Source organism: Pseudomonas sp. WC1, from assembly GCF_050586565.1.
Classification (GTDB): Bacteria; Pseudomonadota; Gammaproteobacteria; order Pseudomonadales; family Pseudomonadaceae; genus Aquipseudomonas.
On the sequence record NZ_JBOBDQ010000018.1, the window covers coordinates 1 to 100,480 of the forward strand.

General features: G+C 64.0%; 89 protein-coding genes, 1 tRNA gene and 1 pseudogene. 39 read left to right on the plus strand and 52 right to left on the minus strand.

Annotated elements, in window-relative coordinates:
* From ACQ4OD_RS10650 to ACQ4OD_RS10670, 5 genes are all read right to left on the minus strand, one after another.
* Window positions 1-2,422 (minus strand): TonB-dependent siderophore receptor (locus ACQ4OD_RS10650; protein ID WP_430944262.1); only part of this gene is annotated, 2,422 nt, incomplete at its 3' end.
* 149 nt (window positions 2,423-2,571) lie between these two features.
* Window positions 2,572-3,516: a FecR domain-containing protein gene (locus ACQ4OD_RS10655; RefSeq protein ID WP_139667996.1), complete on the minus strand. Its 945-nt coding sequence runs from the start codon at window positions 3,514-3,516 to the stop codon at window positions 2,572-2,574.
* Window positions 3,513-4,031, minus strand: coding sequence for an RNA polymerase sigma factor (locus ACQ4OD_RS10660; protein ID WP_430944263.1), 519 nt, complete (start codon window positions 4,029-4,031; stop codon window positions 3,513-3,515). Before ACQ4OD_RS10660 ends, ACQ4OD_RS10655 begins: the two co-directional genes overlap by 4 nt.
* A 126-nt stretch (window positions 4,032-4,157) precedes the next feature.
* Window positions 4,158-4,868, minus strand: coding sequence for a 3'-5' exonuclease (locus ACQ4OD_RS10665; protein ID WP_430944264.1), 711 nt, complete (start codon window positions 4,866-4,868; stop codon window positions 4,158-4,160).
* Window positions 4,865-6,802 carry a putative nucleotidyltransferase substrate binding domain-containing protein gene (locus tag ACQ4OD_RS10670; protein ID WP_430944265.1) on the minus strand — a complete coding sequence of 646 codons (1,938 nt, stop codon included), beginning with the start codon at window positions 6,800-6,802 and terminating at the stop codon, window positions 4,865-4,867. Before ACQ4OD_RS10670 ends, ACQ4OD_RS10665 begins: the two co-directional genes overlap by 4 nt.
* Before the next feature lie 205 nt (window positions 6,803-7,007).
* On the opposite strand from ACQ4OD_RS10670, the pseudogene ACQ4OD_RS10675 reads away from it, so the two are divergent.
* Window positions 7,008-7,458, plus strand: a pseudogene (locus ACQ4OD_RS10675) (response regulator).
* 115 nt (window positions 7,459-7,573) lie between these two features.
* Here the strand turns inward: ACQ4OD_RS10675 and ACQ4OD_RS10680 are convergent.
* Entirely contained in the window at window positions 7,574-9,751 is a 2,178-nt protein-coding gene (locus ACQ4OD_RS10680; RefSeq protein ID WP_430944266.1) for a malate synthase G, read from the minus strand.
* A 461-nt stretch (window positions 9,752-10,212) separates the two neighbouring features.
* Here ACQ4OD_RS10680 and ACQ4OD_RS10685 point away from each other — a divergent pair, with 461 nt between their 5' ends.
* On the plus strand, window positions 10,213-10,731 hold the full coding sequence (locus tag ACQ4OD_RS10685) for a glycine cleavage system protein R (RefSeq protein ID WP_139668004.1): 519 nt from the start codon (window positions 10,213-10,215) through the stop codon (window positions 10,729-10,731).
* A gap of 240 nt (window positions 10,732-10,971) precedes the next feature.
* Here the strand turns inward: ACQ4OD_RS10685 and rarD are convergent, their stop codons facing one another.
* The 4 genes from rarD to ACQ4OD_RS10705 form a co-directional block, all read right to left on the minus strand.
* On the minus strand, window positions 10,972-11,859 hold the full coding sequence (gene rarD, locus ACQ4OD_RS10690; protein ID WP_139668006.1) for an EamA family transporter RarD: 888 nt from the start codon (window positions 11,857-11,859) through the stop codon (window positions 10,972-10,974).
* Window positions 11,860-11,923: 64 nt separating this feature from the next.
* The gene (locus ACQ4OD_RS10695) at window positions 11,924-12,898 is read right to left on the minus strand and encodes a serine/threonine protein kinase (RefSeq protein ID WP_102681894.1); all 975 of its coding nucleotides are present in this window, start codon (window positions 12,896-12,898) and stop codon (window positions 11,924-11,926) included.
* 78 nt (window positions 12,899-12,976) lie between these two features.
* Window positions 12,977-13,741, minus strand: coding sequence for a TOBE domain-containing protein (locus ACQ4OD_RS10700; protein ID WP_139668008.1), 765 nt, complete (start codon window positions 13,739-13,741; stop codon window positions 12,977-12,979).
* A 57-nt stretch (window positions 13,742-13,798) separates the two neighbouring features.
* Window positions 13,799-14,536, minus strand: a complete 738-nt coding sequence (locus ACQ4OD_RS10705) for a ComF family protein (RefSeq protein WP_139668010.1) — start codon at window positions 14,534-14,536, stop codon at window positions 13,799-13,801.
* A gap of 90 nt (window positions 14,537-14,626) precedes the next feature.
* On the opposite strand from ACQ4OD_RS10705, the gene bioB reads away from it, so the two are divergent.
* From bioB to ACQ4OD_RS10750, 9 genes are all read left to right on the plus strand, one after another.
* The gene (gene bioB, locus ACQ4OD_RS10710) at window positions 14,627-15,685 is read left to right on the plus strand and encodes a biotin synthase BioB (RefSeq protein ID WP_139668012.1); all 1,059 of its coding nucleotides are present in this window, start codon (window positions 14,627-14,629) and stop codon (window positions 15,683-15,685) included.
* Window positions 15,686-15,687: 2 nt separating this feature from the next.
* On the plus strand, window positions 15,688-16,860 hold the full coding sequence (bioF, locus tag ACQ4OD_RS10715) for an 8-amino-7-oxononanoate synthase (protein ID WP_430944267.1): 1,173 nt from the start codon (window positions 15,688-15,690) through the stop codon (window positions 16,858-16,860).
* On the plus strand, window positions 16,853-17,584 hold the full coding sequence (locus tag ACQ4OD_RS10720) for an alpha/beta fold hydrolase (protein ID WP_139668016.1): 732 nt from the start codon (window positions 16,853-16,855) through the stop codon (window positions 17,582-17,584). Before bioF ends, ACQ4OD_RS10720 begins: the two co-directional genes overlap by 8 nt.
* Window positions 17,577-18,401, plus strand: coding sequence for a malonyl-ACP O-methyltransferase BioC (gene bioC, locus ACQ4OD_RS10725; protein WP_430944268.1), 825 nt, complete (start codon window positions 17,577-17,579; stop codon window positions 18,399-18,401). The genes ACQ4OD_RS10720 and bioC overlap by 8 nt, the downstream gene beginning before the upstream one ends.
* Window position 18,402: 1 nt before the next feature.
* Window positions 18,403-19,083, plus strand: coding sequence for a dethiobiotin synthase (gene bioD, locus ACQ4OD_RS10730; RefSeq protein WP_102681901.1), 681 nt, complete (start codon window positions 18,403-18,405; stop codon window positions 19,081-19,083).
* Window positions 19,084-19,193: 110 nt separating this feature from the next.
* Window positions 19,194-19,490 carry a pyrroloquinoline quinone biosynthesis protein PqqE gene (locus tag ACQ4OD_RS10735; RefSeq protein WP_430944269.1) on the plus strand — a complete coding sequence of 99 codons (297 nt, stop codon included), beginning with the start codon at window positions 19,194-19,196 and terminating at the stop codon, window positions 19,488-19,490.
* Between the two features lie 250 nt (window positions 19,491-19,740).
* A complete protein-coding gene (locus tag ACQ4OD_RS10740) occupies window positions 19,741-21,546 on the plus strand; it encodes a phenylacyl-CoA dehydrogenase (protein ID WP_102681903.1) in 1,806 nt (601 codons plus the stop codon).
* A gap of 268 nt (window positions 21,547-21,814) precedes the next feature.
* On the plus strand, window positions 21,815-23,101 hold the full coding sequence (locus ACQ4OD_RS10745; RefSeq protein WP_198753797.1) for a GGDEF domain-containing protein: 1,287 nt from the start codon (window positions 21,815-21,817) through the stop codon (window positions 23,099-23,101).
* A gap of 130 nt (window positions 23,102-23,231) precedes the next feature.
* Window positions 23,232-25,010: an acyl-CoA dehydrogenase C-terminal domain-containing protein gene (locus ACQ4OD_RS10750; protein WP_198753798.1), complete on the plus strand. Its 1,779-nt coding sequence runs from the start codon at window positions 23,232-23,234 to the stop codon at window positions 25,008-25,010.
* A 384-nt stretch (window positions 25,011-25,394) separates the two neighbouring features.
* Here the strand turns inward: ACQ4OD_RS10750 and ACQ4OD_RS10755 are convergent, their stop codons facing one another.
* Window positions 25,395-26,318, minus strand: coding sequence for a LysR family transcriptional regulator (locus tag ACQ4OD_RS10755; protein ID WP_139668024.1), 924 nt, complete (start codon window positions 26,316-26,318; stop codon window positions 25,395-25,397).
* A gap of 210 nt (window positions 26,319-26,528) precedes the next feature.
* Here ACQ4OD_RS10755 and ACQ4OD_RS10760 point away from each other — a divergent pair, with 210 nt between their 5' ends.
* Entirely contained in the window at window positions 26,529-27,806 is a 1,278-nt protein-coding gene (locus tag ACQ4OD_RS10760; protein ID WP_198753799.1) for an aspartate aminotransferase family protein, read from the plus strand.
* A 155-nt stretch (window positions 27,807-27,961) separates the two neighbouring features.
* Window positions 27,962-28,120 carry a YqaE/Pmp3 family membrane protein gene (locus ACQ4OD_RS10765; RefSeq protein ID WP_003177654.1) on the plus strand — a complete coding sequence of 53 codons (159 nt, stop codon included), beginning with the start codon at window positions 27,962-27,964 and terminating at the stop codon, window positions 28,118-28,120.
* Between the two features lie 93 nt (window positions 28,121-28,213).
* On the opposite strand, the gene ACQ4OD_RS10770 is transcribed toward ACQ4OD_RS10765, so the two are convergent.
* The 11 genes from ACQ4OD_RS10770 to ACQ4OD_RS10820 form a co-directional block, all read right to left on the minus strand.
* On the minus strand, window positions 28,214-30,025 hold the full coding sequence (locus ACQ4OD_RS10770; protein ID WP_430944270.1) for a prolyl oligopeptidase family serine peptidase: 1,812 nt from the start codon (window positions 30,023-30,025) through the stop codon (window positions 28,214-28,216).
* Window positions 30,006-31,154 (minus strand): pyrroloquinoline quinone biosynthesis protein PqqE, encoded by a 1,149-nt coding sequence (pqqE, locus tag ACQ4OD_RS10775; protein ID WP_430944271.1) that lies wholly within the window; start codon window positions 31,152-31,154, stop codon window positions 30,006-30,008. The genes ACQ4OD_RS10770 and pqqE overlap by 20 nt, the downstream gene beginning before the upstream one ends.
* On the minus strand, window positions 31,126-31,401 hold the full coding sequence (gene pqqD / locus ACQ4OD_RS10780) for a pyrroloquinoline quinone biosynthesis peptide chaperone PqqD (RefSeq protein ID WP_102681910.1): 276 nt from the start codon (window positions 31,399-31,401) through the stop codon (window positions 31,126-31,128). The genes pqqE and pqqD overlap by 29 nt, the downstream gene beginning before the upstream one ends.
* Entirely contained in the window at window positions 31,398-32,135 is a 738-nt protein-coding gene (pqqC, locus tag ACQ4OD_RS10785) for a pyrroloquinoline-quinone synthase PqqC (protein ID WP_177485975.1), read from the minus strand. Before pqqC ends, pqqD begins: the two co-directional genes overlap by 4 nt.
* 27 nt (window positions 32,136-32,162) lie before the next feature.
* The gene (gene pqqB / locus ACQ4OD_RS10790; protein WP_198753801.1) at window positions 32,163-33,074 is read right to left on the minus strand and encodes a pyrroloquinoline quinone biosynthesis protein PqqB; all 912 of its coding nucleotides are present in this window, start codon (window positions 33,072-33,074) and stop codon (window positions 32,163-32,165) included.
* A 73-nt stretch (window positions 33,075-33,147) separates the two neighbouring features.
* Window positions 33,148-33,219, minus strand: a complete 72-nt coding sequence (pqqA, locus tag ACQ4OD_RS10795) for a pyrroloquinoline quinone precursor peptide PqqA (RefSeq protein ID WP_003243383.1) — start codon at window positions 33,217-33,219, stop codon at window positions 33,148-33,150.
* A 170-nt stretch (window positions 33,220-33,389) separates the two neighbouring features.
* A complete protein-coding gene (pqqF, locus tag ACQ4OD_RS10800) occupies window positions 33,390-35,705 on the minus strand; it encodes a pyrroloquinoline quinone biosynthesis protein PqqF (protein ID WP_430944272.1) in 2,316 nt (771 codons plus the stop codon).
* A 95-nt stretch (window positions 35,706-35,800) separates the two neighbouring features.
* On the minus strand, window positions 35,801-36,583 hold the full coding sequence (locus ACQ4OD_RS10805) for a carbon-nitrogen hydrolase family protein (RefSeq protein ID WP_430944273.1): 783 nt from the start codon (window positions 36,581-36,583) through the stop codon (window positions 35,801-35,803).
* Window positions 36,584-36,599: 16 nt separating this feature from the next.
* Window positions 36,600-38,282, minus strand: coding sequence for a flavin monoamine oxidase family protein (locus ACQ4OD_RS10810; RefSeq protein ID WP_102681915.1), 1,683 nt, complete (start codon window positions 38,280-38,282; stop codon window positions 36,600-36,602).
* A gap of 160 nt (window positions 38,283-38,442) precedes the next feature.
* Window positions 38,443-38,757 carry a helix-turn-helix domain-containing protein gene (locus ACQ4OD_RS10815; protein ID WP_023630006.1) on the minus strand — a complete coding sequence of 105 codons (315 nt, stop codon included), beginning with the start codon at window positions 38,755-38,757 and terminating at the stop codon, window positions 38,443-38,445.
* A 239-nt stretch (window positions 38,758-38,996) separates the two neighbouring features.
* On the minus strand, window positions 38,997-39,458 hold the full coding sequence (locus tag ACQ4OD_RS10820) for an Lrp/AsnC family transcriptional regulator (RefSeq protein ID WP_094011516.1): 462 nt from the start codon (window positions 39,456-39,458) through the stop codon (window positions 38,997-38,999).
* Between the two features lie 146 nt (window positions 39,459-39,604).
* Here ACQ4OD_RS10820 and ACQ4OD_RS10825 point away from each other — a divergent pair, with 146 nt between their 5' ends.
* Entirely contained in the window at window positions 39,605-40,300 is a 696-nt protein-coding gene (locus tag ACQ4OD_RS10825) for a CatB-related O-acetyltransferase (protein ID WP_198753804.1), read from the plus strand.
* A gap of 54 nt (window positions 40,301-40,354) precedes the next feature.
* On the opposite strand, the gene ACQ4OD_RS10830 is transcribed toward ACQ4OD_RS10825, so the two are convergent.
* Entirely contained in the window at window positions 40,355-40,726 is a 372-nt protein-coding gene (locus tag ACQ4OD_RS10830; RefSeq protein WP_258599585.1) for a hypothetical protein, read from the minus strand.
* Between the two features lie 451 nt (window positions 40,727-41,177).
* Between ACQ4OD_RS10830 and ACQ4OD_RS10835 the strand changes: the two genes are divergently transcribed.
* Both ACQ4OD_RS10835 and prfH read left to right on the plus strand, forming a co-directional pair.
* On the plus strand, window positions 41,178-42,314 hold the full coding sequence (locus ACQ4OD_RS10835; protein WP_110697459.1) for an RNA ligase RtcB family protein: 1,137 nt from the start codon (window positions 41,178-41,180) through the stop codon (window positions 42,312-42,314).
* Complete coding sequence (gene prfH / locus ACQ4OD_RS10840) at window positions 42,314-42,934, plus strand: peptide chain release factor H (RefSeq protein ID WP_430944274.1); 621 nt, start codon at window positions 42,314-42,316, stop codon at window positions 42,932-42,934. Before ACQ4OD_RS10835 ends, prfH begins: the two co-directional genes overlap by 1 nt.
* 182 nt (window positions 42,935-43,116) lie before the next feature.
* On the opposite strand, the gene ACQ4OD_RS10845 is transcribed toward prfH, so the two are convergent.
* The 5 genes from ACQ4OD_RS10845 to rpsU form a co-directional block, all read right to left on the minus strand.
* Window positions 43,117-43,193: transfer RNA gene (locus tag ACQ4OD_RS10845), tRNA-Ile, on the minus strand.
* A gap of 17 nt (window positions 43,194-43,210) precedes the next feature.
* Entirely contained in the window at window positions 43,211-46,954 is a 3,744-nt protein-coding gene (locus ACQ4OD_RS10850; RefSeq protein ID WP_258599583.1) for an EAL domain-containing protein, read from the minus strand.
* Window positions 46,955-47,074: 120 nt separating this feature from the next.
* Window positions 47,075-48,925, minus strand: a complete 1,851-nt coding sequence (gene rpoD / locus ACQ4OD_RS10855; protein WP_102681921.1) for an RNA polymerase sigma factor RpoD — start codon at window positions 48,923-48,925, stop codon at window positions 47,075-47,077.
* 67 nt (window positions 48,926-48,992) lie between these two features.
* On the minus strand, window positions 48,993-50,981 hold the full coding sequence (dnaG, locus tag ACQ4OD_RS10860) for a DNA primase (RefSeq protein WP_139668043.1): 1,989 nt from the start codon (window positions 50,979-50,981) through the stop codon (window positions 48,993-48,995).
* Window positions 50,982-51,259: 278 nt separating this feature from the next.
* Complete coding sequence (rpsU, locus tag ACQ4OD_RS10865; RefSeq protein ID WP_003255575.1) at window positions 51,260-51,475, minus strand: 30S ribosomal protein S21; 216 nt, start codon at window positions 51,473-51,475, stop codon at window positions 51,260-51,262.
* A gap of 205 nt (window positions 51,476-51,680) precedes the next feature.
* Here rpsU and tsaD point away from each other — a divergent pair, with 205 nt between their 5' ends.
* Complete coding sequence (gene tsaD, locus ACQ4OD_RS10870; protein ID WP_046857388.1) at window positions 51,681-52,706, plus strand: tRNA (adenosine(37)-N6)-threonylcarbamoyltransferase complex transferase subunit TsaD; 1,026 nt, start codon at window positions 51,681-51,683, stop codon at window positions 52,704-52,706.
* Between the two features lie 25 nt (window positions 52,707-52,731).
* Here tsaD and plsY read toward each other — a convergent pair whose 3' ends face one another.
* Complete coding sequence (plsY, locus tag ACQ4OD_RS10875) at window positions 52,732-53,301, minus strand: glycerol-3-phosphate 1-O-acyltransferase PlsY (RefSeq protein WP_046857387.1); 570 nt, start codon at window positions 53,299-53,301, stop codon at window positions 52,732-52,734.
* A 74-nt stretch (window positions 53,302-53,375) separates the two neighbouring features.
* Here plsY and folB point away from each other — a divergent pair, with 74 nt between their 5' ends.
* Together folB and folK are read left to right on the plus strand one after the other, a co-directional pair.
* Complete coding sequence (gene folB, locus ACQ4OD_RS10880) at window positions 53,376-53,732, plus strand: dihydroneopterin aldolase (RefSeq protein WP_430944275.1); 357 nt, start codon at window positions 53,376-53,378, stop codon at window positions 53,730-53,732.
* Entirely contained in the window at window positions 53,723-54,232 is a 510-nt protein-coding gene (folK, locus tag ACQ4OD_RS10885; RefSeq protein ID WP_046857385.1) for a 2-amino-4-hydroxy-6-hydroxymethyldihydropteridine diphosphokinase, read from the plus strand. The genes folB and folK overlap by 10 nt, the downstream gene beginning before the upstream one ends.
* A 48-nt stretch (window positions 54,233-54,280) precedes the next feature.
* Here folK and ACQ4OD_RS10890 read toward each other — a convergent pair whose 3' ends face one another.
* The 11 genes from ACQ4OD_RS10890 to ACQ4OD_RS10940 form a co-directional block, all read right to left on the minus strand.
* Window positions 54,281-55,375, minus strand: coding sequence for a multifunctional CCA addition/repair protein (locus ACQ4OD_RS10890; RefSeq protein WP_430944276.1), 1,095 nt, complete (start codon window positions 55,373-55,375; stop codon window positions 54,281-54,283).
* A 60-nt stretch (window positions 55,376-55,435) separates the two neighbouring features.
* The gene (locus ACQ4OD_RS10895; RefSeq protein ID WP_430944277.1) at window positions 55,436-57,004 is read right to left on the minus strand and encodes a SpoVR family protein; all 1,569 of its coding nucleotides are present in this window, start codon (window positions 57,002-57,004) and stop codon (window positions 55,436-55,438) included.
* Window positions 57,001-58,272: a YeaH/YhbH family protein gene (locus tag ACQ4OD_RS10900; RefSeq protein WP_046857382.1), complete on the minus strand. Its 1,272-nt coding sequence runs from the start codon at window positions 58,270-58,272 to the stop codon at window positions 57,001-57,003. Before ACQ4OD_RS10900 ends, ACQ4OD_RS10895 begins: the two co-directional genes overlap by 4 nt.
* 125 nt (window positions 58,273-58,397) lie before the next feature.
* Complete coding sequence (locus tag ACQ4OD_RS10905; RefSeq protein ID WP_023629260.1) at window positions 58,398-60,320, minus strand: PrkA family serine protein kinase; 1,923 nt, start codon at window positions 60,318-60,320, stop codon at window positions 58,398-58,400.
* A gap of 282 nt (window positions 60,321-60,602) precedes the next feature.
* Window positions 60,603-60,932 carry a thiosulfate sulfurtransferase GlpE gene (gene glpE, locus ACQ4OD_RS10910; RefSeq protein WP_046857381.1) on the minus strand — a complete coding sequence of 110 codons (330 nt, stop codon included), beginning with the start codon at window positions 60,930-60,932 and terminating at the stop codon, window positions 60,603-60,605.
* Window positions 60,933-60,945: 13 nt separating this feature from the next.
* The gene (locus ACQ4OD_RS10915; protein ID WP_430944278.1) at window positions 60,946-61,803 is read right to left on the minus strand and encodes a symmetrical bis(5'-nucleosyl)-tetraphosphatase; all 858 of its coding nucleotides are present in this window, start codon (window positions 61,801-61,803) and stop codon (window positions 60,946-60,948) included.
* The gene (gene apaG, locus ACQ4OD_RS10920) at window positions 61,803-62,183 is read right to left on the minus strand and encodes a Co2+/Mg2+ efflux protein ApaG (protein ID WP_430944279.1); all 381 of its coding nucleotides are present in this window, start codon (window positions 62,181-62,183) and stop codon (window positions 61,803-61,805) included. The genes ACQ4OD_RS10915 and apaG overlap by 1 nt, the downstream gene beginning before the upstream one ends.
* Window positions 62,184-62,311: 128 nt before the next feature.
* Entirely contained in the window at window positions 62,312-63,112 is an 801-nt protein-coding gene (gene rsmA, locus ACQ4OD_RS10925; RefSeq protein WP_139668054.1) for a 16S rRNA (adenine(1518)-N(6)/adenine(1519)-N(6))-dimethyltransferase RsmA, read from the minus strand.
* Window positions 63,109-64,098 (minus strand): 4-hydroxythreonine-4-phosphate dehydrogenase PdxA, encoded by a 990-nt coding sequence (gene pdxA, locus ACQ4OD_RS10930; protein ID WP_198753807.1) that lies wholly within the window; start codon window positions 64,096-64,098, stop codon window positions 63,109-63,111. The genes rsmA and pdxA overlap by 4 nt, the downstream gene beginning before the upstream one ends.
* Window positions 64,095-65,414 carry a peptidylprolyl isomerase gene (locus tag ACQ4OD_RS10935; protein WP_139668057.1) on the minus strand — a complete coding sequence of 440 codons (1,320 nt, stop codon included), beginning with the start codon at window positions 65,412-65,414 and terminating at the stop codon, window positions 64,095-64,097. Before ACQ4OD_RS10935 ends, pdxA begins: the two co-directional genes overlap by 4 nt.
* Complete coding sequence (locus tag ACQ4OD_RS10940; RefSeq protein WP_139668059.1) at window positions 65,395-68,205, minus strand: LPS-assembly protein LptD; 2,811 nt, start codon at window positions 68,203-68,205, stop codon at window positions 65,395-65,397. Before ACQ4OD_RS10940 ends, ACQ4OD_RS10935 begins: the two co-directional genes overlap by 20 nt.
* A 132-nt stretch (window positions 68,206-68,337) precedes the next feature.
* On the opposite strand from ACQ4OD_RS10940, the gene ACQ4OD_RS10945 reads away from it, so the two are divergent.
* From ACQ4OD_RS10945 to ACQ4OD_RS10955, 3 genes are read left to right on the plus strand one after another with little or no spacing between them, the layout of a single operon-like run.
* On the plus strand, window positions 68,338-69,357 hold the full coding sequence (locus tag ACQ4OD_RS10945; protein ID WP_430944280.1) for an aminoglycoside phosphotransferase family protein: 1,020 nt from the start codon (window positions 68,338-68,340) through the stop codon (window positions 69,355-69,357).
* Entirely contained in the window at window positions 69,354-70,025 is a 672-nt protein-coding gene (murU, locus tag ACQ4OD_RS10950; protein WP_110697484.1) for an N-acetylmuramate alpha-1-phosphate uridylyltransferase MurU, read from the plus strand. Before ACQ4OD_RS10945 ends, murU begins: the two co-directional genes overlap by 4 nt.
* A 1-nt stretch (window position 70,026) precedes the next feature.
* Window positions 70,027-70,791, plus strand: coding sequence for a TerB family tellurite resistance protein (locus tag ACQ4OD_RS10955; protein ID WP_258599575.1), 765 nt, complete (start codon window positions 70,027-70,029; stop codon window positions 70,789-70,791).
* 52 nt (window positions 70,792-70,843) lie between these two features.
* Here the strand turns inward: ACQ4OD_RS10955 and ACQ4OD_RS10960 are convergent, their stop codons facing one another.
* Entirely contained in the window at window positions 70,844-71,848 is a 1,005-nt protein-coding gene (locus tag ACQ4OD_RS10960; RefSeq protein WP_139668067.1) for an alpha/beta hydrolase family protein, read from the minus strand.
* Between the two features lie 95 nt (window positions 71,849-71,943).
* On the opposite strand from ACQ4OD_RS10960, the gene ACQ4OD_RS10965 reads away from it, so the two are divergent.
* From ACQ4OD_RS10965 to trpE, 9 genes are all read left to right on the plus strand, one after another.
* The gene (locus ACQ4OD_RS10965) at window positions 71,944-74,346 is read left to right on the plus strand and encodes a PAS domain-containing sensor histidine kinase (RefSeq protein WP_198753809.1); all 2,403 of its coding nucleotides are present in this window, start codon (window positions 71,944-71,946) and stop codon (window positions 74,344-74,346) included.
* Window positions 74,340-74,972 (plus strand): response regulator, encoded by a 633-nt coding sequence (locus tag ACQ4OD_RS10970; RefSeq protein WP_172670942.1) that lies wholly within the window; start codon window positions 74,340-74,342, stop codon window positions 74,970-74,972. Before ACQ4OD_RS10965 ends, ACQ4OD_RS10970 begins: the two co-directional genes overlap by 7 nt.
* A 281-nt stretch (window positions 74,973-75,253) precedes the next feature.
* Entirely contained in the window at window positions 75,254-76,366 is a 1,113-nt protein-coding gene (locus ACQ4OD_RS10975; protein WP_139668073.1) for an ABC transporter ATP-binding protein, read from the plus strand.
* Between the two features lie 40 nt (window positions 76,367-76,406).
* On the plus strand, window positions 76,407-77,441 hold the full coding sequence (locus tag ACQ4OD_RS10980) for an ABC transporter substrate-binding protein (RefSeq protein WP_430944281.1): 1,035 nt from the start codon (window positions 76,407-76,409) through the stop codon (window positions 77,439-77,441).
* Window positions 77,442-77,567: 126 nt separating this feature from the next.
* The gene (locus tag ACQ4OD_RS10985; RefSeq protein WP_139668077.1) at window positions 77,568-78,815 is read left to right on the plus strand and encodes an ABC transporter permease; all 1,248 of its coding nucleotides are present in this window, start codon (window positions 77,568-77,570) and stop codon (window positions 78,813-78,815) included.
* Window positions 78,816-78,826: 11 nt separating this feature from the next.
* Window positions 78,827-79,654: an ABC transporter permease gene (locus ACQ4OD_RS10990; RefSeq protein WP_110697496.1), complete on the plus strand. Its 828-nt coding sequence runs from the start codon at window positions 78,827-78,829 to the stop codon at window positions 79,652-79,654.
* 151 nt (window positions 79,655-79,805) lie between these two features.
* A complete protein-coding gene (rpe, locus tag ACQ4OD_RS10995) occupies window positions 79,806-80,480 on the plus strand; it encodes a ribulose-phosphate 3-epimerase (RefSeq protein WP_102685224.1) in 675 nt (224 codons plus the stop codon).
* Complete coding sequence (locus ACQ4OD_RS11000) at window positions 80,477-81,295, plus strand: phosphoglycolate phosphatase (protein WP_198753813.1); 819 nt, start codon at window positions 80,477-80,479, stop codon at window positions 81,293-81,295. Before rpe ends, ACQ4OD_RS11000 begins: the two co-directional genes overlap by 4 nt.
* 70 nt (window positions 81,296-81,365) lie before the next feature.
* A complete protein-coding gene (gene trpE / locus ACQ4OD_RS11005) occupies window positions 81,366-82,844 on the plus strand; it encodes an anthranilate synthase component I (RefSeq protein ID WP_198753814.1) in 1,479 nt (492 codons plus the stop codon).
* A gap of 33 nt (window positions 82,845-82,877) precedes the next feature.
* Here the strand turns inward: trpE and estP are convergent, their stop codons facing one another.
* Entirely contained in the window at window positions 82,878-84,779 is a 1,902-nt protein-coding gene (estP, locus tag ACQ4OD_RS11010; RefSeq protein WP_430944282.1) for an esterase EstP, read from the minus strand.
* Window positions 84,780-85,152: 373 nt separating this feature from the next.
* Between estP and ACQ4OD_RS11015 the strand changes: the two genes are divergently transcribed.
* The 4 genes from ACQ4OD_RS11015 to ACQ4OD_RS11030 all read left to right on the plus strand — a co-directional run bounded on the left by ACQ4OD_RS11015 (window position 85,153) and on the right by ACQ4OD_RS11030 (window position 88,489).
* On the plus strand, window positions 85,153-85,746 hold the full coding sequence (locus ACQ4OD_RS11015; protein ID WP_046857364.1) for an aminodeoxychorismate/anthranilate synthase component II: 594 nt from the start codon (window positions 85,153-85,155) through the stop codon (window positions 85,744-85,746).
* Window positions 85,747-85,755: 9 nt separating this feature from the next.
* Window positions 85,756-86,805, plus strand: a complete 1,050-nt coding sequence (gene trpD, locus ACQ4OD_RS11020) for an anthranilate phosphoribosyltransferase (protein WP_102685216.1) — start codon at window positions 85,756-85,758, stop codon at window positions 86,803-86,805.
* The gene (gene trpC, locus ACQ4OD_RS11025) at window positions 86,802-87,635 is read left to right on the plus strand and encodes an indole-3-glycerol phosphate synthase TrpC (protein ID WP_430944283.1); all 834 of its coding nucleotides are present in this window, start codon (window positions 86,802-86,804) and stop codon (window positions 87,633-87,635) included. Before trpD ends, trpC begins: the two co-directional genes overlap by 4 nt.
* A gap of 149 nt (window positions 87,636-87,784) precedes the next feature.
* A complete protein-coding gene (locus ACQ4OD_RS11030; protein WP_198755841.1) occupies window positions 87,785-88,489 on the plus strand; it encodes a lipoate--protein ligase family protein in 705 nt (234 codons plus the stop codon).
* Here ACQ4OD_RS11030 and crp read toward each other — a convergent pair.
* Entirely contained in the window at window positions 88,486-89,130 is a 645-nt protein-coding gene (gene crp, locus ACQ4OD_RS11035; RefSeq protein WP_110697544.1) for a cAMP-activated global transcriptional regulator CRP, read from the minus strand. The genes ACQ4OD_RS11030 and crp overlap by 4 nt on opposite strands.
* A gap of 190 nt (window positions 89,131-89,320) precedes the next feature.
* On the opposite strand from crp, the gene ACQ4OD_RS11040 reads away from it, so the two are divergent.
* Window positions 89,321-89,743: an OsmC family protein gene (locus tag ACQ4OD_RS11040; protein WP_430944284.1), complete on the plus strand. Its 423-nt coding sequence runs from the start codon at window positions 89,321-89,323 to the stop codon at window positions 89,741-89,743.
* Window positions 89,744-89,763: 20 nt separating this feature from the next.
* Here the strand turns inward: ACQ4OD_RS11040 and ACQ4OD_RS11045 are convergent, their stop codons facing one another.
* The 7 genes from ACQ4OD_RS11045 to hemJ all read right to left on the minus strand — a co-directional run bounded on the left by ACQ4OD_RS11045 (window position 89,764) and on the right by hemJ (window position 94,603).
* Window positions 89,764-90,177, minus strand: a complete 414-nt coding sequence (locus ACQ4OD_RS11045) for a hypothetical protein (protein WP_256659215.1) — start codon at window positions 90,175-90,177, stop codon at window positions 89,764-89,766.
* A gap of 14 nt (window positions 90,178-90,191) precedes the next feature.
* Entirely contained in the window at window positions 90,192-91,229 is a 1,038-nt protein-coding gene (locus ACQ4OD_RS11050; RefSeq protein WP_198755843.1) for a DUF2157 domain-containing protein, read from the minus strand.
* 11 nt (window positions 91,230-91,240) lie between these two features.
* Window positions 91,241-91,888, minus strand: a complete 648-nt coding sequence (coq7, locus tag ACQ4OD_RS11055; protein ID WP_023629307.1) for a 2-polyprenyl-3-methyl-6-methoxy-1,4-benzoquinone monooxygenase — start codon at window positions 91,886-91,888, stop codon at window positions 91,241-91,243.
* 66 nt (window positions 91,889-91,954) lie between these two features.
* On the minus strand, window positions 91,955-92,293 hold the full coding sequence (locus ACQ4OD_RS11060) for a histidine triad nucleotide-binding protein (RefSeq protein WP_139668093.1): 339 nt from the start codon (window positions 92,291-92,293) through the stop codon (window positions 91,955-91,957).
* A gap of 64 nt (window positions 92,294-92,357) precedes the next feature.
* Window positions 92,358-93,140, minus strand: coding sequence for an SDR family NAD(P)-dependent oxidoreductase (locus tag ACQ4OD_RS11065; protein WP_110697510.1), 783 nt, complete (start codon window positions 93,138-93,140; stop codon window positions 92,358-92,360).
* 51 nt (window positions 93,141-93,191) lie between these two features.
* Window positions 93,192-94,148 carry an NAD(P)H-dependent flavin oxidoreductase gene (locus tag ACQ4OD_RS11070; protein ID WP_430944285.1) on the minus strand — a complete coding sequence of 319 codons (957 nt, stop codon included), beginning with the start codon at window positions 94,146-94,148 and terminating at the stop codon, window positions 93,192-93,194.
* A gap of 29 nt (window positions 94,149-94,177) precedes the next feature.
* Window positions 94,178-94,603 carry a protoporphyrinogen oxidase HemJ gene (gene hemJ / locus ACQ4OD_RS11075; RefSeq protein WP_139668099.1) on the minus strand — a complete coding sequence of 142 codons (426 nt, stop codon included), beginning with the start codon at window positions 94,601-94,603 and terminating at the stop codon, window positions 94,178-94,180.
* A 140-nt stretch (window positions 94,604-94,743) separates the two neighbouring features.
* Between hemJ and argC the strand changes: the two genes are divergently transcribed.
* Entirely contained in the window at window positions 94,744-95,778 is a 1,035-nt protein-coding gene (gene argC / locus ACQ4OD_RS11080) for an N-acetyl-gamma-glutamyl-phosphate reductase (RefSeq protein WP_023629311.1), read from the plus strand.
* A 145-nt stretch (window positions 95,779-95,923) separates the two neighbouring features.
* Window positions 95,924-96,274 carry an iron-sulfur cluster insertion protein ErpA gene (gene erpA / locus ACQ4OD_RS11085; protein ID WP_023629312.1) on the plus strand — a complete coding sequence of 117 codons (351 nt, stop codon included), beginning with the start codon at window positions 95,924-95,926 and terminating at the stop codon, window positions 96,272-96,274.
* A 46-nt stretch (window positions 96,275-96,320) separates the two neighbouring features.
* Here erpA and ACQ4OD_RS11090 read toward each other — a convergent pair whose 3' ends face one another.
* Window positions 96,321-97,412 (minus strand): anhydro-N-acetylmuramic acid kinase, encoded by a 1,092-nt coding sequence (locus ACQ4OD_RS11090; protein ID WP_430944286.1) that lies wholly within the window; start codon window positions 97,410-97,412, stop codon window positions 96,321-96,323.
* Window positions 97,413-97,416: 4 nt separating this feature from the next.
* Window positions 97,417-98,832, minus strand: coding sequence for a peptidoglycan DD-metalloendopeptidase family protein (locus ACQ4OD_RS11095; protein WP_430944287.1), 1,416 nt, complete (start codon window positions 98,830-98,832; stop codon window positions 97,417-97,419).
* A 213-nt stretch (window positions 98,833-99,045) separates the two neighbouring features.
* Between ACQ4OD_RS11095 and tyrS the strand changes: the two genes are divergently transcribed.
* Complete coding sequence (tyrS, locus tag ACQ4OD_RS11100; protein WP_139668103.1) at window positions 99,046-100,245, plus strand: tyrosine--tRNA ligase; 1,200 nt, start codon at window positions 99,046-99,048, stop codon at window positions 100,243-100,245.
* Window positions 100,246-100,480: the final 235 nt, after the last annotated feature.

The following is a 100,480-nucleotide window of genomic DNA, read 5'->3' on the forward strand; positions in this document are numbered from 1 at the left end:
ACTTGTAGGTCGCGCTGGCGACGACGCTGCGCTGGTCGCCGTAGTAGCAGTAGTAGCCGTCGCAGGTCGAGAGGTAGTCCTTGTTCAGCAGGTTGCTGGCGTTGACCGCCACCGAGGCCCCCTTGAGGCTGCTGTCCAGGCGGCCGAGGTCGTAGTGCACCGCAGCGTCGAACACAGTGTAGGCCTTGCTCTTGCCGAGCCAGGTGTTGGCTTCGTCGCCGTAGCGGTTGCCGGTGTAGCGTGCGCCAAGGCCAATGCCGAAGCCGTCAAGCACACCGGTATGCCAGGTGTAGTCGGCCCACAAGGAGGCCTGCTGGTTGGGCATCTGTTGCAGACGGTTGCCTTTGTACTGCCCTTTCTGGACTTCGGACTTGGCCAGGGTATAGGCGGCGATCACTTTCAGGTTGTCGGTGACGTCGGAGACGGCTTCCAGTTCCAGGCCGTGGACCTTGACCTCCCCGGTCTGGCTGGAGACCGGCACCCCACCCACGTTGTTGGTGACGGTCACGTTCTTCTGGGTGAGGTCATACACGGCCGCCGACAAAAGAGTGTTGGAGCCAGGTGGCTGGTACTTGATGCCGAGCTCCCATTGCTGGCCTTCGGTCGGCTTGAACGACTTCTCGACGTCCGCGTCCGAGCCGGTGCTTGGCTGGAACGACTCGGCATAGGACAGGTAGGGAACAAAGCCTGAATCGAACACGTAGCTCAGCGCCGCGTTACCGCTGAACTGCTTGTCGCGCTGGGTGTTGGTGGCATTACCCTTGTTGAGGAACGTGGTGCCGGTATGCACCCAGTCTTCACGCCCGCCCAGGGTCAGGCGCCATTTGTCGAGCGCCATCTGGTCCTGGATGTAGAGCCCGGTCTGCACGGTTTTCTGGTTGTAGTCCATATAGGCCGCGGAGCGGTCCGGGCGAGTGATCGGCAAACCGTACACCGGGTTGTTGACGTTGGTGGGCGGTACGTTGAAGCCATAGATGGAGAGAAAGTCGGATTCGGTGCGCTGGTGGTCCAGGCCGATCAGCACGGTATGGCTGATATCGCCTGTGGTGAAGTCGGCCTGGAAGTTGTTGTCGAGCGCGAACTGGCTGATGTCCTCATTGACGTTGGTGGACATGCGGCTGGCATTGCCCTCGTTGTCCACCGGGCCACCGGGTTGGTAGTAGCTACCAACGGTGATCGTCTGGAACGACAACTCGCTCTTGGTGTAGCGCACGTTCTGGCGGAACTGCCAGACATCGTTGAAACGATGTTCGAAGGCATAGCCCAGCGCGTAGTAGGTGCGGTCGTAGTATTCGTAATCCGGATCACCCAGGTTCTTGTGGCGGGAGACCTTGCCGAACGGCATGTCGATCTTGGTGCCTTGGATCGGATAGAACTGGCTGGTGGCGCCGGTATCGTCGCGGGTGAACTGGCTGAGGAAGGTCAGCGAGGTGTCGTCGTCGATGTTCCAGGTCAGGCTTGGGGCGATGTTGTAGCGCTTGTTGTCGATATGGTCGATCTGCGTGCCGCTGTCGCGCACCACGCCGCTGACGCCATAGAGGAACTGGCCCTGCTCATCAAGCTTGCCGGTGCTGGCGAAGCTGATCTGGCGGTGGTTGTCGCTACCGTACTGCAGCTGGATCTCGTGGCTGCTCTCGGCCTGGGGGCGGCGGCTGACCATGTCCAGCAGGCCGCCGGGCGGGGTCTGGCCATACACCGACGAGGCCGGGCCACGCAGCAGCGCAAGGCGGTCGAGGTTCCAGGTTTCGGCTTTCGGGTTGGCATACACGCCGCGGGGCAGAGGCAGGCCGTCGAGGAACTGGGTCGGCTCGAAGCCGCGCACGCGCATCCAGTCATAGCGGGTGTCGCTGCCGAAACTGGCCGAGACGATGCCTGGCATGTACTTCACCGCATCATCCAGGCTCTGCACGCCACGGTCGCTCATCTGCTGGCGGGTGGCGACGGAAATGGAGCGTGGGACTTCGACCAGCGCGGTGTCGGTCTTGGTGCCGGCGGCGGTGCGCTTGGCGGTGTAGCCCTCCACCGGGCCCCAGGCACTTTCAAAACTGCTGTTGGCGTCGATGTTGGTCTCCGGCAGCGCCAGGCTGCCTTCCGCCACCAGGCTGTAGCTGCCGGCGCTGCTTTGCTGCAACTGCAGGCCGGTACCACGCAGGGCCGCCTGTAGCGCGCCGATACCGTTGTACTGGCCGCTGACCGGCGCCGAACTACGCCCACTGACCAGCGCCGGATCCAGCGCCAGGGCGATACCGGCCTGGCTGGCGATCTGGTTCAAAGTGCTGGCCAGCGGTGCGCTGGGCAGGTTGTAGGCCCGCATGGCGGACTGTTCGGCGGCGAACAGGGCGGTGCTGGCCAACGGGGTGGCCAGGCCGATGGCCAGGGCCATCAGGCTGGGGCGAAGCAAAGCATCAACGGCACGGGACATTCAGCGGCTCCTCGACGAAATAGTGCTGACTGCTTCCTTGCCGAGCGAGAGTGGGAAAGTGACAGGGGGGGTGTGAAAAAAAATACGACTGATTTGCAAAAACCTTTGGGAGGCGGCAAGCCGGCTCCCAAAGGGCGGTCTGGCTGGGGCTATTTGGCGGTAACGGTGACCCACCACGGCGTATGCCGTTCGATCTTCACCGGCAGCACCGGTTGCAGCGAGGCCAGGGCCAGGTCGGTGTCGGTCAGCGGGAAACTGCCGCTCACGCGCAGCTCGGCCACTGCGTCGCTGACGCCCAGATGACCGCTGCGGTACTGGCCGAGGGTGGCCACCAGGTCGGCCAGGCGCACGTTGTCCACCACCAGCATGCCGCGGGTCCAGGCGTCGCTGCCGACCGCCACGGGGGTGACACTGCCCAGGCCGTCGGCGCTCATCAGCACTTGCTGGCCTTCGCGCAGCACCTGTTCATCGCCGCTGTGCTGGGGTTTGGCAGCTACCGATGCCTGCAGCACCTCCAGGCGTGTGCCGGCCTCCTCGCGCTTGACCAGGAAGCGGGTACCCAGTGGGCGCAGGCGGCCCTCCTCGGTGCGCACCAGCAATGGGCGGCTGTCCTTGTGGCCGGTTTCCACCGAGATCTCGCCCTGGTGCAGGACGATCAGCCGTTGTTCGCCCTGGAAGTCGATGTCCACCGCGGTCTGGCTGTTGAGGCTGAGCAGGGTGCCGTCTTCCAGGCGCAGGGTGCGCAGCTCGCCGGTACTGGTGCGTTGGTCGGCCAGCCAGTAGGTGGGCGACAGTGACGGTGCGCCGGCCCAGGCCAGCAGGCCGCCGAGCAGCAGCATGCCGGCAAGGCCGCCCAGACGCTGGCGCAACCCGGCCCGGGATTGCAGCAGGGTGTGGCGTACCGGCCCGGCAGCAGCGTTGACGCGCTGGTCGAGCATGCCCAGTTGCAGCCAGGCGCGGGCGTGCTCCTCGTGGGCGGCGTGCCAGCGCGTAAACTCGCTGCGTTCGTCCGGGGTACCGCTACCTTCGTCGAGGCACAGCTTCCAGGCGATGGCCGCTTCCAGCACCTTGCTGGAAACCGGGGCATGCTTCATGTCGGCTCCCCGTAAAGGGCGACATAGCACTGGCGCAGGCCTTGGGCGATGTACTGGCGCACGCGCGAGACCGACACCCCGAGGCGCTCGGCGATCTCGGTGTGCCCCAGGCCGTCCAGGCGGTTGTACAGGAAGGCTGCCCGGGCCTTGCTCGAGAGCTTGCCTAGCAAGCGGTCGATGGCCTTGAGGTCTTCGAGGATCAGGTGTTGCTGTTCCGGTGACGGGTGCTCGGCTTCGGGCACCAGCGCCAGTTCCGCGAGGTAGGCCTGCTCGAGGGCGGCGCGGCGGAAGTGGTCGAACAACAGGCCCTTGGCCACGGCGACCAGAAAGGCGCGGGGTTCGCGGGGGGCGTCCAAACGCTCGCGGCCGAGCAGGCGCACGAAGGTGTCCTGGCTCAGGTCCTCGGCACGCTGGCGGCAGGCGGTGCTGCGCTGCAGCCAGGCCAGCAGCCAGGTGCGATGGTCGCGGTACAGCGCGCCGACCAGTTCGGCATGTGGACTGTGCGCAGACGTCAAGAAGCGTTCCCCGGGAAAGAATGCGTTAACTAACGATAATTATTCGCGATTGTGGCAGAGGCAGGGGGGAGGGCGCAATTGACGCTTATCGGATTGCCAGCATGGCGGGGAAAGCGCAAAAAAAAATCAGAGACCGTGGTGCTGCGTCTTGCGTCGTCGCCACTGGCGCACCCGCTGCTCCAGCTGCAGCGGACTGTCCAGTTGCTGGCGGCGTGCTTGGCTGAACAGTATCAACGCAAGTTCCGCGGTCACCTGGGCATCGGCGCTGGCATGGTGGCGGGCCTGGACTTCGAGGCCGAAACGGGCGATCCAGTCGTCCAGCCCGGCCTCGCGCAGCACTGTGTCGGGGTTGAGCATCGGCGCCAGCTCCGCCACGTCGAGAAACGGATGCTGCAGGCGCAGGCCCAGGCTGTCCTTCAACGCCCGGGCCAGCATGCGCTGGTCGAAAGGGGCATGGAACGCCAGTATCGGACTGTCGCCGATGAACGTCATCAGGTCGAGCAGTGCTTCGGCCGGTTCGCAGCCGGCGGCCAGGGCGCTGGGGCCCAGGCCGTGGATCAGCACGCTGGCGTTGGTTTTCTGTTCGGGGCGACGCAGGGTCCGCTCGAACGGCCGACCGAGGTCGATGGCACCGTCCTCGATGGCCACCGCGCCGATCGACAGCACCTGGTCGCGATTGAGATTCAGGCCGCTGGTCTCCAGGTCCAGCACCACCCAGCGCTGTTCGCGCAGGGAGCACACGCCCAGGGGCGCAGGGCCGGGCAGCGCGGCCAGGCGCCGCTGCAGCGCCGCATCGAGTTCGGGGGTTGTGGGGCGCAACCAGGCGAACAGGTTCACAACTGGTACCGCAGGGCCAGGCTGCTCTGCAGGCGCTGGGCCTGGCGCAGGGACTCGCGCAGGATGCGCCGGTCCAGGTGGTTGAGGCTGTCGGGGTCGAGCCGGTTGGAGTAAGGCATGTTCTCGCGGCTCTGGCGCTGGTGCTGCTGCATGCGGGTCTGCTGGATGAAGTGGTAGGCCTCTTCATAGGCGGCGCCGTCGAGCGGGTCGATGACGCCCTTGGCGATCAGCTGGCGCAGCCGCTCCAGGGTATTGCACGCCGTGATGCCGTGGGCCAGGGCCAGTAGCCTGGCGCCATCGACGAACGGGGTCAGGCCCTGCACCTTGAGGTCGAGGGTGGCGGCTTTGTCGTCACCCTGGCGGGTCAACACGAACTCGCGCAGGCGCCCGACCGGCGGACGCTGGCGCAGGGCGTTGTCGGCCAGCATGCGCTGGAAGATGCGGTTGTCCGCGACTTGCTCCAGCAGGCCCTGGCGCAGTTGCTCGCAGCCCTGCTCGTCGCCCCAGACCACGCGCAAGTCGAAGTAGATGCTTGAGCCCAACAGGTTCTCGGGGCTGGCTTCGCGCACGAAGCCGGCGAAGCGCCGCGCCCATTCGCCACGCGACAGGCACAGCTCGGGATTGCCGGCCATCACGTTGCCTTTGCACAGGGTGAAGCCGCACTGGGCCAGGTTGTGGTTGATCTGCTGGGCCAACGGCAGCAAGCGTGCGCGGATCGCCTCGGCTTCGGCGCCGTCACGGGCCTCGAATAAAATGCCGTTGTCCTGGTCGGTGTGCAGGGTCTGCTCGCGGCGGCCCTCGCTGCCGAAGCACAACCAGCTGAACGGCACGCCGGGGTCGCCGCGCTCGGCGATGGCCAGTTCGATCACCCGGCACACGGTATGGTCGTTGAGCAGGGTGATGATCTGGGTGATCTGCGTCGAGGAGGCGCCGTGGGCGAGCATGCGTTCGACCAGTTGGCCGATTTCGCCGCGCAGTGCCACCAGGCTGTCCAGCCGCGGTGCATGGCGGATGGTGCGGGCCAGGTGTACCAGGTCGACGCGCTGCAGGGAGAACAGGTCGCGCTCGGAAATCACCCCGCACAGGCGCTGGTTGTCCACCAGGCAGACATGGGCAATGTGGCGTTCGGTCATCGCCATGGCGGCGTCGAACGCACTGGCCTGGGGGCTCAGGTAGAACGGTTTGGCGGTCATGTAGCGCTCGATGGGCGCGGTCAGTTCGGCGCTGGCGTCGGCCACTACCTGGCGCAGGTCGCGCAGGGTGAAGATACCGATGGGGTGGCGCTGCTCATCGATGATCACGATGCTGCCGACCTGTTGCTCGTGCATTTGCCGCACGGCTTCGCGCAGGGGCGTGTCTGGCGTGCACACAACCGGGTGGCGCAGCGCCAGTTCGCCCAGCGGTGTGTTGAGTGAGTACTGGGTACCCAGGGTCTCCACGGCGCGCTGGCGCACTTGCTGGTTGACCTGGTCGAGCAGGCTGCTGACGCCGCGCAAGGCGAAGTCGCGGAATACCTCGGACATGGAAAACACACGGATGAACGCGGCCTTGTCCAGTTGCAGGCAGAAGGTGTCTTCGCCGGCCAGGTGCTCGGTGCGGGTGGCCCGCTCGCCGAGCAAGGCCGCCAGCGGGAAGCATTCACCGCTGGTGATCTCGAAGGTGGTCTCGGTGCCTGGTTTGGTGACATGGTGACGTTCGCCGACCACGCGCCCCTGCTTGACGATATAGAAGTGCTCGACCGGGCCCTCGGCCGGCGTGATGATGCTTTCGCCGCCCGCGTAGAAGCGCAGCTGGCACTGTTCCACCAGGTAGGCCAGGTGGCTGTGTTCCATCTGGTTGAACGGCGGGAAACGCTGCAGGAACTGCAGGGTGCCCTGGATGTTTTGCAGTATCGCTGTCCTGCCGGCCTGGGTGTAGGCGTCCTTTTTGCTCATGAAGCTGACCGTATCGCTACGCCGAACTATATATATCTATCTATAGGGGTCGGCTTTGTTGTTCTCGGCCTCCATGGTCGGCTGGCCGTACTGTGGTGCCCATTGGACGTAAGTCTAGAGCGAGGCTGTCAAGGACCCGACGAAAGGCGAACCGGGCTATGTAAATTTCGCGGTCCTAAGCTGTGAACGAGATTTTTTTGACGAGATGGGCCATGGCCGAGCATGACGACATACTGAGTGACGCCGAGCGCGAGGCACTGGCTGGGGTGAGTGCGCCTGTCGCGGCTCGTCCCGTGGTGCTGGTGGTGGACGACAACCCGGTGAACAGCGAGGCGCTGAGCCTGTACCTGAAGAGCCGAGGTATCGCCTGCATGACGGCTGACGGCGCGCAGGAAGCGATGTTGAAGCTGCATTACGAACCGCGGATCGCACTGATGATCACCGACCTGCGCATGGAGCCGAAGGATGGCCTGGAGTTGATTCGCCAGATTCGCGAGTCCGAGCGGGCGGCGCTGTCGATCATCGTGGTGTCGGGCGACACCGATGTGAAGGAGGCGGTGGACGTGATGCACCTGGGGGTGGTGGACTTTTTGCTCAAGCCGGTGGACCTGGGCAAGTTGCTGGAGCTGGTACGCAAAGAACTGAGAATGGACTAATCGTACTGGGTCTGCTTCGCAGCCAATCGCCGGCAAGCCGGTTCCCACAAGGATAGTGTTGACCTGTGGGAGCCGGCTTGCCGGCGATTGGGCCGCAAAGCAGCGCCTTGATGACCTACAGCCCGTTGCGCGCCTTGAACTCGCGACGACGACGGTGCAGGACCGGCTCGGTGTAGCCGTTCGGTTGCCTGGCACCCTCGATCACCAGCTCGATCGCCGCCTGGAACGCGATGTTGTCATCGAAGTTCGGCGCCATCGGGCGGTACAGGGCGTCACCGGCGTTCTGCTTGTCCACTACCGCGGCCATGCGCTTGAGGCTTTCCAGCACCTGCGCCTGGGTGACCACGCCATGGCGCAGCCAGTTGGCCAGCAGTTGGGCGGAAATCCGCAGGGTGGCACGGTCTTCCATCAGGCCGACATCGTTGATGTCCGGCACTTTCGAACAGCCCACGCCCTGGTCGATCCAGCGCACCACGTAGCCGAGGATGCCCTGGGCGTTGTTGTCCAGCTCGTTGCGGATTTCCTCGTCCGACCAGTTGGTGTTGGCCGCCAGCGGGATGGTCAGGATATCGTCGACCGAAGCCGGGGTGCGCGAGGCGAGCTCGCGTTGCCGGGCCTGCACGTCGACCTTGTGGTAGTGCAGGGCGTGCAGGGTGGCGGCGGTCGGCGACGGTACCCAGGCGGTGTTGGCCCCGGCCAGCGGGTGGGCGATCTTTTGCTCGAGCATGGCGGCCATCAGGTCGGGCATGGCCCACATGCCCTTGCCGATCTGCGCGCGACCCTGCAGGCCGGTGGCCAGGCCGACGTCGACGTTGTTGTTCTCGTAGGCACCGATCCACTTCTCGTTCTTCATGGCGCCCTTGCGCACCACGGCGCCGGCTTCCATGGAGGTGTGGATCTCGTCACCCGTGCGGTCGAGGAAGCCGGTGTTGATGAACACCACGCGCTCGGCCGCAGCCTTGATGCAGGCCTTGAGGTTGACCGTGGTGCGGCGCTCCTCGTCCATGATGCCGACCTTGACGGTATTGCGCTGCATGCCCAGCAGGTCTTCGACGCGGCTGAAGATCTCGGCGGCGAACGCCACCTCTTCAGGGCCGTGCATCTTCGGCTTGACGATGTAGACACTGCCGCTACGGGTGTTCTTGCGGCTGGTGTTGCCGTTGAGGTTGTGCAGGGCGATCAGGTTGGTGAACAGGCCGTCCTGGATACCTTCGGGAATTTCGTTGCCCTGGGCGTCGAGGATCGCCGGGTTGGTCATCAGGTGACCGACGTTGCGCACGAACAGCAACGAGCGGCCGTGCAGGGTCACGCTGCCGCCATTGGGCACCGCGTACTCGCGGTCCGGGTTCATGGTGCGGGTGAAGGTCTTGCCGCCCTTGCTCACGCTTTCGGCCAGGTCGCCTTTCATCAGGCCCAGCCAGTTGCGGTAGACGATGACCTTGTCGTCGGCATCGACGGCGGCGACCGAGTCTTCGCAGTCCATGATGGTGGTCAGTGCCGATTCCATCAGGATGTCTTTCACGCCGGCGGCGTCGGTGCTGCCGACCGGGGTGCTGGCGTCGACCTGGATCTCGAAGTGCAGGCCGTTGTGCTTGAGCAGCACGGCAGTCGGCGCGGTGGCATCGCCGTGGAAACCGATCAGCTGGGCGTCGTCACGCAGGCCGCTGTTGCTGCCGCCCTTGAGGGCGACCACCAGCTTGCCGCCGTCGATGCGGTAGGCGGTGGAGTCGACATGGGAGCCTGCGGCCAGCGGCGCGGCCTGGTCGAGGAAGGCACGGCCGAAGGCGATGACCTTGTCGCCACGGACCTTGTTGTAGCCCTGACCTTTTTCAGCGCCGCCTTCATCGCTGATGACATCGGTGCCGTACAGCGCGTCATACAGCGAGCCCCAGCGGGCATTGGCGGCGTTCAGGGCGAAACGGGCGTTCATCACCGGCACCACCAACTGCGGGCCGGCCATGACCGCGATCTCGTCATCGACGTTCTGGGTGGTGGCCTGGAAGTCCTCGACTTGTGGCAGCAGGTAGCCGATCTCCTGGAGGAATGCCTTGTAGGCGACGGCGTCATGGGCCTGGCCTTTGCGGGCCTGGTGCCAGGCGTCGATCCTGGCTTGCAGCTCGTCGCGCTTGGCGAGCAGGGCTTTGTTCTTGGGAGCGAGGTCTTTAATGATCTCTGCCGCCCCGGCCCAGAACTTGTCGGCTTCGATGCCGGTTCCAGGAATCGCTTCGTCGTTGACGAAGTCGTACAGGGCCTTGGCGACCTGAAGGCCACCGACTTGAACGTATCCAGTCATTGCTTGCCTCACCTCTGCTCAGCTATTTCGCTTTCGCTCTTCTGTATTAAGCCTGTAGCGCTTCTCTAAACACGGCACCAGTGCATGCCCGCGCATTCCGGGGCGGCTGGGTGCGGCTCGCCAGACGGGCCGGCGGGCGGTTGGCGTATTTTCACAGGCGCCTTGGCAGACATCGAAACGACGTTTTTGTAGTCCGCGCCGATGCATACTACATGAAGCAGCAGGCAGGTAAACATCAGACTAAAAGCGTCGCTCTGCGACCGATTGGTCGCATAGGGTCACGCTGGGAGACGACATGTTCGCAAAAAACAGGTGGATTGTTCCAGATAAATCTTGAAACAGTACACGATTAATTGGCCTGGCTGTCCTGCGGCAGGTTGCCGCGCCTTGCCTATACTGATTCGATCCCCGTATCGCCCCCATCTGCGGCGGCGCTTGCAGACGAATGAAGGAGTGGCCCCGTGGACCATCTTGTACTGACCGTGATCGCCCCTGACAAGGCCGGGCAGGTAGAGCGTATCGCCCAATGCATCGCCGATCACAATGGCAACTGGCTGGAAAGCCGCATGTCACGCATGGCCGGCCAGTTCGCCGGGATCCTGCGGGTGGCGGTACCGGCGGAGAACTACGCCGAACTGGTCGAGTCGCTGCAGAAACTGGGTGAAAACGGCATTCGTGTGTTGATCGCCGAAAGCGGCATCGAGCCGTCCTGCACCTGGAAACCGATCGCCATGGAGCTGGTGGGCAACGACAGGCCGGGCATCGTCCGTGACATCACCCGCCTGCTGGCGGAGCTTGGGGTGAATGTGGAGCGCCTGAGCACCGAGGTGCGCCCGGCACCGATGAGCAGCGAGCCGTTGTTCCAGGCCGATGCGCTGCTGGCGCTGCCCTTGACCCTGTCGCTTGACGAACTGCAACAGCGGCTTGAGAACCTGGCTGACGATCTGATGGTGGAGTTGAGTTTGCGGCCTGAGGAATGAGGCGAGTTGTCGGGCGTGACCCAGCTTCTTTATCCAGATTCTACGGGGATGCCCCTGTGGATAACCTGGGGGCCTTCGCCGCCAGCCCAGAGCCCGCGCCGGTTAGCCAGCATTGAGCAAAAAACACCCAGTAATCAGTCGCTTGTGCACAAACCACGGGGACGAGGGTGTGGATAACCTCTGGAGACCTTGCTGCAGGCCACGCACTCCGTGGTCTGCAGCTATTTGATCATTAATTGATCAGGCGCGCTTGCGCAAACTCACCCAGGCATCGACGCTGTAGACCGCCAGGCCTGCCCAGATACACGCAAATGCCATCAGTGTGCTGGACGAAAGATGCTCATCGAACAGCCACACCGCTTGCAGCAACACCAAGGTCGGCGCCAGGTACTGCAGGAAACCCAGGGTGGTGTACGGCAGGTGGCGCGCGGCGGCGTTGAAGCACACCAGAGGTATCAGGGTTACCGGGCCGGCGGCGATCAGCCACAGCGCCTCGCTGCTGTTGAAAAATTCCAGGCTGGCGCTGTTGGCCGTTGGGTGCAGCAGCAGCCAGCCGATCGCCAGCGGTACCAGCATCCAGGTTTCGACCACCAGGCCGGGCAGTGCCGCGACCGGCGCCTGCTTGCGGATGAGCCCGTAGAAGCCGAAGGACAGTGCCAGCGCCAACGATACCCAGGGCAGGCTGCCGACCTGCCAGACTTGTTGCGCCACCCCGAGGGCCGCCAGGCCCACTGCCAGCCATTGCAGGCGGCGCAGGCGCTCACCGAGCAGCAACATGCCCAGTAGCACGTTGATCAGTGGGTTGATGTAGTAGCCCAGGCTGGCCTCGAGCATGCGCCCGTTGTTCACCGCCCATACATAGGTCAGCCAGTTGCCGGCGATCAGCGTGCCGCTCAGGGCCAGGATGGCCAGGCGCCTGGGGTTGTCGCGCAGTTCGCGCCACCAGCCGGGGTGCTTCCACACCAACAGCAGGAGCGAACCGAACAGCGCCGACCAAAGCACCCGATGGACGATGATCTCTACCGCCGGGACGCTCTGGATGGCTTTGAAGTACAGGGGGAACAGGCCCCAGATGATGTAGGCGCCGAGGCCCAGAATGTACCCGCGACGCGGGTTTGCGGCGTGCATGCAGAATCCTTGCTTAGGTAGCTAAATAAAGCGACGCCTATTGTAGACAGAGCGCGACGTGCACCTAGAACAATTTCAGCGGTTGTTCATCGAGGGCGGCCATTTGTTCACGTAGCGCCAGGATCTGGTCCCCCCAGTAGCGTGGTTGGCCGAACCACGGGAAGCTGCGGGGGAACGCCGGGTCATCCCAGCGCCGAGCCAGCCAGGCGCTGTAGTGCAACTGGCGCAGGGCGCGCAGTGGCTCGATCAGGGCCAGTTCACGCGGGTCGAAGTCGTGGAATTCGTTGTAGCCGTCGATCAGCTCGGCGAGCTGGCCGAGGCGCTCTTCGCGGCTGCCGGCAAGCATCATCCACAGGTCCTGCACCGCAGGGCCCATGCGGCAGTCGTCGAGGTCGACCACATGATAGATATCGTCGCGGTGCATCAGGTTGCCGGGGTGCAGGTCGCCGTGCAGGCGGATCCGCTGGTGCGGGGTGCGGGCGTAGATATCCTCGACCCGCTTGAGCAGGTCGCGGGCCACGGATTCGAAGGCCGGCAGCAGCTCGCGAGGAACGAAGCCGCCGTCCAGCAGGGTGTTGAGCGAGGCATGGCCAAAGTTGTCCACAGCCAGCTGCTCACGGTGTTCGAATGGCCGGATGGCTGCCACAGCATGCAAGCGCCCGAGCAACTGGCCCAGGCGGTACAACTGGTCGAGGTTGCCCGGCTCCGGGGCATGGCCGCCACGGCGCGGGAACAGGGTAAAGCGAAACCCCTGGTGCTCGAACAGGGAGCGGCCCTCGTGCAGCAGCGGCGCCACCACGGGCACTTCGCACTCCGCCAGTTCGGCGGTGAAGGCATGTTCTTCGAGGATTGCCGCATCGCTCCAGCGCCCAGGGCGGTAGAACTTGGCGATCAGCGGTTGTTCCCCCTCGATGCCCACCTGATAGACACGGTTTTCGTAGCTGTTGAGCGCTAGCACCCGCGCATCGCTGAGAAAGCCGAGGCTTTCCACGGCGTCCAGCACGAGGTCGGGGGTGAGGGTGTCGAAGGGGTGGGACATGAAAGGCTCCAGGCGCGGGGACGGCGTGGCTGCATGTTACCCCAATCACAAGGCAGGCCCCGCCCTTGTCGTAGCCGGTTAGACCGGCACCCCCAGCAACACGAACGACGGATGGAACTGCACCCGCATCATGCTCTGCGGCCCGACTTGATACTGCGCCAGCCAGTCAGCCTCGGCGAAAGCGCACAAAGTCTGCCCGTTACCCAGTGCCAGGCGCACCTCGACTGGACCGTCCTGCTCACCGACAAGCTCCTCGACCTTGGCCTTCAGGCAATTGCTGCCTTGCTCCGCCAGCTCGTCCGGCCCCAGCAACTGCACCCACCCCGCCTTCAGCAGCGCCACCACCGTGCCCCCAAGTGCCAGTTCCAGGCGTTCGGTACTGCCCCGAGTGATCAAGGCCTCGATCTCCAGGCCGCCGCCCAGGTCCAGGCTGATACGGTCATGCCGGCCTTCGCGGCGCAGCCCGCTGATGCGTCCCTGCAACTGGTTGCGCGCACTGGTGCGCAGCATCAGCCGGCCAAGTAGGGCGAAGTCGCTGCTGTCCTCGGCGGACTCCAGGATCTCTGCCTGCAATGCCTGCAGGCGCTGGTACAGGCACAGTACCCGTTCGCCTTCGGCGGACAGCCGGGCGCCACCACCGCCCCGGCCCCCGGTGCTGCGTTCCACCAGGGGCTGCGCCGCCAGGTTGTTGAGTTCGTCGATGGCATCCCAGGCAGCCTTGTAGCTGATCCCCGCGGCCTTGGCGGCGCGGGTGATGGACCCCTGCTCGGCGACATGTTGCAACAGGGCGATGCGCTGTGGGCGGCGGGCGATGTGCTGGGTGAGCAAGGCGGGCAGGGACATGAGGGGGCATCAGGCGTGGTGAAGGTTCCGCGACGTTGCCGCCGTCGCCGGGTCAAGTCAAGCCTGGCCCGGGCGCGGTGTGCGCGCCAGGCAGTAGATATCCACCCGCTGGGCACCGGCCTTGCGCAGCAATCGGGCGATGGTCTGCGCGGTCGCCCCGGTGGTCAGCACGTCGTCGACCAGCGCCAGGTGCAGGCCCTCCAGTTCACTGCCCGGGGTGAGGGCGAAGGCCTGGCGCAGATTGCGTTGCCGGGCCTTGGCACCGAGCGCCTGTTGCGCCGGTGTATCGCGCACCCGCTGGAGCAGGTGCTCGTCGCAGGGCAGGCGCAATTGCCTGGCGAGCCAGCGGGCGAGCATCGCCGCCTGGTTGAAGCCGCGCTGGCGCAGTCGACGCCCGGCCAGGGGAACGGGCAACAAGCGATCCGGCCGCGGCAAGCCCTCGTGATAGTGGTGGCTCAGGTTCTGGCCGAGCAGTTGGGCGAGCAACCGCCCCAGGGGCCACTGGCTGTTGTGCTTGAAGCGGCTTATCAGGGTGTCGATGGGAAAGCCGTAATGCCAGGGCGCGATCACCCGTTTGAATGCCGGTGGGCGGCGGCTGCAACTGCCGCAGAGAAGGTCGTCCAGGGCCAGGGGCAGCGCGCAACGGCGGCATTGCTCCTGCAGCCAGGGCAGCGCCTGCTCGCAGGCGACGCACAGTGGGTAGGGCTGCCCCGCGAGCTCATCGCAAAGCAAACAGGATTGTTCGATATTTGTACAGATGTAAACCAGCGTGTTCTTGATTGGTTGACAGTTCATGGGGCCTTCCGTGACTATGCGAGCTATCCGTGATGCGCTGGTGGGTTTCCCTGTCCCGGCGTCAGTCAGACCATAGATAAGGAAACGCCGATGAGCGCCAGCGCAATTGCAACAACCCGTCACGACTGGTCCCTGGCCGAGGTCAAGGCACTGTTCCAGCAGCCGTTCAATGACCTGCTGTTCCAGGCCCAGACCGTTCACCGTGCACATTTCGACCCCAACCGCGTGCAGGTTTCCACGCTGCTGTCGATCAAGACCGGCGCCTGTCCGGAAGATTGCAAATATTGTCCGCAGTCCGGCCACTACAACACCGGGCTGGAAAAACAGAAGCTGATGGAAGTGCAGAAGGTGCTGGAGGAGGCCGCCCGGGCCAAGGCCATCGGCTCGACCCGCTTCTGCATGGGCGCGGCGTGGAAGCATCCCTCGGCCAAGGACATGCCCTACGTGCTGGAGATGGTCAAAGGGGTCAAAGCCATGGGCCTGGAAACCTGCATGACCCTCGGCAAGCTCGACCAGGAGCAGACCCAGGCCTTGGCCCAAGCCGGCCTGGACTACTACAACCACAACCTCGACACCTCGCCGGAGTTCTACGGCAGCATCATCACCACCCGTACCTACAGCGAACGCCTGCAGACCCTGGCCTATGTGCGTGACGCGGGCATGAAGATCTGCTCCGGGGGCATCCTTGGCATGGGCGAGTCGCTGGACGACCGCGCCGGCCTGTTGATCCAGCTGGCCAACCTCCCCGAGCACCCGGAGTCGGTGCCGATCAACATGCTGGTCAAGGTTGCCGGCACGCCGCTGGCCGATGAGGAAGACGTCGATCCGTTCGACTTCATCCGCATGCTGGCCGTGGCCCGGATCCTCATGCCCAAGTCCCACGTGCGCCTGTCGGCCGGCCGTGAGCAGATGAACGAGCAGATGCAGGCCCTGGCGTTCATGGCCGGGGCCAACTCGATCTTCTACGGCGAGAAGCTGCTGACCACGGCCAACCCGCAGGCCGACAAGGACATGCAGCTGTTCGCCCGCCTGGGTATCCAGCCGGAAGCCCGTGAAGAGCACGCCGACGAAGTGCACCAGGCCGCCATCGAACAGGCGCTGGTCGAGCAGCGCAGCACCGAGCTGTTCTACGACGCAGCCTCGGCCTGAGCATGGCCTTCGATCTCGCCGCGCGGCTGGCCGAACGGCGTGCCGCGGACCTCTATCGGCAACGGCCGCTGCTGGACAGCCCGCAAGTGCCGCAGGTGGTGGTCGATGGCCAGCCGCTGCTGGCCTTCTGCAGCAATGACTACCTGGGCCTGGCCAATCACCCCGAGGTGATCAAGGCCTGGCGCGATGGCGCCGAGCGCTGGGGTGTCGGCGGTGGCGCCTCGCACCTGGTGATCGGCCACAGCACGCCGCACCATGACGTTGAAGAAGCACTGGCCGAGTTGACCGGGCGCCCTCGCGCGTTGCTGTTTTCCACTGGCTACATGGCCAACCTCGGGGCCATCACCGCGCTGGTGGGGCAGGGCGACACAGTCTTGCAGGACCGCCTCAACCACGCTTCCCTGCTCGACGGCGGGCTGCTCAGTGGCGCCCGCTTCAGCCGCTACCTGCACAACGACCCGGCCAGCCTGGCCAGTCGCCTGGAGAAAGCCACCGGCAATACCCTGGTGGTCACCGATGGCGTGTTCAGCATGGATGGCGATTGCGCTGACCTGCCGGCCCTGGCCAAGGTCGCCTGCGGCCGTGGGGCATGGCTGATGGTCGACGATGCCCATGGCTTTGGTACCTTGGGCGCCAACGGCGGCGGCCTGGTCGAGCATTTCGGCCTGGGTGTCGATGACGTGCCGGTGCTGATCGGCACGCTGGGCAAGGCCTGTGGTACCGCCGGCGCCTTCGTTGCCGGCAGTGAGGATCTGATCGAGGCGCTGGTGCAGTTCGCCCGGCCCTACATCTACACCACCAGCCAGCCACCGGCATTGGCGTGCGCCACACTCAAGGCGCTGGAGCTGCTGCGTCGGGAGCGCTGGCGGCGCGAGCACCTGGCCGCGCTGATCCAGCAGTTCCGCACAGGCGCCGAGCAGATCGGCCTGACCCTGATGGACAGCCACACCGCGATCCAGCCGATCCTTATCGGCGATGCGGGGCGGGCGCTGGCATTGTCCCGCTTGTTGCATGAACGCGGTCTGCTGGTCACGGCGATTCGCCCACCCACCGTACCCGCTGGCAGCGCCCGTCTGCGGGTGACCCTGAGCGCCGCCCACAGTGAGGCACAGGTGCAGCTATTGTTGAATGCATTGGCCGAGTGTTATCCACAGCTGGAGTCCGCCGATGCGTAACCGAATGATCCTTCTGCCCGGCTGGGGGCTGGGCACCGCCTCACTGGAGCCGCTGGCCGCCAGCCTGCGTGCCCAGGACCCGCGCCTGCAGGTCGAACTGATGCCGTTGCCGGACCTGGCCGACAGCGACCCGCTGACCTGGGTCGACTACCTCGACCGCAAGCTGCCCAGCGACGTGTGGCTGGGCGGCTGGTCGCTGGGTGGCATGCTCGCCAGCGCCCTGGCCCACAAGCGCGGCGATCATTGCTGCGGCTTGCTCACGCTGGCGAGCAACCCCAGCTTTGTCGCTCGGCCGGATTGGCCGCACGGGATGGCACCGGATACCTTCGGTACCTTCCTCGATGGCTGCCGCAGCCATACCCAGGTGACCCTCAAGCGCTTTCGCACCTTGTGCAGCGATGGCGCGCAGCAACCGCGCACCTTGCTGCGCCAACTGGGCGTCGGCGTGCCCGACACCGATCCGCTGTACCTGGCCACCGGGCTGGAGGTGCTGGCCAGCCTTGATACACGCGCTGCCCTGGAGCAATACGGCGGCCCGCAGCTGCACCTGTTCGCCGGCAGTGATGCGCTGGTGCCGGTGGAGGCTGCCAAGGCCCTGAGCGACCTGTTGCCCGACGTGGAAGTCGGCCTGGTCGAAGACAGTTCCCACGCCTTCCTGCTGGAGTACCCGCAGGAGCTGGCGGCGGGCATCAAGAGTTTCCTGCATGAGAGTGGCGATGACTGATCTTTCCCAGCCCACCTTGCCCGGTGCCCTGCCGGACAAGCGCCAGGTGGCGGCTTCGTTTTCCCGCGCTGCGGCCAGCTATGACAGTGTCGCGGCCTTGCAGCGCGCAGTAGGCATGGCGCTGTTGGAGAAACTGCCCGCAGGGCTCGTCCCAGCGCGCTGGCTGGACATGGGCAGTGGCACCGGCCATTTCAGCCGGGTCCTGGCCGAGCGCTTCAGCGATGCCGACGGTATGGCGGTGGACATTGCCGAGGGCATGTTGCGCCATGCCCGTGAGCAAGGCGGCGCCCGGCACCATGTGACGGGTGACGCCGAGCGTCTGCCGTTGCGCGATGGCAGTGTCGATCTGCTGTTCAGCAGCCTGGCGGTGCAGTGGTGCGGCCAGTTCGCCAGCGTGCTGGGTGAGGCGCGGCGGGTGCTGCGCCCAGGCGGGGTGCTGGCATTCAGCAGCTTGTGCGTGGGCACCCTTGATGAGTTGCGTGCCAGCTGGCAAGCCGTCGATGGCATGGTGCACGTCAATCGCTTCCGGCGTTTCGAGGATTACCAGCGTCTATGCGGGGAAAGCGGTCTGGAGCTGATCGGCCTGGAGCGACGTCCCCATGTACTGCATTACCCCGACGTGCGCAGCCTGACCCACGAGCTCAAGGCACTGGGTGCGCACAACCTCAATCCGGGGCGCCCATCGGGGTTGACCGGACGTGCGCGGATGCAGGGCCTGTTGCAGGCCTATGAACAGTTCCGCCAGCCTCAGGGGCTGCCTGCCACCTATCAGGTGGTGTATGGCGTCTTGCGCAAACCGCTGGCCGGGGAGCAGTGACATGAGCCAGGCCTATTTCATTGCCGGCACCGACACCGATGTCGGCAAGACCACCATCGCCGCGGGTCTGCTGCATGCGGCGATGCAGTCGGGGCTGAGCACGTTGGCGGCCAAGCCGGTGGCATCCGGCTGCATGGTGACGCCCAGAGGGTTGCGCAACAGCGATGCCCTGGCATTGATTGACGAAAGCTCGGTCAAACTGCCCTATGAATCGGTCAACCCTTTCGCTTTCGAGCCGGCCATCGCTCCACACGTGGCGGCGCACGAGGCGGGGGTGGTGTTGAGCGTACCGGTGCTGCGTGATGCGATGCAGCAGGTGCTGGCGCAGCACGCCGACTTCACCTTGATCGAAGGGGCTGGCGGCTGGCGGGTGCCGTTGTCCGACCATGCGAACCTGTCAGACCTGGCCATTGCCCTGAAACTACCGGTGATCCTGGTGGTAGGGGTGCGATTGGGGTGCATCAACCACGCCTTGCTCAGCGCCGAGGCCATCGCCCGCGATGGCCTGCAACTGGCCGGTTGGGTGGCGAACATCGTCGATCCGCGGACATCGCGTCTGGAGGAGAACCTGTCGAGCCTGGCCGAGCGGCTGCCCGCACCATGCCTGGGGCGCGTGCCCTGGTTGAAGGTGGCGGGCGCGGCTGCGGTGGCCGAGCATTTGCATCTGGACCTGTTGGATTAGGTCTCCTGTCTATCGGCTGGCACAAGGCTATTAGGGATTTCAACGGGCCTTTTTCCCGTTCTGCTGCTTTAATAAGGCCTGTTCATCATCCAGCGTCATGGAGTCCTGACATGGAAATCAATGCGAGCTCCGCCTACTACGCGGGCCTGGGTGCCATCCAGAACGGCCAGAACCGTGTCGACCAGGCCGCCCAGCAGATCGCCAGCGGCGCCGTCGAGCGTGGCACCAGCGGGAAGTCCACCGACTACCAGGCCGAGCGCCTGCGCGGCGTTGACCGCAGCCAGCAGATGGATCTGGCCACCAGCACCGTGCAACTGGCCCTGGGCAAGCACGAAGTCGAACTGGGTGCCAAAGTCGCCAAGGCTTCCGATGAAATGCTCGGTCGGTTCATCGACACCTACGCCTGACTCGCTGAACCCCATTCGCTTACTTCGCGGGGCAAGCCCGCTTCCATTCGTGGGAGCAGGCTTGCCCCGCGATGCGTTTGAGGGTGCTTGGCTGAATCATCATATTCGGCGGCATAAATGCCATTGTTAGCCCACCTTGACAGCGAGGCCTCCTAAACGTAAGTTTCAAACAACTGTTTGACCGAAAGCCGCCAAGAGCTGGTCGGTACCCGCGGTCTCCCTACCGAACTCATCACAGAGGTTCATCGCAATGCCTGATTACAAAGCCCCCTTGCGTGATATCCGCTTCGTCCGCGACGAACTGCTCGGCTATGAGGCGCATTATCAGAGCCTGCCGGGCTGCCAGGACGCCACGCCCGACATGGTCGACGCGATCCTGCAGGAAGGCGCGAAGTTCTGTGAAGAGGTACTGGCCCCGCTGAACCGCGTCGGCGACCTGGAAGGCTGCACCTGGAGCGAGGCCGGCGTGAAGACCCCGACCGGCTTCAAGGAAGCCTACCAGCAGTTCGTCGAAGGCGGCTGGCCGAGCCTGGCCCACGACGCCGAGCACGGCGGCCAGGGCCTGCCTGAGTCGCTGGGCCTGGCCCTGAGCGAAATGGTCGGTGAGTCGAACTGGTCGTGGGGCATGTACCCAGGCCTGTCCCATGGCGCGATGAACACCATCTCCGAGCACGGTACCCCCGAGCAGCAGGAGACCTACCTGACCAAACTGGTGTCCGGCGAATGGACCGGCACCATGTGCCTGACCGAACCGCACTGCGGCACCGACTTGGGCATGTTGCGCACCAAGGCCGAACCTCAGGCCGACGGCAGCTACAAAGTGTCCGGCACCAAGATCTTCATCTCGGCCGGTGAGCACGACATGGCCGACAACATCGTGCACATCGTCCTGGCCCGCCTGCCCGACGCACCGGCCGGCACCAAGGGCATCTCGCTGTTCATCGTGCCGAAGTTCCTGCCCAACGCCGAAGGCGGCGCGGGCGAGCGCAACGGCGTGAGCTGCGGCTCGCTCGAGCACAAGATGGGCATCCACGGCAACGCCACCTGCGTGATGAACTTCGATAGCGCCACCGGCTACCTGATCGGCCCCGCCAACAAGGGCCTGAACTGCATGTTCACCTTCATGAACACTGCTCGCCTGGGTACCGCGCTGCAAGGCCTGGCCCACGCCGAAGTGGCATTCCAGGGCGGCCTGAAATATGCCCGCGATCGCCTGCAGATGCGCTCGCTGACCGGCCCGAAAGCACCGGAAAAAGCCGCTGACCCGATTATCGTCCACCCGGACGTGCGCCGCATGCTGCTGACCATGAAGGCCTTCGCCGAAGGCAACCGCGCCATGGTCTACTTCACCGCCAAGCAGGTGGACATCGTCAAGTACAGCCAGGACGAGGACGAGCGCAAGAAGGCCGACGCGCTGCTGGCCTTCCTGACCCCGATTGCCAAGGCGTTCATGACCGAAGTCGGTTTCGAGTCTGCCAACCACGGTGTGCAGATCTACGGCGGCCACGGCTTCATCGCCGAGTGGGGCATGGAGCAGAACGTACGCGACAGCCGTATTTCCATGCTGTACGAAGGCACCACCGGCATCCAGGCGCTCGACCTGCTCGGCCGCAAGGTGCTGATGACCCAGGGCGAGGCGCTCAAGGGCTTCACCAAGATCGTTCACAAGTTCTGCCAATCCCAGGAAGGCAACGCCGCCACCAAGGAGTTCGTCGAGCCACTGGCCGCGATCAACAAGGAGTGGGGCGAGCTGACCATGAAGATCGGCATGGCCGCGATGAAGGACCGCGAGGAAGTGGGTGCCGCTTCGGTGGACTACCTGATGTACTCCGGCTATGCGTGCCTGGCCTACTTCTGGGCCGACATCGCCCGCCTGGCAGCCGAGAAACTGGCGGCCGGCACCAGCGAAGAGGCGTTCTACACCGCCAAGCTGCAGACTGCGCGCTTCTACTTCCAGCGCATCCTGCCGCGTACCCGCAGCCACGTGGCGGCGATTCTGTCTGGCGCCGACAACCTCATGGCGATGAAGGAAGAAGACTTCGGTCTGTCCATCTAAGCTCGCCGGTTTTAAGAAAACCGCCTGCCGTTACCGGTAGGCGGTTTTTTTTGCTTCTTTTTTGCTGTCTACGCCTGCCCTTGCAGGAGCGGCCTTGTGTAAACAAACAGGAATAATCCTACCGGGTGTCGCATCCAGTAACGAGAAAGTCTCAAGCTTCGCCCCTGATCTGCCGTTAAAGCGGGCATCTGTATTCATCTATTCATGTGCACTGCCGATGAAGTAGGGGCACAATGCCATTATTGATCTGCCGGGTCGGAGATTACCCTTGTTTCGTCTATCCGCTGTACGCGCGAGCCACTTCCTGCCTTCGCTGATTCTGTTGCTGGCAGGGCTTGCGGCAGCCTATGTAAGGGACCTCAGCGTCTTCTTCACATCGCTGTTCAACGTTCTACCCACCTTGGTGCTTTTGCTGGGTGGCGCCTACTGCGCCGTATACCGCCGCCAGCGCGAGCTGTTCCTGATGGTCACGGTCTACATCGCCTATTTCCTGCTCGATACCCAGACCGACTTCTATCGCGACAATGGCCGGGTCCGCGAGGATGCCGCGGTGATCTTCCACCTGGTCTGTCTGCTGCTACCCGCGCTGTTCGGCCTGTACGGTGCGTGGCAGGAACGCACGCACCTGGCCCAGGACCTGCTGGCCCGCTTCGCCGTGCTGTTCGCCGTGAGCAGCGTGGCGGTGGCCCTGGAGCAGAGCTTCCCAGAGGCCCTGCTGGGCTGGTTGGCCGAGATCCGCTGGCCCTCGCTGCATGGCCAGTGGATGAGCCTCATCCAGTTGGCCTATCCGCTGTTCCTGGCGGTGTTCATCCTGCTGGTGGTGCAGTACCTGCGTGAGCCCAGGCCGTTGCATGCCGCGCAGATCATTGGCCTTATCGGCATCTTCTGGATGCTGCCCAAGACCTTCATCCTGCCGTTCACCCTGAACATCATGTGCAGCCAGGTGATGCTGATGATCGCCGCCGCGGTATCCCACGAGGCCTACCAGATGGCCTTCCGCGACGAGCTGACCGGCCTGCCGGGGCGGCGCGCCCTGAACGAGCGCATGCAGCGCCTGGGGCGCAACTATGTGATTGCCATGACCGACGTTGACCACTTCAAGAAATTCAACGACACCCATGGTCACGATGTCGGCGACCAGGTGTTGCGCCTGGTCGCCAGCCGCTTGTCCAAGGTGACCGGGGGCGGCCGCGCCTACCGTTACGGTGGCGAGGAATTCGCCCTGGTGTTCGCCGGCAAGACCGCCGAAGAATGCCTGCCGCACCTGGAGGCGGTGCGCGAGATGATCGCCAACTATGCGATCCAGTTGCGCGACCAGAACAGCCGCCCGCAGGATGACTCCACCGGTCGCCAGCGCCGTGGCGGAGGAGCAAACACCACGGTATCGGTAACTATCAGCATCGGCGTCGCCGAGCGCCAGATCGAGCACCGCAACCCCGAGGAAGTGCTCAAGTCCGCCGACCAGGCGCTGTACAGCGCCAAGGGCGCGGGGCGTAACTGCGTCATGACGTTCGGTCAGCAGTCGCGGCGTGGGGCCGTGCGCATGGCGAGTTAGGGCGTGACTATGCCTGACTATTCGGTCGCATGATGACCCTATGTCTCGTAAAAGTTGTTCGGTTACACTGCGTTCATCCCAGTGCCGCGGCCCTCACGGGCCGCCCCGACCCTTATAGCGAGAGGTTGTCATGGCTGAATATAAAGCGCCCCTGCGCGATATGCGCTTCGTCCTCAATGAAGTCTTCGACGTGGCCACGCTCTGGTCGCAGCTGCCCGGCCTTGCCGAGGCGGTCGATGCCGACACGGCGATGGCCGTGCTGGAGGAGGCCGGCAAGGTCACCGGCAAGACCATCGCGCCGCTGAGCCGCGCCGCCGATGAAGAGGGTTGCCACTGGGACAACGGCTCGGTGCGCACCCCGGAGGGCTTCATCGAGGCATACAACACTTATGCCGAAGGGGGCTGGGTCGGCGTTGGCGGAGATCCGCTCTTCGGTGGCATGGGCATGCCCAAGGTCGTCTCGGCCCAGGTCGAGGAAATGGTCAATGCCTCGAGCCTGGCCTTCGGCCTGTACCCGATGCTGACCGCCGGCGCCTGCCTGTCGATCAACGCCCACGCCAGTGAAGCGCTCAAGGAAAAGTACCTGCCGAACATGTACTCGGGTGTCTGGGCCGGCTCCATGTGCCTCACCGAGCCCCACGCCGGTACCGACCTGGGTATCATCCGCACCAAGGCCGAGCCCCAGGCTGATGGCAGCTACAAGGTCAGCGGCACCAAGATCTTCATCACCGGCGGCGAGCACGATCTCACCGAGAACATCATCCATCTGGTACTGGCCAAGCTGCCGGATGCACCGGCAGGCCCGAAAGGCATCTCGCTGTTCCTGGTACCCAAGTTCCTGGTCAACGAAGATGGCAGCCTCGGCGCGCGCAACCCGGCCACTTGCGGCTCGATCGAGCACAAGATGGGCATCCAGGGCTCGGCCACCTGCGTGATGAACTTCGACGAAGCGGTCGGCTATATCGTCGGCGAGCCGAACAAGGGCCTGGCGGCCATGTTCACCATGATGAACTACGAGCGCCTGGGTGTCGGCATCCAGGGCCTGGCCTCGGCCGAGCGTTCCTACCAGAATGCCGTGGAATACGCCCGTGACCGTCTGCAGAGCCGCGCCCCGACCGGTCCGCAGGCCAAGGACAAGGTGGCTGACCCGATCATCGTCCACCCGGACGTGCGGCGCATGTTGCTGACCATGAAGGCGCTGACCGAAGGCGGCCGGGCGTTCTCCACCTATGTGGCGATGCAGCTCGACAGCACCAAGTACAGCGAAGACGCCGCGACCCGCAAGCGCAGCGAGGAATTGGTGGCGTTGCTGACCCCGGTGGCCAAGGCCTTCCTCACCGACCTGGGCCTGGAGTGCACCGTGCATGGCCAGCAGGTCTTCGGCGGGCATGGCTACATCCGCGAATGGGGCCAGGAGCAACTGGTGCGCGATGTGCGCATCACCCAGATCTATGAAGGCACCAACGGCATCCAGGCACTGGATCTGGTCGGCCGCAAGGTGGTGGCCAGTGGTGGCGCCTATTACAAGCTGTTCGCCGACGAGATCCGCCAGTTCATCGCCGCCAATGCTGCTGATCTTGGCGAGTTCACCAAGCCCTTGGCAGCCTCCCTCGACCAGCTCGACGAGCTGACCAACTGGGTGCTGGATCAGGCCAAGGGCAACCCCAATGAGATCGGCGCGGCTTCGGTCGAGTACCTGCACGCATTCGGTTATGTCGCCTATGCCTACATGTGGGCACTGATGGCGCGCGCCGCCAAGGCCGGCGAAGGGGATGCTGATTTCTATGGCGCCAAGCTGGGCACGGCACGGTTCTACTTTGCCCGCCTGCTGCCTCGAGTCCATTCGCTGGCGGCGTCGGTGAGGGCAGGTAGCGAGTCGCTGTACCTGCTGGACGCCGCGCAGTTCTGACCCCGCCGGGCTGCCTGGCAGCCCATTTGCGGCATGAGGCCGCCCCCGCACCGGATGCAATTTCGGCTGCGAGGGCGGCCTTTTTGTTTGGTCGGCGGCGCATGTTTGTGAATGGACCTCTTTTGTAAGCTTTGGCTTACACGACGTGGTGACGTTTCGCCTCTTTCCTACGATTGGATCCACGGTTACTCTTTCTTACATGGACGTAGCGCAGGATGCGCAATGGACAGAGCAGGACGCCTTACAAGGAAGTTGCGCAGGAAGCGCGAAAAGATAGAACAGGGACAAGAAGGATTTCCTGCCAGGATGGCGGGGTGATAAGGATGTCGAAGGGAAACAGTCTGGAAAACCCCGCTTAGGCGGGGTTTTCTTTGTGCGCGTGTTTCAGCCAAGCACGTCCAGCGGCGAAACACCCAGCTGGCGTGGCTCGGCCTCTTCCTCCAGCAAGCTACGCAGCAGCTCGACCGAGGCCTGTTGACGTTGCGCGTCACGAAACACCAGGCCTACCTTCAACGGTATACGTGGCTCGCTGAGGGGCTTCCACAGCAGCTCCTGGTCGTCCTGTGCGGCATCCTTGGCCCGGCCCGGCAGGATGGTCACTAGCGCCGTGTGCGCCAGGCTGTCGAGGATCCCCGCCATGTTGTTCATCTCGGCCTGCACCTGCGGCCTGCGCCCTTGGCTGGCCAGCTGCGCCTTCCAGATCTGGCGGATCTGGAACTCCTCGCCAAGCATCAACATCGGCAACTCGGCCGCCTGACGGATCGAGACCTTCTTGAAGTCTTTCAAGGGGTGGGTACGGGGGATGACCAACTGCAGTTCATCTTCGTACAGCAGCAAGCCGTGCAGCCCCGGCTGGCGTGGTGGCAGGTAGCTGATGCCGATGTCCAGGCTACCGTTGAGCAGGCGCCGTTCGATCTCCGACCCCGACAGTTCATAGATCTGTACCACCAGGTGCGGTTGGGCTTTGCGCACCCGCTCCAGGAGTTGCGGTACCAGACTTGGCCGTACGGTCTGCAGCACACCGATGGCCAGGGTGCGCAGCGACTGGCCCTTGAAATTGCCCATGGCCTCGTGGGCCCGTTGCAGGCCATCGAGCAAGGGCACGGCGTGGTTGTACAGGGTATGCGCGGCGAGTGTGGGCAGCAGGCGTTTGTTGCTGCGTTCGAACAGGCTCAGGTCGAGGCTGTGCTCCAGCTGGCGAATCTGCTGCGACAGCGCTGGCTGGGACAGCGACAGGCGTTCGGCGGCGCGGCCCACATGGCCTTCTTCATAGACCGCGACGAAGTAGCGCAGTTGGCGAAAATCCATAAGTGATACTTATCGAAAAAGCTGAGAAAACGAAATGGCCGCGAATCGACCAGACGCCTAGTCTATCGCCGTATTCCAACGGGTTACAGCGCTCATCCCGGCGATTGTTACCCCAGGTGAAAAACACTTTTGATAGGCAAGGCAGAATATTCAATTCCGGCGCCAGACCGGAACCTTGACCGCCCACCACCGTGATTGGCCGGAGTCCCGATGAACCTGTTCAACCTGCGCCGTTCGGCACCCGCCGTCGCCGAGCCCAAGCGTGCCTTGGTGAGCGTGCCGGCCGCCGCGCAGTGCTCCCGCGAGCGGCTGATGCCCAGCATCGAACGTGCGCCGCACGTGTTCGTGCGCGGTCAGGGATCGTGGTTGTGGGATGACGAAGGGCACGCCTACCTGGACTTCACCCAGGGTTGTGCGGTGAACAGCCTGGGTCACAGCCCGAGCGTGCTGGTCAAGGCCCTGGGCGACCAGGCCCAGGCGTTGGTCAATCCCGGCGCGGGCTACCACAGCCGCGGCCTGCTGAACCTGGTCGAGCTGCTGTGCCAGCGCACTGGCAGTGATCAGGCCTACCTGCTCAACAGTGGCGCCGAGGCCTGCGAGGGTGCGATCAAGCTGGCGCGCAAATGGGGCCAACTGCACCGCAACGGCGCCTATCACATCATTACCGCCAGCCACGGCTGCCATGGGCGCACGCTCGGGGCGTTGTCGGCTTCCGACCCGCTGCCATGCAATCGTTGCGAGCCCGGCTTGCCGGGCTTCAGCAAGGTGCCGTTCAACGACCTGGCGGCGCTGCATGCGGCGGTCGACTCGCGCACCGTGGCAATCATGCTTGAGCCGATCCAGGGCGAAGCCGGCGTGATTCCGGCCACCCGCGAGTACCTCCAGGGTGTCGAGCAGTTGTGTCGTGAGCTGGGCATCCTGCTGATCCTCGATGAGGTGCAGACCGGTGTAGGACGTTGCGGCGCCCTGCTGGCAGAAGAAACCTACGGGGTGCGGGCCGACATCATCACCCTCGGCAAAGGCCTGGGCGGCGGTGTGCCGTTGGCGGCGCTGCTGGCCCGTGGGCGTGCCTGCTGCGCCGAGCCGGGCGAACTGGAAGGCAGCCACCATGGCAACGCACTGATGAGCGCTGCCGGGCTGGCTGTGCTGCAGGCCGTGCTGGATACGGGGTTCTTCGAGCAGGTGATGGACAGTGGTCGTCACCTGCGCGATGGCCTCAGCCGCCTGGCTGGTCGCTATGGCCAGGGCGAGGTGCGCGGTCAGGGGCTGCTGTGGGGGTTGCAACTGCGCGAGGGCGCCGCGGCGCAACTGGTCGAGGCTGCATTGCAGGAGGGCTTGCTGCTCAATGCGCCACAGGCCGACGTGGTGCGCTTCTCGCCGGCATTGACCGTGAGCAAGGGCAACATCGACGAGATGCTCTTGCGCCTGGCCCGGGCGTTCACCCGACTGCATGCCCAGCAGCACAATCGCCGTGAAGTGCCGGCCTGACCCGGCAGCCGACGTACAGAATTTCAACGAACCGTCTCGCGTTCCTGCGCATCGCCTCTGGTCTGAAATACATGGCCAGGGGCGTTTTTTTGTCCGGTGGAACCTCCGGCAGGTACGGCTAGTCTGTGTTGATACACCTTCAAGGAGCACACCGCATGGACTTCATCCGCATCATCATCGCCATCCTCCTGCCGCCGCTGGGCGTTTTCCTCCAGGTAGGGTTCGGTGGCGCGTTTTGGCTGAACATCCTGCTGACCTTGCTGGGTTACATCCCCGGGATCGTGCACGCGGTGTACATCATTGCCAAGCGCTGAGTGCATAGACCGCGCTGCAAGCATGATCAGCGTGGGATCGGCGCACCGCCGCTCCCACGCCGTTGCAGTTGAAGCCTGAAGCTATGTTTTGCCCTACCGGCCAAGCAGCCGGCAGTAGAACTTCCACTCTGAGTCGAGCGCATGCGCCAAATTCGCCGCCTGGCGGAACCCATGCCGCTCGCCCGCATAAAAATGCCCCTCGGCTTGGATTCCATTGGCCTGTAGGGCCTCGAGCATCAAGCGTGTCTGCTCAGGTACCACTACCGCATCCAGCTCACCCTGGAAGAAAATCACCGGTACCTTGATCCGCCCGGCGTGCAGCAATGGTGTGCGCTGGCGATACCGTTCGGCATCGCGCTGCGGGTCGCCGATCAGCCAGTCCAGGTAGTCGCCTTCGAACTTGTGGGTGGCCCGGCCCAGCGCCTCGGGGTCGCTGACGCCGTACAGGCTGGCGCCGCCACGGAACACATCCTGGAAGGCCAAGGCGCATAGGGTGGTGTAGCCGCCGGCGCTGCCACCGCGGATGAAGGCCTGGGCCGGGTCGATCAAGCCCTGCTCGGCAAGATGCCTGACCGCAGCGCAAGCGTCCTCGACGTCGCATTCGCCCCAACGCAGGTGCAGCGCCTGGCGGTAGGCGCGACCGTAGCCGCTGCTGCCTCGGTAGTTGAGGTCGGCCACGGCGAAGCCGCGTTGGGTCCAGTACTGGATGCGCGGGTCGAGCACCGGGTAGCAGGCCGAGGTCGGGCCGCCATGGATGAACACAACCAGTGGGGGGAGGCCGGCCGTACCTTGCATGGCCGGATAGAAGAAACCGTGGGCCGAGCCATCGCCACTGGCATAGTGGATCGGCTGCGGGCGGCTGATGTATTCCACCGGCAGCACCTCGGCGCCGCCTGCCAGTACTTCGACTTCGTGGCTGCGCCGGTCGATGGCGATCACCGCCGGTGGGCTGATCGGCGAGGCGGCCACTGCATAGATGCGCTCGTTGTCCAAGGCCAGGCTACGGAACCGTGTGTAAGCACTGGCATAACGCTCCACTTCGCCAGTGTCACGGCGCAACCCCAGTTGCCCGAAGCCGTTCTCGAACCAGCTGGCCAGGTAGCTGGTGGGGCCGAGGGCCAGCCAGGTGCTGGCGCCCAGTTGCCAGGGCGCGGTGGCATGATCGGCGGCCGCTGCGGGGAGGCGTTGCCAGCCCCCGTCGAGTTCGCCCCAAGGCTGCCAGAAACCCTCGCGGTCGGACAGGCAGTGCAAGCGGCCCTGCTCGTCGAAGCGCGGCTGCTGCAACGATTCGTCCTGCGCGGCGATGCAGCGTGCCGTTCCCCAGGCACCGGACGGGGCGCGCTCGCGACACATCAGCCGGGTAACGGTCCAGGGTTGCGCCGGGCGGTCCCATTCGATCCAGGCCAGGCGGCAGCCATCTTGGCTCAGCGTTGGCGAGGCGTAGAAGTCGGCGCCTTCGGCCAGGACTTCCCGATGACCCGCCGCGAGGCTGACCAGGCGATGCTCGACCTGTTGGGCATGGCGTTCCTCGACGGCCAGCACCTGGCCGGCATGCCACTGGACATCGCCGTAGCGACAATCGCCGGCGTGGCTGAGCGGACGCGGGGGGCTGCCGTCGAAACCCTGGGTGTAGACCTGCTGGTCCTGTTCGTTGACGAACACCAGCCCGTCGCCACCGAGGCAAAAGCTGCCGCCGCCGTATTCATAGACCCGGCTGCGCACACTGTAGCCGTCCGGGGTCAGGCAGCGAGCCTGGTGGTCGAGCCAATGCCAGATGCGGCAGGCGCCATCGGCGGGCCGGAACTCGTTCCAGAACACACCCTGTTCGCCGACCTTCAGCTCGGCGAAATCGGTCCCGGCGGCCACGGCCTGGGTGGCGCTGAACTCAGCCGCGGGCAATGACATGGGAGTTGCGCTCGTTGCGAAAGGTCATCTGTTCAATCTCCAACGTGGCGTGCTCGGCTTCCTCGCGGGCCTTGAGGATGATGCCGTGGTCCGGTGACTTGGCGCACACCGGGTCGGCCTTGCTGGCATCGCCGGTGAGCATGAAGGCCTGGCAGCGGCAGCCGCCGAAGTCCTTTTCCTTTTCGTCGCACGAGCGGCACGGCTCGGGCATCCAGTCATTGCCTCGGAAGCGGTTGAAGCCGAACGAGTCGTACCAGATGTGGCGCAGGTCATGGTCGCGCACATTGGGGAACTGCACCGGCAGCTGGCGCGCGCCATGGCAGGGCAGGGCGGTGCCGTCCGGGGTAATGGTCAGGAACAGGCTGCCCCAGCCATTCATGCAGGCCTTGGGGCGCTCTTCGTAGTAGTCGGGGGTGACGAAGATCAGCTTGCACGGGCTGCCTTCGGCCTTGAGCTTGTCGCGGTACTCATTGGTGATGCGCTCGGCCCGTTCCAGCTGGGCGCGGGTCGGCAGCAGGCCAAGGCGGTTGAGGTGCGCCCAGCCGTAGAACTGGCAGGTGGCCAGCTCCACGAAGTCGGCCTCAAGGGCGATGCACAGCTCGATGATGCGGTCGATCCGGTCGATGTTGTGCCGATGGGTGACGAAGTTGAGCACCATCGGGTAGCCGTGGGCCTTCACCGCCCGGGCCATCTCCAGCTTCTGCGCGAAGGCCTTTTTCGAGCCGGCCAGGAGGTTGTTTACCTGCTCGTCGCTGGCCTGGAAGCTGATCTGGATATGGTCCAGCCCGGCCTGTTTGAAGGCGGCGATCTTCTGTTCGGTCAGGCCGATGCCGGAGGTGATCAGGTTGGTGTAGTAGCCCAGGCGCCGAGCTTCAGCGATCAGTTCGGCAAGGTCCTGGCGCACCAGCGGCTCGCCGCCGGAGAAGCCGATCTGCGCGGCACCCATCTCGCGGGCTTCGGCCATTACCTTGAACCACTGCTCGGTGCTCAGCTCCTTGCCCTGCTCGGCGAAATCCAGTGGGTTGGAGCAGTACGGGCACTGCAAAGGGCAGCGGTAGGTGAGCTCGGCCAGCAGCCACAAGGGCAGGCCGACCGGCACCTCAGGCGAGGGTGATCCAGTGTTCGGCACGGGCCACCTCCATGAATTGCTCGATGTCGTCGGCGACTTCGGGCACATCGGGGAATTGCTGTTGCAGCTCGCCGATGATCGCGGCGACGCTGCGCTGGCCATCGATCAGCCCGCCGATCAGGCCGGCGCTGTCGTTGAGCTTGATCATCCCTTCGGGGTACAGCAGCACATGGCCCTTTTGCGCGGGCTCGTACTGGAAACGATAGCCGGGGCGCCAGGCGGGCACCTGTTGACGGTCGAAACTCATAGGGCGATCCCCTTGTGCCAGACCCGCTCGGCGGTGACGCTGTGGTACGGCGGGCGGTTCAGTTCATAGGCCATGCTCATGGCGTCGAGCATGCTCCACAGGATATCCAGCTTGAATTGCAGGATCTCCAGCATGCGCTCCTGCCCTTCGCGGGTGGTGTAGTGCTGCAGGGTGATCGCCAGGCCGTGTTCCACATCACGCCGGGCCTGGCCGAGGCGGGTACGGAAGTATTCGTAGCCGGCCGGGTCGATCCAGGGGTAGTGCTGCGGCCAGCTGTCCAGACGCGACTGGTGGATCTGCGGGGCGAACAGCTCGGTCAGCGAGCTGCTGGCGGCCTCCTGCCAGCTGGCGCGGCGGGCGAAGTTGACGTAGGCGTCCACGGCAAAGCGCACGCCGGGCAGCACCAGCTCCTGGCTGCGCAATTGGTCCGGGTCCAGGCCCACGGCCTGGCCCAGGCGTAGCCAGGCTTCGATACCGCCATCCTCGCCGGGCGCGCCATCGTGGTCGAGCAGGCGCTGGATCCACTCGCGGCGCACTTCGCGGTCCGGGCAGTTGGCCAGGATCGCCGCATCCTTCATCGGGATGTTCACCTGGTAGTAGAAGCGGTTGGCCACCCAGCCCTGGATCTGCTCGCGGCTGGCGCGGCCTTCATACATCGCCACGTGGTAGGGGTGATGGATGTGGTAGTAGGCGCCCTTGGCGCGCAGGGCCTGCTCGAACTCGGCAGGGGACATCGGCGTTGCGTCGCTCACAGGGCCTCCTTACAGCTCGATACTCATGCCATCAAAGGCGACTTCCACGCCCCGGCGCTGTACTTCGGCGCGTTCCGGCGAGTCTTCGTCGAGGATCGGGTTGGTGTTGTTGATGTGGATAAGCACCTTGCGCTGACGTGGGAAGCCGTCCAGCACCTCGAGCATGCCGCCCGCGCCATTCTGCGCCAGGTGACCCATCTCGCGGCCGGTGCGGGTACCGACGCCGCGGCGCTGCATTTCATCATCCTCCCACAGGGTGCCGTCGACCAGCAGGCAGTCGGCGCCATGCATCATCTCCAGCAGCTTGGCGTCGACCTGGCCCAGGCCCGGCGCGTAGAACAACTTGCCGCCGGTGCGGGTGTCCTCCACCAGCAGCCCGAGGTTGTCGCCGGGGTGCGGGTCGAAACGGTGCGGCGAGTAGGGCGGCGCGGCGCTGCGCAGCGGGAAGGGAGTGAAGCGCAGGTTCGGACAGGCATCGATGACAAAGCTGCCATCAAGCTCGATGCAGTTCCACACCAGCCCGCCGTTCCAGTGGCTGAGCATGTTGAACAGCGGGAAGCCGGTGCTCAGGTCCTGGTGGACCATGTCGGTGCACCACACCTGGTGCGGGCAGCCTTCGCGCAGGCTGAGCAGGCCGGTGGTGTGATCGATCTGGCTGTCGAGCAGGACAATTGCATCGATACCGGTGTCACGCAGGGCCCGGGCCGGCTGCATCGGCGCGAAGGCCTGGAGCTGGGCGCGGATGTCCGGCGAGGCGTTGCACAGGATCCAGTGCTCGCCGTCGTCGGACAGGGCGATGGACGACTGGGTACGTGCCGTGGCGCGCAGGGTGCCGTCGCGGTAGCCCTTGCAGTTGACGCAGTTGCAGTTCCACTGGGGGAAGCCGCCACCGGCGGCGGAACCGAGAATCTGGATGTACATGCGCGCCCTCGTAAACGCTGATCCGAAAAACGACAACGCCCCGGCGGGCCGAGGCGTCGTAACGCACTGCCGCTTAGCGGTTGGCGAAGTACATGGTCACTTCGAAGCCGATACGCAGGTCAGTGTATGCAGGTTTGGTCCACATGGGTTTGCTCCTTCCGGATGGGGTTTGAGGTGGTCGGTTCATTATTGGGTTCTCCCAGGGACGAGAGGTTCCATTGGCCGAGATTGCGCTATCTTACAAGAAAAAATTGTACCGAAAGGTTAATTATTCGAAATGCGCCCTTGCACAAGCGGTAACAATCACCGCTGACGTCATCGCCATTTGGCGTCCGGCGCGGCGGCATTGGCCAGGCACAGCCAACCGTGCCTGGCGTCGATGAGTTGCTGCAGCAGTTCGTCCAACTGAACTTGCTCGACATTGAGAATAGATCGGCGCATGCGGGGCAGGTCCGGATTGTGTGTCGCCATATGTGCTTGCCAGGCCCATTGCGCGACATCGGCATTGCTCATCGCCGTTTCGTCGAATTGATCGGCGAGCTGGGTACGGGCAGCTGCGTTCAGCGTGGCGCCTTGGCGCAGCAGATTCAGCAGGTGGCCAAGGATCTCTGCGTGGCTGGCATGCGGCGATTGCACGCCGAACAGGAGCCCGCCGTAGCCTTCGATCTGACGAAAGGCGCTGAACACCGCATAACCCAGTTGTAGCTCGACGCGCAGGCGTTGATAGACCGGGCCCTGCAACAGCTGGGCCAGCAGGCGGCCGGCAGGGTGCAGGCGCGCAGGCAATGGGCAGAACAGCAACAGTGCGGGCTCGCTGCCCGTAGTCGGGATCTGCCGCCAGTGGCGCTCGTGGATCGGACGTGGCGCTGAAGGCTCGGCAGGTTGGCCCATGAGGCTTTGCAGTACCGTTCCCAGCGCCCCCTGTTGCGCTGCGTCGAATCCTTGCGCCAATCCCTGCCACCGGGCCTGTCGCCAGAGTGAGTCGAGCTGCGGCTGGTCCGGCGTGCAGGCCTGCAGTGGTTGTATTGCGCCCATCAGCAAAGTGTCTGGCAGTGCCTTGAGCAGGGTGCGGATCGGTATCAAGGGTGCTTCGGCTGCCGCTGGCGCGTGCCAATGCTCCCTGGCAGGCGAACGCAGCAACGCAAGCGCCTCCTGCGTGGCGTTGATCACGGCCAGGGGATGCCCCGCCAGACGCAACTGCCAGTACTCGCCGCAGGCCTCGAAGCCCAGTTGCAATGCCGCCTGCGTGGCACGTTCGCGCAACGGTCGAAGGCTATGCTCGAGAACGGGCCACAGGCGTTGGCGCAGAGGTGACAAAACCTGCCAGCGCAGATCCAGCGCCGCGAACTGGCGTGCTGGCGGCAGGCCGTCACCGATACCGAGCGCGGCTGGCAAAACGCTGCCGATCATTGGCAGTGCGTCTGCCAGCAGTACTTCTTCGGGAGGGAGCTGCCAGTCTCCTGCCGCTGTGGATGGCAGGTCGGCCAGCAGTGCATCGAAGGCGGCCAGGCCTTGGCCCGACAGGCCGCTGAACGGCCGCCCTGCGCTGTCGCGCTGGGCCAGTTCGAGCGCGCTGCCAGCTTGCTCCCGGCGTTGCTGCAGTTGCGTGAAGCGCAGGTTCAGCTGCCCAGGATCCTGCTGCCGTAGAAAACCCAGCCAGCCATACAGCAGCGCCCGGGCCTCGGCCAGGCAGGCTTCGTCCGCCAGCTGCAACTGGACATGCCAGAGCAGTTGCCCGGCATGGGCGTGGAGTTGTTGCGCCTTGCAGTCCTGCAGCCAGCCGCGCTTGCGCAAGGCATCCAGCCAACCGCCAGGCCGGCTGTCGGTGAGCTGGGCCAGTAACAATTCAAGCGCCTGTTCCGCGCCTTCCGGCACGCTGTCATGGGCGAACAGCCAGTCATGACGGGCACCCCATGCGGTTGGCTGGCGCAAAGGCGCTTCGAGCAACGTGGGCGGCCGGTTGCGTACGGTGCCCGCACCCTGGGCGAACAGCTCGCCGTACTGTCTGCCCAATAGTGTCAGCTCATCCAGCGACTGCGGGCCGGCCAGGCTCAAGGTGAGCTGCTTGCCTTGATAGTTGCGTTGATGGAACCGTCTCAGTCCTTGCTGGAAGGCCGGGCTTTCCAGCGGCAGGCTGTAGCGGTTGCCGGCATGGAAAGCGCTCAGCGGATGGCGCGCCGACACCGATTGCAACAGGGTGAACTGGCGTTGGGCTTCGGGGTTGCGCGACCAGGCGATGAACTCGGCATGGATCACCTCGCGTTCGCGGCGCTGGCGCTCGATGGCAAAGTCCGGCTCGGCGAGCATCTGGCACAGGCGCTCCAGCCCGCCGGCCAGCGCCGCGGGCGGCACTTCGAAGAAGAAGTCGGTGGTGCGCTCGCGGGTGCTGGCGTTGACCTGGCCCCCCAGGCCCTGGACATAGCGCATGAGGCCGTCGTCCAGCGGGAAGCGCGCGGTGCCGAGGAAGAACAGGTGTTCGAGAAAGTGTGCCAGGCCCGGCCAGCGTGCCGGGGCATCGTGGCTGCCGGCATGCACCCGTAGCGCTGCCGCCGCGCGCTTGAGGCGCGGGGCATGGCGCAGGGTCAGGCGCAGGCCGTTGGCAAGGGTAAGGTGGCGGATGGCGTCGGACATGACGCCATGCTAGCGCGCAATGCTGAGGTTGTCTGTTCTGGCTGGCCCCCTACGGTAGCCGGCTTGCCGAGGCGACAGGCCGCGAAGTGGCGCAATCAGTGCAGATCCCGACGCAGGTCCGCCAAGTAGGGAAACGCTTCGCGCCCTTTCAATATCCGCTCGCGCTGCAGATCTGCCAGCAACAGTCCTTCCTCGTGGTCGGCCATCGCCAGTACATCGCCGTCCGGCCCGATGATGCTGCTCTGCCCGCAATACTGGATCTCGCCCTCGCTGCCGCGGTAGTTGGCGTATACCAGGTAGCACTGGTTCTCCTGCGCTCGCGAGCGCACGGTCACTTGGCAGACGAAGTCGTAGGGCGCCATGTTTGCCGTAGGCACCAGGATCAGCTCGGCGCCGTTCAGCGCCAGGCGCCGGGCGTTCTCCGGGAACTCGATGTCGTAGCAGATCAGCATGCCGACCTTCCAGCCCTCCAGCTCGACGACCGGGAAGTGATCGCCGCCCGGGCTGAACATCGAGCGGTCCAGCTCACCGAACAGGTGGGTCTTGCGGTAGTTGCACAGGCTGCGGCCATGGGCGTCGATCAGTTGCACGCTGTTGTAGATCGCCCCGTCCTCGGCCCGCTCGGGGTAGCCATAGACGATGGCGATGCGGTGCGCCTGGGCAATCTCGACGACGCTCATCGCCGAGGGGCCGTCCTCGGCCTCGGCCAGGCGTTCCACCTGGTCCAGGCCGATGTTGTAGCCGCTGAGGAACATCTCCGGGCACACCAGCAACCGGGCGCCGCGGGCGGCGGCCAGCTGGGCCTGGTGCTGCAGGCGCTCGAGGTTGCCGGGCACGTCCAATGGCTGTGGCGTGCCCTGATACAGGGCGATGCGCATGGCGCTACTCCTTCGCTCAGTCGGCCAGGGCGATCGGACCGATCTCGTGGAACACATCGCCCGGGCCGGGGTTGTCCGGGTGGGTCTGGCCACCGAAGTGGTTGATGATACCCCACACGGCATTGAGCGACGTCTGCACCGCGCCTTCCACCCAGGCCGGGGTCCACGATACGTCGTCACCGGCGATGAAGATGCCGCGCTGCTCGGCGGGCATGTCGGCCTGCATGAAGTGCGCGTACATGCGCTGGTTGTAGCGGTAGTGGCCCGGCAGCGCGCCCTTGAAGGCACCGAGGAAGTGCGGGTCGGCCTCCCACGAGATGGTGATCGGATCGCCGATGATATGCCCGGCGATATCGGTCTTGGGGTAGATCTTCTTCAGCGCGTCGAGAGCCAGTTGCACGCGCTTTTCGGTCGGGTGCGGCAGCATCTTCAGGGCGTCGCTCATCCAGGCGTAGGACAGGCAGATCACCCCCGGCTTGTCGTCGCCGTTGTCGAACAGGTAGGTGCCGCGGGTCAGGCGGTCGGTGAGGGTCATGCTCATCAGGTCGCGACCGGTCTGCGGGTCTTTGTCCTTCCAGAACGGGCGATCGACCATGACGAAGGTCTTCGACGACTGCATGTAGCGGGTGCGGTCCAGGGCCATCCACATTTTCTGCGAGAACAGCGACTCTTCGCAGTCGATCTGGGTGGTCAGCAGCCAGCTCTGGCAGGTGGTGAGCACAGCAGCGTAGTGGCGCACGTCACCGTAGTTGTCGGTGACCGCCAGGCGCCCATCGCTGGCGCGGGCGATGCGCTTGACCCCGGTGCGCGGCGCGCCGCCATGCAGCGTACTGAGGCTGGTGCCCGCCGGCCAGTGGGCGCAGCGCTCCGGTACATGGCGCCAGATGCCTTGTGGCACCTGCTCGACGCCGCCGACCACCAGGTGCTGGTGGTCGTCGCAGTTGGTCATCACCACGCGGAAGATTTCCAGCATCGAGTTGGGGAAGTCCGAGTCCCAGCCGCCGGTGCCGAAGCCCACCTGGCCGAACACCTCGCGGTGCTGGAAGCTCAGCTTGGCGAACGAGCGCGAGGTGGCGACGAAGTCATAGAAAGTGCGGTCGTCCCACAGCGGCACCAGCTTGTTCCACAGGTCTTTCAGGCGTGGTACGTCGCGGTCGCGAATGGCCTGCTGAATGTCGGCGAACTGCGCACCGCTCTCCAGGGCGTCGGCCCAGGCGTCGGCCACTTCGTGGAACAGCTGCGGCAGGTCGGCGTACTTCTCGGCGTAGTAGGTCTGGCCTTCCAGGTCGATCACCGTACTCCCTGAGGCCGGCGTCAGCGGGTTGGGGAAGGGCTTGGTCTCCAGGCCCAGTTTGTCGACGTAGTGGTAGAAGGCGGTGGACGACACCGGGAAACGCATGCCGCCCAGTTCGGCGACGATGCCGTCGGTGCCGTTGAACACCTGCGAACGCAGCCTGCCACCCAGCTTGGAAGCTTCGTACACCACGGGCTTGAGGCCCAGCTTCATCAACTCGTACGCCGCCACCAGCCCGGCAATACCGCCACCGACGATCGCCACTTCTTCGCCATGGCGCGCCTCGGGAATGCTGCCCAGGCCGGCCGGGTGCTCCAGCCAGTCGTCGAAGGCGAAGGGAAAGTCCGGGCCGAAGATGGTGATGGGTTTCTTGCCGTCGGCGGGGTGGCGGTTTTTCTTGTTCATGTAATGACCTTGCCAGGGGCTGCGCAGGGGGCGGAGCCTGAGTATAGAGAATGCCTGGTGGCCATTTTATGAAGTGGGGTGTTCGTTATTAAGGTGAAAATCGACGTCGTTATGTGATTTGTTTCGTCTTGATGATTGATGTTTATTAAAAAATGACGAATCAGCTCAATGATGCCAGGTGCTCGACGGTTTCAGGGTACTTCTGCACCAACCGGATCAGCGCCACGGCCTGGGCGTTGGGCTTGGAGCGGCCTTGCTCCCAGCTCTCCAGGGTGCGGGCGTTGGTGCGCAGGTACGCGGCAAATACCGCCCGGGACATGTTCAGGCGCTGGCGCAGCTCGGTCAGTTCATTGGGGGCCAGTGGGGCCAGTTCCTCGAAGGCTACCTTGTGCGAACGCAGGGTCAGTTTGCCGGCGCGCTCATCGGCAAGGGCGTCGAAACCTTCGGTGAGTTCAGTGAAGATGTTGCGTGGCATTGGTGGCTCCTGCTTTTCAGGTGCACCATAATGCCACTTCTATACGTGATTTACGTATAGAGCATTACTTTCAAATTGTTTCACTTGGCGGGTTTCCAAGTCCTGAGGCGAGATGCATCCCTCGCCCAGCACCATGCCCCCGAGGCGGGGCGGGCGATGATCTGGTCGATCCTGCATTCGGCGGAAACGGTACGGGCGCTGCTGGAAGGGCTGCTCGACGCGATGGAGGCCTGAGGGCCTCAGCCTGGCTGCCCGCGGTCCACCTTGCTGCTGAGGATGATCGACGTGGTGGTCTTCTCCACCCCGTCGAGGCTGCCGATCAGGTCGAGCAACTGGTCCAGCTGCTCCGGTGAGTCGCTGAGCAGCCAGGCCACATAGTCGAATTCGCCACTGACCGCGCACAACTGCTGGACCTGCCCCATGGCGCTCAGGTGGCGCACGATGTCCTTGCCCGAGCGCGGCTGCGCCTTGATCCCCACGTATGCCTGCAGGCCGCCGCCGATCAGGCGCTGCCCCAGGCGCACGCCATAGCCGGTGATCACCTTGTTGCGCTCCAGGCGTTCGAGGCGCGAGTTCACCGTGGTACGGGCGATCCCCAATTGACGGGCGAGCGTGGCGACGCTTTCGCGGGCGTTGATCTGCAACAGGGAGATCAACTGGCGATCGATGGCGTCGAGGGTGATGGAGGAGGTGGCCGGCATGGTAGGTCTCTTTTGTCGAGGTGCTAGCCTATGCAAGCGCGACCGATTCGCGCAAGGCGCCCAGGGCTGGCATTACGTTGGCAAGGCGGTACGATAGCGGGCCGCTGCCGCTCGGCAGCCTGGACCATGGCAGGAGTGATTGATCCATGAAGTTCAAGGACTGGTACTGGCGGCGATGGATTCGCCAACACGGTTGCAAGGTGAGCACGGGCATTTCCAAATTCGGCAAGCGCGCCAGGCTGGCGCTCGAGGCCGAAGTGCGCATCGGCGATGTGGCGGTCAGCGCCGCCACCCTGGATGTCTCGATCGGGGCTCACACCTATATCCGCAGCGGCGGCTCGCTGCAGGTGGTCGAATCGATCGGGCGCTACTGCTCCATCGGCAGCGCGGTGGTCATCGGCCAGGAAAAATACGCTCATCCCACCGACTGGCTGAGTTCCCACCCTTTCCAGTTCACCGGCACCCAGTGGCAATACGAGCCGCCGAGCACGCCGGCGCGCATTGGCCATGACGTGTGGATCGGCGAAGGCGCGATGATCATGGAGGGGGTCGAAGTGGGCACGGGCGCGATTGTCGCCACTCGCGCCCTGGTCACTCGGGACGTGCCGCCTTATGCCGTGGTGGCGGGCTTTCCAGCCAAGTTCGTGCGTTATCGATACTCGGAGGCCATGATCGAGCGCCTGCTCGCATCGCGCTGGTGGGAGCGCGATACCCGGCAGTTGCTGGAGCTGCCGCTGCACGACCCTGCCGCCTGTCTTGACCGGATTACCGGGCTGGATGAGGCAAGTTACGCGAGGATCGAGATTTCGCGGCGTGGCTGCAAGGTGCTGGCGTCGGCTTGAATAGCCGAAAGACGTTTACGACCGGGGCTGCTGCGCAGCCCTGATCGGATTTGATCAACGTGACGCGCTGGTCTGCGCCGTGGCGCAAGGTGACTTCAGGCCAGCAGTCATGCTCTCGACGTTGTCGAGCATCTGGTTGCCTTTGTTGACCTTCTGCGCGTTCTCCGCAAGCTGCATGCGCTGGTCATAAGTGGCCGAGGTGCCATTCATGCTGTTCTTGGTTTCGAGCACGGAGTTGGCGATGCTGAGCAGACTGCGGCCGGTGGAGATCAGGTTGTCGGTCGTACTGGGCGTGCAGGGTGCGTTGCCGCCGGCCATCTGGCTTGGCTGCTGGCCCTGGTTGTAGGAGCCCGGTGCTACGCAACCTGCGAGCGTGGCCAGCATCGGTACAACGAGCAGGGCCCCAAGCGTTCCTTGGATGTTCATGTGACGTTCCCTCGATCACTGGGCTCCGACCCGGTGCCGAAGCGATGGAGGGATTCTAGAAACGCGGCCGTGATGGCGAAATAGAACGGGTGTGCTAAAGGCACTTTGCCGCTGGTCAGAGCGACCCGAGCTACAAATCCAGGGGAAGCTGGGCACTGTAGCGCCAGTGTATTGTTTTTTGTACCGCGGAGCGGTCAGGTTTTTCGGCCATGACGTTGTTCTCCTGGTAAAAATGTGATCAAGGTTGTTGCAAGGTGGCAATTGCACACCTAAGATGCCCGCCTTCTCTCACCCGACAGCAAAGGAGGTACATCATGCAACAGTTGATCACCCTTTGCAGGTCGCGCCTGGCTTGATCGCATTCGCCGCTACTCGTTAGCGGTACCGCAACGCCCGGCCTCTGGCCTGCCAATCCGAACATCTTTTCGTTTCAACCCATCAGGATTGGACTATGGGCACTTGCATTCGCAATTTGTCCGACGGCGCCGTATTGGTCGCCGCGGACGACACCTGGATCGAAGGAAAAGCGATCCAACAACTCGAAACCACCGCTCGCCTAAGGGGCATGCATCGGGTGGCCGGCATGCCGGACCTGCACCCGGGGCGTGGCTATCCGGTCGGCGCGGCATTCTTTTCCGTGGGGCGTTTGTACCCGGCGCTGGTCGGCAATGACATCGGCTGTGGCATGGCGCTGTGGCGCACGGACATCCCGACCGCCAAGCTGCATCTGGACAAGCTGGAGAAACGCCTTGGCAACCTCGACCTGCCGCTTGACGAGACGTGGCAGGAGGCCGTCGCCAGCTTCGGTTTGCCTGCCACGGGGCACGAGCGTTCTCTAGGCACCATTGGTGGTGGTAACCACTTCGCCGAGCTGCAGCAACTCGATGAAAACTACGACGATGCGGCCCTGACAGCCTTGGGCATCGAGCGCAAACACCTGCTGTTGCTGGTGCACAGCGGCTCGCGTGGTTTGGGCGAGGCGATCTTGCGTGAGCAGGTCGACCTGTTCGGTCATCACGGACTGGAGGCGGGCAGCGAGGCCAGCACTCATTACCTGGGCCGGCACGACGGCGCGCTGCGTTTTGCCGAAGCCAACCGTCAGTTGATTGCCCGGCGCATGCTCGACCGCTTGCGTGCCGATGGCGATGTACTGCTCGACATCAACCACAACCTGGTGTCGCCAGCGCAGGTCGACGGGCTCGATGGTTGGCTGCATCGCAAAGGCGCCACACCTTCGGATCAGGGGGCGGTGGTGATCCCTGGTTCGCGCGGCGACTACAGCTACTTGGTACAGCCGATCGCCGACGAGCGCAGCCTGTTGTCCCTGGCCCATGGCGCCGGACGCAAATGGATGCGCAGCGAGTGCAAGGAGCGCCTCGCCTCGCGCTACAGCGTCGAGCAACTGAGTCGTACGGCACTAGGCAGCCGCGTGATCTGCGCCGACCGGGCGCTGATCTACGAGGAAGCGCCGGAGGCCTACAAGGCTATCGACTCGGTGGTGGGTGCCTTGCGTGAAGCGGGGTTGGTTCGCGTGCTGGCACGACTGAAACCGGTGCTCACCTACAAGACGCGCGGAGGGTGCTGCTGATGATCATACTGCAACTCTCGGCGGCTCAGGGGCCGGAAGAATGTGCCCTGGCAGTGGCCAAGGCATTGCTCAGGCTGCAGGCCGAAGCGGATGCCCAGGCCGTGGCGGTACGGATACTCGAACAAGAGCCGGGGCCGCGGCGCGGCACCTTGCGCTCGGTGTTGCTGGCACTGGATGGCGAGCAGGCCGAGCGCCTGGCGGATCACTGGACGGGCTCGCTGCAATGGACGTGCAGCAGTCCGTACCGGCCGGCGCATGCGCGCAAGAACTGGTTTTTTGGGGGCGCACGGTTTGCGCCACCGGCACCGGAATTGGCGAGCGAGATCCACTTCGAGACCTTGCGTTCGTCCGGGCCGGGTGGTCAGCATGTCAACACCACCGACTCGGCAGTGCGCGCCACGCACCTGGCCAGCGGCGTCAGCGTCAAGGTACAGAGCGAGCGTAGCCAGCACGCCAACAAGCGCTTGGCGCTGCTGCTCATCGGTCAACGCCTGGCGCAACAGGCAGAGCAGGTCGACAGCGAACTGCGCGCGGAGCGGCGGTTGTTCCATCACCGCATCGAGCGTGGCAATCCACGTCGGGTGTTTCGTGGCGAGCGCTTCGAGCCGGCTGACGAGTAGATTGTGTGCGAATAGTCGTCGAGCAAAAGTCAGGCCGGGCGGCGTAGGCGATGCCGGCCCCACAAAAACGGATGAGGAAAGGACCCGGCTCGCACTCGGGTTTACGAGTTGCAAATGAGCATTCCGTATCTGAGGCGATCCCGCCAAAAACGCAAAAGCCGCGCAATGCGCGGCTTCGAAGATGGTGGGCCCACACGGACTCGAACCGTGGACCAAAGGATTATGAGTCCTCTGCTCTAACCAACTGAGCTATAGGCCCTCAGCAAGTGGGCAGGATTATAACGAGGGTTTAGATAGCGTGCCATCCGAAAGATCCGTTTGTGCTATGCGAAGAAAGGTCGCCGCGAATTCGTCCGGGGGCAGGGGCAGGCTGACGATGTAGCCCTGGATCTGCTCGCAACCTTCGGCGGCTAGGAAGCGCTGCTGCGCCTGGTTCTCCACGCCTTCGGCAATGATCGTCAGTTGCATGCTGCGGCCCAGGGCGATGATGGCGCGGGCGATGGCGGCGTCGTGGGGGTCGTCGGGCAGGCCGCGAATGAACGACTGGTCGATCTTGAGGATGTCCAGCGGCAGGCGTTTGAGGTAGCTGAGCGAGGAGTAGCCGGTGCCGAAGTCGTCGATGGCCAGCTGTACGCCCAGTTGTTTGAGTTGGTGCAGTACGCTCAGCGCCTCCTCGGCCTGGCTCATGATGAAGTTTTCGGTGATCTCCAGCTGCAGGTCGCCTGCCTTGAGCTGGTAGTTGCGCAACAGTTGCTCGATGCGCCGGGCCAGGTTGGGTTGGCGCAGCTGGGCGCCAGCGAGGTTGATCGAGAGCGGGCCGAAGGCGTGGTAGGTCTTCTTCCAGCTGTGCATCTGCCGGCAGGCCTGCTCCAGTACCCAGTCGCCAAGTTGGAGAATGGTGCCGTTCTCCTCGGCCAGGTGAATGAACTGCTCGGGTGGCACGTCGCCGAAGGTTGGGTGGGTCCAGCGAATCAGTGCCTCGGCGCCCACCAGGCTCTGGGTCTTGAGGCTGAACTTGGGCTGGTAGCACAGGCTCAGTTCATTGCGCTCGATGGCGCGGCGCAGTTCATGTTCCAGGGCGATGCGCTCGCTGGCCTGGGTGGTCAGTTCGCGGGTGTAGGCCTCGACGCGATTGCGGCCCTTGGCCTTGGAGCGGTACATGGCGGCGTCGGCGTTGCGGATCAGGTTGGCGACATCGGTGCCGTCTTGTGGGTAAAGGCTGATACCGATGCTGGCGCTGGTGAAGAACTCGTGCTCGCCGGCCTGGAACGGTGCGTGGAAGCCGGCCAGCAGCTTGTTGGCGATGGCGCTGGCATCGCTGGGCTTGTGCAATCCGGGCAAGAGGATGATGAACTCGTCGCCGCCCAGGCGGGCCACGGTGTCGACATCACGCACCTGCTCCTTGAGGCGCTGGGCGATGCCCTTGAGCAACAGGTCGCCCACCGGGTGGCCGAGGCTGTCGTTGATGTGCTTGAAGCGGTCGAGGTCGAGGAATAGCACCGCGCCCTGGCGGTTGGATACCTGGGCGCAGCTGAGCGCGGCCTGCAGGCGGCTTTCGAACAGGGCGCGATTGGGCAGGCCGGTCAACGGGTCGTGGTGGGCTTGGTAGTCGAGCTTGGCCTGGGCGTGCTTGATACTGGAAATGTCGGCGAAAACGGCGACGAAGTGGGTGATCTCGCGTTCGTGGTTGCGCACGGCGCTGATGGTCAGCCAGCCGGGGTAGAGTTCGCCGTTCTTGCGTTTGTTGTAGATCTCGCCCTGCCAGTGGCCTTCCGCGGTCAACTGGTGCCACATGGCGACGTAGAAGGCGCTGTCGTGCTGGCCGGAGGCGAGCAGTCGCGGAGTCTGGCCGAGGGCTTCGATCTCGCTGTAGCCGGTGATTTCGCTGAACGCGCGGTTGACCGCGCTGATGCGCTGGTCGGTGTCGGTTATCAGCACGCCCTCGGCTGTGTTCTCGAACACCGTGGCGGCCAGTTGCAGCTTCTCCTGCATCAGGTGGCGTTCGGTGATATCGCGGGCGATGGTCAGCATACAGTCGACGCCGCCGATCGGCAGTGGCCGGGCGGACAGTTCACAGAGGCGGATCTGTCCGTCGCTGCGGCGGATATGGCAGCTGAAATCGCGCACGAAACCGTCACGCTGCAGTTGATCGACCAGGCGTTGGCGCTCGTTGAGGTCGACCCAGATACCCAGGTCCAGCGAGGTCTGGTCGACCGTTGGGCTGATGTCGTAGCCGGTGAGGCGGCAGAAGCCTTCGTTGACCTCCAGCAGCAGGCCGTCGCTCTGGCGTGACAGCAACAGGCCATCGGGTGAGGCGTGGAAGGCCTTGGCGAACTTCTCCTCGGAGGTCTGCAGTTGTTGCTGGGTTTCCTTCAGCTGGCTGATATCGCGGATCGCCACAACCAGTGCCGGCATGCCGTCGAGGTCGAAAGTCTCGGCCGAGGTCAGACCGGTGAACAACTCGCCGTTGTTGCGGCGAAAGGTCATCTCCAGGTTGCGGATGCCGCCGCGATGCAGGCGCTCGAGCAGGGCCGGGCCGGTACCGGCCACGCCCCACAGGCCGAGCTCGGTGGCGGTGCGGCCGATCACTTGCGCCGGGCTCAGGCCGATCAGTTCCTCGAAGGCTTCGTTTACCTCCAGCAGGCAGCCGTCGCTGTGCCGGGCGATGATCAGGATGTCCGGGCACTGCTGGAACACCGAGGCGAACTTCTGCTCCGACAGGCGCAGGGCATCTTCGGTGTGCTTGGTTTCGCTGATGTCGATCATCAATCCGCGCATCAGCGACTTGTGGCCATGTTCGATCATGCTGACGATGTTGCGCACCCATAGGGTATGGCCGTCGGCGCGGATCACCCGGTAGTCGAGGCTGTGGTCGCGCCCGGCGGCTGTTTCGCTGTCGCAGTAGGCCTGCGCCCACAGGGCATCTTCCGGGTGCAGGATGCTGCGCCAGAAGCCCGGTTTGAGCCATTCTCCCGTCGGGTAGCCGAGCAGGTCCTCGGCGTGCGGCGACACATAGCTGTAGCTGAAGTCGTTGGCATCGGCCTCCCAGGCCACTGCTGACAGGCTCTCGACCAGGCCGCGGTAATGATACTCGCTGCTGCGCAGTTCCTGTTCCAGGGCGATGCGCCGGGAAATCTCCGAACTCAGCCGGCGGTTGATGCGGATCACCACAGCCAGGATGGCCATCAGCACCAACACGGCCGGCAGGCCGTAGAGCAGCACGTCGTGCCAGAAAGTCCGCTGGTCGACGACGTTGCCCACCCAGCGCTGCTGAATGTGGCTGACTTCGCTGCTGCTCATGTCGGCCATGACCTTGTCGAGGATGCCGACGAGCATCTTCTGTTCCCGCGGCACGGCCATGGCCAACTGGTAGCGGTACGGCGTTTCACCGCTTACATACAAGCCGTCGAGCTTGAGCTGGCGCAGGCTCCAGATGCTCGAAGCGAGGTCGCCGACCACGGCGTCCACCTCGTCGGTAGCCAAGGCCTGCAAGGTGGAACTGACATTGGGCATGGCCACCAGGTTGAGGTCCGGGTGGTGGGTGCGCAGCAGCTCATGGGGGGCGTAGTTCTCCACCACGGCGATCTTCAGGCCGTAAAGGTCCTTGAGGTTGCGCGGTTGCGCACCGCCGGAGTGGGCGAGGATGACGATCGGGAAGTCCAGGTAAGGGCGGGTGAAGGCCAGGTAGCCCTGCCGCTCCGGTGTGGACATGATACCGGGCAGCAGATCGAGCCGGTTGCTGCGTGCCTGTGCCAGGACTTCGGTCCAGCTGCTGGGCTCGATCGGCTTGAGGGTGATCCCCAGGCGTTCCTGGATCAGGGCGATGTAATCGGCGGCCAATCCCTGGTAGCGACCTTCCTGGTCGCGGAATTCGAACGGCGGCCATGAAGCATCGACGCCCAGGCGCAGCTGCGGGTGGGCGCTGAGCCAGGCTTGTTCCTCGTCGGTCAGGGTCAGGGCGCCGGCCGTTGTGTTCCAGGTGAGCAGGAGCAGCAACAGGAAGGCCGGCATCATGGGCATAGCGGCCTCTCGAACAGGGGGTCTGATTCGAGTGTAGACGGGCATTCCGCCCGCTGGGTAGACAGTGGTAACGACCTTCCGTCACATAAGAAAAACCCCGGCCTGGGCCGGGGTTCGTCTTTACTCGTCGAGGAAGGAGCGCAGATGCTCGCTTCGCGTCGGGTGGCGCAGCTTGCGCAGCGCCTTGGCTTCGATCTGACGGATCCGCTCGCGGGTCACATCGAACTGCTTGCCGACTTCTTCGAGGGTGTGGTCGGTGTTCATGTCGATGCCGAAACGCATGCGCAGCACCTTGGCTTCGCGTGCGGTCAGGCCCGAGAGCACGTCACGGGTTGCTTCCTTGAGGCTTTCGACCGTGGCCACGTCGATCGGGGACTGCATGGTGGAGTCCTCGATGAAGTCGCCCAGGTGCGAATCTTCGTCGTCACCGATCGGGGTTTCCATGGAGATCGGCTCTTTGGCGATCTTCAGTACCTTGCGGATCTTGTCCTCAGGCATTTCCATGCGTTCGCCCAGCTCTTCCGGGGTCGGTTCGCGGCCCATTTCCTGCAGCATCTGGCGGGAAATACGGTTGAGCTTGTTGATCGTTTCGATCATGTGCACCGGGATACGGATGGTGCGCGCCTGGTCGGCGATCGAGCGGGTGATCGCCTGGCGGATCCACCAGGTGGCGTAGGTCGAGAACTTGTAGCCGCGACGGTATTCGAACTTGTCCACCGCCTTCATCAGGCCGATGTTGCCTTCCTGGATCAGGTCGAGGAATTGCAGGCCGCGGTTGGTGTACTTCTTGGCGATCGAAATCACCAGACGCAGGTTCGCCTCGACCATTTCCTTCTTGGCGCGACGAGCCTTGGCCTCGCCGATGGACATGCGGCGGTTGACGTCCTTGATCTCGGCGACGGTCAGGCCGGTCTCGGTCTCGAGGTCGATCAGTTTCTGCTGGCAGGCGACGATGGCGGCGTTTTTCTCACCCAGGGCGGCGGCCCATTTGGTGTTGCGCTTGGCCAAGTCACCGGACCAGGTCTGGTCGGTCTCGTTGCTCGGGAACAGGCGCAGGAAGTCGGCACGCGGCATGCGCGCGTCACGCACGCACAGTTGCATGATGGCGCGTTCTTGCTGGCGCAGGCGATCCAAGGCACCGCGTACGCGTTCGACCAGCACGTCGAACTGTTTCGGTACCAGCTTGATCGGCATGAACAGGTCGGCCAGCGCCTGCATGGCGCCGATGCTGTCTTTATGGCCTCGACCGTGCTTCTTCAGCACTTTGAGGGTATCGACCAGCTGATCCTTGACCGCACCGAAACGCTGGGCGGCAACAACCGGATCCGGACCGCTTTCGGCCTCCTCCTCGTCGTCGCCGTCGGCGTTTTCTTCTTCGTCGTCGTCGCTTTCTTCCTTCGCGGCAGCGGCCTTGGCACCCGGGATCGGTACTTCTTCGGTCGGTGCGGCGATGTTGTCGTCAGGGTCGATGTAACCGCTGAGAACGTCGGACAGACGGCCACCTTCGGAGGTGACACGGTCGTATTCGCCGAGGATGTAGTCGACAGTACCCGGGAAGTGAGCGATGGCGCCCATGACTTCACGGATGCCTTCCTCGATACGCTTGGCGATTTCGATCTCGCCTTCGCGGGTCAGCAGCTCGACGGTACCCATTTCGCGCATGTACATGCGCACCGGGTCGGTCGTGCGGCCGATATCGGTCTCGACAGCCGCCAATGCGGCGGCGGCCTCTTCGGCTGCGGCCTCGTCAGTGTCGGCTTCCGCCAACAACAGGGCATCCGCATCCGGAGCACTCTCGAATACGTTGATCCCCATGTCGTTGATCATGCGGATGATGTCTTCCACCTGCTCCGGATCTGAAATATCCTCTGGCAGGTGGTCGTTGACCTCCGCGTAAGTCAGGTAGCCCTGCTCACGACCGCGGGTGATCAACTCTTTGATACGAGATTGCTGTTGCGCTTTTCCGGACATAACACCCTATCCACTGAAGGTCTTGGCGGGCAAAAAACAAGCCGAGGATTATACCCGAGCATGGACCTCACGCGCCAGATGAGGTCGGGGTTTGTGCGGGAACATTCCTGCTTAACAGGACGAGCAGCTGAGATTTTTCCTCTGCGCTCAACTCACTTAGACGCGCTTTCCTGAGCAGATGTTCCAGGCTGCGCTCGCGCTGGCGAGCGGACAAGCTAGTTATAGTGTCGAAAAACTGTTGTTCAAGGTTGTCGGCATCGATCAACCATTCCTTTTCCGCCAGGGCGCGTAGCAGGCGACCCTGTTCGGTCCCGTGCCAGCGCGCAATCAGCTGCATTGAGCTTAGCTTAGGATTCTTCTGTGCGGCCTCGATCAGGGCCACCAGCAGCTGGCTGTAGAGTTGCTCTTCGTCGGCGAAGTGGCTGGCGTCCTCGACCTTGCCGGCCAGCAGCGGGTGATGCAGCAAGGTGCGCAGGGCCGAGAGCGTCGGTGGCTCCACCGGCGCGGGTACCCGTGGTGGCGCCTCGCCGCGCTGGCCATCGCGCTGCCACGGCTTGCCACCTTTCTTGTCCCAGGGTTTGCCGTCCCACTGTTTCTTGCCGCCACCTTTGTTCGGCGTCCAGGGGCGTTGCTCCTGATGTGGTGCGGCATAGTCGGGCTGGTAGTGCATATCGCCATGGTCAGGCACGTAGCTTGCCATGGCGTCGTAGTCGTAGCCGGGGTCGTAATCCGGCGCGCTGGGTGCTGGCGCGCTCTGGGCCAGCTGCTCCATCTGCTGCGGGTCGAGGCCGGTGATATCTTTCAGGCGGTTGCGCATCAGTTGGCGCAGGTTGGCGCCCGGGACCTTTTCGATCAGCGGTGCGGCCAGCGTCACCATGTGCGCCTTGCCTTCCAGCGAGCGCGGGTCGGCCTCGTTGCTCAACTGCTCGAAGAAATAGTCGGCCAATGGCTGGGCGTGCTGGTTGATGCGGGCCTGGAAGGCGTCGGTGCCTTCGGCGCGCACCAGGCTGTCCGGGTCTTCGCCTTCGGGCAGGAACAGGAAGCGTGCACGGCGACCGTCCTGCAGGCTCGACAAGGTTGCCTCCAGGGCGCGCCAGGCGGCCTTGCGGCCGGCTTGGTCGCCGTCGAAGCAGAACAGCACGCTGGGTACCACGCGGAACAGGCGCTTGAGGTGTTCCTCGCTGGTGGATGTGCCAAGGGTGGCCACCGCGTTGCGCAAGCCTTGCTGGGCGAGGGCGATCACGTCCATGTACCCTTCGACGACGATGATCTCGTCAAGGTTGCGGTTGTGCTTGCGTGCCTCGTACAGCCCGTACAGCTCCTGGCCCTTGTGGAACACCGGGGTTTCCGGGGAGTTCAGGTACTTGGGCTTGTCGTCGCCCAGTACCCGGCCGCCGAAGGCGATGACCCGGCCGCGGCTGTCGCGGATCGGGAACATCACCCGGTCGCGGAAGCGGTCGTAGCGCTTGCCGCTTTCGGCATTTTCGATCAGCAGTCCGGCGTCGATCATCACTTTCTGTTGCAGCGAGTCGGCACCCAGGTGCTTGAGCAGGTTGTCCCAGCCCGGCGGCGCGAAGCCCAGGCCAAAGTCGCGGGCGATCTCGCCGGACAGGCCGCGCCCCTTGAGATACTCCACTGCCGCCTTGCGGGTGGCGTGGTTGCGCAGGGCCTGGCGATAGAACTCGCTGGCCGCCTCCAGCAAGGGGTACAGCGGCGAGTCGGTCGGCTGGCGTGGCTTCTGCCCGCGGCGGCCTTCTTCGCGAGGGACTTCCATGCCCGCCGCGCGGGCCAGCTCCTCGACTGCCTGGGGGAAGTCCAGGTTGTCGTGGTCCATGACAAAGCCGAGGGCATTACCCCCAGCGCCGCAACCGAAGCAATAGTAGAACTGCTTGTCGGGGCTGACGGTGAAGGAGGGGCTCTTTTCCTTGTGGAACGGGCAGCAGGCGGAAAGATTCTTGCCGGTCTTTTTCAGCTGGATGCGCGAGCTCACCACATCGACGATGTCGGTGCGGTTGAGAAGGTCATCGATAAAGCTCTGGGGAATCAGCCCGGCCATGGCAGCCTCGTCATCTGGCAACTGGCAAGTCTAAACGCTTGTGCGCGGGTTTGGCGTGGGGTGTCGCAGGAAGAGGTGTGTGCTCGTCGGTAGCCGGTGAGGGCTCGTCAGAAAAGACGTGCACGCCTGGCCAAAGACCAGTTCTGACGCGTTGAGGCAGGTTGCCCATGGCTTTTGCCGGGGCGCCCCAGGCGCATGGCCAAGGGTTTCAAGCAACCGCTACCATAAGCCCGGCACGAGGCCGGGCATGGCAGAAGCTTTGCGTAGAACGGCTGTACTTAGTACAGACGAACGGCGCGGCGCTGTTCGCGCTGAACTTTCTTCGCGTGACGCTTAACAGCGGCAGCGGCTTTGCGCTTACGCTCGGCGGTCGGCTTCTCGTAAAACTCGCGGCTACGAACTTCAGCCAGTACACCGGCTTTTTCGCAGGAGCGCTTGAAACGACGCAGAGCTACGTCGAAGGGTTCGTTCTCTTTAACTTTGACGGCTGGCATCCAGGGCTACCTTAATTCATTACCGGGGTAGACGTGCTCCTGGCAAAACATAAGGTGTGCTGGAGAACGTCGGTTTTCAAGGGTTGCGGATGTTAACCCTTAGCTGGCCGGAATGCAAAGCCTCTGATCGAAAACCGCTGGTCGGCACCGGGCACGGGGACTATCATGCGCGCCTTCGAATTCAGCCTCCACAAGGCACGGACCCATGCTAGTACTGGGATTGGAAACATCCTGCGACGAAACTGGCGTCGCATTATACGACAGTGAACGCGGCCTGCTGGCCGACGCGCTGTTCAGCCAGATTGACCTGCACCGCGTCTATGGCGGCGTGGTGCCCGAGCTCGCCTCGCGTGATCACGTCAAACGCATGCTGCCCCTGATTCGCCAGGTGCTGCAGGAGGCCGACTGCGTCGCCACCGAGATCGACGCCATCGCCTATACCGCAGGCCCGGGCCTGGTCGGCGCGCTGTTGGTGGGCGCCTCTTGCGCCCAGGCACTGGCGTTCGCCTGGGATATTCCGGCGATTGGCGTGCACCATATGGAGGGCCATCTGCTGGCGCCGATGCTCGAAGAGCAGCCGCCGCAGTTTCCGTTCGTCGCTTTGTTGGTTTCAGGTGGCCATACCCAACTGGTTCGGGTCGATGGTATCGGCCAGTACGAACTGCTGGGCGAGAGCCTGGACGACGCGGCTGGCGAGGCGTTCGACAAGACCGCCAAGCTGATCGGCCTCAATTATCCGGGTGGCCCCGAGATCGCCCGCCTGGCCGAACAAGGCACGCCTGGGCGCTTCGTGTTCCCGCGGCCGATGTGCGACCGCCCCGGCCTGCAGTTCAGCTTCAGCGGCCTCAAGACCTTTGCCCTGAATACCTGGCAGCAATGCCGCGATGCCGGGGACGACAACGAGCAAACCCGTTGCGACGTGTCGCTGGCGTTCCAGCAGGCGGTGGTGGAGACTCTGACCATCAAGTGCAAGCGCGCCCTCAAGCAGACCGGCCTCAAGCGCCTGGTCATCGCCGGCGGCGTGAGCGCCAACAAGGCCTTGCGCGTTTCGTTGGAGGAGATGCTGGCCAGCATCAAGGGCAACGTCTACTACGCCCGCCCACGCTTCTGCACCGACAACGGTGCGATGATTGCCTATGCCGGTTGCCAGCGTCTGTTGGCCGGGCAGCAGCAGGACCTGGCGATCAGCGTGCAGGCGCGCTGGCCGATGGAGCAGTTGCCGGCAGTATGAGGTGAGCTGGGCTTGTGCGAACGCATCAGAAGTGGCGTTCGCGCCCGGCGAACAGGTCACGCAGGTTGCGGCGGTGGCGCCACACGATCAGCACCGTCAGCACGGTCATCGGCAGCAGCGCTTCAGGCTCGCGCCAGGCCAGCAAGGGCAGCGTCAGCGGTGTGGCGATCAACGCCGCGAGCGAACTGGTGCGGGTCAGGTAGAAGGTCAGCAACCAGGCGCCGATGGCCAGCAGGGCGGCTGGAAAGTACAGCGCCATGAGCATGCCGGCGGCGGTGGCCACGCCCTTGCCGCCCTTGAAGCGGAAGTACACCGGGAACAGGTGGCCGAGCACCGCGCAGATGCCTACCCAGGCCTGCTCTTGCTGGTCGAGCCCGGCCAGGCGTGCCAGCAGCACGGGCAACATGCCCTTGCACAGGTCGCCGAGCAGCGTCAGGATCGCCAGTTTACGGCCCGCCAGGCGTAGCATGTTGGTGGCGCCGGCATTGCCGGAACCGCTGGAGCGCGGATCGGGGCTGCCACTGAGGCGGCTCAGGACAATGGCGAAGGACAGAGAGCCGAGCAGGTAGGCAAGCAGCGCCAGTGACCAAAACATGCTAACTATTCCGGGCGAGGACGCCCTGATTCTAACGGCGCCCGTCGCCCTTGTCGTGCTGTGGAGAGAAGTGCTTGGACAGAGTGTTCATCGAAGGCCTGGAAGTCGATACCGTGATCGGCGCCTATGACTGGGAGCGGGATATTCGCCAGTGCCTGCGCCTGGACCTGAGCTTCGCCTGGGACAACCGCCCGGCGGCGGCCGGTGACGACCTGTCGCTGGCACTGGACTATGCCAGTGTCTCGGCACGTATCCAGGCGTTCGCCGACCAGGCCCGTTTCGAGCTGGTCGAGACCTTCGCCGAGCGCTTGGTCGCGGTGTTGATGGCGGAATTCAACATTCCCTGGGTGCGCCTGAAACTCACCAAGCCGGGTGCGGTATCGGCGGCCCGTGGTGGTGTTGGCGTGGAGATCGAGCGCGGATGTCTCTGAGCACGGTATACCTTGGGCTGGGCAGCAACATCGAGCGTGAGCGGCACTTGTGCGCCGGGCTCGATGCCCTCGCCGGCATCCTCAAAGACATGCAGTGTTCCGCGGTGTTCGAGAGCCAGGCCGTGGGGATCAAGAGTGGCCCGTTCTACAACCTGGTGGTGCGCGGGCGCACCGAACTGCCGCTGCTGGAACTCGATCGCCGGCTCAAGTTCATCGAGGCCGACAATGGCCGCTACGCGCCGGACCGCAAAGGGCTGCCGCTGGATATCGACGTGCTGATGTTCGATGACCTGTGCGGGACCTTCGATGGCCTGGTGCTGCCGCGCGCGGAGATCCTGAAGAACGCCTTCGTGCTCTGGCCGCTGTCGTTGCTGGCCCCGGAGCTGGTGCACCCGGGCGAGGGCAAATCCATGGGGCAGTTGTGGCGGGAAGCGCGCATCGAGCAGGTACTGGCGCCGGTACCGTTCGAATGGCGCGGGTTGCAGTTGACCCCCGCTTAAGCCAGCGCCGGCCTCTTCGCGGATCTGCCTGCGAAGAGGCCGGGCAGATCAAGCGGCCTTATAGGCTTCGAGCGCCTTCAGCCGCTCACCTTTAAGCGCTTCGCCCAGGCCCTGGCCGGCAAGCCCGGCGTCCAGCAACGGCTTCACATCCACGGCACGCGCCGCTTCAGCGGCCCCGCGCAAGTACTCGCCTTGTGGATAACCTGAACCCAACGCTGCCATCTCGCAGGCGGCGATGAAGTCCTCGAAGCGCTGCGGCCGTCGGTACACGTCGAACTTCTGCAGCATCTCCAGCAGGCTTGCAGGCTCCAGCTGCAAAGCCTGGTCCGCCCGCTCGGCAAACTCCCCCACCAGCATCGCCAGTTCCTGGCATTCACGCGGCGCCTTGAAGCGTTGGTTCAGCGCCTTGAGCGCGGCAGGCGGCAGTCCGCGTAGCAGGCACGCCCAGCGCACCGCCAGCGGCTGCTGGTGCCTTGCCGCCTGGTGCAGCGCGGCCAGTGTACAGGCGCCCTCAAGCTCGGGCATCAGCTCGCCCAACCCGCCGCAGCTGCGCAGCACCTCAATGAACACCTGCGGTTCGCTTTCCATCAATGCGCGCTCGATCTCCTTCCAGCTGCGCTCGGCGGTCAGCGCCTGCAGTTCGCCCGATTCGGCGATCTGGCGCATCAGCTGCAACGTCTCGTCGGCGACACGAAAGCCCAGCGGCGCATAGCGCGCGGCAAAGCGGGCAACGCGCAGCACTCTCAGGGGATCTTCGGCGAATGCCGGGGAAACATGGCGCAGGAGGCGCTGCTCGAGATCTGCCTTGCCATGGTAGGGATCGTGCAGGTTGCCGTGCTCGTCCTCGGCCATGGCATTGATGGTCAGGTCGCGACGAACCAGATCCTCCTCGAGGGTGACTTCGGGGCTCGCGTGGAAGGTGAAACCGCCATACCCGCGCCCGCTCTTGCGCTCGGTGCGGGCCAGGGCATATTCCTCGCCCGTCCTGGGGTGAAGGAATACCGGAAAATCGGCACCGACCGGGCGAAAGCCCTCGGCCTGCATCTGTTCGACCGTGGCGCCGACCACCAGCCAGTCGATGTCGCTGACCGGACGGCCGAGCAGGCGGTCGCGTACGGCGCCGCCAACCTTGTAGATCTGCATGTGGAACCTCCATTACTGGCGACAGGATACCTTGTCGGCAGCAATGGAGGTGGGCTGCCGCTAGAGGTGGTGCACCACGGCCAGGTCCATGCGCCCGTAGTCGCCGGCCTCGCTGTGCTCGCCGCGTGGCGGCATGTGGTGGGTCTTCATCACCTGGTCGCCCTGAACGGTCTCCAGGTGGATATCGAAGCCCCACAGGCGGTGCAGGTGCTTGAGCACCTCTTCGGTGGAATCACCCAGGGGTTTGCGGTTGTGCTGCTGGTGGCGCAGGGTGAGCGAGCGGTCGCCGCGGCGATCGATGCTCCAGATCTGCACGTTGGGTTCACGGTTGCCCAGGTTGTACTGGGCGGCCAGTTGCTCGCGGATGGTGCGGTAGCCGGCTTCGTCATGGATCGCCGGGACCAGCAGGTCGTCACGCTGGTCATCATCGAGGATGCTGAAAAGCTTGAGGTCGCGCATCACCTTGGGCGACAGATACTGCAGGATGAAGCTTTCGTCCTTGAAGCTGCTCATGGCGAACTTGATGGTCGAAAGCCAGTCACTGCCGGCGATGTCCGGGAACCAGCGGCGATCTTCCTCGGTGGGGTGCTCGCACATGCGACGAATGTCGGTGTACATCGCAAAGCCCAGCGCATACGGGTTGATGCCGCTGTAGTAGGGGCTGTCGAAGCCTGGCTGGAACACCACGCTGGTATGCGACTGGAGGAACTCCATCATGAAGCCTTCAGTGATCAGGCCCTCATCGTAGAGGTCGTTCATCAGCGTATAGTGCCAGAAGGTCGCCCAACCTTCGTTCATCACCTGGGTCTGGCGTTGTGGATAGAAGTACTGGGCGATCTTGCGCACGATGCGCACCACCTCGCGCTGCCAGGGCTCGAGCAGTGGGGCGTGCTTCTCGATGAAGTAGAGAATGTTCTCCTGTGGCTCGGCGGGGAAGCGCGCATCGTCCCTGTCGCCACTCTTCTCGGCGCCCTTGGGAATGGTCCGCCAGAGGTCGTTGATCTGCCGTTGCAGGTGCTCTTCACGCTCCTTCTGCCGACGCCGTTCCTCTTCGGCGGAGATGGGGTAGGGGCGTTTGTAGCGATCCACGCCGTAGTTCATCAGCGCATGGCAGGAGTCGATCAGGTCCTCGACGGCGTCGATGCCATGACGCTCCTCGCACTGGGCAATGTACTGCTTGGCGAACACCAGGTAGTCGATGATCGAGCTGGCGTCGGTCCAGGTGCGGAACAGGTAGTTGCCCTTGAAGAAACTGTTGTGGCCATAGCAGGCGTGGGCGATCACCAGTGCCTGCATGCACATGGTGTTTTCTTCCATCAGGTAGGCGATGCACGGATCGGAGTTGATCACGATCTCGTACGCCAGGCCCATCTGGCCCCGACTGTAGGACTTCTCGGTGCTGAGGAACTGTTTACCGTAGGACCAGTGGTGATAGCCCAGCGGCATGCCGACCGAGGCGTAGGCGTCCATCATCTGTTCTGCGGTGATGACTTCGATCTGGTTGGGGTAGGTATCCAGGGCATAGCGGGCGGCCAGGCGACTGATCTCGCGGTCGTAGGTCTGGATCAGCTCGAACGTCCATTCGGAGCCGGTGGAAATGGGTTGGCGTCTCTGCTCTCTGGCGGTCATGTGGCTAACCTGCGCTGGAAGAGTTCACGGAAGACCGGGTAGATATCGCCGGCCGATACCAACTGCTGCTGGGCGAAGGTGTCGGGAAATGCTTCGCCGATGCGCTCGTACTCGTACCACAGCGCCTGATGTTCGCGTGGGGTGATCTCGACATAAGTGTAGTACTGCACATGCGGCATGATCTGGTTGGCGAGGATGTCGCGGCAGATCGGCGAATCGTCGTTCCAGTTGTCACCGTCCGAGGCCTGGGCGGCATAGATGTTCCAGTCGCTGGCCGGGTAGCGCTCGGCCATGACTTCCTGCATCAGCTTGAGCGCGCTGGAGACGATGGTGCCGCCGGTCTCGCGGGAGTAGAAGAATTCTTCCTCGTCCACTTCGCGGGCGCTGGTGTGATGGCGGATGAACACTACCTCGATGCGGTCGTAGTTACGCTTGAGGAACAGGTACAGCAGGATGAAGAAGCGCTTGGCGATGTCCTTGGTAGCCTGTGTCATGGAGCCGGAGACATCCATCAGGCAGAACATCACCGCCTTGGAGCTGGGGTTGGGCTGCTTGATCAGCAGGTTGTACTTGAGGTCGAAGGTGTCGAGGAAGGGCAGGCGATTGATGCGCGCCTTGAGGCGCTCGATCTCGGCCTCGGTATCCTGGATGTCGGTGAAGTTGTCGGGCTCTTCGACCTTGAGTCGGTCCAGCTCCTTTTGCGCCTCGCGCAGCAGCGCGCGGCTGCTGCCGGTCAGGGCGATGCGACGGGCGTGGGCCGAGCGCAGGGTGCGCACGATGTTGATGCGCGAAGGGTTGCCCTCGTTGGCAATACCGGCGCGCACGGTCTTGAAGGTATCGGCACCGGTAAGGTGGCGTTTGACCAGGTTGGGCAGCTCCAGGTCTTCGAACATGAATTCGAGGAATTCTTCCTGGGTGATCTGGAACACGAAATCGTCCATGCCCTCGCCGGAGTTGCCGGCCTTGCCGCGCCCACCGCCACCGCCGCCACCTTGTGGCCGGGCGATGTGCTCGCCGGCGGTGAACTCCTTGTTACCTGGGTGAACGATGGTCTGCTTGCCGCCGCGACCGTGGTGCAGCACCGGTTCGTCGATGTCACGCCCCGGGATACTGATCTGCTCACCGTGCTCCATGTCCATGATGGAGCGGCGGCTTACGGCCTCTTCGACGGCTTTCTTGATGTGCTCGCGGTAACGCCGCAAGAAGCGCTGGCGGTTGACCGTGCTCTTGTTCTTGCCGTTCAGGCGTCGGTCGATAACGTAGCTCATGGGCCCTCCGGTAGCTGGGTACAGCTGCAAGCTTCAAGCTACGAGCTGCAAGTAAAAGCAGTTGCTGCCGCCACGGGCCAGCGGTGTGCCGGGGCACCCCGCCAAGCGCCCGGGGCGTGCCGCTTTTACTGCGATTTCCTGACCCGCAGGTACCATTCCGACAGCAGGCGTACCTGTTTGTCGGTATAGCCACGCTCCACCATCCGGGTGACGAAATCGTTGTGCTTCTGCTGGTCTTCCTTGCTGGCCTTGGCGTTGAAGCTGATGACCGGCAGCAGGTCTTCGGTGTTGGAGAACATTTTCTTCTCGATCACCACCCGCAGCTTCTCGTAGCTGAGCCAGCTGGGGTTCTTGCCATTGTTGTTGGCACGGGCGCGCAGCACGAAGTTGACGATCTCGTTGCGGAAGTCCTTCGGATTGCTGATGCCGGCCGGTTTCTCGATCTTCTCCAGCTCCTCGTTGAGGGCGATGCGGTTGAGGATCTCGCCAGTCTCCGGGTCGCGGTACTCCTGGTCCTGGATCCAGAAGTCGGCATACAGCACGTAACGGTCGAAGATATTCTGGCCGTACTCGCTGTAGGACTCCAGGTAAGCGGTCTGGATTTCCTTGCCGATGAACTCGATGTAGCGCGGCGCCAGGTACTCCTTGAGGTAGCGCAGGTAGCGCTCGCGTACTTCGGCAGGGAACTGCTCCTGCTCGATCTGCTGTTCCAGCACGTACAACAGGTGCACCGGGTTGGCGGCAATCTCATGCGGATCGAAGTTGAACACCTTGGAGAGAATCTTGAAGGCGAAGCGGGTAGACAGGCCGTTCATGCCCTCGTCGACGCCCGCGGAGTCGCGGTACTCCTGGATCGACTTGGCCTTGGGGTCGGTGTCCTTGAGGTTCTCGCCGTCGTAGACGCGCATCTTCGAGTAGATGTTGGAATTCTCCGGCTCCTTGAGACGTGAAAGCACGGTGAACTGGGCGAGCATCTTCAGTGTGTCGGGCGCGCAATGAGCCTTGGCCAGCGAGCTGTTGATCAGCAGCTTGTCGTAGATCTTGATCTCGTCGCTGACGCGCAGGCAGTACGGCACCTTGACGATATAGATACGGTCGATGAACGCTTCGTTGTTCTTGTTGTTGCGGAAGGTGTGCCATTCCGATTCGTTGGAGTGGGCCAGCAGGATACCGGTGTAGGGGATAGCCCCCAGGCCTTCGGTACTGTTGTAGTTGCCTTCCTGGGTTGCGGTGAGCAGCGGGTGCAGCACCTTGATCGGCGCCTTGAACATCTCGACGAATTCCATCAGGCCCTGGTTGGCCCGGCACAGCGCGCCCGAGTAGCTGTAGGCATCGGCGTCGTTCTGCGGAAACTCCTCGAGCTTGCGGATATCCACCTTGCCCACCAGCGCCGAGATATCCTGGTTATTCTCGTCACCCGGTTCGGTCTTGGCGATGGCGATCTGGTTGAGGATCGACGGATAGAGCTTGACCACCCGGAACTTGCTGATGTCGCCGCCGAACTCCTGCAGGCGCTTGGTGGCCCAGGGCGACATGATGGTATTGAGATAGCGGCGCGAAATGCCGAATTCTTCCTCGAGGATCGCACCATCCTCTGTGGCGTTGAACAGCCCGAGTGGCGACTCGAAGACCGGCGAGCCCTTGATGGCGTAGAACGGCACCTTTTCCATCAGCTGCTTGAGTTTTTCGGCCAGCGACGATTTGCCGCCGCCCACCGGACCCAGCAGGTAGAGGATCTGCTTCTTCTCTTCCAGGCCTTGGGCGGCGTGGCGGAAGTAGGAGACGATCTGGTCGATGCACTCTTCCATGCCATGGAAATCGGCAAAGGCCGGATAGCGGCGGATCACCTTGTTGGAGAAGATCCGCGACAGCCGGGAGTTGCTTGAGGTGTCGATCAGCTCTGGTTCACCGATGGCCAGCAACAGCCGCTCGGCCGCCGAGGCATAGGCGCTGCGATCCTCTTTGCACAGCTCGAGGTACTCCTGCAGCGAAAGTTCTTCCTGGCGGGTGGACTCGAAACGTTGTTGGAAGTGGCTAAAAATGCTCATGACGTCACCTCGCTCGATACGTGGAGACGACGCCGGATCAGTCAGCCGATGCTGGCATGCAACCGGTTTTGCCGGTTGCTGTATACCCCCCAGAACACCCTGTAACGCTACCGATGACCCGCACGCCGGTGTACCGGCTCTCCCCTTTTTTGGATGGCCTGGGCTTAAGGATAGTTGGTTATACGAGAGGTCAAGGGCGGGGAGCGGAGAAGACGCCTACGACCGTTCGTCAGGTCGGGCGCTAGCCCGCGCCAAGCGCGGGCTGCAGGAAAAATGAAAAAATTATTCGGCGCTGCCCTGGGCGGTTTCCGCCGGGTAGGTGTTACGCCACAGTTCGAAGCCACCATCGATGCTGTAGACGTTGGAGAAGCCCTGGCCGACCAGGTAGGCGGCGGCACTCTGGCTGGAATTGCCGTGGTAGCAGACTACCAGTGTAGGCGCGTCCAGGTCGGCGCTGCGGATGAAGTCGGCTACCGAGTGATTATCCAGATGAGTGGCGCCGGCGATATGGCCGGCGGCGAACGCCTGTGGGTCGCGGATATCGACAACGATCGCACCTTCGGCACGCAGGGCGAGGGCTTGTTCTGGGGAGATACGCTTGAATTCGCTCATGGGTGCGGTTCCTTCATGGCTGATCGTTGGGTGATGCCGGCGGGCGAGGGGTGCCTTCGCGGGTGCAGTCGCAGCGGTGGAATTCGCCGCTGTCGACATTGTACAGGGTCATCGCGCCCCCCCAGACACAGCCGGTATCCAGGGCAATCACACCGGGGGCGTCGACCCGGCCTTCGAGGGCGGCCCAGTGACCGAAGATGATCTTCACATGGCGCGAGCGGCGGTCCGGGTGAGCGAACCATGGTTTATAGCCTTTGGGCGCGCTGTCGGCGCCTTCCTTGCTCTTGAGGTCGAGCTTGCCGGCGGCGGTGCAGAAGCGCATGCGGGTGAAGTAGTTGGTGATCACTCGCAGGCGTTCGACGCCGGCCAGATCCTTGCTCCACTTGTTCGGCTCATTGCCGTACATGCCGTCCAGATACAGTTTCAGGCGACTGTCGTCGCGCAGCACTTCCTCGACCTCCGCGGCCAGCTCCAACGCCTTGCCCAGGGTCCACTGCGGTGGGATGCCGGCATGGGCCATGGCAATGCCGCGGGCTTCGTCGTAGTGCAGCAGTTTCTGCTGGCGGAGCCAGTCGAACAGCTGGTCGGCGTCCGGGGCTTCGATGACTTCGCGCAGGGTGTCGCTTTTCTTCAGGCGCTCGACATTGTGCCAGGCGGCCAGCAGGTGCAGGTCATGGTTGCCCAGCACGCAGACCAGCGCATGGCGGATCGAGTAGAGATAACGCAAGGTCTCGAGGGACTCTGGGCCACGGTTGACCAGGTCGCCCACCAGCCACAGGCGATCGACGGCCGGGTCGAAGCGTACGCGTTCGAGCAGGCACTTGAGTGGTTGCAGACAGCCTTGCAGGTCCCCGACGGCATAGGTGGCCATCAGTGCAGCGCCCCGGGCACGGCCAGGCGAAACGGGGCGATCTGGGCATCGAAGCGTTTGCCGTCTTCGGCGAACATCTGATAGCTGCCCTGCATGGTGCCGACGCGGGTGCTGATCACGGCGCCGCTGCTGTAGGTGTGGCTCTGGCCGGGCTCGATCAGTGGCTGCTGGCCGATCACGCCGGCACCGCGCACTTCCTCGACTTCGCCGTCACCGTTGGTGATCAGCCAGTGGCGGGACATCAGCTTGGCCTTGACCGTACCGTTGTTGTGCACGGTGATGGTGTAGGCGAAGGCGAAACGGCTGCTTTCGGGATCGGATTGTTCTTTGAGGTAGCGGGTCACGACGCTGACGTCGATCTGGTAGCGGGGGTCGGACATGCAAGGGCCTTGGGCGAACTGACGCAATAATGCAGTCTAGGCCATTGGCGGGGGTGGAGGCCAGTCATGCCTGAGCGCGGGGCAAACCCATTCCAAGGGTGGGATGGGCTTGTCCTACGCTGGCTCGGTCAGCCCTGCTGTTCAGCCAGCTTGTCGGCCAGGCGGACGAAGGCGGCCAGGTCGAGCTGCTCGGGGCGCAGGCTGCCATCCACGCCAGCGGCCTCGATGGCCTGGCTGTCGAGCACGCCCTTGAGCGTGTTGCGCAGGGTCTTGCGGCGCTGGTTGAAGGCTTCGCGCACCACGTGCTCCAGCAGCTTGGGGTTCTTGGCCGGGTAGGGCAGCACTTCGTGGGGCACCAGGCGCACGATCGCCGAGTCCACCTTGGGTGGCGGGTTGAAGGCACCCGGGCCGACGTTGAACAGGTGCTCCACGCGGCAGTGGTACTGCACCATGATCGACAGGCGGCCCCAGTCGCCGCCGCCAGGGCCTGCGGCCATGCGTTCGACCACTTCCTTCTGCAGCATGAAATGCATGTCGCGGATCAGGTTGGCATGGGCCAGGAGGTGGAAGATCAGTGGCGTGGAGATGTTGTAGGGGAGGTTGCCCACTACCTTGAGGCTGCGCTCAGGCACGCCCAACTGGTTGAAGTCGAACTTCAGGGCATCGCCCTGGTGCAGGCGGAAGTTGTCGCGCCCGGCGAACTTGTGTTGCAGGATCGGCACCAGGTCCTTGTCCAGCTCGACCACATCCAGCTGTGCGCCGCTACCCAGCAGGCCCTCGGTCAGGGCACCCTGGCCCGGGCCGATCTCCAGCAGGTGTTCGCCGGCCTTGGCGTTGATCGCCCGTAGGATACGGTCGATGATTCCGGCGTCATGCAGGAAGTTCTGGCCGAAGCGCTTGCGCGCCCGGTGTTGATATTGCTCGGTCATGGTCGGTTCTCGGCCATCTGGTAGGCGGTTTGCAGGGCGACGCGCAGGCTGCCGGTGTCGATCCGGCCGGTGCCGGCCAGGTCCAGGGCGGTGCCGTGGTCGACCGATGTGCGGATGATCGGCAGGCCCAGCGTCACGTTGACCGCGGCGCCGAAGCCCTTGTACTTGAGCACGGGCAGGCCTTGGTCGTGGTACATCGCCAGCACCGCGTCGCAGTGCTCCAGATATTTGGGGGTAAACAGGGTATCGGCCGGCAGCGGGCCGCGCAGGTCCATGCCTTCGGCACGCAGGCGCTGCAGCGCCGGCTCGATGATGTCGATTTCTTCGCGGCCCAGGTGGCCGCCTTCTCCGGCATGCGGGTTGAGCCCACAGACCAGGATGCGTGGGTTGGCAATGCCGAACTTGTCGCGCATGTCCGCATGCAGGATGCGGGTGACGCGCTCCAGGCGGTCGCCGGTGATGGCCTCGGCGATGTCCCGCAGGGGCAGGTGAGTGGTCACCAGTGCCACGCGCAGCCCGTGGGTGGCCAGCATCATTACCACTTGCGTGGTGTGGGTGAGGTCAGCGAGGAATTCGGTATGCCCGGAGAAGGCGATACCGCTTTCGTTGATCACGCCCTTGTGCACCGGCGCGGTGATCATTCCGGCGAAGTGCCCGTCCAGGCAGCCTTGCCCGGCGCGGGTCAGGGTTTCCAGGACGAATGCGGCGTTTGCCTTGTCCAACTGCCCGGCTGTCACCGGGTGGGCCAGGGCGGTATCCCAGACATACAGGCTGCCGGCGGGAGCGGGTTGCTCCGGCCAGGCGGTCGGCTCAACCGTGATCAGCTTGACGTCCAGGCCCAGCTGCGTGGCCCGCTCGGCGAGCAGGTCACGGCTGGTGATGGCGATCAGGGGGTGGGGCTGGACCTCGGCGGCGAGCAGCAGGCACAGGTCGGGACCGATGCCGGCTGGCTCGCCGGGGGTGACGGCGAAGCGCAGGGGTTTCACTGGGTGACCTGGTCGGCGCCAGGCAGCTTGATTTCAACGTAGGCTTCGTCGCGGATCTGGCGCAGCCAGTTCTGCAGTTCTTCGTCGTACTTGCGGTTTCGCAGGACGTTCATGGCCTGCTGCTCGCGCGCCTGTTCGGTGCTGTCGGTGGCGCGGCGGCCCAGCACTTCCAGCACATGCCAGCCGTACTGGGTTTTGAAGGGCTTGGTCACCACGCCTTGCTCGGCGTTGGCCATTTGTTCGCGGAACTCAGGTACCAGGCTGTTCGGGTCTACCCAGTTGAGATCGCCGCCGTTGAGCGCCGAGCCCGGGTCTTCCGAGAAGCTCTTCGCCAGCTCGGCGAAGTTTTCACCGTTCTGGATCCGGTCGTACAGGCGCTCGGCCAGTTGCTCGGTGGCGGCTTCGCTGCGGATTTCGCTCGGTTTGATCAGGATGTGGCGTACGTGCACTTCGTCGCGCAGCACGCTCTGGCTCCCGCCGCGCTTCTCTTCCAGCTTGAGGATGATGAAGCCGGTGGGGATGCGGATCGGCTGGGTGATATCGCCAACCGCCATGCTGCTGAGCATCTTGGCGAAGTCTGGTGGCAGCTGGCCTGCCTGGCGCCAGCCCATCTCACCGCCCTCCAGGGCATTTTCACTGCGCGAGCGAGCGATGGCCATCTGGCCGAAGTCCGCGCCTTGCTTGAGCTGTTGGTAGATATCGCCTACCTGGCGCGCGGCGGCCTGGATGGCCTCCGAGTTGGCACCTTCCGGGGTCGGGATGAGGATGTTGGCCAGGCGGTACTCTTCTGACATCTGCATCTTGCCCAAGTCCGAGTTGAGGAAGTTCTTCACTTCCTGCTCGGACACCTGGATACGCTCGGCCACGCGGCGCTGGCGCACACGGCTGATGATCATCTCGCGCTTGATCTGCTCGCGGGCGTCATCGTACGACAGGCCATCATGGGCCAGGGCTGCACGGAACTGTTCCAGCGACATGCCATTGCGCTGGGCAATGGTGGCGACGGCCTGGTTCAGCTCTTCGTCGGTGATGCGGATGCCCGAGCGCTCGCCGATCTGCAGTTGCAGGTTCTCGACGATCAGGCGTTCCAGCACTTGCTGTTCCAGCGCGCCGGTGGGCGGCACGCCGCCGCCACGCTTGGCGATGGTCTGCTGCACTTCGCGAACGCGCTGGTCCAGCTGGCTCTGCATGACCACGTCGTTGTCGACGGTGGCCACGATACGGTCGATGGGTTGTACCGCGGCATGCACCGCGCCACTCAGCATTGCGGCGCCCAGCATCAGCGGGCGCAGACGATCAATAAGCTTGCTCTTCACGGGTACGGTAACCTTGAATGCCTTGGTCCAGGAACGATTCGACCTTGTTGCCGACTACACCACCGAGCCCTTTGAGCACGATCTGCAGGAAGATACCGTGGTCGCCCTTTTCGTTGTTCGGGACGGCCTGGCTGAAATCGTCGTAATCCATCCAGTAGCGGTTGATCAGGCGCAGCTTCCAACAGCAGTTGTCGTACTCGAAGCCGCCCATCGCTTCCAGGGTGCGGTTGCGGTTGTAGTCATGCTGCCAGCGAGCGATCACGCTCCATTGCGGCACGATCGGCCAGATGACCGAGAAGTCGTGCTGCTGGATCTTGTAGTAGTCCTTGATGTAGCCCGGTGTGCCCGGTGTTCCGTAGTCGCCACCGCCGACTCTCCAGTTACCGGTCTGCGAGTCGTAGGTGATCAGGTCGTTACGATAGCGATAACCTAGGTTGACGACCTTGTTGGGGTTGTCCTCAGGCTGATAGTGGAACATTGCGCTGCCCGAACGCGGGCTATGAGTGTCCGGGTCCCAGTTGTATTCCGAGTTGAAGCGCCAGTCGCGGTTGAAGGCGTATTCGTATTCCAGGGCATATGGCGACACATCCGACTTGCTGTCCATCCGAGTGCGATAGTCGACACCTGGAAGCTGGACTTTGCGATCCTTGAAGTAGAACGCCTGGCCAATGCTGAAACGCTGGCGCTGGAAGCCGTTATCTTCGATCCAGCGGTTGGTCACGCCCAGCGACAACTTGTTCTCGTCGCCAATACGATCACTGCCATAGAAGCGGTTTTCGCGGAACAGCGACGAGTAGTTGAACGTCCCCTCGCTGGTGTCGAAGAGAGGGATGTCGGTCTGATCCTTGTACGGCACATAGAGATAGAACAGGCGAGGTTCAAGCGTCTGGCGATAGTTGGTACCGAACAGTTGGGTATTGCGGTCGAAATACAAGCCGCTGTCAACGCTGAAAATCGGGATGTCGCGGTTCTGGTTGCTCTTGAAGTCGCCATACAACCTGGTCATATCCGGGTTGTCGATCAGGTCTCGCTTACCCTTGCCATCAAGGTCGAGGTCGTAATGTGTATAGACGTACTTCAACTTCGGCGTGATGTAACCGTAGCTGGCCTCGAGCGGCAGACTCATCGATGGTGCGAGGTTGAGGCGAGTACCATTGGAGCGAGCGACGCCAAAGATGTTTTCGTCCAGGCGACGACCTGCGGTGCCTGCCGAGGTATCAGGATTGCCATTCTTGTCGAGGACGAAGTCGTTCTTCAGGTCGCGATCGAAGCGTACCGCTTCGGTTTCGTACCCAAAGTCCAGGCCGCCTGGGTGGAATGGCAGCATGCCATTAAGGGTGATTTGCGGCAAGCGATCATACGGGGTGATCTGCGAAATGGTCGCCATCTCATAGGCATGCAGGTTCAACGCGGCGGTATAGCCGTCGCCACGATACGTGAGCGTGCCACGTTGGTTGACCACATCTAGGCTTTCCACGCCAATCTGGTCCGACTCCAGGTCCTGGAAGTAGAACGGATCACTGATATCGGTGTAGTCAACCTCGGCCATCAGGCGGTCGTCCAGGCCGCCCTTGTGCTGCCAGTTGACCATCCAGCGATCTTTCTTGTAGTCCGTCTGCAGCTCGCGGTCGTTGTCCTTGTCGTTCAGGAAACCACCACCGAACTGCCCTTCGCTGGACTTGGTCAGGTAGCGGAACTCGCCTTCCATCAACATGCCGCGCTTGGCCATGTAGCGCGGGTACAACGTGGCGTCGTAGTTAGGCGCCAGGTTGAAGTAGTACGGCGTGACCAGCATGAAGCCGGTGTCGCTGCTGGAACTGAACGACGGCGGCAGGAAGCCGGACTGGCGACGATCGTCGATCGGGAAGTAGATGTACGGTGTGTAGAACACCGGGAAATCCTTGACCCGCAGCGTCACGTTGGTCGCGGTGCCGAAGCCGGTGGCCGGGTTCAGGGTGATGTTGTTGCCCTTGAGCTGCCATGCGTTGCTGCCCGGCTCACAGGTGGTATAGGTACCGTCCTTGAGGCGGATGATGGCGTTTTCCGCACGTTTGGCGTACAGCGCGTTGCCGCGGATGTGCGACTTGTGCATCACGTATTCGGCGTTGTCGACCCGGGCCTCGCCGGTATCGAGCTGGATCTGCGCCTCGTCGCCAACCACCAGCGAGCCGTTGTCGCGGATCTTGACGTTGCCCTTGAGCTCGCCGCGGTTTTCGGCCTGGTACAGGTTGGCCTCGTCGGCCTCGGCCTGCATGCTGCCCTGGCGCATGACCACGTCACCGGCGAGGGTGGCAATCTGCTGCTCCTGCTGGTACTTGGAGACCTTGGCGTTGATGTAGGTCGGCGACTCGTCCTTGGGCGTGGAGTCGTTCATGCCCGGGCGGGTCGGCTCGATGTAGGCGCCGCCGCAGTACGGGCCGGTCTCGGCCAGTTGCGCGGCAGTGAGCTTCTCGCGCGGGACCCAGTCCAGATGGCTGTAGTCTTCGCTGCGCGACTTCAGGCCGCGGCCCTTGGCTTCGGTGACCAGCATCGGCTTGTCGGCCTCGGTCGCGGCGACTTCGCCGGGTGCCTCGGCACCCGTGCTGGCCGCGGCAGCGCCCGGGTGTACCGGGCGCGGAGGCAAGTTGGCAGCGGTCTTGGGCTTGCAGTCCCAGCCACCGGAAGCGGACACTTGGCAGTCGAACTGCTCGGCCGCCACCACGTACGACGTGGCCAGGGGTTGCAGGGCCAGCAAACCGCCAGTCACGAGCAACGGAAACTTTCTACGAAACGCGGGGGATTTCAATGCCATCTTATTAGTCCGGGCTTCCTGCGTGCCATCTGCCCGCGTGTGGGGGCCGCACGCCTCTCGATGGTCTGAAAAAGATGCTGGATAATAAAGCATGACCCGCTTGACGGCTAGGGCCGTCGGAGAACCCTTGTAATGCCCGATCACGATGTACGCCTGCAACAACTGACCGCCTGGCTTGCCGGGCAGCTGGAGAACCTCTTCCGTACCAATGCCTGGGGCGAAGTGCCCACCGGCAGCCTGACCGCCGCCAGCAGCGATGCGAGTTTCCGCCGCTACTTCCGCTGGGAGGGCGCCGGGCACAGCTTCGTGATCATGGATGCGCCGCCGCCCCAGGAGAACTGCCGCCCGTTCGTCGACATCGACCATTTGCTGGCCACGGCGGGCGTGCACGTGCCGGTTATCCACGCCCAGGACCTGGAGCGCGGTTTCCTGCTGCTGGGGGATCTGGGCCGGCAGACATACCTGGACATCATTGATCAGGGCAATGCCGATGCCCTGTTCGCCGACGCCATCGATGCGCTGCTGGCGTTCCAGCGCTTGCCGATGGATGCGCCACTGCCCAGCTACGATGTCGCCCTGCTGCGCCGTGAGGTCGAGCTGTTCCCCGAGTGGTATGTGGGCCGCGAGCTTGGCCTGAACTTCAGCGACGCGCAGCAGGCCACCTGGCAGCGGCTCAGCCAGCTGCTGATCGACAGTGCCCTGGGCCAGCCCAAGGTGCTGGTGCACCGCGACTACATGCCGCGCAACCTGATGCACAGCGCGCCCAATCCAGGCGTGCTGGATTTCCAGGACGCGGTCTACGGCCCGGTAACCTACGACATCACCTGCCTGTTCAAGGACGCCTTCCTCAGCTGGCCCCAGGCCCGCGTCGAGGGCTGGTTGCGTGATTACTGGCACAAGGCGCAGGCCGCCGGGATTCCGGTACAGGCGGACTTCGATACCTTCCAGCGAGCCAGCGACCTGATGGGGGTGCAACGCCACCTCAAGGTGATCGGTATCTTCGCGCGCATCTGCCACCGCGACGGCAAGCCACGCTACCTGGCCGACGTGCCGCGGTTCTTTGCTTATATAGATGAAGTGATTAGCCGCCGGCCTGAGTTGGCCGAGCTGGGCCAGCTGATTGCCGAACTGCATGCCGGGGCGCGTTCATGAAGGCGATGATCCTGGCGGCAGGCAAGGGCGAGCGCATGCGCCCGCTGACCCTGCACACGCCCAAGCCGCTGGTGCGAGCCGCCGGCAAGCCGTTGATCGAGTACCACCTCGAGGCGCTGGCCCGTGCCGGTATACGCGAGGTGGTCATCAACCATGCGTGGCTTGGCCAGCAGATCGAGGATCACCTGGGCGATGGCAGCCGCTTCGGCCTGGTGATCAGCTATTCGCCGGAGGGCGAGCCGCTGGAGACCGGTGGTGGGATCTTCAAGGCGCTGTCGCTGCTGGGTGATGCGCCGTTCATCCTGGTCAACGGCGATGTCTGGACCGACTACGACTTCGCCGGCCTGAATGCGCCGTTGCACGGCCTGGCGCATCTGGTGCTGGTGGACAACCCCGGCCACCACGGCCGTGGCGACTTCCGCCTGGCGGACGGGCAGGTGAGCGATGGCGATGACGCCCCGGGAACGCTGACTTTCAGTGGTATCTCGGTGCTGGACCCGGCGCTGTTCGCAGGTTGCCAGCCCGGTGCATTCAAATTGGCTCCCCTGTTGCGCAGCGCCATGGCCGAGGGGCGGGTGAGCGGCGAGCACTATGGCGGGCACTGGATCGATGTCGGCACCCTCGAGCGTCTGGCCGATGTCGAGCGCCTGATCGGGGAGCGTGCCTGATATGTGGTGGCCGAGCACAGTGATTGGTGCCGGTGCCGGTTTCGCCGTGGCCAGCATCCCAGGTGCGTTGCTGGGGGCGCTGCTGGGCCAGGCCATGGATCGGCGCCTGCGGCTGCAGGGTTGGGAGGACGTGCGCGAGCGCCTGGGCGGGCGCCCGGCACTGCGTGACGAAGAGTTGTTGTTCGTTCTGCTCGGGCGGCTGGCCAAGAGCGATGGCCGGGTAGGTGAAGGGCATATCCAGCAGGCGCGGCAGGAAATGACCCGGCTGGACCTGGCGGAGCCAGCGCGGATGCGTGCGATAGCCGCGTTCAACCGGGGCAAGTCGGGCAAGGAGCGCCTGGGGCACTACCTGCGCCGCATAAAGATGCAGCCCCACGGCGCCGAAGGCACCTTGCGCGCCTGTTGGCGCATGGTCTGGGCCGACGGCAAGGCCGGGCGTCAGGAGCGTGACCTGTTGCTCGGCTGGGGGCAGCAGTTGGGGCTCAGTCGCAACCAGGTGCAGGCCTTGTCGCTAGATTATGAGCCGCGACGTTCTTCGATCGAAGGCGGCGTCATGACCTATGCGGCGGCGCTGAGATTGCTGGGGGTAGAGCCGGACACCGAGGCCGACAAGGTCAAACAGGCCTATCGGCGCCTGCTCAGCCGGCACCATCCGGACAAGTTGGTGGGCAGTGGCGCCAGCGAAGCGAAGGTGCGCGAGGCGACCGAGCTTACCCGTGAGTTGCATCAGGCCTATGCCATGATCCGCAAGCGGCGGGGGCTGTAGGTACACCGGCGGGCAAGCCCGCTCCTGCCGAGGCGGGCAGGAGCGGCTGTTGTTACTCTTCCTTCGGCGTCAACCAGCCGCGCACCCGGCGCAACAGTTGCTCCTGTTCCGCCGCTTTGTTGCCAGGTATGGCCATCAGCGACACCTGGCGATATTGGCTGCCCTTTTGCCGCTTGCTGGCCTGCAGGCGCTGCTGGGCCGCCAGCCGATCTGCGGTGCGGGTGACGTAGTAGAGGTCGGCGGTTGGTACCTTCAGCGTCGGGGTCAGGCTCAGCAGGTCATGCTCAACCCGCGCGGGTGTCTGCGCGGCGACCATTACCAGTTTCTGTACCTGGGGCGGCTGCTTCTCGCTGAGATAACGTGCGGCCCAGTACGCGCCACTGCCGTTGCCCAGCAACACGATGCTGCGCGCTTTCTCCTGCTGGGCATAGGCCACGGCGGCGTCGAGGCGGGCAAAGATGCGCTCGGCATCTTCCTCGCTGGTGTGTTCGTCGGCTTCGACCGCGTCGGTGCTTTCGGCGGTATCCGCTTCCGGCGCGGTCGCCTGGGCAACGTTGGCGTTGGCATCGGCGGGTGTGTCCTTGGCTGGAGCCGACTCGCCGTCCTGTTTTTTCGGTTCGACTGCGGGCTTGGCCTCGACCCGCGCCTGTGGGCGCTCGGCCAGCAGGTCGGGCATGCTCAGGCTCAGGGTGCTCCAGCCGACATCGGGGAAACCTCGACGCAGCGGGCCGACGGTGGTGGGCCAGTCGGCACTTTCGCCCGCGCCCGGGACAATGATCACCGCGCCTTGCGGATCGCTGTCGTTGGCAGGCTTCCAAAGCGCCAGGAAGTTTTCACCATTGGCCTGCAAGGTCTGCTGTTCGGCCTTGGGTACCTGGCGCTCGAGGGCCATGGCATCGTCCTGGCTGCGCTCGAGCAGCGGTGGGCGCGGAGCGGGAGCGGACGCGGCCGCCTCGGCGGGTGCTTCGGGTTTCTCGGCGTCGTCGGCTTGAGCCGCGAACGGCAGGGCCGAAGCCAGGCAGAACATTGCCAGCGTCGTGCGATAAAGTGTGAACATCGATCAATCCAAGGCCAGAATCATACCGGCAGCCTAATGGTATTTGCCCGCGACGGCCACGCCAGGTGGCCGTCATTGCCAAGACGAGCGTAGAGATGAAGCGAGTGCGTTGCCTGTGGGTTATCGGCTGGTTGTGTCTACCCTTGATCGCCCTGGCCAAGCCGCAGGCGCCGCCTGCCGTGATGCTGGATCCAGCCCAGCAGCAATGGTTGGACGAACACCGCGGCTTGCGTGTCGGCCTGGTACTGCAGGCGCCCTATGCCCAGTTCGACCGGCGCCTGCAGCAGTTCTACGGGGCCAACGTCGAACTGGTCGGCGCCTTGTCCCAGGCGTTGGGCCTGGATTTGACCTGGCGCGGCTTTGCCGATCAGGCCGCCCTTGAGCATGCCTTGCAGGCGGGCGAGATCGATTTCGCTCCAGGCCTTATGCAAACGCCGACCAGCCTGCGGCTGTGGTTGTTCAGTGACCCTTACATGCGTGTGCCGCAATTGGTGGTAGGCATGCGCAGCGGCGCGGTAGCCGTGGAACTGGAAAAACTGAACGCCAATGACCGCGTGGCGGTACGCATGCCCGGTACCTTGGCGGATTACCTGCGCGGCAACTACGGCAATCTGAACCTGCAGGGTGTACCCGACGAGCGCGAGGCCCTGCAGTTGGTGTTGGCTGGGCAGGCCAGCTTCGCCGTGCTGGACGAGTCGCAGCTCAGCCGGCTGTCGCGCGAAGGCGAGTTTGCCGACCTCGCGGTGGTGGGTGATATCGGTCTGCCGCAGTTGCTGCGGGTCGGCTCACGGCGCGATTGGCCAGTGCTGGCCGATATTCTCGAACGTGCCTTGCAGGCCCTGCCGGCCAAGACCCTGGAACAGATGCACCAGCGCTGGTTGCAGCCAAGGTATCCACGGTTCTCCGAATCCGCCGGGTTCTGGCAGAACCTGGCCTTGCTGTTCGGCCTGTTGCTGCTGTGCGCCTTGGCGACCCTGGCCTGGCAGCGTCGTCAGCAGAGCGGCCTGGAGCGCGGGTTGCTGGCGGCCCGGGAGAGCCTGGTCGAGCGCCAGGTGCGTGAGGAGGCTTTGCGCCTGAGTCAGTTTTCCATCGACCAGAGCACGGTGGGCATCCTCTGGGTCAACTGGGACAGCCATGTGCGCTACGCCAACCATGCCGCCGAGCGCATGCTGGGCTTTGCCGAGGGGGCGCTGCTGGAGCTGCCGCTGGTCGTTATCGAGCCGAACCTGAAGATGGATCGCTGGCTGGAACTGTGGAAGCGTGCCCGTACCGGGGATGGCGGCGAGCAGCAATTCGAAAGCCAGTGTCGGCGCGCCGACGGCAGCCTGTTCCCGGTCGAGTTGTCGCTGTCGTTCCTGCGTTTTCGCGATGCCGAGTACCTGGTGGTGTTCCTCGCCGACGTCACCGAGCGCCGGCGCGACCTGGCCGCGCTGCGCGAAAGCGAGGCGCGGCTCAAGGGGATCGCTGGCAACGTGCCGGGGCTGGTGTTTCGCCTGGAGCGCGATCCGGCCGAAGGCGACCCGGAGTTTCCCTATATCAGCGAAGGCAGCGAGGCGCTGGTCGGCTACACACCGGCGGCGATCCAGCATCCGCAGATGGGGCTGCGCAACCTGGTCCACCCGGAGGATCGCGCCGATTACCATCGGGTCCAGGACATGGCCTTGGCCAGCGATCAGGACTGGTCCTGGCAGGGGCGTATCCTCACCCGCCAGGGCGAGCAGCGCTGGGCCGACATCAAGGCGACCACCCGCCGCCTGGCCGATGGGCGCATGGTGTGGGACGGCGTGGTCTGGGACATTACCCAAGGCAAGCAGGCCGAGCTGGCGTTGGCCGGGTCCCAGGAGCAATTGCGCGAGTTGTCGGCGCACCTGGAAAGCGTGCGCGAAGAGGAGAAGGCGCGGATTGCCCGCGAAGTGCACGACGAACTGGGGCAGATGCTCACGGTGCTCAAGCTTGAAGTGTCGATGTGCGAGCTGGCGTTCGCCGAGCTGGATCCCGCCCTCAACGAGCGCCTGGCCAGCATGAAGCGCCTGATCGCCCAGTTGTTCCAGCTGGTACGCGACGTGGCCACGGCCCTGCGCCCGCCGATCCTCGACGCCGGCATTGCCTCGGCCATCGAGTGGCAGGCGCGGCGTTTCGAGGCGCGCACGCAGATCCCCTGTCTGGTGCAGGTACCGGACAATCTGCCACCCTTGAGCGATGCCAAGGCCATCGGCCTGTTCCGTATCCTGCAAGAGGCGCTGACCAACGTCATGCGCCATGCCCAGGCGCACACGGTGCAGATCGAGCTGGTTCACGAGGCCGGGCAGTTGCGCATGACCGTGATCGACGACGGCGTGGGGTTTGCCATGGAGGCGGCGCGGCCGACTTCGTTCGGCCTGGTGGGTATGCGTGAGCGGGTGTTGATGCACGGTGGCAGCATGAGCCTGGACAGCGAGCCGGGCGAGGGCACCAGCCTGAGCGTGGCGATTCCTTTGAAGCAGGAGAAACAATCGTGATTCGAGTGCTGGTGGCGGAAGACCACACCATCGTCCGGGAAGGCATCAAGCAATTGATCGGCCTGGCCAAGGACATGCAGGTGGCGGGCGAGGCGGGCAATGGCGAGCAGTTGCTGGAGACCCTGCGCCACACACCCTGCGAGGTGGTGCTGCTGGATATCTCCATGCCTGGAGTGAATGGCCTGGAGGCGATCCCGCGGATCCGCGCGCTGAACAACCCGCCGGCGATCCTGATGCTGTCGATGCATGACGAGGCACAGATGGCGGCGCGGGCGCTCAAGGCCGGTGCAGCGGGCTATGCGACCAAGGACAGCGACCCGGCGCTGTTGCTCACGGCCATCCGCCGGGTGGCGGGGGGAGGGCGCTACATCGATCCGGCCCTGGCCGACCGCATGGTGTTCGAGGTGGGCCTGACCGAAACCCGGCCGCTGCACACGCTGCTGTCGGAGCGCGAATTCTCGGTGTTCGAGCGCCTGGCCCAGGGCGCCAACGTCAACGACATCGCCCTGCAGCTGGCGCTGTCGAGCAAGACCATCAGCACCCACAAGGCGCGGCTGATGCAGAAGCTCAAGGTCAACTCGTTGGCGGAGCTGGTGAAATACGCCATGGAGCACAAGTTGGTGTGAGTGTTCTGGTTACGACAATGGCTTTTACGCGATCTCACCGTAGGAGCGGCTTTAGCCGCGATGCAAGCGCCGCTGTCTCCGACACCCGCTTCGCGGGTGCTCGCGGCTAAAGCCGCTCCTGCAAAGCTCGAGTTACCTGAAAACGCCATCCTTGTAGGGCGATCCCTACAGCAACTCTTCCATCCGGATGATGACATTCTCTCAGCGCCCCCGATTTCCGGGGCTTTGCGCGTCTTCTACGCTTTTGCCTACGCAGTCATTCCAACAAGAAGGTGCAGGGCATGAGCGAGGCGAATTCGAACGAGACGCTGGTCAGCTTCCGAGGTGTGCAGAAGAGCTACGACGGCGAATCGCTGATCGTCAAGGACCTCAACCTGGACATCCGCAAGGGCGAGTTCCTGACCCTGCTCGGCCCTTCCGGTTCGGGCAAGACCACCAGCCTGATGATGCTGGCAGGCTTCGAGACCCCCACCGCCGGTGAGATCCAGCTGGCCGGGCGCTCGATCAACAATGTGCCGCCGCACAAGCGCGATATCGGCATGGTGTTCCAGAATTACGCACTGTTCCCTCACATGACCGTGGCCGAGAACCTGGCTTTCCCGCTGACCGTGCGCAACCTCAGCAAGACCGACGTCAGCGAGCGGGTCAAGCGCGTGCTCGGCATGGTCCAGCTCGATGCCTTCGCCAAGCGCTATCCCGGCCAGCTTTCCGGTGGCCAGCAGCAGCGCGTGGCACTGGCCCGCGCCCTGGTGTTCGAGCCACAGCTGGTGCTGATGGACGAACCGCTCGGCGCCCTCGACAAACAGCTGCGTGAACACATGCAGATGGAGATCAAGCATATCCACCAGCGCCTGGGCGTGACCGTGGTCTACGTGACCCACGACCAGGGCGAAGCGCTGACCATGTCCGACCGGGTGGCGGTGTTCCACCAGGGCGAGATCCAGCAGATCGCCGACCCGCGCACCCTCTACGAAGAGCCTTGCAACACCTTCGTCGCCAACTTCATCGGTGAGAACAACCGCATCAACGGCACCCTGCTGGCCAGTGACGGTAATCGTTGCCAGGTGCAACTGGCCCGTGGCGAGCGGGTCGATGCGCTGGCGGTGAATGTCGGCCAGGCCGGTGACCCGGTGACTCTGTCGATCCGCCCCGAGCGGGTACGCCTGAACGGCCACAGCGAGAACTGCGTCAACCGCTTCTCCGGCCGTGTCGCCGAGTTCATCTACCTGGGCGACCACGTGCGGGTACGCCTGGAGGTCTGTGGCAAGGCCGATTTCTTCGTCAAGCAGCCGATCGCCGAGCTCGACCCGGCCCTGGCGGTGGGCGACGTGGTACCGCTGGGCTGGGAGGTGGAGCACGCCCGCGCGCTCGATCCGATTGCCGACGCCCATTGATGGTTTGCTTTACCAACCCTGAACTGTGGAGAGAATAATAATGCGCAAGCAGTTGAAACTGACCGCCCTGGCCCTTGGCCTGTTCGCCGCCGGCCAGGCCATGGCGGCCGACCTGACCGTGATTTCCTTCGGCGGTGCCAACAAGGCGGCCCAGACCAAGGCGTTCTACGAGCCATGGGAAAAGGCGGGCAAGGGCAAGATCGTCGCCGGTGAGTACAACGGTGAGATGGCCAAGGTCAAAGCCATGGTCGACACCAAGAGCGTCAGCTGGAACCTGGTCGAGGTGGAGTCGCCGGAATTGGCCCGGGGTTGCGATGAAGGTATGTTCGAAGAGCTCGACCCCGCACTGTTCGGTAATGAAGGCGACTACGTGCCCGGCGCCATTCAACCGTGCGGCGTGGGCTTCTTCGTCTGGTCCACGGTGCTGGCCTACAACGCCGACAAACTCAAGAGCGCGCCTGCCAGCTGGGCCGATTTCTGGGATACCAAGAAATTCCCGGGCAAGCGCGGCCTGCGCAAGGGCGCCAAGTACACCCTCGAGTTCGCTTTGATGGCTGACGGCGTCGCGCCGAAAGAGGTGTACAAGGTGCTGGGCACCAAGGAAGGTGTGGACCGAGCCTTCAAAAAGCTCGACGAGCTCAAGCCGAGCATCCAGTGGTGGGAAGCTGGCGCCCAGCCGCCACAGTACCTGGCCTCGGGTGACGTGGTCATGAGCTCGGCCTACAACGGCCGTATCGCCGCGGTGCAGAAAGAAAGCAATCTCAAGGTGGTGTGGAACGGCGGTATCTACGACTTCGACGCCTGGGCCATTCCGAAAGGTGCCAAGGATGTGGAAGAGGCGAAGAAATTCATCGCCTACACCGTCCAGCCCGAGCAGCAGAAGACCTACTCCGAGAACATCGCCTATGGCCCGGCCAACAGCAAGGCGGTGGATCTGCTGTCGGCCGAGGTGAAGAAGGACATGCCGACCACGCCCGAGAACATTGCCAACCAGGTGCAGATCGACGTGGCCTTCTGGGCCGACAACAGCGAACAGCTGGAGCAACGCTTCAACGCCTGGGCGGCGAAGAAGTAAACCATCTGGAGCCTTCATCGCCGGCAAGCCGGCTCCCATAAAACCTGTGCAGTACTTGTGGGAGCCGGCTTGCCGGCGATGGGCTGCGCAGCAGCCCCAATTTCAGCCTGTATCGCGGAGTTCGCCATGGCCATTGCAGTGCCCCTCAACGAAGGCGCGGGTAAAAGCCTCAAGCAGCGCCTCAAGCATGCCGAGCGGGTCAACCGCTGGAAGGCCCAGGCGTTGATCGCGCCGCTGGCGTTGTTCCTCCTGCTGGTGTTCCTGGTGCCGATCGCGGCACTGCTGTACAAAAGCGTCGGCAACCCCGAGGTGGTCGCCGGCCTGCCGCGCACCGTCGAGGCAGTGACGCAGTGGGACGGCAAGAGCCTGCCGGGCGAGGAGGTCTACAAGGCCCTGAGCCAAGACCTTGCCGAGTCTCGCAAGAAACAGACCCTGGGTGACCTTTCCAAGCGCCTGAACATGGAGCTGGCCGGTTACCGCAGCCTGTTGGCCAAGACTGCGCGGGCGCTGCCGTTCAAGGCCGAGCCTGCCTCCTATAAGGAAGCCTTGCAGACGCTCGACGAGCGCTGGGGCGATCCTGCCTACTGGCAGGCGATCCGTCGCAACACCAGCAGTGTCACGCCGTTCTACCTGCTGGCCGCGCTGGACCACCGTATCGACGACCTGGGTGAATTGGCCAGGGCCACCCCCGACCAGGCCATCTACCTGGACATCTTCGCTCGCACCCTGTGGATGGGTGTGGTGATCACCGTGATCTGTCTGTTGCTGGCCTATCCCCTGGCGTACCTGCTGGCCAACCTGCCGACCCGGCAGAGCAACCTGCTGATGATCCTGGTGCTGCTGCCGTTCTGGACCTCCATCCTGGTGCGGGTGGCGGCCTGGATCGTGCTGTTGCAGTCAGGCGGGCTGATCAACAGTGCGCTGATGGCCATGGGCATCATCGACCAGCCGCTGGAGCTGGTGTTCAACCGTACCGGCGTGTACATCTCCATGGTGCACATCCTGTTGCCGTTCATGATCCTGCCGCTGTACAGCGTGATGAAAGGTATCTCGCCCAGCTACATGCGCGCGGCGATCTCCCTCGGCTGCCACCCGTTCGCCAGTTTCTGGCGGGTGTACTTCCCGCAGACCTACGCCGGAGTCGGCGCCGGCTGCCTGCTGGTGTTCATCCTGGCCATCGGCTACTACATCACCCCGGCGCTGCTGGGCAGCCCGAACGACCAGATGGTCAGCTACTTCGTCGCCTTCTACACCAACACCAGCATCAACTGGGGCATGGCCACCGCGCTCGGCGGGCTGTTGCTGCTGGCGACCGTGCTGCTGTACCTGATCTATAGCTGGCTGGTCGGCGCCAGCCGCCTGCGCCTGAGCTGAGGAGCCTTGTCATGCTGAGCCCTTACATGTCGCCCGTGGAGCGGGTGTGGTTCTACAGCCTGCGCATACTGTGCGGCCTGATCCTGCTGTTCCTGGTGTTACCGGTGCTGGTGATCATCCCGCTGTCGTTCAACAGCGGGAGCTTTCTGGTCTATCCGCTGCAAGGCTTCTCGCTGCACTGGTACCAGGACTTCTTCGCCTCCGCCGAATGGATGCGCGCCCTGAAGAATAGCATCATCGTTGCCCCGGCAGCCACGCTGCTGGCCATGGTGTTCGGCACCCTGGCCGCCATCGGCCTGACCCGTGGCGACTTCCCCGGCAAGTCGCTGGTGATGGCGCTGGTGATCTCGCCGATGGTGGTGCCGGTGGTGATCATTGGCGTCGCCAGCTACCTGTTCTTCGCCCCGTTGGGCATGGGCAACAGCTTCACCTCGCTGATTCTGGTGCATGCGGTGCTGGGTGTACCGTTCGTGATTATCACCGTGTCGGCCACGCTGCAGGGGTTCAACTACAACCTGGTACGTGCGGCGGCGAGCCTCGGGGCCTCGCCACTGCTGGCCTTCCGTCGGGTGACCTTGCCGTTGATCGCCCCCGGAGTGATCTCCGGGGCGCTGTTCGCCTTTGCCACGTCGTTCGATGAGGTGGTGGTGACCCTGTTCCTTGCCGGGCCCGAGCAGGCGACCCTGCCACGGCAGATGTTCAGCGGTATCCGCGAGAACCTGAGCCCGACCATCGCCGCGGCAGCGACCTTGTTGATCGCCTTTTCGGTGGTCCTGCTGCTGACCCTGGAGTGGCTGCGCGGGCGCAGCGAAAAGCTGAGGACCCAGCAGCCAGGTTGAATCTTCGACGCGGGTGACGTGGGGTCGCCGCATCGCCGCTCCCACGCCATCCGTTCGACCATCTGCTGCGCCGGCGTTGATACCAATCAGCCCCGATCCGCTTCCCTGAGTTACAATGCGCGCCACTGTGATTCTGCCCAACAGGTGCGCCATGCAGCCCTACGCTATTGCCCCCTCCATTCTGTCCGCCGATTTCGCCCGCCTGGGCGAGGACGTCGACAAGGTCCTGGCCGCCGGGGCCGACATCGTCCACTTCGATGTCATGGACAACCACTACGTGCCCAACCTGACCATCGGCCCGATGGTCTGCAGCGCCCTGCGCAAGTACGGCGTGACCGCACCCATCGACGTGCACCTGATGGTCAGCCCGGTCGACCGCATCATCGGCGACTTCATCGAGGCCGGCGCCACCTACATCACCTTCCACCCGGAAGCCACGCAGCACATCGACCGTTCCCTGCAACTGATCAAGGACGGCGGTTGCAAGGCCGGCCTGGTGTTCAACCCGGCTACCAGCCTGGATGCGCTGAAGTACGTGATGGACAAGATCGACATGGTTCTGCTGATGAGCGTCAACCCAGGTTTCGGCGGCCAGAAGTTCATCCCCGGCACCCTCGACAAGCTGCGCGAAGCCCGTGCCCTGATCGACGCCAGCGGTCGTGACATCCGCCTGGAGATCGACGGTGGCGTGAACGTCAACAACATTCGCGAGATCACCGCCGCCGGCGCTGACACCTTCGTCGCCGGCTCGGCGATCTTCAATGCCCCGGATTACAAGGAAGTCATCGACAAGATGCGTGCCGAAATGGCGCTGGCACGCGCATGAGCGGCTTCGAGCAGCTGTTCCCGGGGACACTGCCCAGGCTGGTGATGTTCGATCTGGATGGCACCCTGATCGATTCGGTACCTGACCTGGCCGCAGCCGTCGACCGCACGCTGCTCGAACTCGGGCGACCGCCTGCAGGCCTGGAGGCTGTGCGCCACTGGGTCGGCAACGGCGCCCAGGTGCTGGTGCGCCGGGCCCTGGCCGGCGGTATTGATCACGCCGCGGTGGACGATGCGCTGGCCGAGCGCGCGCTGGCGCTGTTCATGGAGGCCTATGCCGACAACCATGAACTCACCGTGGTCTACCCCGGCGTGCGCGACACCCTGCGCTGGTTGCGCAAGCAGGGTGTGGAAATGGCGCTGATCACCAACAAGCCCGAGCGTTTCGTTGCCCCTTTGCTCGACCAGATGAAGATCGGGCGCTACTTCCGCTGGATCATCGGCGGCGACACCCTGCCACAGAAGAAACCCGATCCGGCAGCACTGCTGTTCGTCATGAAAATGGCCGGCGTCAGCGCCGAGCAGGCGCTGTTCGTTGGCGATTCGCGCAGCGATGTGCTTGCCGCCAAGGCCGCGGGTGTGCAGTGCGTCGGCCTGAGCTATGGCTACAACCATGGCCGCCCCATCGACGAGGAGTCGCCCAGCCTGGTGCTCAGCGACCTGCGCCTGCTGCTGCCCGGTTGCTTAGTCACCGACACTGGGATAACGTTGGCGGACCTTCAAGCCCCGCAAAGCAGAGACAACGACGTGGTGGTTACTGGCAAATTCTGGATGAAAGTCATCAAGGCCCTGGCCCGCTGGCGCTGGCGCGCCTGACTCCCGCCCGCCGGCGCCTGCCGGTACGTCCGTTTGCCCGACCCCATTGCTGCTTGCCACGAGGCTACACATGACCCGCGAAGAATTCCTGCGCCTGGCTGCTGCCGGCTACAACCGCATCCCCCTGGCCTGCGAAACCCTGGCTGACTTCGACACGCCGCTGTCGATCTACCTGAAACTGGCTGACCAGCCCAACTCCTACCTGCTCGAGTCCGTGCAAGGTGGCGAGAAATGGGGCCGCTACTCGATGATCGGCCTGCCGTCGCGCACCGTCATGCGTGTGCATGGCTACCATGTGAGCATCCTGCAGGATGGCGTCGAGGTGGAAAGCCACGACGTCGAAGACCCGCTGGCTTTCGTCGAGGCGTTCAAGGACCGTTACAAGGTCGCTGACATCCCAGGCTTGCCGCGTTTCAATGGTGGCTTGGTCGGTTACTTCGGCTACGACTGCGTGCGTTATGTGGAAAAACGCCTGGGCGCCAGCCCCAACCCCGATCCGCTGGGCGTGCCGGATATCCTGCTGATGGTCTCCGACGCGGTAGTGGTGTTCGACAACCTGGCCGGCAAGATGCATGCGATCGTGCTGGTTGATCCCGCCGAAGAACAAGCGTTCGAGCAGGGCCAGGCCCGCCTGCAAGGTTTGCTGGACACCCTCCGCCAGCCGATCACCCCGCGCCGCGGCCTGGACTTGAGCGGGCCACAGGCAGCCGAACCCGAGTTCCGCTCCAGCTACACCCGTGCCGACTACGAAAGCGCGGTGGGCCGGATCAAGGAGTACATCCTGGCCGGCGACTGCATGCAGGTGGTGCCATCCCAGCGCATGTCCATCGACTTCAAGGCCGCGCCCATCGACCTTTACCGGGCGCTGCGTTGCTTCAACCCGACGCCGTACATGTACTTCTTCAATTTCGGCGACTTCCATGTGGTGGGCAGCTCGCCGGAAGTGCTGGTGCGGGTCGAAGACAACCTGGTGACCGTGCGCCCGATCGCCGGTACCCGCCCGCGTGGCGCCACCGAAGAAGCCGACCGGGCCCTGGAAGACGACCTGCTGTCGGATGACAAGGAGATCGCCGAGCACCTGATGCTCATTGACCTGGGCCGCAACGACGTGGGTCGCGTGTCCGCCACCGGCAGCGTGCGCCTGACCGAGAAGATGGTCATCGAGCGGTACTCTAACGTCATGCATATCGTGTCCAACGTCACCGGCCAGCTGCGCGAGGGGCTGACGGCCATGGACGCGCTGCGGGCGATTCTGCCGGCCGGTACCCTCTCCGGCGCGCCGAAGATCCGCGCCATGGAAATCATCGACGAGCTGGAGCCGGTCAAGCGCGGCGTCTACGGTGGCGCGGTGGGGTACTTTGCCTGGAACGGCAACATGGATACCGCCATCGCCATCCGCACTGCGGTGATCAAGGACGGCGAACTGCATGTGCAGGCCGGTGGCGGCATCGTCGCCGACTCGGTTCCGGCGCTGGAGTGGGAAGAAACCATCAACAAGCGCCGGGCGATGTTCCGCGCGGTGGCGCTGGCCGAGCAAACCTCCAAGTAGGTTGATCGGGGCCGCGGCGCGGCCCCCGACAACTCAGAAGTCCAGGCTCAACGCCACGCTCACTCCCTGCTGGCGCAACTCATCACTCTTGCGCCAGTTGTAGTTCCCCCGCAGGTTCACCCCCGGCACCAGTTCATGGCTCACCCCCAGGCTAGCCCGCGTCAGGTTGCTGTCCGGTGTATAGCCGGTGAGGGTGAAGTCGTTCGCCGGCAGGCTGGTCAGGTGCATGCGCAAGTCCTGCTGGTCATCCTCGAACTCATGCTCGCGGGCCACCTCGGCAAACAGCTTTGTCGTCGGCAGCAGTTGCACGCTACCCAGCAGGCCGGCTCCGAGCCGGCGTGATGTACGTTCCTGATCGTCGAAACCGAGTGCCGTGGAGCGGCCGCTCTTCTCGTCGTAGCCATCGACCTTGACCCGCGCATAGTCGGCACTGATGAACGGCGCCAGTTGCCAGTGGCTGCTATCGGGTGCCAGGTTGTAGCCCACCCGGCCGGTGACGGCCCAGGCCTCGCCATCGGTGTCGCCTTTCTCGCTGCGGTCGTTCACACCCAGGGCGAAGGTGCGCTTGAGGTCGCGGTAATCCAGGTGACCGGCGGTCAATGCCGCATCAGCCCACCAGCGATCCTGGCGGAACTGAGCGAAGGCGCTGGCAAGGTAGCTGTCGAGCTTGTAATCCGAGTCATCCTGGCCCGCCTCGAGCTTTTGCCGGTACACGCCGGCCGCCAGCCCCACGCGCCACGCTTCGTCGAGCCGGTAGCTGCCGCCGAGGGTCAGGTTGTAGCCGCGCCCGTCACCACTGGCGGCGCTGCGCTGGCTGCCGAAGTCCAGGTCCTGGCCGCCGGTGGCGACGAAGGCCTGCCATTGACCGACGGCCTGCCAGGGGGTCTGCCACTGGTTGCGCAGTTCATCCTGGTGGGCGCGGATACTGGCGTGGGCGATTTCCGGGAGCAGGGTAAGCTCCCACGGCGCGGCCAGGATCGAATAGGCATAGTCGGCGATCAACTGCTGGCCGGCGATGGTCGGGTGCACCGAGTCGTTGAACAGCAGCCGGGTCGGGTCCGGGGTCGTGCCGTTCAGCCCGTAGACCGGGTTGCCCACGCAGCCGTCGCCGCTGTAGCAGGTGCCGACCAGGTTCTGGTCGGCGGCCAGGCCGAACTGGGCGGGGCTGGTGAGGGCCTCCTGCAGCAGAGTGGGGATGTTGAGTGGGATGATCTCGGCGTCGATCTGCCCGAGCTGGCTGACCAGCGACTGGTTGAACACGCTGGAAAGTTGCGACAGCGGCCCTTGCTGGGGCGTGCCGCTGAAGTTCGGTGTCTGTCCCAGGTCTGGCAGCAGCCAGACCATGATGTAGCGCGCTCCGCCCTGTTGCAGCGCCTGGGCGCTGGCCGCCAGGCGGGCGCCAGCTGCGGCAGCGGTAGCGGGGCTGTTGACCAGGCCCTGGAGGAAGTCGTTGCCGCCACCGGTCAGGTAGTACAGGGCATTGGGATCGGCGCGCAGGCCGTTGGCCAGGTAACCGTCACGCTCGCGCAGAACCACCCCTGCGCCAGGGCGCCCGGGCGGGATGACGGCTTTCGAAGTGTCGGTGATCGAGTCGAGGATCTGCTGGGTGGTGTAGCCGCCGACGGCCCAGTTGTTGCCGTCGGGCGTGCCTTGTAGCTGGTTGGTGACTGATGTAGAGGGCCCCAGGGCAGTTCCCGAAAAGCCCAGCCTGCCCCCCAGGATCATCGGCGATACGGGCGCGTAGTTGCCATCGGCATCGCGGTTGGTGAAACGCATGCCTGGCGTGCCGCCGGTCAGGTCGGGAAACTGCCCGGCATCACTGAGGCTGTCGCCGAAGACGATGAGCGATGAATAAGGGGAGGGGCCGGCCATCGCCTGGCTGCAAGCCAGGGCGAGGATGCCGAGGGCGGAGTACAGGAAGGGAGTCTTGCGCATGCATGAATATCCTTTTCGTTGTTTTTATCGAAGCAAGCCGCATGACCTTAGCAAATCGCCGGTCTTCGCCCACCATCGCATTGGTTTCCCCGTGTTTAAGGGCGTATTGCGCCCGTCGCCCCGGTAGGCTACTGTGCCCTGACGTATGAACGAGACCTACCCCGTGTTGATCGTCAGCAAACTCTTGATGCGCGTTATCAAGGCCGTCGCCCGTTGGCGTTGGCGCGCCTGACTTTATCTCTTGCCGGCATGCCCGGCCCGCTCCTGTTTGCCTTCCTTTCGCTTTACCCGCCGCTCACCGCGGAATTTTCCCGCGCCCATGGCAGCAGGGAAGGCTCGAATCAAAAGTCAGTATTCAAGAGGTTCGTTCCAGATGTTACTGATGATCGACAACTACGACTCCTTCACCTACAACGTCGTGCAGTACCTCGGCGAGCTCGGTGCCGAGGTCAAGGTCATTCGCAATGACGAAATGACCATCGCCCAGATCGAAGCCCTGAACCCCGAACGCATCGTCGTCTCCCCGGGCCCCTGCACGCCGAGCGAGGCCGGTGTGTCCATCGAGGCCATCCTGCACTTTGCCGGCAAGCTGCCGATCCTCGGCGTGTGCCTGGGCCACCAGTCCATCGGCCAGGCCTATGGCGGTGACGTGGTGCGTGCCCGCCAGGTGATGCACGGCAAGACCAGCCCGGTGTTCCACCGCGACCTGGGTGTGTTCGCTGGCCTGAACAATCCGCTCACCGTGACCCGCTACCACTCGCTGGTGGTCAAGCGCGACACGTTGCCCGACTGCCTGGAAGTGACCGCCTGGACCGCGCATGAAGACGGCTCCGTCGACGAGATCATGGGCCTGCGTCATAAAACCCTGAACGTGGAGGGGGTACAGTTCCACCCGGAATCCATCCTCACCGAGCAGGGACACGAGCTGTTCGCCAACTTCCTCAAGCAGACCGGCGGACGCCGTTAAGGACCGATCATGGAAATCAAGACCGCTTTGAGCCGCATTGTCGGCCACCTGGACCTGTCCACCGAGGAAATGCGCGACGTCATGCGCCAGATCATGACCGGCCAGTGCAGCGAGGCGCAGATCGGCGCCTTCCTCATGGGCATGCGCATGAAGAGCGAGAGCATCGACGAGATCGTCGGCGCGGTGTCGGTGATGCGTGAGCTGGCCGACAAGGTCGAGCTCAAGACCCTCGACGGCGTGGTCGACATCGTCGGCACCGGTGGCGACGGCGCCAACATCTTCAACGTGTCCACCGCCTCGGCCTTCGTGCTGGCGGCTGCGGGCTGCACGGTGGCCAAGCATGGCAACCGCGCCGTCTCCGGCAAGAGCGGCAGCGCCGACCTGCTGGAAGCTGCCGGCATCTACCTTAACCTGACCCCGGTGCAGGTGGCCCGCTGCATCGACAGCCTCGGTATCGGCTTCATGTTCGCCCAGACCCACCATACCGCGATGAAGCACGCCGCTGGCCCGCGTCGCGAACTGGGGCTGCGTACCTTGTTCAACATGCTCGGCCCGCTTACGAATCCGGCCGGTGTGAAGCACCAGGTGGTCGGCGTGTTCACCCAGGCCCTGTGCCGCCCATTGGCCGAAGTGCTGCAGCGCATGGGCAGCAAGCATGTGCTGGTGGTGCACTCCAAGGATGGCCTGGACGAGTTCAGCCTGGCTGCGCCAACCTTTGTCGCTGAACTGAAGAACGACCAGATCACCGAGTATTGGGTCGAGCCGGAAGACCTCGGCATGAAGAGCCAGAGCCTCCATGGCCTGGCGGTCGAGGGCCCGCAGGCCTCGCTGGAACTGATCCGCGATGCCCTGGGCCGGCGCAAGACCGAGAACGGCCAGAAGGCCGCCGAGATGATCGTGCTCAACGCTGGCGCGGCGCTGTATGCCGCGGATCACGCGATGACCCTGGCCCAGGGTGTCGAGCTGGCTCACGATGTCCTGCACACCGGCTTGGCCTGGGAAAAACTCCAGGAGCTGGGCGCCTTTACCGCGGTATTCAAGGTGGAGAACGAAGCATGAGTGTACCGACGGTGCTGGAAAGGATCATCGCCCGCAAGTTCCAGGAAGTGGCCGAGCGCAGCGCGCGGGTCAGCCTGGGTGAGCTCGAGCGCCTGGCCAAGGCGGCCGATGCCCCGCGTGGCTTTGCCAATGCCCTGATCGAGCAGGCCAGGCGCAAGCAGCCGGCGGTCATCGCCGAAATCAAGAAGGCTTCGCCGAGCAAGGGCGTCATCCGCGAAAACTTCGCGCCGGCGGAAATTGCCGTCAGCTATGAGAGGGGTGGCGCAACCTGCCTGTCGGTGCTGACCGACGTGGACTACTTCCAGGGCGCTGACATCTACCTGCAGCAGGCGCGTGCCGCCGTTTCGCTGCCGGTGATCCGCAAGGACTTCATGGTCGATCCTTATCAGATCGTCGAGGCCCGCGCCTTGGGTGCCGACTGCGTGCTGTTGATCGTGTCGGCGCTAGACGACGTGAAAATGGCGGAGCTGGCGGCCACGGCCAAGGACGTCGGCCTCGACGTGCTGGTCGAAGTGCATGACGGCGATGAACTGGAGCGTGCGCTGAAGACCCTCGACACACCGCTGGTCGGGGTCAACAACCGCAACCTGCATACCTTCGAGGTCAGCCTGGAAACCACCCTCGACCTGCTGCCGCGCATCCCGCGTGACCGTCTGGCGATTACCGAAAGCGGCATCCTCAACCGGGCCGATGTCGAGCTGATGGAAATCAGCGAGGTGTACTCCTTCCTGGTCGGCGAGGCGTTCATGCGCGCAGAGCAGCCAGGGCTGGAGCTGCAGCGGCTGTTCTTCCCCGAGCAAGTGAAGAAGACTGTTCAGCAACTGGACTGATCGAACCGAAAGCCGGCGTTTTTGCCGGCTTTTTCATACCTGTACCGGCCTCATCGCGGGGCAAGCCCGCTCCCACGTTGTCCCGTATTGGCGTGGGAGCGGGCTTGCCCCGCGATGAGGCCGGTGAATCCAACACGCAAGGTGGCTCGATGAGCGATCAACCTCTAGCCCTCACCGTTGAACAAGGCCTGCATGCCGAGCAGGACCTGCTGGCCGCCGTCTGCCGTGGCGAGCGCGAATCCGGTGTATTGTTCTGGCGCCCTACCGACCATGCCCTGGTCATGCCCCGTCGGATGAGTCGCCTGGATAACTTCGAGGCTGCCTGCGCCGAACTGGCCATTGCCGGTTGGCCGGTGCTGCTGCGCGAAACCGGTGGCGAGCCTGTGCCGCAATCCCATGCAACCGTGAACGTGGCACTGGTCTACGTCGCGCCGCGCAGCGAAGGCGACCATGGCCGCATCGAGAACGCCTACGAGCGGCTGTGCCTGCCGCTGTGCGATGTCTTGCGCGAATGGGGCGGTGTGGCCTCGGTGGGCGAGATCGACGGCGCCTTCTGTGATGGCCGCTACAATGTCAACCTCAATGGCCGCAAGCTGGTCGGCACGGCCCAGCGCTGGCGTCAGGGCCTGGGCGGCAAACGGCCGGTGGTGCTGGTGCATGGTGCGTTGTTACTGGACAACGAGCGCGAATCGATGGTCGCGGCGGTCAACCGCTTCAATGAATGCTGCGATCTGCCGCAGCGCTGCCGCGCCGACAGCCATATTGCCCTGCACGAAGTGGCACCCGCCGCGCCCTGGTCCGAGCGTCTGAACCAGGCTTATGCGCAGGTGCTCGCGGCGCTGCCGACAGACTAACGGGTGCCGTAGACCACCATGGTCTTGCCCTTGACCTGCACCAGGCTGCGTTCCTCGAGGTCCTTTAGCACGCGGCCGACCATCTCCCGTGAACAACCGACGATACGGCCGATCTCCTGGCGGGTGATCTTGATCTGCATGCCATCGGGGTGGGTCATGGCATCAGGCTGCTTGCACAGGTCGAGCAGGCAGCGGGCGACGCGGCCGGTAACGTCGAAGAACGCCAGGTCGCCGACCTTGCGCGTGGTGTTGCGCAGGCGCTGGGCCATCTGGCTGCCCAGGGCGTAGAGGATGTCCGGCTCCAGGCGCGCCAGCTCGCGGAACTTGTCGTAACCGATCTCGGCCACTTCGCACTCGGTCTTGGCGCGGACCCAGGCGCTGCGCTGATGCTCCTGGCCGACCGGCTCGAACAGCCCCAGCTCGCCGAAGAAGTCGCCGCTGTTGAGGTAGGCGATGATCATCTCATGGCCGTCGTCGTCCTCGATAAGGATGGTCACCGAGCCCTTGATGATGAACGACAAGGTCTCGGCCCGGTCACCCGCGCAGATAATGTTGCTCTTGGCGGCGTAGCGACGGCGCTGGCAGTGGGCCAGCAGCTTGTCGATGTTCTTGATCTTGGGTGGCAGGGCTGAGGAGACCATCACGAAATCCTGTTCGATGCGACGCATTGGCTTTTTATAGAGGCTGCCTGGCAGCATGCGCCAGTCATTTGGCGCCAGCTTATCAGACACTTCAACTTGAATCGGCACAAAAGCGCCGCGGCTTGAGCTTTTCCGACAGCCTCACAAGGTCTAAGCTGACACCCTTTTACGAGATCGGGAGTCCGGATTGATGAAGGCACGCATCCAGTGGGCCGGTGAAGCGATGTTCCTCGGCGAGTCGGGGAGTGGCCACGTCGTGGTCATGGACGGGCCCCCCGAAGCAGGAGGCCGCAACCTGGGCGTGCGCCCGATGGAAATGCTCCTGCTTGGCCTGGGTGGCTGCAGCAGCTTCGACGTGGTCAGCATCCTCAAGAAATCCCGCCAGGCCGTGGAGAGCTGCGAAGCCTTCCTCGAAGCCGAGCGTGCCGGTGAAGACCCCAAGGTGTTCACCAAGATCCACATGAACTTCGTGGTCAAAGGGCGAGGGCTGAAAGAGGCGCAGGTCAAGCGCGCAGTGGAACTGTCGGCCGAGAAGTACTGCTCGGCGTCGATCATGCTCGAGCGTGCCGGTGTGGAGATCACCCACGGTTACGAAATCATCGAGCTCGGTTGAAAGCCCCTGGCGCCTGACCGTCAGGCGCTTTGCTGGCGCAGGCGTTCGGCGCCCAGCAGCAACACCAGCCCGGGGACCAGCGCGAGCAACAGCCACGGCGTATTCACGCCGAGCAACATGAGGATTTCAAGGTTGCTCCAGGTGGTGCCGAAGTGCTCGGCAAACAGCGCGCACTGCAGCCACGCCGTGATGATGCCGGCCAGTACGAACATGCCGACCAGCAACCGGCGGCTGACAACAAAGCCACCGAGCAGCAGGAACAGCAATTGCCCGGGTAATGTACCCAGCAACAGTTCGACGGTGCTGTTGCTTTCGGGGTCGGTGAGCGTTGGCAGCTCCAGGCTGAAAGGATCTTGCCCGACGCTGGCGAGCATCAGGCAGACGAACAGGTAGGCGACCAGGGCCAGCGCCAGGCTCTGCAGCAATCGGGTCATCGCCAAGCGCATGATCAACGACGCAGCGCTGGCAGCCACTGCAACAGGCCGGCGGGCAATCTTGCTCGAAGCTGCTCGCTCATTGCCTCGCGGCGTTTCTGGTAGAGCACGCCCAGGGCGATCACACCCAGGCCGATCAAGCTGAGTACCACCGGGAACAACAGCGAATCGGCGAACACCTCGTGGGAAAGATGCCCGAGGTAGACCGCCACGCCCATCGCGCCAAAGACCATGAATACCGGCCGGCGCAGCAACACCGCCAGGCCCATCAGTCCCAGGTTGATCAGGCAATAGAGGAATTTGCCCCATTCACTGGCGCTGTTCATCAGCGTCAACCCACCCCAGAATGCCGCCAGCCCGGCGAGATAACCCCAGAAGGCATAGTCGCGCTTGGTGCGCCCGTCGACCACGAGGAACACCAGCAGCAGGCCAAGGCCGAACCACAGCGATACCGTGCGCCGTTGCTCCCAGGTGAATACCTCGCCGTGGAACCATTCGCTGAGGTCCATGGACATGAACCACAGCGCCACGGCAATCGGCATGACGATGAACGGGAAGGGAATCAGGCGCAGCATCAGCAGGCCGGCGAGTACCGTCGCCACCTCCATCACCACCCAGCCACCCTGTACATGGGTGAAGTACCAGTCGTAGCCACCTCTGATGTCGTTCAGCGGCCACCAGCCGACCAACCGCTCGATGGCGAATACCGCCAGCGGCACGATGCTTACGGCCACAGCCGCCAGCACGCCGGCGGCAATGGGTTGGGCGCGACGCTGCAGGGAGAGGGCGAACAGGGTGATACCGACGATATACAGCAAGGCGAAAGCCAGCAGCGCGCCGTCGCCGATGCGCATCCAGGCCTCGGTGAGCATCCAGCCCATGGCGCCCATGATCAGCAGCGCGCCCAGGTAGAAGGCGACGTGGGCCAGCTGGAAGCTGGCACGGCTGGGCGGTTGCTGGCGCAGGAACGCCAGCAGGGCCTGGTCTTGGCCGGGCTGCAGGATGCCGGCAGTCACGGCGCGAGCCAGGTCCCTGGCGTCGAAGCGGTCCATGCGGGGAAACCTCAGATACGGTAGGTGCTCTTGGTCATGACCTTGGCCAGCAGGCTCATGCCAAAGCGCACGGGCGCCGGGAAGCGGTAGCCGCCGGCTTCCAGCGCGGACTCGGCATGGTGTTCCTCGTCGACGCGCATCTGTTCGAGGATGGCGCGGGACTTGCCGTCGTTCTCGGGGATCTGCTCCAGGTGTTCGTCCAGGTGCTTGCACACCTGATGCTCGGTGGCGGCGACGAAGCCCAGGCTGACCTTGTCGCTGACCAGCCCGGCGAGGGCGCCGATGCCGAACGACAGGCCGTAGAACACCGGGTTGAGCACGCTGGGGTGGCTATTCAGCTGGCGAATACGTTGCTCGCACCAGGCCAGGTGGTCGATTTCTTCTTCGGCAGCATGCTCCATGGCCTTGCGCACCTGGGGCAGCTTGGCGGTCAGGGCCTGGCCTTGGTACAGCGCCTGGGCGCAGACTTCGCCGGTGTGGTTGATGCGCATCAGGCCGGCGATATGGCGGGACTGCTGCTCATCGAGCTCGGCGTCCGGCTGGACGATGGCCGGCGAGGGGCGGGCGGGTTGGCCGCTGAAGGGCAGCAAGGTGCGCATGGCGGTATCGGCCTGCAGCAACAAGCGGTCGAGCGGCGAGTAGTGACGTTCGGTAGCCATCGGGCACCTCCGCTGAAGTGATGCCCGACAGTCTACCTCAATACCCTTGGGCGGGCTTGCCTTGGATCAGCCCGGCGGCCAGTGCATCTGGCGCTGGCCAAGCACGTGCATGTGGATGTGGTAGACGGTCTGGCCGCCCAACTCGTTGCAGTTCATCACCACGCGGAAGCCCTCTTCACAGCCGAGTTCCCTGGCTAGGCGCTGGGCGGTGAACAGTATGTGGCCAGCCAGGCTTTTATCCGCTTCGGTCAGGTCGTTGAGGGTGCGGATGGCTTTTTTCGGAATGACCAGAAAATGCACTGGCGCTTGGGGGGCGATATCGTGGAAGGCCAGAACCTGGTCGTCCTCGTAGATGATCTTTGCCGGGATCTCCCGGTTGATGATCTTGGTGAAGATAGTCTCCACAGCACTTGCTCCATGGTGAGTGTCCGGGCTGAGTGTACTGAGCCCCGCGCTGCTCGCCCAGTGGCTATTCCATGCCGACCGGGCAGTAGCGCCGATGGATAACGCCGGCCAGCTTGCGCGCCAGCCAGCGCGGTAGCAGCCGTGGGGCGAAGGCCAGCCAGCGGTTGCGCCTGCCGGGCAGGATCAGAGCGCGGTTCTTGTCCAGGGCGCGCACTGTATACAGGGCGATTTCTTCGGGACTCAGGCAGCGGGTGTTGCCTTCCAGCCGGGGAATGCGACGTCTGGCTGAGCGCACCGGTCCGGGGCACAGCACCGATACCTTGATCCCGGTACGTTTCAGCTCTTCGCGCAACGCCTCGGAAAAACTCAGCACATAGGCCTTGCTGGCCGCATAGGCAGCCATCCACGGCCCGGGGGCGACGCCGGCAAGTCCCGCGACATTGAGGATCTGCCCGCCACCTTGGATCGCCATCAGGTTGCCGATGGCATGGCACAGGCGACTGAGCGCGAGGATGTTGACCTCGAGCAGGTCCTGCTCATCGGCCCATTCATGCGCCAGGAATGGCCCGTAGGTGCGCTGCCCCGCGCAGTTGACCAGAAGGTCGATACGCCGCTCGCCTTCCTCCAGCTCAAGCACGAAGCCCGACAGGCGCAAGGGTTGGCTGAGGTCGCAGGCACGGAACAGCACTTCCACGCCAAAGCGTTGGGTGAGTTCGATGGCCACCGGTTCCAGCGTTTCGCGCTGGCGTGCCACCAGGATCAGGTTGCGCCCGCGCCGTGCCAGAGCCTCCGCCAGGGCCAGGCCCAGGCCGCTGGAAGCACCAGTGATCATGGCGTAACGGGTCATGCAAGGCTCCTGGGGCGAAAGGGGCGCCTAGTGTACAGCGTGGCCGTTTTGCTACAAGGCGTTGCTGTGCAGCTGCTGGCTGCGTTCGAGGGCCGCTCGGTATTCGTCCTGCAAGCGCCCGATCAGGTCACCGGCAGTGGGCAGGTCATGGATTTCGCCGACACCCTGGCCGGCTGACCACACGGTCTTCCAGGCCTTGGCTTCATCGTCCAGCGGCTTGAGCTTGCCGGTCTCGTGGCTGCTCTTGAGTGCGGCCAGGTCGTACCCGGCCTGCTCTAGGCTCTGGCGCAGGAAGCTGGCGGGGATGCCGGACACCGCCGGGGTATGCACGATATCGGCCGCACCAGCGCCCAGGATCATCTGCTTGTAGGCGTCCTGGGCCTGGCTCTCGCGGGTAGCGATGAAGCGTGTGCCCATGTAGCCCAGGTCCGCCCCCAGCAATTGCGCGGCCAGCAGTTCGTGGCCATGGTTGAGGCAGCCCGCCAGCAGCAGGGTCTTGTCGAAGAACTGGCGGATCTCCGCAACCAGGGCGAACGGACTCCAGGTGCCGGCATGGCCCCCGGCCCCGGCCGCCACGGCGATCAGCCCGTCGACACCTGCCTCTGCGGCCTTCTCTGCGTGGCGGCGGGTGGTCACGTCATGGAACACCAGGCCGCCATAGCCGTGCACCGCGTCGACCACCTCCTTCACTGCGCCAAGGCTGGTGATGACGATGGGGACCCGATGCTCGACGCACAGTGCGAGGTCGGCCGGCAGACGCGGGTTGCTCGGGTGCACGATGAGATTGACCGCATAGGGTGCGGGTGCCTGCAATTCGGCCAGCCCTGCATCGATCTCCTCCAGCCAGGCCTTGAACCCTGCACTGTCACGCTGGTTCAGGGCCGGGAAGCTGCCCACCACGCCATTGGCGCAACAGGCCAGCACAAGCCGGGGGTTGGAGATCAGGAACATCGGCGCCGCGACCAGAGGCAGGCGCAGGTGTTTTGCGAGCGAGGCGGGCAGGGACATGGTGAAACTCCTGTAGGCGGTGGATATCGTCAGAACGGTTTGACCACCACGAGAATTACGATGCCCAGCAGCATCAGCACCGGTGCTTCGTTGAACCAGCGGTAGTACACGTGGCTGCGGGTATTGGTGCCGGCGGCGAAGCGTTTGCGCTGGGCGCCGCACATGTGATGGTAGACGGTGAGCAGCGCGACCAGGGTGAGCTTGGCGTGCAGCCAGCCCTGGCTCAGCCAGCCGGGGTTCAGGTACAGCATCCAGCCGCCAAACACATAGGTGGCGATCATCGCCGGGTTCATGATGCCCCGGTACAGCTTGCGCTCCATGGTCACGAAGCGCTCGAGGCTGATGCTGTCCTGGCTCTGGGCGTGATAGACGAACAGCCGTGGCAGGTAGAACAGGCCGGCGAACCAGCAGACCACGCTGACGATATGCAGCGCCTTGATCCATAGATAGAGCATGGGGAGTTCCTTCAGGTTTTCACGGTCGTCAGATAGTAGAGGCCAAGGGGCCGAAGGGTCATCCCAAGAGTTGTTACAGGCGCCTTGGCCCCCTATTATCGTGCGCTTTCCAGTGGTCTCGTTGATAAGGGGCAAGCGTCATGATCAAGGTCGGTATCGTCGGCGGCACGGGTTACACCGGTGTCGAACTGCTGCGTCTGCTGGCGCAGCACCCACAGGCCGAAGTGGCGGTCATCACTTCGCGCTCCGAGGCGGGCGTGGCGGTTGCCGACATGTATCCGAACCTGCGCGGCCACTACGACGGCCTGGCGTTCAGCGTTCCGGACAGCAAGACCCTGGCGGCCTGCGATGTAGTGTTCTTCGCCACGCCCCATGGTGTCGCCCACGCCTTGGCCGGCGAGCTGCTGGCCGCCGGGACCAAGGTCATCGACCTGTCCGCCGACTTCCGCCTGCAGGACGCTGTCGAGTGGGGCAAGTGGTACGGCCAGCCTCACGGCGCCCCAGAGTTGCTCAAGGACGCGGTCTACGGTTTACCTGAGGTGAATCGCGAGAAGATCCGCCAGGCGCAGCTGATCGCGGTGCCGGGTTGCTATCCGACCGCCACCCAGCTCGGCTTCCTGCCCCTTCTGGAGGCTGGCTTGGCCGATCCGTCGCGGCTGATCGCCGACTGCAAGTCGGGCGTCAGCGGTGCCGGGCGTGGTGCCGCTGTCGGCTCGCTGTTCTGCGAGGCTGGTGAAAGCATGAAGGCCTACGCGGTCAAGGGCCACCGTCACCTGCCGGAGATCAGCCAGGGCCTGCGCCAGGCAGCCGGCAAGGATATCGGCCTGACCTTCGTGCCGCACCTGACGCCGATGATCCGCGGCATCCATGCCACGCTCTATGCGACGGTCGCCGACACTTCTGTCGACCTGCAGGCGCTGTTCGAGAAGCGCTATGCCAATGAACCGTTCGTCGACGTGATGCCCGCCGGCAGCCACCCGGAAACCCGCAGCGTGCGTGGTGCCAACGTCTGCCGCATCGCCGTGCACCGGCCGCAGGGCGGTGACCTGGTGGTGGTGCTGTCGGTGATCGACAACCTGGTCAAGGGCGCGTCGGGCCAGGCGGTGCAGAACCTCAACATCCTGTTCGGCCTGGATGAACGCATGGGCCTGTCCCACGCGGGCCTGCTGCCGTAAGCCAGCGTACGTCGCCAAGGCCCGCCGCGTGCGGGCCTTTTTCGTGGGGCCGACTAAAGCCGCACAATTCTTGACCGATTTTCTCGGACAAGCGGATAATACGCCCCATCGAGTTTTATGGCGGCACTGCGCCGGGAGAATCAACATGAGCGTCGAATCCTTCACCCCCACGGCTTTGGAGTTCACCCCCGGGGCTGCGCACAAGGTGAAGACCTTGGTCAGCGAAGAGGGCAACGACCGGCTGAAGCTGCGTGTGTTCGTGACCGGCGGCGGTTGCTCGGGCTTCCAGTACGGCTTCACCTTCGATGAGGACGTGGCCGATGACGACACCATCGTCGAGCGCGAAGGCGTTGCACTGGTCGTCGACCCGATGAGCTACCAGTACCTGGCCGGCGCCGAGGTGGATTACCAGGAGGGGCTGGAAGGCTCGCGCTTCGTGATCAAGAACCCGAACGCCACCACCACCTGCGGTTGCGGTTCGTCGTTCTCGATCTGATCAGGTCGGGCAAAAAAACGCCGCGCATTTGCGCGGCGTTTTGCATTCAGGCGGGGTAGATCGCGCCGAGGATACGCAGGCCTCTGGCGGCGGTCACACTGGGCCGATTGGCGGGAATGCCTTCCAGACAGCAATGGGCCAGCCACGCGAAGGCCATGGCCTCCACCCAGTCGGGGTCCACGCCATGCGCGGCGGTGCTGGCAACCTTCGCCCCAGGCAGCAGGGCGGCCAGGCGAGCCATGAGGACGCCGTTGCGGGCGCCACCACCGCAGACCAGTAGGGCTTCAGTCCCTGACTGAGCTTGGCGTAGCGAGTCGATGATGGTGTGGGCCGTCAGCTCCAGCAGCGTGGCCTGGACGTCTTCGTCGCGATAAGCGGGTAGCCGGGCCAGGTGGGCATCCAGCCATGGCAGGTTGAACACCTCGCGTCCGGTGCTCTTCGGGCCGCTGCCGGCGAAGAACGGATCGCTCAGCAGCGCGTTCAACAGGCCGTGCTGCACGCAGCCGCTGGCCGCCCAGGCGCCATTGGCATCAAAGGCCTGGCCTTGCTTGCGCTCGATCCAGGCATCCAGCAACACATTGCCCGGCCCGCAGTCGAAGCCATGTACCGGTTGGTCCCGCTCGACCAGGCTGAGGTTGCTGAAACCGCCTACGTTGAGGATCGCCAGGCACTGGCCGAGATGCCCGAACAAGGCCTCGTGAAATGCCGGTACCAGGGGAGCGCCCTGGCCGCCTGCCGCCACGTCGCGGCGGCGGAAGTCGCCCACCACGCAGATGCCGGTGAGTTCGGCCAGCAGGGCGGGGTTGCCGATTTGCACGGTGAAGCCGCGGGCCGGCTCATGGCGAACAGTCTGGCCGTGGCTGCCGATGGCGCGAATGGCCTCGGGGTCCAGGCCTTGGGCGTCCAGCAGGTGGTTGATGCCCTGGGCGGCCAGTGTGGCCCAGCGGTTCTCCGCAAGGGCGGCACGGGCGATCTCGTCGGGGCCGCTGGCGCAGAGGCCGAGCAGGTCCTGGCGCAGGTCGACGGGCATGGGGATGTAGTGGGTGGCGAGCAGCCGCAGCTGCTCGTCTTGCTCGATCAGGGCGATGTCCAGCCCATCGAGGCTGGTGCCGGACATCACCCCCAGGTAGAGCGCCATGGGCTCAGCGCTTGTTGGCTGCGAGCAGAGTGGCCTTTTCCTGATCCATGCGGGCAATCAGGGGCTGGCTCTGCTGGTTGAAGCGCTGGCGCTCGGCCTTGGCGATCGGGTCGGCCATCGGCACCTTCTGGCTCAGTGGGTCGACGTGCACGCCATTGACCTGGAACTCGTAGTGCAGGTGCGGGCCGGTCGACAGGCCGGTGGTGCCGATGTAGCCGATGATCTGCCCCTGCTTGACGCTGGAGCCGGTCTTGATGCCCTTCGCGAAGCCCTGCATGTGGCCATAGAGCGTCTTGTACGAGTTGCCGTGGGCGATGATCACGGTGTTGCCGTAGCCGCCACGGCGGCCGGCGAGTTCGATGCGACCGTCGCCTGCAGCCTTGATCGGCGTGCCGCGTGGCGCGGCGTAGTCCACGCCCTTGTGCGCGCGGATCTTGTTGAGGATCGGGTGCTTGCGGCCGGCAGAGAACCGCGAGCTGATGCGGGCGAAATCCACCGGGGTACGGATGAACGCCTTGCGCAGGCTGTTGCCGTCGGCGGTGTAGTAGTTGGTGTTGCCCTGCTTGTTGGTGTAGCGCACGGCGGTGTAGGTCTTGCCGCGGTTGGTGAAGCGGGCGGAGAGGATGTTGCCGGCGCCGACCACCTTGCCGTCCATCATCTTCTGCTCATAGACCACGTCGAATTCGTCGCCCGGGCGGATGTCCTGGGCGAAATCAATGTCGTAGCCGAGGATGCGCGCCATGTCCATGGTCATGCTGTGGGACAGGCCAGCGCGCTGGGCGGAGGCGGACAGCGAGCTCTTGATCACGCCGTGGGCGTAGGCGGTGCGCACCACCGGCTTGCTGACCTCGCGCTCGAAGGCGAAGCCCTTGTCGGTGCGGTTCAGGCGGATGGTCTCGAGGTTGCTGACTTTGCTGTGCAGGCTTGCCAGCTGGCCGTCCTTGTCCAGCTCGAATTGCAGCACCTGGCCATGCTTGAGCTGGCTGAACTGCTTGGCCTGCTTGTTGCTGGCCAGTACGTCGTGAACGACGTTGGCAGGCAGGCCGACCTTGTTGAACAAGGTCGAGAGTGTATCGCCGCGGCTGACGACCACTTCGCGGTGACCCGGGGCCTTGTCCTCCGGTTTTGCCGCAGGGGCTGGAGCGGGTTCCGCCTTGGCGGTTTCGGGTTCTGCACCTTCGATCTGAGCGAAGGGTGAGTCGCTGTTCTGCTCGGCCTGTACCAGCGGGGCGCCGCGAGACTCGTCCTTGAGCTGTTCGGCCGGGCTTTCCAGCTCCAGGCTGAGGGTGGTTTTCTTGGCTTCCACTTCGCTGGACGGGAATACCAGCAAAGCCAGACTGAGAAGGGCGGCGATGCCGCTGGCGGCCAACAGATGGCTTTTCGGATAAAGCGGGGGCGCTTTAGGCGTTTCGTTGGTCATAGATAAGGTGACTTTGAAAAAGGTGAAATGGAAAAGATGAATGACATGATGAAGATGAAATAACTGTATAAAATATAACCAAATCCATTCTCACGCAAGGGCGCATAGACGTTGCGGTGCGCCGTTCGGGTCACAATCCGTTGCGAAACTTGTATTTGATGGCCGATCTTGTATGGTTGGCTCCCCTTGAATCCTAGCGTTGCGGGTCTGTCTATGAAGTCGGTTGAAGAGCAGCTGGCGCTTATCAAGCGCGGTGCGGAAGAGGTATTGGTCGAGTCGGAACTGGTGGAGAAGCTCAAGCGCGGCCAGCCGCTGCGCATCAAGGCGGGCTTCGACCCAACCGCGCCCGACCTGCACCTGGGGCACACGGTGCTGATCAACAAGCTGCGTCAGTTCCAGGAGTTGGGCCACCAGGTCATCTTCCTGATCGGCGACTTCACCGGCATGATCGGCGACCCGAGCGGCAAGAGCGCTACTCGCCCGCCGCTGACCCGCGAGCAGGTGCTCGACAACGCCGAGACCTACAAGCAGCAGGTCTTCAAGATTCTCGACCCGGCGAAGACCGAGGTGGCGTTCAACTCCACCTGGATGGACAAGCTCACGCCTGCCGACTTTATTCGCCTGGCCTCGCAGTACACCGTGGCGCGCATGCTCGAACGCGATGACTTCGACAAGCGTTACACCACCAACCAGCCAATCGCGATCCATGAGTTTCTCTATCCGCTGGTGCAGGGTTACGACTCCGTTGCCTTGAAGGCCGATGTCGAGCTGGGTGGCACCGACCAGAAGTTCAACCTGCTGATGGGGCGCGAGCTGCAGCGCGCCTATGGCCAGGAGGCGCAGAACATCGTCACCATGCCGCTGCTTGAAGGGCTGGATGGCGTGAAGAAGATGTCCAAGTCGCTGGGCAATTATGTCGGCATCCAGGAAGCCCCTGGGGTGATGTACAGCAAGCTTGTGTCGATTCCCGATACCTTGATGTGGCGTTACTTCGAGCTGCTGAGCTTCCGTTCGATGGAAGAGATCGATCAGTTCCGGGCGGATGTCGAGAACGGCGCCAACCCGCGTGACATCAAGATCAAGCTGGCCGAGGAAATCGTGGCGCGTTTCCATGGTGAAGAGGCTGCGGCCAATGCGCACCGTGCTGCGGGTAACCGCATGAAGGAAGGCGAGTTGCCAGAAGACCTGCCGGAGATCGAAGTGGCCGCTGCTGAAAATCTGCCGATCGCCGCCGTGCTGAACCGGGCTGGCCTGGTGAAAAACTCGGCACAGGCGCGGGATCTGCTCGGCGCAGGCGCGGTCAAGGTGGATGGTGAGGTGGTCGACCGTGACTTCATGTTTGTGCTCGGCGCGACCCACGTGTGCCAGGCGGGCAAGAAGGCGTTTGCTCGGGTTACCCTCAAGGCTGAGTGATTGCCTGCAGGCGTAGCTATATAGAAGCGGGGAGGCCGGTAGGCCTCCCCGCTTTTGCTTTAGCGCTTCTTATATAGGTGTCAGGGTGGTAGGGCATCGGCGGGCACCTGGCGCGATCTTTTTGATTTTTATGAAATTAACGGTTGACGGGGTTTCAGATCCCCTTATAATGCGCCCCACTTCCAGCGACATCGGAACGAAAAACTCCTTGAATATCAATGAGTTGATCGATCAG

What these genes read in the sequence shown, in the direction of transcription:
- ACQ4OD_RS10655 (WP_139667996.1), bottom strand. Translation starts at nt 3,516, where the DNA reads ATGAAGCATGCCCCGGTTTCCAGCAAGGTGCTGGAAGCGGCCATCGCC.
- ACQ4OD_RS10670 (WP_430944265.1), bottom strand. Translation starts at nt 6,802, where the DNA reads ATGAGCAAAAAGGACGCCTACACCCAGGCCGGCAGGACAGCGATACTG.
- ACQ4OD_RS10680 (WP_430944266.1), bottom strand. Translation starts at nt 9,751, where the DNA reads ATGACTGGATACGTTCAAGTCGGTGGCCTTCAGGTCGCCAAGGCCCTG.
- rarD (WP_139668006.1), bottom strand. Translation starts at nt 11,859, where the DNA reads ATGCACGCCGCAAACCCGCGTCGCGGGTACATTCTGGGCCTCGGCGCC.
- ACQ4OD_RS10695 (WP_102681894.1), bottom strand. Translation starts at nt 12,898, where the DNA reads ATGTCCCACCCCTTCGACACCCTCACCCCCGACCTCGTGCTGGACGCC.
- ACQ4OD_RS10700 (WP_139668008.1), bottom strand. Translation starts at nt 13,741, where the DNA reads ATGTCCCTGCCCGCCTTGCTCACCCAGCACATCGCCCGCCGCCCACAG.
- ACQ4OD_RS10705 (WP_139668010.1), bottom strand. Translation starts at nt 14,536, where the DNA reads ATGAACTGTCAACCAATCAAGAACACGCTGGTTTACATCTGTACAAAT.
- bioB (WP_139668012.1), top strand. Translation starts at nt 14,627, where the DNA reads ATGAGCGCCAGCGCAATTGCAACAACCCGTCACGACTGGTCCCTGGCC.
- bioF (WP_430944267.1), top strand. Translation starts at nt 15,688, where the DNA reads ATGGCCTTCGATCTCGCCGCGCGGCTGGCCGAACGGCGTGCCGCGGAC.
- ACQ4OD_RS10720 (WP_139668016.1), top strand. Translation starts at nt 16,853, where the DNA reads ATGCGTAACCGAATGATCCTTCTGCCCGGCTGGGGGCTGGGCACCGCC.
- bioC (WP_430944268.1), top strand. Translation starts at nt 17,577, where the DNA reads ATGACTGATCTTTCCCAGCCCACCTTGCCCGGTGCCCTGCCGGACAAG.
- bioD (WP_102681901.1), top strand. Translation starts at nt 18,403, where the DNA reads ATGAGCCAGGCCTATTTCATTGCCGGCACCGACACCGATGTCGGCAAG.
- ACQ4OD_RS10735 (WP_430944269.1), top strand. Translation starts at nt 19,194, where the DNA reads ATGGAAATCAATGCGAGCTCCGCCTACTACGCGGGCCTGGGTGCCATC.
- ACQ4OD_RS10740 (WP_102681903.1), top strand. Translation starts at nt 19,741, where the DNA reads ATGCCTGATTACAAAGCCCCCTTGCGTGATATCCGCTTCGTCCGCGAC.
- ACQ4OD_RS10750 (WP_198753798.1), top strand. Translation starts at nt 23,232, where the DNA reads ATGGCTGAATATAAAGCGCCCCTGCGCGATATGCGCTTCGTCCTCAAT.
- ACQ4OD_RS10755 (WP_139668024.1), bottom strand. Translation starts at nt 26,318, where the DNA reads ATGGATTTTCGCCAACTGCGCTACTTCGTCGCGGTCTATGAAGAAGGC.
- ACQ4OD_RS10760 (WP_198753799.1), top strand. Translation starts at nt 26,529, where the DNA reads ATGAACCTGTTCAACCTGCGCCGTTCGGCACCCGCCGTCGCCGAGCCC.
- ACQ4OD_RS10765 (WP_003177654.1), top strand. Translation starts at nt 27,962, where the DNA reads ATGGACTTCATCCGCATCATCATCGCCATCCTCCTGCCGCCGCTGGGC.
- ACQ4OD_RS10770 (WP_430944270.1), bottom strand. Translation starts at nt 30,025, where the DNA reads ATGTCATTGCCCGCGGCTGAGTTCAGCGCCACCCAGGCCGTGGCCGCC.
- pqqD (WP_102681910.1), bottom strand. Translation starts at nt 31,401, where the DNA reads ATGAGTTTCGACCGTCAACAGGTGCCCGCCTGGCGCCCCGGCTATCGT.
- pqqC (WP_177485975.1), bottom strand. Translation starts at nt 32,135, where the DNA reads ATGTCCCCTGCCGAGTTCGAGCAGGCCCTGCGCGCCAAGGGCGCCTAC.
- pqqB (WP_198753801.1), bottom strand. Translation starts at nt 33,074, where the DNA reads ATGTACATCCAGATTCTCGGTTCCGCCGCCGGTGGCGGCTTCCCCCAG.
- pqqF (WP_430944272.1), bottom strand. Translation starts at nt 35,705, where the DNA reads ATGTCCGACGCCATCCGCCACCTTACCCTTGCCAACGGCCTGCGCCTG.
- ACQ4OD_RS10805 (WP_430944273.1), bottom strand. Translation starts at nt 36,583, where the DNA reads ATGCGCATCGCCCTGTATCAGGGCACGCCACAGCCATTGGACGTGCCC.
- ACQ4OD_RS10810 (WP_102681915.1), bottom strand. Translation starts at nt 38,282, where the DNA reads ATGAACAAGAAAAACCGCCACCCCGCCGACGGCAAGAAACCCATCACC.
- ACQ4OD_RS10815 (WP_023630006.1), bottom strand. Translation starts at nt 38,757, where the DNA reads ATGCCACGCAACATCTTCACTGAACTCACCGAAGGTTTCGACGCCCTT.
- ACQ4OD_RS10820 (WP_094011516.1), bottom strand. Translation starts at nt 39,458, where the DNA reads ATGCCGGCCACCTCCTCCATCACCCTCGACGCCATCGATCGCCAGTTG.
- ACQ4OD_RS10825 (WP_198753804.1), top strand. Translation starts at nt 39,605, where the DNA reads ATGAAGTTCAAGGACTGGTACTGGCGGCGATGGATTCGCCAACACGGT.
- ACQ4OD_RS10830 (WP_258599585.1), bottom strand. Translation starts at nt 40,726, where the DNA reads ATGAACATCCAAGGAACGCTTGGGGCCCTGCTCGTTGTACCGATGCTG.
- ACQ4OD_RS10835 (WP_110697459.1), top strand. Translation starts at nt 41,178, where the DNA reads ATGGGCACTTGCATTCGCAATTTGTCCGACGGCGCCGTATTGGTCGCC.
- prfH (WP_430944274.1), top strand. Translation starts at nt 42,314, where the DNA reads ATGATCATACTGCAACTCTCGGCGGCTCAGGGGCCGGAAGAATGTGCC.
- ACQ4OD_RS10850 (WP_258599583.1), bottom strand. Translation starts at nt 46,954, where the DNA reads ATGCCCATGATGCCGGCCTTCCTGTTGCTGCTCCTGCTCACCTGGAAC.
- rpoD (WP_102681921.1), bottom strand. Translation starts at nt 48,925, where the DNA reads ATGTCCGGAAAAGCGCAACAGCAATCTCGTATCAAAGAGTTGATCACC.
- dnaG (WP_139668043.1), bottom strand. Translation starts at nt 50,981, where the DNA reads ATGGCCGGGCTGATTCCCCAGAGCTTTATCGATGACCTTCTCAACCGC.
- rpsU (WP_003255575.1), bottom strand. Translation starts at nt 51,475, where the DNA reads ATGCCAGCCGTCAAAGTTAAAGAGAACGAACCCTTCGACGTAGCTCTG.
- tsaD (WP_046857388.1), top strand. Translation starts at nt 51,681, where the DNA reads ATGCTAGTACTGGGATTGGAAACATCCTGCGACGAAACTGGCGTCGCA.
- plsY (WP_046857387.1), bottom strand. Translation starts at nt 53,301, where the DNA reads ATGTTTTGGTCACTGGCGCTGCTTGCCTACCTGCTCGGCTCTCTGTCC.
- folK (WP_046857385.1), top strand. Translation starts at nt 53,723, where the DNA reads ATGTCTCTGAGCACGGTATACCTTGGGCTGGGCAGCAACATCGAGCGT.
- ACQ4OD_RS10890 (WP_430944276.1), bottom strand. Translation starts at nt 55,375, where the DNA reads ATGCAGATCTACAAGGTTGGCGGCGCCGTACGCGACCGCCTGCTCGGC.
- ACQ4OD_RS10895 (WP_430944277.1), bottom strand. Translation starts at nt 57,004, where the DNA reads ATGACCGCCAGAGAGCAGAGACGCCAACCCATTTCCACCGGCTCCGAA.
- ACQ4OD_RS10900 (WP_046857382.1), bottom strand. Translation starts at nt 58,272, where the DNA reads ATGAGCTACGTTATCGACCGACGCCTGAACGGCAAGAACAAGAGCACG.
- ACQ4OD_RS10905 (WP_023629260.1), bottom strand. Translation starts at nt 60,320, where the DNA reads ATGAGCATTTTTAGCCACTTCCAACAACGTTTCGAGTCCACCCGCCAG.
- glpE (WP_046857381.1), bottom strand. Translation starts at nt 60,932, where the DNA reads ATGAGCGAATTCAAGCGTATCTCCCCAGAACAAGCCCTCGCCCTGCGT.
- ACQ4OD_RS10915 (WP_430944278.1), bottom strand. Translation starts at nt 61,803, where the DNA reads ATGGCCACCTATGCCGTCGGGGACCTGCAAGGCTGTCTGCAACCACTC.
- apaG (WP_430944279.1), bottom strand. Translation starts at nt 62,183, where the DNA reads ATGTCCGACCCCCGCTACCAGATCGACGTCAGCGTCGTGACCCGCTAC.
- rsmA (WP_139668054.1), bottom strand. Translation starts at nt 63,112, where the DNA reads ATGACCGAGCAATATCAACACCGGGCGCGCAAGCGCTTCGGCCAGAAC.
- ACQ4OD_RS10940 (WP_139668059.1), bottom strand. Translation starts at nt 68,205, where the DNA reads ATGGCATTGAAATCCCCCGCGTTTCGTAGAAAGTTTCCGTTGCTCGTG.
- ACQ4OD_RS10945 (WP_430944280.1), top strand. Translation starts at nt 68,338, where the DNA reads ATGCCCGATCACGATGTACGCCTGCAACAACTGACCGCCTGGCTTGCC.
- murU (WP_110697484.1), top strand. Translation starts at nt 69,354, where the DNA reads ATGAAGGCGATGATCCTGGCGGCAGGCAAGGGCGAGCGCATGCGCCCG.
- ACQ4OD_RS10955 (WP_258599575.1), top strand. Translation starts at nt 70,027, where the DNA reads ATGTGGTGGCCGAGCACAGTGATTGGTGCCGGTGCCGGTTTCGCCGTG.
- ACQ4OD_RS10960 (WP_139668067.1), bottom strand. Translation starts at nt 71,848, where the DNA reads ATGTTCACACTTTATCGCACGACGCTGGCAATGTTCTGCCTGGCTTCG.
- ACQ4OD_RS10965 (WP_198753809.1), top strand. Translation starts at nt 71,944, where the DNA reads ATGAAGCGAGTGCGTTGCCTGTGGGTTATCGGCTGGTTGTGTCTACCC.
- ACQ4OD_RS10975 (WP_139668073.1), top strand. Translation starts at nt 75,254, where the DNA reads ATGAGCGAGGCGAATTCGAACGAGACGCTGGTCAGCTTCCGAGGTGTG.
- ACQ4OD_RS10980 (WP_430944281.1), top strand. Translation starts at nt 76,407, where the DNA reads ATGCGCAAGCAGTTGAAACTGACCGCCCTGGCCCTTGGCCTGTTCGCC.
- ACQ4OD_RS10985 (WP_139668077.1), top strand. Translation starts at nt 77,568, where the DNA reads ATGGCCATTGCAGTGCCCCTCAACGAAGGCGCGGGTAAAAGCCTCAAG.
- ACQ4OD_RS10990 (WP_110697496.1), top strand. Translation starts at nt 78,827, where the DNA reads ATGCTGAGCCCTTACATGTCGCCCGTGGAGCGGGTGTGGTTCTACAGC.
- rpe (WP_102685224.1), top strand. Translation starts at nt 79,806, where the DNA reads ATGCAGCCCTACGCTATTGCCCCCTCCATTCTGTCCGCCGATTTCGCC.
- ACQ4OD_RS11000 (WP_198753813.1), top strand. Translation starts at nt 80,477, where the DNA reads ATGAGCGGCTTCGAGCAGCTGTTCCCGGGGACACTGCCCAGGCTGGTG.
- trpE (WP_198753814.1), top strand. Translation starts at nt 81,366, where the DNA reads ATGACCCGCGAAGAATTCCTGCGCCTGGCTGCTGCCGGCTACAACCGC.
- estP (WP_430944282.1), bottom strand. Translation starts at nt 84,779, where the DNA reads ATGCGCAAGACTCCCTTCCTGTACTCCGCCCTCGGCATCCTCGCCCTG.
- ACQ4OD_RS11015 (WP_046857364.1), top strand. Translation starts at nt 85,153, where the DNA reads ATGTTACTGATGATCGACAACTACGACTCCTTCACCTACAACGTCGTG.
- trpD (WP_102685216.1), top strand. Translation starts at nt 85,756, where the DNA reads ATGGAAATCAAGACCGCTTTGAGCCGCATTGTCGGCCACCTGGACCTG.
- trpC (WP_430944283.1), top strand. Translation starts at nt 86,802, where the DNA reads ATGAGTGTACCGACGGTGCTGGAAAGGATCATCGCCCGCAAGTTCCAG.
- ACQ4OD_RS11030 (WP_198755841.1), top strand. Translation starts at nt 87,785, where the DNA reads ATGAGCGATCAACCTCTAGCCCTCACCGTTGAACAAGGCCTGCATGCC.
- crp (WP_110697544.1), bottom strand. Translation starts at nt 89,130, where the DNA reads ATGGTCTCCTCAGCCCTGCCACCCAAGATCAAGAACATCGACAAGCTG.
- ACQ4OD_RS11040 (WP_430944284.1), top strand. Translation starts at nt 89,321, where the DNA reads ATGAAGGCACGCATCCAGTGGGCCGGTGAAGCGATGTTCCTCGGCGAG.
- ACQ4OD_RS11045 (WP_256659215.1), bottom strand. Translation starts at nt 90,177, where the DNA reads ATGACCCGATTGCTGCAGAGCCTGGCGCTGGCCCTGGTCGCCTACCTG.
- ACQ4OD_RS11050 (WP_198755843.1), bottom strand. Translation starts at nt 91,229, where the DNA reads ATGGACCGCTTCGACGCCAGGGACCTGGCTCGCGCCGTGACTGCCGGC.
- coq7 (WP_023629307.1), bottom strand. Translation starts at nt 91,888, where the DNA reads ATGGCTACCGAACGTCACTACTCGCCGCTCGACCGCTTGTTGCTGCAG.
- ACQ4OD_RS11065 (WP_110697510.1), bottom strand. Translation starts at nt 93,140, where the DNA reads ATGACCCGTTACGCCATGATCACTGGTGCTTCCAGCGGCCTGGGCCTG.
- ACQ4OD_RS11070 (WP_430944285.1), bottom strand. Translation starts at nt 94,148, where the DNA reads ATGTCCCTGCCCGCCTCGCTCGCAAAACACCTGCGCCTGCCTCTGGTC.
- hemJ (WP_139668099.1), bottom strand. Translation starts at nt 94,603, where the DNA reads ATGCTCTATCTATGGATCAAGGCGCTGCATATCGTCAGCGTGGTCTGC.
- argC (WP_023629311.1), top strand. Translation starts at nt 94,744, where the DNA reads ATGATCAAGGTCGGTATCGTCGGCGGCACGGGTTACACCGGTGTCGAA.
- erpA (WP_023629312.1), top strand. Translation starts at nt 95,924, where the DNA reads ATGAGCGTCGAATCCTTCACCCCCACGGCTTTGGAGTTCACCCCCGGG.
- ACQ4OD_RS11090 (WP_430944286.1), bottom strand. Translation starts at nt 97,412, where the DNA reads ATGGCGCTCTACCTGGGGGTGATGTCCGGCACCAGCCTCGATGGGCTG.
- ACQ4OD_RS11095 (WP_430944287.1), bottom strand. Translation starts at nt 98,832, where the DNA reads ATGACCAACGAAACGCCTAAAGCGCCCCCGCTTTATCCGAAAAGCCAT.
- tyrS (WP_139668103.1), top strand. Translation starts at nt 99,046, where the DNA reads ATGAAGTCGGTTGAAGAGCAGCTGGCGCTTATCAAGCGCGGTGCGGAA.